The sequence below is a fragment of the Pedobacter sp. R20-19 genome (assembly GCF_000708265.2).
In the GTDB taxonomy this organism is placed as follows: Bacteria; Bacteroidota; Bacteroidia; order Sphingobacteriales; family Sphingobacteriaceae; genus Pedobacter.
In genome coordinates this window covers 691,690-807,032 of sequence record NZ_JCKI01000002.1, presented here as the reverse complement: position 1 = coordinate 807,032, position 115,343 = coordinate 691,690, and the positions used below count along the sequence as shown (strand labels likewise).

Sequence of the window (115,343 nt, the reverse complement as noted above, 5' to 3'; positions counted from 1 at the left end):
TTTAAGATTAGCAAAATTCAACAACGATGAAAGACAAACAGAAGATTTTATCGGACTTAACACACCGATGAACACATTATTCATTTGCTCATTACCATATATTTACAATGATTACCCAGCTGTAATCGGATCAACAATTTTACTTATAGCCATTACAGCAATCACCAGTTTCTTATTAATTAGTGAGATTAAAATTTTTTCTCTAAAATTTAACGATTTAAGTTGGGCAAAAAATAAAATCAAATTTATCTTCTTGATTTTGTCGGCGGCTTTAATAGCAGTTTTACAATTTGTGGCTATACCGTTTGTACTGGTTCTCTATATTGCTTTATCTTTCTTGCATTTCAAACAGAGTGCAAGTCATACATCATCAGATTTAAACAGCTTAGATTAATTTGTACTATAGGTTGGTGTCTCACTGAAAGAAATAATAAACTTAAGTGACCCGATAACCGATCAGGATGGGAACTGAATATCTTTTTTAGCAAGATCCAGTTGAATGTAAATTTGCTGTATGATAACTTTAAGACGTGCAATATCTTCCGGTATCTGATCAACAATAAGATTACGCGCTTTCATTTCTATATCCGTCACCAGTTTCGTTACATCATTACGGCCAATATAACTAAAGGTTGGTTTGAGCTTATGCGCACAGTTGCTAACACCTTCCCAGTTTTTAAGTGCTAAAGCCTCATCCATTTCATCAAGATAAATAGGTGTGTGCTCGATGAACGTATCTAAAACCTCGATTATAAAACCTGGGTTATGGCCAACCATTCCAATGAGGTATGATAAATCTAAAGGACACTGATCATCAATATTTTGCATAAAACAAAACTAATCATTACAATTTCCTAATTTCTAAAACATCCGTAATATTTTCATAGATACTCTGAACCGTTTGCCCTAAAACAGGATGAATAACGTGAGGTGCAATTTCTGCCAGTGGTGCCATTACAAACTTGCGCACCTGCATGTGCGGATGGGGTACTTGAAGCAGATTTTCTATGTTAATGACTTCATCACCGAAAAGAATCAGGTCGATATCAATTAATCGCTCTCCCCATTTTTCCTTACGTACCCTTCCAAGAGATTGTTCAATGTTTAAAGCTTTTCTCAATACTTCCAATGCTGTAAAATGAGTCTTAACCGAAATGGCCTGATTTAGAAAAGCTGGCTGATCTTCTTTACCCCATGCTGCCGTTTCATAAATAGAAGAAACTGCTTCTATTTCTCCAATTTGAACTGCAATTAAGGAAATGGCCTGACTTAAATTATCTTCCCGATTTCCTAAATTTCCACCGAGTAACAAATAAGCAGTCGTATACTCTAAAGCCTTATTAAGCATCATCTATTTTTATATCTTTACGCCACAAAACTAACATTTAAATGAAAGATTTTTTCAAGTATCTCTTTGCCTCCATGCTGGGTTTTTTCCTTTCTGTGGTAATTATATTCATTATCGTAATTGTGATTATTTTCGGTGCCATTTCATCATTTGATGATGATAAATCCGTTGCGGTATCTAATAACTCCATTCTGTTTTTAAATTTAGATCAGCCCATCACTGAACGGACACCTAAAAATCCTTTTGGTAATCTCCCAATAGTGGGTAGTAATGAGAAAGATGGAATTGGATTAAATGACCTGTTGAAATCAATAAAGAAGGCTAAAACAGATGATAACATTAAATGTATTTACCTGAATGTGAGTAGCCCAAATGCTGGTTTTGCCACCATGCGTGAGGTGAGGAATGCATTAATTGATTTTAAAAAATCGCATAAAAAAATTATATCATATAGTGAGGTATATACACAAGGTGCTTATTACCTGGCATCAGTGGCAGATAAAATTTATTTAAACCCTGAAGGTGCATTAGAATTTAAAGGTTTTAGTTCTGAACTTACCTTTTTTAAAGGCACTTTGGAAAAGGTTGGCGTAGAGATGCAGGTAATTAGAGTAGGTAACTATAAGAGTGCTGTTGAACCTTTCATCTTAGATAAAATGAGTGATTATAACCGCAAGCAGGTTACGGCTTATGTGGGCGGATTATACAATACTTTTTTAACTGATATTGCCAAAAGTAGAAATATTGAACGGGATACTTTGTTTTCCATCGCTGATCAATACAAAATTCAGCAACCTCAAGACGCCTTAAATTATAAGATGGTTGATGGACTGAAATATAAAGATCAGATATTGGAAGAACTGAAAGGTATTTCTGGAAGAACCAAAGGCGAAAATATCCGCTCGGTTGAAATCAATGATTATGCAAAAAACAGCAGCGAAGCAAACAGTAGCAAAAATAAGGTTGCGGTAATTTATGCCAATGGAGAAATTAGCGGTGGTGAAGGAAATGATAATCAAATTGGTTCTGAACGTATTTCCAGAGCCATTAGAAAGGCACGTTTAGATGATGATATCAAAGCTGTGGTGATTCGTGTAAATTCTCCCGGTGGAAGTGCTTTGGCTTCTGATGTCATCTGGAGAGAAATTGTACTGACTAAAAAAGAAAAACCTGTAATTGCCTCTTTTGGTGATGTGGCTGCTTCTGGCGGATATTATATCGGTTGTGCGGCAGACAGTATCTTTGTTCAGCCCAATACCATCACAGGTTCCATTGGTGTTTTTGGGATCATTCCAAATTTTCAAAACCTGATGACCAATAAACTGGGGATAACTTTTGATGGCGTAAAAACCGGGCAATACGCTGATATCATGGCAACCAACAGGCCGATGACTGCTGGTGAAAGATTTATTATACAGAATGAATTAAACCGGGTTTACAACGGCTTTGTAAGCCGTGTGGCCGATGGAAGAAAGAAAAGCAAAGCTTATATCGATAGCATTGGCGGTGGCCATGTTTGGATTGGTACAGATGCCGTTCAAATTGGTTTAGCAGATCGTATTGGAAGCTTTAATGATGCCATTAATGCTGCTGCAAAGAAAGCCAAAATAAAAGATTTTAAGGTGGTAGAATATCCTGATGTAATTGATCCACTAAAATCTTTAATGGACGAAAGCACGGATAAAATCAAAACATACTATACCAAACAAGAGCTGGGTGATCATTACATGCTTTACCAGCAAATGAAAAAAGTAATGGCAAGTTCTGGTATACAAGCCAGAATGCCTTTTGAAGCAGTTATAAAATAATTGTTTAATACACTGGTTGGTGAAATAATCAACCAGTGTATTAATTCCCAACGCATGGAGAAGCAAGATTTCTTACTTAGCTTACCCTCTTACCTTTCGACAGCATGTTTAATGCATCATTTAAAGTTCCGGCCTGCTGTACCTCCCCTTCATTTACAAAGTAAATTTCATCTGCATTTTCAATGGTATTCAATCGGTGTGCAATGATAACTAAGGTTGTTTCTTTCGATAATTTATTTAAGATACTGCTTAGTAATTGTTCTGTGATGGTATCAATATTTGCAGTTGCCTCATCTAAAATTAGTAATTCAGGATTTCGGAGCACAGCCCGCATAAATGCAATCAACTGCTTCTGACCTAAACTAATACTATCTGCTCCTGAAGTAATTTTAGTACTGATACCTTCATCGAAAATTGCCAATAACGCATTCAAATTTGCTTTCTCGATAATCTTAGTGAGTTCATCGTCGCTTACATCTTTATACTGGTTGTTTCCATAAAGGATATTATCTTTAACGGTCCCGGTAAACAAAAATGGTTCCTGCAAAATAAAGCCAATTTTCTGTGTACGCTCTTCTGCACTGAAAGACCGGATATCCTTTCTATTTAATAAAACAGTGCCTTTTGTAGCATCATATAAACGCGAAATCAATGATGCCGTAGTTGTTTTTCCTCCACCAGTAGGCCCAATGAGTGCATAAGTTTTTCCCTTTTCGAACTTCAGGTTAATGTGATGCAGAATTTCTTTTGAATCATCATAAGAAAAGTGAACGTCTTTAAATTCAATAAGTGCATCTGAGGTAATGGTTTCATCATTTTTGATTACCTGAAGATTGGTTTCCAATAATAAAATTTTAGAAATACGATCCCAACTGGCCATTGCTACCTGAAAACTGGTCCATAATGCAGCCAGTTGCCTCAGCGGATTATAAAAATTAGTGCAATAAGATAGATAACTCACCAGAAAACCTAAAGAAAATTGGCCTATAGAAATGAGGTGTATACCAAAAAGCAAAACGATTAATTGTGCAATACTGGAAAGCAGACCATAAACCGGAACAAAAATATTATTGGCCAAGCCTGCACCAATGGCTGTCCTATAATTTTCTTTGTTTGCCTCATCAAAACGTTTTCTAAAATAATCGCGACGGTTGAAAGCTATAATCACCTTAAAATTGTTCAGGCTTTCCTGAACCTCAGCACTTAGGCCGCCTACACTTTTCAGGTTTTTAGCATTTTTACCTTTTATCCAGGGCGATAACGCAATGGTAAAAACAACAATGGCAACTGCTGGTGAAAGAGCAGCTGCCCCAAGTTCTATATTAATGGATAACAAGAATATACCAGCACCAATCATGGTTACAATACTTCCGATAAATTGCATGAGCGATTGAGAGAAAAACTGATTTAACTTGTCTGTATCACTATTTACCCTTGAAATTAAATCACCTGCTTTATTCTGATTGAAAAAGGAAACCGGTAATTCCTGCAACTTATTAAAAATGGCATTTCTAAGGGTGTATAACATTCTCTGGCCCACACCTCCCATCAGTTTGGTTTGGATATATCCCGTAACCATCGCAATCAGGTACATGCCTAAAAGAATTCCACCAAAAACCAACACACCATGAAACTGCTTGGTTCTGATATAAGTATCAATAGTATGCCCAACCAAAAGTGGCCCTAATAAAAGTAAGCCTGAATTAACAAGAATAGCGATTAACGCCAGTATAAGATTTTTCCGCTCGGCAGAAATGAATTTCAGCAATCTTTTAAGCGCCTGGTAGGTAGATTGCTTTTCCTGCTCTTCATTGAGCTGGTTAAGATTGTAATTCATAATTGCTTGTGCTCTGTTGTGAATTGTAAATTTGAACATATTCAGGGCTATGCTGAATCAATTCCCGGTGTGTTCCGGTAGCAATCACCTCACCCTGCATCAGTAGAATGACCTGATCATAATTTTCGACGGCAGCAATTTTCTGCGTCACAGAGATTAAGGTTATACCCGGATAATGAAGTTGAATATTTTCAAGAATCCGCTTTTCGGTATTGGAATCTACCCGTGCGGTAAAATCATCCAGCAATAAAATTTTAGGGTTTACGGCCAATGCCCTGGCCAGCATAATGCGTTGCTTCTGCCCACCCGAAAGGCTGTTTCCCCGTTCAGAAACAATGGTATCCAGTTTTGCGGGTAAGGCCTCAATAAAATCTTTCAATTCTGCTGTTTGAATGGCTTTCGCTAAAGATTCATCCGTTACGGTATTACTGAATGCGATATTTTCGCGGATACTCATATTAAAAATAATACTGTCCTGAAAAACAAAGCCAACTTGCTGGTGAAAATTCTCCTGTTTATAGCTTTTAATTTCTTGTTCATCGAAAAGAACTTTACCAGCCTGAGGTTCAATTAATCCGGTTAAAATATAAAGCAATTGTGTCTTTCCTGCTACTGTAGGACCAATAATAGCTGTTTTCGAACCTGCCTTTGCAGCAAAAGAAACTTTCTTTAAAATGGGTTTCTGCCCGAAATTTAGTTCAATATTTCTGGCTTCAACATCACCAGTTAGTGCATCGGTTAAGGTGCCCTGGTGCTTAACTTCAGGTGCATTTAATACACTTTCAATTCTTTGGTAGGATGCAGTAGCCTGAGCAATGACATTACTCATAAATCCGATCACCAGAATTGGAAATATAATAAGCGCCAGATAACTGTTAAATGCTGCAAACTCACCCAGCGTCATCGTATCTGTGATCACAAAATGACCTCCCAGCACCAAAATGGTAAGGCCGGAAAGATTCGAGACAAAAACAATGATGGGAATTAGTCCCGCAAATAAACGGAGAATAGATAGACCAAGATCACGAGCTTTGGAATTAGCATCTAGAAATTTCTGGTATTCGAGTTGTTGAGAATTGATTACCCTGATCAAGGCTGAACCTAAAATACTTTCGCTAATCACTTTATTTAACCAATCAATTACTTCGCGGCTTTTAATAAAGAGCACCCTTACTTTTTTCAACACCAGGTAAAAGGCAATGCCTATGATAGGCACAATGGCAATTACGCAAAGCGCAAGTTTCCAATTGATCATGAGGAGCAAAATGCTTGCTCCTACAATTAAAAAGATGGATGATGCAAGTGAAACGATCGCCTGAGACACAAACATTTTTATGGAATCGGCATCAGAAGTTAGGTTGGTGAGTAACTTGGAAGGATTAGCTTCGATGATATAAGCATGGCTCTGACGAGAAATCTGATCAGAAAGTTTTGACCTTAAATCCCTTGCTACCCGTTCTGATGCATAGGTTTGAACAATACTCTGCAAATAGGTAAAGATAAAAACCAGTACAATGGCAATGGCAAACTGAAGCAAAACCGAATCAAGATTAAACGTTTTGTTGGTATATGAATCAATACCATGCGCAATAATTTTTGGCAGCAATAAGTTAATGCCATTACTTAGTAGGGCAAATAAGATGAGTAGAAAAATTAAGCCTTTATATGATGCCAGTAAACTAAAAACGCTTGGTTTTTTAGCTTCTTTGGGTTTTGCCATGTGGTAAATTAATATTGTGGATAGATCAAATTTAACCCATTTATTTGATAGTGCTGGCAATAAAAATATTAAAATAAAGATAAGTGAATGATTAATGAAATGCTTAAAAAAATTTTAATTCATCAATTAATCATTCACTTTTTAAAAATTATTAACTTTCTTTTAAAACCATATCAATGGTAATTGCTGTGGCTACAATCGCTACCTTCTGGTCGCTTTCTGCATAGCTAGGGTCTATCGAAACATTGTATTTATCAGCTGTGGTAAACACCTCTTTTAATGCGCCTGCCCATTTCTTACTGATTTTACCTATTTCAGCGCCTGTTTTATTAGTGATATTAAAATTCCAAGCCTTCCAATCGCCAGTTATTTTGGCAATCTCCTCTCCCGAAACAGGATTTGATATCGTAAAAGTTGGTTTAAATAATTTAAATTTCTGCTTGATAATGCCCACTTCAACACCCATCGGATCGGTTACGATAATTTTAGACATCCAGAAAGTCCAGCCCCTACTGATGGTGGCCTGCAATTGATCGTTCGCATCAGTAATCTCCAATTTAAAAGGCATCATTCTTTTATCAACCAATAAACTTAATGCCTTTTGCCAACCGCTGATGCGTTGCTTAATGATACCGATCTGGTTGCCCTGATTATTATAAACCTTATACTCATTCGCAAACTTCAGGAAGTTTACTTTTTCATCAATAAAATATTCGTCACTTAAAAAAAATGTAGGAATCTGCTTATTCATATGGTAGCTATTTTAGATAATCGGCTAAATTATATAAAAAAATTAAAATCGGCTGTTGCTTTTAAAGATTACTATCTTTGCGCAAACCATTGAAGAAAATGGTTAACCAATACCATGATTGAAATAGGAAAATATAACGAATTAAGAGTTTTAAGCAAAACTGAAGCTGGTTTAAACTTAACTGATGGTGATAAGCTGGTTATTTTACCTTATCAATATGTGCCAAAAGGATTGGAAATTGGAGATAATGCTAACGTTTTTGTTTACATCCAAAAAGACGGTCGCTTAACCGGAACCACTCAAAAAGCCTATGCTGAAGTGGGTGATTTTGCGTTCTTAAAAGTTGTTTCAGATGGAGAAGATGGTATTTTTATGGATCTAGGCATTGATAAAGATGTTTACGTACCTACTAAAGAGCAGAAAAGGCCAATGCAAAAAGGCTATAAATATGTAGTGTATCTGTATCTGGATGAAAATAGCGATCGCTTGCTAGCCTCATCTAAACTTTATGATTTTGTTGAGGAAGAAAACTTCGACTTTGAAGAGGGCGACGAAGTGAGTTTATTAATTACGGAGGAAACCGATTTGGGCTTTAATGCCATTATCAACAATACTTATATTGGTTTGCTTTATCACAATGAGGTTTTTGATAACATTCAGATTGGAGACCATCGTAAAGGCTGGATCAAAAAAATACGTGTAGAAGGCAAAATTGATCTGACTTTACAACCTAGCGGTTACGGTCATATTTTAGACTCAAAAGAGGTGATCTTAAATGCATTGAAAAAGAATGGTGGTGTGATCGAACTTGGTGATAAAAGTTCTCCGGAAGAAATTTACCATCAGTTCCAAATCAGCAAAAGTGCATTTAAAAAAACCATCGGTTCCCTTTATAAAGAACGTTTAATCGTACTTTCTGATGATTCGATTCGGTTGTTAACTGATGAAGAAGCAGAATAATTAGCCATTTTTGGCCGCAGATTACGAATATTAGATAGATGCTGAAATAAATTCAGCATGACGAATGAAATAATCTGCGGATAACCTTAATTTAAATTAAATTTCTCATTCTGGATTTTGACCATATTTGAAGCAGAAATTATTGAGACAACCATTACGCCAATCAAAACAGCTAAAATTCCTTGCAAAGAAGAATATATTTTAGTTCCTGAAACGAAGATTTTGGAATCCTTAATTAGGTCATTGCCAACATTTGATTGAATTTTAATCAGCGCAGAAAGTTTTACAAGTGTTTGGTTAGACATTTTTTTTCCTTCAGACTGATAAATTCTAAGTCCATCTTCTTCAGTCATTTTCAATACCATTAATTCAAGCTGCTTTTGATTACCTAAGGCACTTTTTAGATCATTCAAAAACACTTCTTCCTGCTTAACCAATAATGTCAGTTCGTATTTCTTAATAACAGAATCAATTTTGAAGTTATACTGATCAATTTTTGCCTTACCAGTTAATGGCAAAGAATCGTTGATCAACGCATCATTAAAAATCATATTTTTTTGATAGAGATTTTCGGCAATGAAATATAAATCAGTCGCCGGAACCAGCCGATCATTGTACATGGAGATAAATGATTCATTAATTGTTGCTACGCTTTTATCTTCCAAAAATCGGATTAACAGCATGCAACACATAATACAAAAGAGCAGGAAAGCAATTTTTAACTTATTTTTGAGGCTAAAAGCGAATTTCATATTATACTTTGGTTAGCTGATTCAAGGTAAGAATTTAGGATGGCTTGACCGCAGATATTGTTGTAATTTTTGAATTATCTAAAACATATCAGAACATTTTAGCTTGTCTACTTACCATTCTTTATAGAGTAAATTTTAATTTGCGAATCTGGGGCTAAACTTAATTTAGGTTCTATCACTAAATAAAATTCATGTTTCCGTGGCAAAGTTTATCCTTAAAAATAATCCTCCTGCGCAGTTTTTGCAAAGAGTTGAGGCGCAAAATTAACTAGATATAACTCCTTCTTTGCGCGGGTTACAGCTGTATACAACCAACGCAGAAAATCAAGGTCAATCATATCTTCAGTCAGATAGCCTTGGTCAGCAAAAATAGCATCCCACTGACCGCCTTGTGCCTTATGACAAGTTACTGCATAGGCAAATTTAATTTGAAGGGCATTGTAAAAAGGATCTGCCTTAATGGCCAGCATCCGCTGACGTTTATTTGCAATGTGTGCATAATCTTCATTTAATCCATCAAAAAGCTTTTTATTTTGCTCATATGGCAGATTTGCTGATTCGAGATTTAAGGTATCCAGCATCACTTTACAGCTAATTTGTCCTGCTGACTGAAAATCCATAAATTCTAAGGTGGTATCAGCAAATCGAAAACCATAACGTTCTTCCTCTCCCCTCACACGGATCACTTTAGCCATATCTCCATTGGCGATAAAAGCTGTTTCTTCGTTTTCTGGGAGCCAAAAATAGTTATTGCGAACCACCATAATCTGATCGCCACCTGTTAGCTCCTCTTCACGGTATAACAACCTTGCCCGGATTTGCTGGTTGTAAATATTAGCAGATTTGTTAGATCGGCAAACCACCAGTGTATTCTCCATTCCAAACTTGCGGTAGGCATATTCTAATCCTTCTACCAGCCTGGCACCCGCCATATTGTAAATATCTGTATAATTCTTAGTTAGAAATTTTGGCAATGGATTCTCAGGATTTTTTGAAATCTGGTTCCGCAGCATGGTCGCATTGGCTAAAATACCCGATTTCTTTCCCTGTCTCACTACTTCCTTCAATTCCACAGCAGTAATGGTTAGTGCAAATTTATCCTTTAAATATTGTTCATTTAAGGCTGGACTTTCTAAACTTCCTACCGGTGGCAATTGTGCAGTATCGCCAACAAAAAGCAAAAAACAATTTTTAGTGTTATAGACAAACTCTAACAAATCCCTCAAAATAGAAGATCCTGTATCGTTAAATTCATCGGCAATCATAGATGCTTCATCTATAATAAAGAGGGTATTTTCGGATAGGTTTGGAGCAATTTGAAACTGCATTTCCGGCGATGCAGCCGAGCGTTTTCTGTAAATTCGTTTATGAATGGTTAAGGCCTTCCGTGAAGAATACTGACTCATTACCTTTGCCGCACGCCCTGTTGGTGCCAGCAATTCACTTTTTAAATTAAATTTAGCCAACACTTTTACCAAAGCCGCAACGGATGTAGTTTTACCTGTACCCGCATAGCCTTTTAAAACGAAGCAGCGGTATTCATCTTCTTCCTGCAAAAACTTTGACATCCGTTCGCAAAAAAGCAATTGCTCTTTAGTGGGTATGTGTTCATAAGCTTGTGCAATTAATTGACTTTTATTTAGGTACATTATTATTGAATCGTTTTATTATTAAATTGTTTTGAAAAGTGCTTGCTTTATTGATTTGGAAAGCAATTGTGCAGCCATCAGCATTTACAAATTATTCTAAATCATCGACAAGTTGCTAAGGATACTAACTTAAACAAACTGAAGTATATAACCTGGATTCAATAATTATTGGCTGATTTTACCATTCCGGTTTACGACCACCTCCGATACATCGGAGGGAATAGCAATCGTAATTCCCCTCCATTGGAGGGGTGCCCAAAGGGCGGGGTGGTTAAAAACACAAATAACCTCATCAAATAGTATTGTAAAACACATGATTAGTCGAACCCAGTTTATTAAGAATAACAGCAATCAAGCAATTTTACAATAATAATGTTTCAATCCGATGTGCCATTACCATTTTCTGCTGTTTACTCCAGCTAAAAATCGTAAAATGACCATCTTGCGACGCAACCAATCCAATGGCATCGGGTTGGTCATTCACAAACTGTGCTACTGAAAAATGCCTCGTACCACCTAGCTGTCCGGGATATAACAGTTTATCTTCTCCACCAACAATCGGCTCAGAAAAGGCAATTTGCTCTACCGTTGGTTTACCTTTTGCACGACCAATCTTTGCACCAAAAGCAATCAAATCAAATTGGTCGTTAATAATAGTAGCGCCGTCAACAGCAGTTAATCCAGCTAAGTGTTCTACCTCACGCCTTAGCGCACCCTGCGAGAAAATTTCAGTCTGGTTACCACTTTGCTTAGCCAAATTTGACAAGCCACAGAACGGAGGCTCAATTAAGTATTGAATGGGTTGAATAATGGAATCTTTCCATTTGGTATTTTCCTTTGGCACGATCAACAAAGCACCGCCACGCCCATGCCCACGCATGGAAACCGAGAACTGAATAAGGATGTTAATCGGATCATTCCAACTGGCCAATACCGTTAAATCCAATAAAGCCTTTAAAATCGGCGGACAATCACGATTAGTACAGGAAGTATCATCCACAATTCTAATCTGTTCTCCTTTTAAAACCGCAACGTTAGTGTATTTGCCAATACCATAAATCCGCCTGTGTTTGATCACAATTAATCCAGGTTCAGAAACATCCACTACAAAACAAAAGTTAGGAATATTTAAAGTTGTACCCCAGATGTATAATTCGCCATGCTCTTCCCACACACCCAAATGAATACCAGAACGCTCTATACCAGGTGCTATTTTAGTAAGTGTGTTTGCATTTAGTGGTAATGGTTTTGCAAATTTTAAAGGTTTTGAAGTTTGAGATGGTGGCAAAAAAGCAACGGATATACGAGGTGAATGTCCCTCTTCTTTCCGCAGGCTACTCCAAAAAGCTACGTCTATCAATGCCTCTATTGTTTTCCTGTCAGGCTGTGTAGCCAGATCAACTTCTCCCTGCGATGCGGCATTTTGATGCAAGCGAATAAAATGTTGCTCAATTTTACCAGCAACTGTGTTTGCGGCTTTATAAGTAGGCGTATAACTCATGTTCCGAATTTAAGCCGAATATTTCAAATTTTTAATAGATGAAAGGTTTGATTTTGGTCAAAAGATTTGCTTGGATTATGACCAGATCTGCGCCCAACTTAGCACACTTTACGAAAAAACTTTGTGCCCTTTGCGGTTAATCTCTAAAAAACTCTATTTTTGCGATAATGAGTAATAACAGCCTTTTATTGGTAGACCCGGATTTTAAAGCTGATGCATCAGTAAACTATCAGTTATTATTAAAAATAACGAACGATAGTTTTTCTTATGCGGTAGTTGATCAGGACTCAGAACAAGTTAAAGTAATTTTTGATCAGCAAGGCTGTGAAGATTTGCCGCTTGTTTTACAGGCTGCATTCGCATCAGATCGTTATCTATCACAATCATATAGCTCAGTAAAAGCAGCTATCCATACCTCAAATTTTGTCTTTATTCCGAATGAGTGGTTTAATGCTGATGATTTATCCGTTTATGCTAATTTTTTGGGCTCTGAGGGTAAGATTTACAGCAAACACCATCAACATCTTGGTTTTAATACTGTTTTCTCTATAGAAGAAACTATACAACAAAAACTTCCGGAAAATGCAGTTGTTTATCCGCATGCATCACCTTTACTTGCTTTGTTTAATCAACTAACTAGTGATGCCTTATTAATTGATTTTACAGCATCTTCGTTTAATGTTTTATTTGCAAAGGATAAGAAGATCAATTTCCAGAATCATTATTCAGCGGAAACTGCCGAAGAGTTTAATTATTTCCTGTTATTAATTATGGAGCAGCTTGGGCTTACAGAATCTGTACCAGTTTATCTTCAGGGAATTATTAATGAAGATGACGACTATTATAATACATTACTAAAATATTTTAATAACCTATACTTCTTTCTTCCTGCTGAAAAACAACATTCTGAATTACTGGCTGATATGCCTAAACACTATTTTAGCAGTTTGCTAGCCTTAAGTTTATGCGAATAATTGGAGGTAAACTAAAAGGCATCCGTTTGCAGCCACCTGCAAATCTTCCTGTACGCCCGACTACTGATATGGCCAAAGAGGCTCTTTTTAACATTTTAAACAATAAATTTGATTTTGAAACTTGTGCCGTACTCGATTTATTCTGCGGGACGGGAAACCTGACTTTTGAATTTGCTTCCCGCAACGCAGAAAAGATTTTAGCTGTAGATATGGATTATGGCTGTGTAAACTGGGTAAAGAGCGCTGCACAGAAATATGAATTTAAGCAGGTGGAAGTGCGTAAGGCAGATGTTTTTAAACTATTGAAACAGATGACCGGCGCATATGATTTAATTTTTGCCGATCCGCCATATCACATGCCCAATATCCCACAGCTGCCTGTTATAGTTCAGGAACAGCAATTGCTTAAGCCAAACGGATTGCTTATTGTGGAGCACCAAAGCAATATGAGATTGAGCAATCAACCTGGCTATACTGAAACCCGTAAATACGGAAACTCATCGTTTAGCTTTTTTGAATATGTTTAACCGCTAAAGGCCACTCAGGTTTTTCGCAGAGCGCAATAAATCTTAAATTATAAATATACAGTCGTCATTTCCGTAACCTGTCCCGAATATTCGGGAGTGGAGAAATATTTGTAATTAGCACTTAATTAAGCTTAAAAGATTTCTCCATTCCGCTTTGCTTCATAAATCATTCTAATAAATCCACACCTCGTCTTCATTTCGAGCAAAGCCGAGAGATCTTTATAATTAATATATAATAGCGCTTAAAAAGATTTCGCTTCGCTGAATCCCTTTGGGGTTTCTCCATTCTACCTTGTTTCAATTGAAATAACGATTAACTTCGTTAAGCCTTTCACCTTTCGGCTTAAAAATTTATATTTGAATGATGAAAATAGCGCTATTTCCAGGTTCATTTGATCCTATTACCATCGCACACGTAAACATTCTGCAACGTGCCACTCCCCTTTTTGATAAAATAGTAATCGGAATCGGACTGAATAGTTCCAAGCAAAATTTTCTAACAGCAGAACAAAGGCTTCATATCCTGGAAACGGTTTTCGCTGATTACAAAAATATCGAAATACAAACCTATCAGGGCTTAACTGTAGATTTTTGCAGGAAGATAAATGCCACTTATATGGTTCGTGGTATTCGTTCCGCATCAGATTTTGAATATGAAAGAGCCATTGCTCAGATTAACCAAACCATGATGCCAGAGGTAGAAACTATTTTACTTTTGAGCAAACCGGAATACTCTGCCATTAGCTCAACCATTGTTCGTGATATTCTAAGAAACCATGGCGATGTAAGTCCTTTTGTACCGAAAGAAGCTTTAGGGTTTTTGTAGATATGAGATTTTCGCAAAGAATAGGCAAGACATCTATCAGAGAATTAATACAAGTCGAATCAATTGATGAAAAATTAACAAATCGAATTTGGAATATAATAATTGAATATTTTTTCAATTCATTTTCTCAATATGGTGAATATAACAGCGTTTCTCCAAGAGAGAAGATTTGTATATATATATGGAAAGAATATTTTGGAAATAGAACCGATGAAGCTCCCTCCCCAAGTTATAATTCCACTTATTCGGAATCGGTTATTGGATATGTAAAAAAATATTATCTTAAAGCTAAATGGTTTGAGAAATATGATTTAATTGAATTTCTATCTGAAATCGAAAAGCAAGATTTTGGTTTTACAAAAATGTGCAATGAAGCGTTAACTACAGAAATGTCTGCTTATAGAATAATTAATCATAAAATAGTTCAAATAACATCGGAGCAAGAAATTTTGTCTATAGAAAATGCTTTATCAAATTCCGAAAAATGGAACTCAGTAAATATTCATCTTGAGACCGCCATAAATATTTTAGCAAATAGAGAAAATCCTGACTATAGGAATTCTATTAAAGAATCTATTTCTTCTGTTGAATCTTTATGCGCTATAATCACAAATGATAACAAAGCTACATTAGGTAAAGCATTAGCAAAAATTGAAAAAATGCATAACCTTCATCAAACTTTAAAAAGTGCTTTTACTTTATTGTATGGTTATACTTCAGATTCTGGTGGGATTCGCCATGCATTATCAGAAAACGATACTCCAGTAACTTTTGAAGATGCTAAGTTTATGCTTGTTTCATGTTCAGCATTTATTAATTACCTTAAAGTAAAAATCGAAAAATAACTTCTAACATTTTTCATTCCCTATGTAACGTTTTCACAATTCGATTACTAATAGCGTAAATAACAAATTAATGCGTACTCAATTAGTAAAGATTTTAAAGTTCAATCTGCATTTCCGTTACAACGCCAGTACTTATTTAGTCAATCAATTGGGTTTTAAATGAAAGAAACCGAAACGATATTTCTATCCCTGATTAATCAGCACCAGGGGATTATACATAAGATTTCCAAAATGTATATGAAAGAGGTGGAAAACCAGCGAGACCTGTTTCAGGAAATCATTGTACAATTATGGAAAGCCTATCCAACATTTAAAGGAAAAAGTAATTTCTCAACCTGGATGTATAGGGTAGCTTTAAATACAGCGCTAGTATATTTTAAAAAGGAAAATCGAAAGGTTGATCAGGCGCTATTGGATGACAATCTTAATATAGCCGATGTAAATGATGGGGAATCTGAAGAAGAGAAACTTGATTACCTATATAAGGCTGTCCAAGAGTTAAATGCTGTAGAAAAAGCATTAATATTTTTGTTTCTGGAAAACCAATCGCACAGAGAAATTGCCGAAAACCTAGGCATCAGTGAGATAAATGCGAGAGTCAAGTTAAATAGAACTAAAGAAAAATTACAAATTATCATAAAGAAAAATGGCTATGAATTTTGATAAGCTTAAAAATGAATGGAATGCTGATCATTCGGAGGAGAACAACCGTATTACCGGAGATATGCTTAAAATAAAACAAGCACACACACCTATTGATATCATCAGAAAAAAGATGAAACATGAGTTTTTCTATCAACTGGTCGCTTTAATTATAATGTCTATGTTTCCATATATTATTGGTTTCAGTACCGAGATGAAACTGGTTTATATGATATTTTATGTCATTATTTGTGGTTTCACCACTTATTATTTTTTAAAATTTTACAGATTTTATAAAAACTCTTACGATATGAGCTTAGATAGCCGTAAAAATATCCTCTGGTTTTTTTACGAAATGAAACTAAACATTGAACTTTATAAGGCATTAACCTATATAATCGTTTTCATTGGTTTAGCCTTTTTTGCTATTTATTTCTTAACCGAAAGTGCCTCCATGACCGTTAAAATTATTAATAAGCTATCTCCGGTTTATATATTGTTGAACTGTTTTTTTTCCATCTTGATTATTGGCGTAATTACTGAATTATGGGCCTGGTATTATTATGGAAAGTACTTGAAACAGGTTAAGAAAGTTGTTGATGAATTGGATTTTGAAAATTAACATGAGATTGCTTCCCCGAAAAGTCAGGCCAGGCTGTCGTAACTCCTCAGCAATGAAGATTCTAATTTAAAAATCGTCTTCCTCAATTCATTTCAGGATCTTATCTAAAAGATGCTGAACTCAATTCAGCAGGACGATTCGACTGGTGCGTTCCCAAGAAAAAAATCGTCATTGCGAAGCAAATTTTTCATTTGCTGAAGCAATCTCCATTGAAAAATCTCAGCCAAAAAGATTGCTTCGTCGTACCTCCTCGCAATTGTAAATTTACAATATTCCTCCGGCCCTCATTACATCCATAATCGACGGAAAAGTGTTTTTAACCACAGGAGCAAGATGATTTTTATCCAGCCAAACAGCTTCCTCAATCCCCTCCTCTTTTTGTGGAATTAATTTTGGCTCGCCCTTAACCTTCATCTTGTACCAGTTTGTTTTTTTAATGACCATTTTAGATCCATTTGGATAAACATGGTACGTTTTACAAAGCTTTTCTTCGCGTTTTAATATTTTAATCCCACATTCCTCTTCTACTTCTCTAACAGCTGCTTCCTTCATACTTTCGCCCAGTTCAAGTTTACCTTTTGGTAAATCCCACTTTTTATTTCTGAAAATAAATAAGAAATTTCCGTTAGCACTCTCTACCAAACCGCCAGCGGCCTTAATGATCTCACAATTCTTTTTGAGCCTTTTAAATGTTTCCTCCGGATTTTTAGCTAAAAACAAATAACTTTTCTTTGAGCCATTCTTTAATTTTTTATAAAATGTTTGTAAATCAAAATCTTGAAATTCAAGTTGTTGAATCTTTTCCTTCTGCTCTGGTAAAACATCTGATATAAACAAAGTGTTATCGTTAATATAAATTCTGTAATTTTGGGCCATGTATAATAAAAGTGATATTGAATTAAAGGTAGCGGAATTTTTATTACAAATAAAGGCAATTAAATTACAACCTAATAATCCTTTTACCTGGGCATCTGGTTGGAAGTCGCCGATTTATTGCGATAACCGCATTACCCTTTCCCATCCTCAGGTTAGAACATACATCCGTCAGAAGCTTGCACAAGCTATTCAGGAAGAGTTTGGTTCAGTTGATGTTATTGCAGGCGTTGCTACAGCTGGCATTCCACAAGGCGTACTCGTTGCGCAGGAACTTGGTTTGCCTTTTATTTATGTTAGATCGAAAGCAAAAGAGCACGGAACCGGAAGTTTAATAGAAGGAGAAGTAATAGATGGACAACGCGTAGTAGTTATTGAAGATTTAATCTCTACCGGAAAAAGCAGTTTACAAGCTGTTGAAGCCCTAAGATCTGCAGGTTTATCAGTTGCTGGCTTAGCTGCAATCTTTACCTATGGATTTGAGAAAGCAGATGAAAACTTCGCTGCCGCAAAATGTCGTTATCTTACCCTATCTAACTATGCCGCACTAATTGATTATGCTGCAGAGCACAGCATCATTGCAAAAAGTGACATGGAATTGTTAAGCAAGTGGCGTTTAAATCCTTCTGAGTGGGGTCAACATTAAGTTAAGAATTTCCACCAACCAAATATAAAATAACCTTAAAAAAACACAATGACAATTATTGAAAGCACTGTAGATGTAAACAAACCTGTTGCCGAGGTTTATGCTTTTCTCTCTAATATGAATAACCACCAAAGATTGATGCCCGAAAATATATATAACTGGGAATCAACTGAAGATGAGGCACGTTTTACCATTCAGAATATGGCTAAACTGGCTATTAAAATCTCCAATCGTGTTGAAAACCAAGAACTAACTGCCATCCCAACAGAAAAAGCACCGTTTGAAGTGGAGTTAAAATGGACAGTAGCAGATAATGGTAACGGAACAACAACTGCAAAACACATCGTTACTGCAGATTTAAATATGATGATGAAAATGCTGGCATCTGGTCCATTGCAAAAGTTAGTTGATCACCAAACAGAACGATTAAAAGATCTTTTAGGATAATTATTTATCCGCTGATTTGTTCAGCCAATTGCTTTTAACATATAGCGAGGATTATTCTTCGCTTTTTTTATGCTTAAAAATTCCAATTCACGTTGCTTAATCAGATCAGTATTTATAATATTACCAGTTTCACCATTAAATTAGTAAAACAGACAAGACAAAATTTCAGCACAACACACTATAAATCAGAATTTTATTCATACAAACAAATAATAAAGCGACAAAATTTCCGATTTAGAAATCAAAATAGACATGGCATCTGTTTTGATCCAAAGGAAAATATGAACTTCAACAATTTCACTATAAAAGCCCAGGAAGCGATTCAACAGGCTTCTGAAATAGCCCAAGGCAATCAGCAACAAGCTATTGAAACAGCACACTTACTTAAAGGTCTGCTTACTGTTGATGAAAATGTAGTTTCTTATGTATTAAAGAAATTAAACGTAAATCTGAATTCCCTCAATCAGAATTTAGATGCTGAGATCACAAGGTTTCCAAAAGTAAGCGGAAGTAATGTTTACCTTTCATCTAACACCAATAGCGTTTTACAAAAGGCGCAAACATTTTTAAAAGAATTTAAAGATGAATTTGTATCGGTAGAACATTTGTTATTAGGAATTTTAGCCGTAAATGATAGCACTGCAAAACTTTTGAAAGAACAAGGTGTAAACGAAAAAGACCTTAAAAAAGCAATTGTATCATTGCGTGGTGATAACCGGGTAACCGATCAAAATGCTGAAGCCACTTATCAGGCGCTCAGCAAATATGCCCGCAACTTAAATGAATACGCAGAAAGCGGAAAGCTCGATCCGGTTATTGGCCGAGATGAAGAAATTCGTCGGGTCATTCAGATTTTATCCCGCAGAACCAAGAACAACCCTATTTTAATTGGAGAACCAGGTGTAGGTAAAACTGCCATAGCCGAAGGTATTGCATTTAGAATTATTAAAGGAGACGTACCTGAAAATTTGAAAAGTAAAACTGTTTTCTCCTTGGACATGGGTGCTTTAATTGCTGGTGCAAAATATAAAGGCGAGTTTGAAGAACGTTTGAAAGCTGTTGTTAAAGAAGTTTCGCAAAGCGATGGAGATATTGTACTCTTTATTGATGAGATCCACACCTTGGTTGGTGCTGGTGGTGGTGAGGGTGCAATGGATGCCGCCAATATCTTAAAACCGGCTTTAGCAAGGGGCGAATTAAGGGCCATTGGCGCGACCACTTTAGATGAGTATCAAAAATATTTAGAAAAAGACAAAGCGCTTGAACGCCGTTTCCAAAAGGTGATGGTAGAAGAACCTGATACCCAGAATGCTATTTCTATCCTTCGTGGATTGAAGGAGCGTTATGAAACACATCATAAAGTACGCATTAAAGACGAAGCCATTATTGCAGCGGTAGAAATGAGTCAGCGATATATCGCAGATCGTTTTCTACCTGATAAGGCTATTGATTTAATGGACGAGGCAGCCTCTAAACTTCGAATGGAAATGGATAGTGTTCCGGAAAATGTAGATGCATTAGATCGGGAAATCATGCGCCTGGAAATTGAGCGTGAAGCCATCAAAAGGGAAAAAGATGATCGTAAAATACAGGAGTTATCTGAAGAGATTGCCAATCTATCAGCAGAGCGTGATGAATTTAAAGCAAAATGGCAAGGTGAAAAAGATCTGGTTGATGCGGTAAATAATCAGCTTGAACAAATTGAGCATTATAAATTAGAAGCCGAGCAGGCCGAACGTGCCGGAGATTATGGCAAGGTTGCTGAGATCCGTTATGGAAAAATTAAAGAAGCTCAGGATCAGGTAGAGAAATTAAAGGCCGATCTCGAAAGCCAGCAAACAGACAGCAGAATGCTTAAAGAGGAAGTTACTGCTGATGATATTGCAGGTGTAGTTGGTCGTTGGACCGGTATACCTGTTACCAAACTGATTGCCAGCGAGAGAGAAAAACTTTTAAATCTCGAATCAGAACTACACCAGCGTGTTGCAGGTCAGGATGAAGCCATTGAAGCGATTTCTGATGCGATCCGTCGCTCACGCGCAGGCCTACAGGATAAGCGTAAGCCAATTGGCTCATTCATTTTTTTAGGAACTACCGGTGTAGGTAAAACCGAGCTGGCTAAAGCATTAGCAGAATTTTTATTTAATGATGAAAATGCACTCACCCGGATTGATATGAGCGAATACCAGGAACGCCACGCCGTTTCCAGACTAATTGGAGCGCCTCCAGGATATGTGGGTTATGATGAAGGTGGGCAGCTTACGGAAGCAGTAAGACGTAAACCTTATTCGGTAGTACTATTGGATGAGATTGAAAAAGCACATCCTGATGTATTTAACATCTTGTTGCAGGTTTTGGATGATGGTCGCCTAACAGATAATAAAGGCAGAACTGTCAATTTCAAAAACACGATCATCATCATGACTTCCAATATTGGTGCACATTTGATTCAGGATAATTTTAAAGATTTAAGTGATGAAAACCGTGATGAGGTAATTGCCAAAACCAAAAATGAGTTATTTGAGGTATTGAAACAAACCATTCGTCCAGAGTTTCTAAACCGTATTGATGAATTGATTATGTTCACACCGCTGAACCGTAGTGAAATCAGAAATATTGTTGCCTTGCAATTTAGGCAGGTAAAACAAACACTGGCCGAGATGGGAATTGAGATGGAAGCCAGTGATGAAGCATTGGATTGGCTGGCACAGCTGGGTTACGATCCTCAATTTGGTGCAAGACCACTTAAACGAGTTATTCAAAAAAGAATCTTAAATGAGTTGTCAAAAGAGATATTGGCAGGTAAAGTGGATAAAGACAGCAAAATTAAATTAGATATGTTTGACCATAACTTTGTGTTTTTGAACCAAAAACAAGATTCATAATTACATTATTCAAAGGGTCTGTTCATGATGTGGACAGACCCTTTTTTACATTATTGATTTTTTTATTAAGCTTATCAGCTATTGATATTAGCTTAATTGCTGATTCTTCCCATCAAAAAATTAGAATCTATTTAAGCCTAAACTCCAGTATATCTCCAGGCTGGCAATCTAATATTTCGCAAATAGCCTCAAGAGTTTCCAAACGAATAGCTTTTGCCTTTCCGGTTTTGAGAATCGATAAATTTGACATGGTAATTCCTACGCGGTCGCTTAACTGCGTAAGCGACATTTTACGACGGGCAAGCATCACATCTAGATTTATAATAATTGGCATGTCCGAAGTATTAATTAAATGGTAAAGTCGTTTTCTTGCTTTAATTCAAGTCCTTTTTTGAAAACAAATGCGATGGTCAAAAGTGTAATTCCAAGAATTAAAAGCCAAAATTCAAAATCAACATTTAGTACGTTATTAATACTTAATTTATCTAGATTTAAGCAGTTAAAGATAAATAACAAAAAGGGGACTGAAACGCAGTACCATCCAGCCAAGTATAACCGTTGAATATTTTCCACACTAAAAACTTCGCCCAATTCAATTGAATTGATGAATAGATAGAGATACACAAAGATTCTTAATGCAAAGAAAGAAATGATAAGTATTAAAAAGCCCTGAGAAAATGATAAATCATTATTTCCAGAACCTGATGAAGTGTTTACATGATTCCACCCATCTCTAAATCCTGCTATTCCCCCATTAATCATAGAGATTAAAAAACCAATTACCAATACGACTACGTATATTATTTTAGTTAATTTGATTTGATATTGAGTTTTCATATTTATTTTATTTTTTTTAGATGTTTCAAACTGAATAGTAAAGTCTTATAAATAACATGCTTCTAAAACTGACAGGTAGTATCAATCAAAGTTTTAGTTAAATGATAAGACATTAAATAAACGTCATCTTTTATCCCAATTTTCATGCAAACCTAAAAAATAAATTATCATTAATCAAAATATATTTATTGTAATTCGATAAATATATTTTGATTAACGGATATATGATGCTGATGGATTAAAAGAAAGGTAAAAACTTTATTGGAATGATTTTTGTTAGAAGTAATAGTATAAAAAACATGTGCAAACAGCAACACTTTCAGTATTTTATCCTTTCGGATTGCCGTACAATTTCGTAACTTTGCACACTTCAATATTTAAAGAGCACACAAAACGTATAAATGAGACAACTCAAGATAACGCAGTCAATTACCAACCGTGAAAGTCAATCACTTGATAAATACTTACATGAAATTGGTAAAGTAGATTTAATAACAGCAGAGGAAGAGGTAATTTTAGCAAGAAAGATTCGTGAAGGCGATCAGGCTGCATTAGAGCGATTAACTAAGACCAATTTACGTTTCGTGGTATCTGTTGCAAAACAATATCAAAACCAGGGTTTAACTTTGGGCGATTTAATTAACGAAGGAAATTTAGGTTTAATTAAAGCTGCAAAGCGTTTTGATGAAACCAAAGGTTTTAAGTTTATCTCATACGCCGTTTGGTGGATTCGTCAATCCATTTTGCAAGCCATTGCTGAGCAAAGTCGTATTGTGCGTTTACCTTTAAATCAGGTGGGTTCACTTAGTAAAATCAGTAAAGCTTTCTCTAAATTAGAGCAGGAATATGAACGTGAGCCATCTCCTGAAGAATTAGCAGATATTTTAGAAACCACTGTTGATAAGATTTCAGATACTTTAAGTAATTCTGGCCGTCACGTTTCGATGGATGCTCCTTTTGTTCAGGGTGAAGAAAACACATTGTTAGATGTATTGGAAAACCATGAGCCAAATACAGATAGTTCATTAATTAATGAATCACTTTCTGAAGAAATTAAACGTTCACTGTCTACTTTAACAGAAAGAGAAAGAGAAATCATTGTATTGTTCTTCGGACTTGGTTCTAATCATCCATTATCTTTAGAGGAAATCGGTGAGAAATTTAATCTAACACGTGAGCGTGTTCGTCAGATTAAAGATAAAGCGCTTCAGCGCCTTCGTCATACTTCAAGAAGTAAAATACTAAAATCATATTTAGGGTAACACTAATTATCCTAATTGAATTGAAAACGGATCGGCAATTGTCGGTCCGTTTTTGTTTACCAGCATTTTAAGTTTTTTCTATATATTTAAATATGTCAATTAAGCTCTTTAAAAAATCTTTGATAGTTTATAGACTAATCGTAATGTAGAACATTTTCCCCACTGGGTGATGTCTCACTAACCAGCATATTCTTTAACAATGAATAATATTCAATATTAGTAATTTAAAGTCAAAATCTTTTTAGGTTGGTGAGACACCAAACCGATAGATGGAATAAGATTGCTTCGTCGTTTATCCTCGCAAGAATAGCCATTCATTTATTATGTTTAAGCAGGAAAAAGTTTTTAGTAAATTGCTACTGCCCCCCTACTGTTTAATGTCTCACTACCTGTATATTCTTAAACATAAATAATTTTAAATATTATTAATTTAAAGTCAAAATGTTTTTCGGCTGGTGAGACACCAAAACCGATAGATTGGACATTGGTCGATGTCGCACCGAATGAGTACAAATACATCTGCTCTAAATTTAGCATCTAATATGAGCATAAAAAAAGACCAGCATTTGCTGATCTGTGAACAGGTATAACTTTCTATAGCATTGAGATTGCCTTTTTCCTCGAAATAACGATGAGTATTAAAACAACAAATGTTTAACTGTTAAACCGTTATTGATTAATTGTTTCAAAGAATCAATTCCAATTCGTAAGTGCGTCTCCACATATTTTTCCGTAACACTACTATCGCTTTCAGCTGTTTTAACACCCTCAGGAATCATAGGTTGATCTGAAACCAATAACAATGCGCCAGCTGGAATTTTATTGGCAAAAGCAGTGGTAAAAACCGTAGCTGTTTCCATATCAACCGCCATAGCCCTTAAGGTTTTTAAATATTTTTTAAATTCTTTATCATGTTCCCAAACCCTGCGGTTAGTGGTATAACAGGTTCCTGTCCAATAATCCCTTCCATGATCACGAATCGTGGTAGAAATCGCTTTTTGCAAGGCGAAGGCTGGTAATGCCGGCACTTCAGCAGGAAGATAATCATTAGAAGTTCCTTCACCCCTAATTGCGGCAATTGGCAGAATTAAATCACCTAATTGATTTTTCTTTTTCAAGCCGCCACACTTACCCAGAAACAACACAGCTTTCGGCATAATTGCAGTTAATAGGTCCATCATGGTTGCGGCCAACGGACTTCCCATTCCAAAATTGATAATCGTAATTCCGTTTGCTGTAACACTCTGCATAGGCTTATCTAAACCCATAATCGGAGCATTGTCATTCCATTCAGAAAACATACTTACATACTTACTAAAATTGGTTAGTAAGATATAATCACCAAACTGATCTAAAGGCCGACCCGTATAACGTGGCAACCAGTTTTTAACAATTTCTTCTTTAGATTTCAGTCCGGATTTTACCGGGCTTTCTACTTCTTTTACTTTTTTTGATTTCTCTCCAATAGCCTCGTCTTTTTTTACGTCTTTTTCTTCATTCATAATCCTAAATTTAGCGCCGAGCGCATGGCGCTAAGCGTATTTACAAAAAATCCCCCCGATTTCGCGAGAGGATTTGATTTTTATGCGGCTTGTAACTTTTTAAAGTCAGCCTTTTCAAATTTTTCTATCGCATAATCGAGATTAATATGCAACTCCTTGACATCCGTTTGTGTCGGTGTATCAAACATTGCATCTAACATAATGGCCTCACAAATTGATCTTAACCCACGGGCACCCAATTTATACTCCATTGCTTTATCTACGATAAAATCCAGCACATCATCTTCAAATTCGAGATTTACTTCTTCATAAGCAAATAGCTTTACATACTGCTTAATTAATGAATTTTTTGGTGCAGTTAAAATATTGCGCAATGATTCTTTATCCAAAGGATTGAGGTGAGAAAGAACCGGGATACGCCCAATTAATTCCGGAATTAAACCAAATGATTTCAAATCCTGTGGTGTAATATACTTATAAAGATTTTTAAGATCTAAAACAGTCTCATCTTTCTTTACTTTGTAACCTACAGCCTGCGTGCGCAAACGATTGGCAATTTTTCTTTCAATGCCATCAAATGCTCCACCACAAATAAATAATATATTATTCGTGTTAACAGGAATCATTTTTTGATCCGGGTGTTTACGCCCGCCCTGAGGTGGAACATTCACTACGGTACCCTCTAAAATCTTTAATAAAGCCTGTTGTACACCTTCACCTGATACGTCACGAGTGATGGATGGATTATCACTTTTACGGGCAACTTTATCCACCTCATCAATGTAAACAATACCACGTTCTGCTGCAGCAACATCATAATCAGCAGCCTGCAATAAACGGGTTAAGATACTTTCAACATCTTCACCAACGTAACCAGCCTCAGTTAAAACGGTTGCATCACAAATACAGAAAGGTACATGTAAAATTTTAGCAATGGTTTTAGCTAAAAGTGTTTTACCAGTTCCTGTTTCACCAACCAACATGATATTAGATTTTTCAATCTCAATCTCGTCTTCTTGATCAATTTTCTGATTTAAACGCTTGTAGTGATTATAAACTGCAACAGATAATACCTTCTTAGCATCATCCTGACCAATTACATATTGATCAAGGTGTTGTTTAATTTCAAGAGGCTTTAATAAATTAATAGCCTCCTGAATATTTTTTGTCCCTTTGGTTCCTAATTCTTGCGCAAGCAATTGATTGGCCTGGGTAACACATTTATCACATATAAATGCATCCATGCCTTCAATCAACATTAATGTTTCATGCTTGCCAGAATGGCAGAATGAGCAACGGGATTCTTTATTTTGTTTCGCCATCTTTTTTCGAGTTTCTCGATAACACTTCATCAACCATACCAAATCCTTTTGCCTCGTCAGCTGTCATCCAGTAATCACGATCTGAAGCTTTCTCTACCCAATCGTAAGTTTGACCAGAGTGCTCTGAAATAATATCGTATAATTCTTTTTTCAATTTCAACATTTCTCTCAAGTTGATTTCCATATCAGATGCTACGCCTTGTGCGCCACCTGAAGGCTGGTGAATCATTACTCTTGAGTGTGGTAAAGCGGCACGCTTTCCTTTAGCACCTGCCACCAATAACACAGCGCCCATTGATGCTGCCATACCTGTACAGATAGTAGCCACATCTGGCTGAATGTACTGCATGGTATCATAAATACCTAAACCAGCATAAACTGAACCGCCTGGAGAATTAATATAAATCTGAATATCTCTTTCTGCATCTGTAGATTGTAAAAACAACAGTTGCGCCTGGATGATATTCGCATTATGATCATGAATGACATCACCTAAAAAGATAATACGATCCATCATTAACCTGGAGAATACATCCATCTGAGCCACGTTTAACTGACGTTCTTCAATAATGTACGGCGTCATATTCTGTGGGTTCAGATTAGCCTGAGCAATAAATTTATCTACGTGTAAACCACCAATCCCCTGATGTTTAACGGCAAATTTTCTGAATTCTTGTGAATCTATGTTCATAATCTGTATTGCGTTTGGAGTTTGGCGTTAAGCGTTTGAATAACGAGAAGCCAAACTGGATTATTATTTTAATAAATATTTCCTGAAGTTGGTTAATTTCCGTGCCAATTTATCTAATTCTTCCAGATAATAAAGCAGTTCTGTGTCAGAAATATATTTTCTTCTTTCCAATACTACCAAAATATTTGCATTTTCAAAAGCAGATCGATGTGCAATATTCAGATAATGAGCAAATTCCTTATTGGAAACAGATCCTGAACCTTCTGCGATGTTGTTAGATATGCTAAGAGCAGCTCCATTGAGCTGCTCTGCAAATCTGTATTTTTTATCAACTGACAATCGGTCAGCTATATCAAGAAGTTTATCGGTTAGCGCTATTGATAACTGCCAAACTTCGAGCGATTGAAATTTAAATTGAGCCATTGCTAAATATAGGCAATTGAACAATCATTTTAAACGCCTTACGCCCTACTCAAGGCGGTTTACTTCTTATCTAACTCCACAAACTTATCGTAATCTATGTCTTTTTGTTCAAGTGTAACAATAGATTTGATTTGTTCGAAAGTTTTTAATGCTTTTACTTCTTCGAAAACACGGTTTGCATTTTCTTTCTCTTGTAAGAATTGAACAGCATATTGTGCCAATTGATCTTCAGGAAGCGGCGCTGGGCTGTACATTCTGAATTGCGCATCTAATTTTGCTTTAGCGGCCTGAACAACATCTTCATATTTAATATCGATGTTGTTATCTTTAATGATTTTATTTTCGATTAAAGTCCATTTAAGGTTTTTAGCAAAATCATCATAACCTTCTGCTAATTCTTCATCCGTTAATTTTTCATTAGTAGCTTTTAACCAGCGACGTAAAAACTCATCAGGTAATTCGAAAGTATGTTTTTTTAACAGGTCTTCATAAATATCGTTTGATAATTTACGTTCTGCATCTTGTTTAAACATGCCCTCTACTTCTTCTGCAATTTTTGCCCTAAAAGCAGCCTCGTCTTTTACAGAACCATCCGGGAAAATTTTATCGTAAAATTCCTGATTTAAATCAGATTCTTCTAAACGGTTAACATTTTTTACGGTTAACTGGAAATCTGATTTCAAATCTGCCGCATCTTCTTCTGAAATATTAAGTGCTTTTGCAACAGCAGCAACATCATCAAGTGCTTTAGTTAAGTTGATAGTAACTACATCATCTTTTTTCAAACCAACTAAGGTTTTCAAAATTGCCTCATCTTTGATTAAATCTAATCGAAGTGTAGCACTGTTTGAGATTCCACCTTCGAAAACAGAACCGTCTGCTCCTAATTGAACCAGTTCAGCATACAACACATCACCTTCAGCAGATACTTCAGGATTTGTCATTTTGCCATAACTGCGACGGATATTTTTAACACGTTCTTCTAAAGTTTTCTCATCAGCTTTAATCACATATTCTGTGTATTTATCTTTTGAGGAAACATTTACATCAAAGCCAGGTGCTAAACCCAACTCATAATCGAACTCAAATTCATCCGTATTGTCCCATTTAAATTCACGCTCATTTTCTAACTGTGGCAATGGCTGGCCTAAAATTTCTAATTTTTGTTCAGCAATATAGTTAGATAAGGTATCATTTAACAGGTTATTAACTTCTTCTACCAGAATACTCTTGCCATACATTTTTTTAATATGAGCGGGAGGAACCATTCCTTTACGAAAACCAGGTAATTGTGCTTTTTTAGCTTGGTCTTTAATAGCCTTTTCTACTTTAGCACTATAATCAGCAGGTGCGATTTTGATTTTTACAACAGCATTTAAGTTGCCGGTTTTTTCCTGTGTAATATTCATTTTTTTAAAGATATGAGTATTGAGATGTGCGATTAAATCTGATTATCAAGATATGAGATTTGAGACAAATGGTACATATCTTTCAAATTTAACAGCGCATCACTTTTTATTAAACAATGTTTTAAAAAACAAAACCGTTCCGATGTTTAAATCGGAACGGCCTTTATCTTGTTGTGCGGAAGAAGGGACTCGAACCCCCACGCCGTGAAGCGCCAGATCCTAAGTCTGGTGCGGCTACCAATTACGCCACTTCCGCAGTTAGGATGTTGTAAGGACTGCAAAGATAGAAACAAGATTGAATAATCAAAAGGTATCCTACAAAAATCTTAATTTATTTTTAGGCAAAAACGCTAAGTATTTAATTTAGAGCGAGAAAAACTTTATTTAAAAATTAATTAAAAAAGCAGTTTCAGTGATAATCGGTTTAAACAGTCCAGCTTTTTGCTGCAAGCCCGGTACAAAAACCGGGGCTTTTCGCATTAATCGGGTTTAATTAACAAGATGTTGCTGGTTGGAAAGGTTTACATCCTACAAAACATTTACAACATTAACTTGAATGGTATTCTATAACTTAATTAGGGTTACATCCAGTAGCTCTGGACCACCATCAACAGGATAACCCTTAACTTTCGTGCCTTTTACGGTAACCTTTTTATCTACATACTGATTCAGATCGATTGCATCGCTTTTTAAAGCATAGGTTTTAGTATCAGTTGTTAAAAGGTGTGTACCATATTGAAAGGTTGTCATTCCAATTTTTTGAATGGTACCGGTTGCTGTTGCTCGATTTGCAGTGTTCGAATCTTTAAATGAAGTACAGCCGGAAAAAATGGCTACAAATAGCGATAATACAAGTAATTTTTTCATATGTGATATAACGGTGTAAGGTTAAATATTGCTACAATTTAGGAAAATGCTATGGATAAATGATTAGTAAAGTAATTTCTGAAATTCAAAAAAATATTGCACTGCCTTAACCAATTTACTGCCATACCAACTGAACATTTCACCGTCAACCAGCATAACTTTTGTATCTGGAAGAGCAGATTGAATTTCTTCAATATGCTTTAAACCAAAAGGATAAGGCTCTGAGGAAAGTAAGACCATGTCACAGTTTAAAGTTTTCAACTCATCAAGCGTAATTTCAGGATAACGCTCCTGTTCAATTACATTTGTAATCCCATTCATAGACATAATGTGGTTAATAAATGTATTCTTGCCCGCAGCCATAAAAGGCTTCCGCCAAATCAGATAGGCTGCTTTTTTATGAATATGATGTTGCAATGCAAGTGTTTGCAAATCTCTGAAACCTGCAGCAATCAGGTGATTCAAATAACTCGCTTCAGGTTCTCGATCAACCAATTCTCCTATCTGCGTAATGGTTTTCATGGCATCATCCAGCGTGAAGATATTACTCATCCAAACCGGAAAAAACTCAGAAAGTTCTTCAATATCACTTTGCGTATTCTCTTCTTTATTGCCGATAATTAAATCAGGCTTCAAATCCTTAATTAAATCTATATTGAGTTTTTTGGTTCCGCCAACTTTAATGCATTCAGCAAATTTTTCTATCGGATAAATGCAAAACTTCGTCAAACCGATTATTTCTTGATCTAAACCTAAATCAAAAAGAAGTTCTGTTTGCGAGGGTACAATAGAAATAATTCTTTTAGGTGGAAAATTAATGGTGATCTCCTTCCCCATCTGGTCTTTAAAAGATTTTTGCATAATGCAAAGGTAACTTAAGCAGGTGAAAAACATTAAGCTTCCATTTAGAGTTATTATTTAAGTTACTCACCACACCATATATGAAAAAGGTTATTACATGCGCACTCGTTATCAGCATTTTACTTATCAATAAAATAAGGGCTCAGGAATCTAAAATTATTGAAGTAGCTTCATTTGGAAAAAATCAACCAATCGGCGTAAGTGTTTCTTCTAAAACCAATAGACTATTTGTATCATTTCCGAAGCGCGAACCTTATGTATATGGGTTAACAGAAATTATTAATGGTAAAAGAAAGTCTTATCCTGATAAAGAATGGAATGAAGTAGATAGCACCAATACCGATAGTCATTTTGTGAACGTACAGGACTTATATGCAGATGAAAAGGGCTTTCTATGGGTGCTGGATTCTAAACCTGCTGGTGGCGCTTCGATTTTTGGGGGTGACCAAAAGCAGAAGAAAGAAGGTTACTTTAAGCTGTTACAAATAAATCTGGCTACCAACAAGGTGGTCAATATTTATCATTTTGATGATTTGCCAAAAGATAAAAGTGCACTTAATGACATGGTGATCGATCATGACAAACAGCTTGCTTATTTATCAGACCCGGGTTTGAGTGCCATTATAGTGTTGGATCTAAAATCTGGAAAATCGAGAATAGTGCTTCAAAGAGATAAAGCCACATTGGCAGATCCAGGTTTCATCCTTCATTTAGATAACCATGATGTGGTAGACGATGCAGGTAAACCGTTTAATTCAAATGTAAATGGAATAGCTTTAACGCATGATAATCAATATTTTTATTTCAGGGCAATTAATCAGACTAAATTGTATCGAATTAAAACTCAGTTTTTAGCGAATAACAAATTAAGTGAAGCAGAAATTTCGCAAGCTGTAGAAATGGTTGCCGAGACTGGAGTTTGCCATGGCATGATAGCGGATAACAAAGGAAACGTTTACCTCAGTTCATCACCAGATTATTCAATTAAATATGTAAGTCCGGATGGAAAGCTGCATAATTTAGTAACCGACCAGCGGTTGAGCTGGCCAGATTCTTTTGGCATAGGGAATGATGGTTACTTATACCTTAGCTGCTCACAAATAAACAGGCAAGCGAAATACAATAATGATAAGGACAGAACAGACTATCCTTACCGAATTTATAAAGTAAAACTACCTAAGTAGTTGTTACTAAAAAGTCGTCTTTAATTACACCATCTGCAATGTTTAGGATTCTGTTTCCATACTGTGCATTTTTTTCAGCGTGTGTAACCTGAATTATCGTGATGCCATCTTCCTTGTTTAGTTTTTGAAAGAGTTGCATAATTTCTTCTGCTTGTGTAGATTGAAGATTCCCGGTTGGTTCATCAGCAAGAATAATAGAAGGTTGCGCAGCCAATGCCCTGGCAATGCCTACCAATTGCTGCTGACCTCCTGAAAGCTGATTGGGAAACAAATCTTTTTTAGCTACCATATTAAAACGATCTAATAAATCGGCAATTCTACTGGCTCTTTCTGCACCACCAACCTTTTTATAAAGCAAAGGCGCTTCAATATTTTCATAAACCGTCATTTCGTCAATCAAGTGGTAAGCCTGAAACACAAAACCGATGTGGTTACGGTAAAGTTCAATGCGTTTCCGTTCATTTAAACGGGTTACATCTTCTTCCATAAACTCGTATGTTCCGTAGGTGGGTTCTTCCAACATCCCCAGAATATTTAATAAGGTGGACTTCCCCGCACCTGACGGCCCCATAATGGAAACAAATTCACCTTGCTTAATGGTGGTGGTTACATGGCGCAAAACATAGTGTTTAATGCCTTTACTGGAATAGTATTTTTCGATATTTTTAAGTTCTATCATTTTATTTTAGTATCAAGTAATTTAGTATAAGGTATTTGGAGCTTAAAGCGAAAAGCAGAAAGACTAAAGCACCCGCAAATCGCTTTAAGCTTTAGCTTTAAGCTTTAAGCTTTATTCATATTTAAGTGCCTTAACAGGATCACCGATAGCAGCCTTTCTAGCTTGAATGCTTACCGTTAAAATGGCTATAATCACAGAAGTAATTGTTGCCATGATAAAGGGTAAAACGGGCATATCTATCCGATAAACAAATCCATCAAGCCATTTTTTGATCAGGATGTAAGCAATAGGCCAGCTGATTATGTTAGCCGCAATAACTAAATGTAAAAAAGATTTATTGAGCAGATTAATGATTTGCATATTTGATGCGCCTAACACCTTTCTTACCGCTACTTCTTTTGTTCTTCGTTTGGCCACAAAAGTGGATAAGGCAAATAAGCCTGATAAAGACAGTGAAACAGAAATTATACTAAATATGACGATCATGTTCATGAAACGGCTATTATCTTCCAAACTATGAATGAATGCATCATTCAAAGATTGATAGTTCATAGGGTAATTAGGATAATATTTTTTCCAAACCTCCTCAATTTTTCTAATAATAATCTGATAATGACTGGAGTTAAACCTAACAAGCAAATTTCCATTTGCACTCATGCCTCCTAAATAGGTTACCTTATATATAGTTGGAATGATAGATTTATCAAATGATTCTGCATGATAATCTTTAATTACACCAATGATTTGAAAAACATTTTCATAGGATCTGAATTGTTTACCTACGACTACACCTCCTAACTGCTTTGCTGCAGATTCATTCAGCACTACGGTATTTATAGTATCCTGTCTATAAATTGATGAAAAAAGCCGCCCCTGTAATGGTTTTATACCTAAGGCAGGAAACGCTTCCATGGTTACTGTTACCATGTTTAGATTCAACTTTTTACCTTGAAAATTAATCTTATCTGCATAAGCATACGTGTTTCCAATTACCTGTGTGGTAGCACCAACATATTGCACCCCTGAAACTTTTCTAATATCATTTGCGATTTTTTTATTATAGTTAGCGCTGATATTAATCACACGACTCTTATCGAACCCCAAGTCTTTTTGATTCATAAAGCTCACCTGCTTTTGCATTGTTCCTATTGCAATGATCAGTGTAACTGAAATCACGAATTGTAATACAATTAATGAATTACGCAATACAAGGCCTTTATGACTATTAGAAAAACTTCCCTTTAATACAGCGGCGGGTTTGTAGTTTGATAACACTGTTGCCGGATAAAAGCCAGCCAGCAGGGTAATGATTAAGAATAACCCAAATAGCTGTAGGAGTATAAAAAACAATTTTTGATTTGACCAAAAGCTAATATTCAAACCCAATTGCTGATTAAATGCTGGTAAAAATAATTCTATAAGCACACCGCAAATTAATAAGGCAAACAAACTTTGCAATCCTGTTTCCATTAAAAATTGCCACACGAGTAAACCTTTATTTGAGCCAAGCACCTTCTTAACACCAACTTCTTTAGCTCTTTGAAATGACTGTGCAGTAGCTAAATTAATAAAGTTAATAATGGATATTAAAAGTAAAAAGGTAACGATTAAAGAAACAGGCTTAATCTTTTCTATCCAACTAGCTATAAAAGGAGGATTTTGATGAGCTTCGTCTATAGGAAATAGTTTACAATTTGGTAGATTGCCTGATTTTAAAAATTCTGCATAAGAGTACTGACTGTCCGTAAATGTACTTTTCAAATTATTGATGTATACTTTCTTTACATTTTCATTTATTTGATTTAAATTCTCATGATTAAATAGCCTGGCATAAATTTCCATATATCTATGCATTGTTGGGTTTTGATTATCTTTATCAAACTCGCCTGTATGAATTATACCTGAAAAATTAACACTTTGCGGCGTATTGGGCTCCGAAACAATGCCTGTAACTGTAAAATCTGTAACGGCATCCCCTTCCCACCTTACTATGCTAATGGTTTTACCAATAATTTCTTCATTACCAAAAAGCTTTAATGCCAAGTCCTTTTTCAGCACAATGCTATTCGGTTTGCTCAATGCTGTTGCCTCATTGCCTTTTAAAAAGCTATGTGGCATCACTTTAAAAAAGGCTGAATCTGCATTACGTATCCCTTTGATCATTAATGACTTGCGATTCTTAACGGTTAGGGCATAATTTTGATACCAATCGTTTTCAACTTTTGTGATGGCATTGATTTGAGGAATATTTTGTTTCAGCAATGCAGCAATTCTACTTTCATTTGAAGTCTGCCAATATTGCTTGTTGTCCGGGGCGTTATAAGAATGAAATGCCCTAACCTGATAAACATTTTTTAACTCTGGCGACCATGTGTCATAGCTCTCCTCGTAATTAACATATAGTAATAACAGCACAAAAGCAGTTAATCCTATTGCTAAACCAGTAATATTAATGGAGGCATAAAACTTATTCTTCCAAAGGTTTCGCCAGGCTATTTTTAGATTGAGTTTGAACATACGAGTATTTAGTATTTAGTATTCAAGAGCGAAAAGCATAAAGACTAAAGCACCCGCAAATCGCTTCAAGCTTTAGTCTTTTAGCTTTATTCATATTTCAGTGCATCAATGGTATTTGCTTTAGCAGCTTTAAATGAGCGAAAACTAACGGTTATTAAAGTGATCAGCATAGAAATTACCATAGCCAAAACAAAAGGCCAAATACTTAAATCTATCCGATAGGTAAATGTAGAAAGCCATTTCGAAACGAATAAATAGGCTAAAGGCCAGGCCACCAGATTTGCGATAAAAACCATTAATAAAAATGAACCATTTAGCATTTTCACTAATTCTAAGGTAGATGCGCCCAATACTTTTCTAATGGCAACTTCTTTAGTTCTCTGTGTTGCTACGAACGATATTAAGCCAAATAAACCAATAAATGATATAAAAATAATTACACCTGCAAAAACCTTAAATAAAACGCCCATTACTCGTTCTGTTTCGTAATATTTACTAATATCATCGTCCACAAATGAGGCTGAGTAAAAGTTCTCTGGAAAGGTATCGTTCCAGATTTTTTCAATCTGTGGCATGATTGATAAAATTTGTTTGCTATCCATTTTAACAGCCAAATTTTTATAATTTTCTTTTATTGAAGTAATAATTATAGGGGAAATTGGCTCGTGTAAGCTCAAATTATTAAAATCTTTAACTACCCCGACAACAGTCCCGGTTTTACCCCAAATGGTAATTTTTTTTCCTAAAGCATCATTAAAGTCTACAACATTGAGTTTTTTTAATAATGTTTCATTCACTACTATTTCTCTTAAAGTATCACTTTTAGCAAACCCCTTTCCAGCCACGAGGCTTAATCCAAACGTTTTAAAATAATTCTCGTCCGCAAGTTTAGTATTTGCTTGAAACTTTGCCTTTTCAGCACCATTATATCTAAAAATGCTTTCATTATTATTTTCTGACGATGGTGGATTCCGGCAAAAGCTTGTTGTTAAAACACCTGGTATTTTTGAAATTCTATCGTTTAAAATTTGATACTTCAATACGCTTAAACTATCGTTTCTAACACTTACCATTGCTATGGCCGATGGATTAAAACCTAATGGTTTTTCCCTCATGTAGTTCATTTGTTTTAATACGACAAGCGTACCAATAATTAAAATTACGGTAATAGAAAATTGAACAACCACCAAAACCTTACGCAAACTTAAACCACCTGCATTTGCCTTAACTTTGTTTTTAATGGCCAAGGCAGGACTAAAGCCCGACATCACCATTGCAGGATAAAAACCCGCTAAAAAACTTACGATCAATACTAATCCAACCATAAAAACCAGTATAATTGGATGGCTGATGATGCTGAACGAAATATTATCCTGGAATAAACTTTTCATGCCGGGTAATGCAACTTCAGTTAATACGCAGGCCACAAGCAAGGCAAATACACTAATCGTTAATGTTTCGGTAAGAAATTGAAAAACCAATTGCTTTCTTAAACTGCCCATTACTTTACGTACACCAACTTCTTTACTTCTACTTACGGCTTGCGCCGTAGCCAGATTTATAAAATTAATACAAGCTGTTAACAATAGAAATGCACCAATAATTGCTAAGCCATAAAGTTCTTTTACAGGCATAGTTTTGTTGGCAAAATTCCCTAAATTTTCGTTGTAATGAATATCGCTTAATGCTTGTGTACTAATTTGTTCTTTTGATATTAAATCTTTTTGGAAATATTTTTCAGAAAACTTTGGTAAAGCACCACGAACTTCATCAATTGAAGTGCCTTTTTTTAATAGAAAATAACATTCATCATTTGAAGAAGTATTGCCCCACTCTTTAAAACTTGGGTCGTTGTAATTTTTAAATGTTTGATATGAAACTACAATACCAAGTGGAAAAGAACTGTTTTCGGGTATTTCCTGCAAAATTCCAGTAACCGTAAAATCTTCTCTATTTTGATAATTAATGGTTTTACCCACAGCTTTATTCCAGTCTCCGAATAGTTTAGTTGCCATATCTTTTGATAAAACCACCGTGTTGGGTTGGCTTAACGATTGTATCGGATTTCCTTGCAGCCAATCAAAATTCATAATTTGGAAGAACTCTGGTTCGGCATAAAACACGTCTTCTAAAACTTTGACCCGTTCTTTTCCGGCATCGTCTTTTACTTTTATAATTCCACCATCCTGACGGATAGAACCAACTTTTTCGATTTGTTTTTTAAAATCGTTACGCAATGCAGCAGGTGCTGGTTTAGGTACACCCTGCGATTCTTCAAATCCATCAGCCGTAGTCCAATTAGTGGTTATACGATAAATTCTATCTTCATTTTTAAAACCCTCATCAAAGCTCATTTGATAACGGATAAAAATGAAAATCAGAATGCAGCTCGCCATCCCGATGGATAAACCAAGAACATTAATGAATGTATAACCCTTGTTTTTCCAAAGGTTTCTCCAGGCTATTTTTAAGTTAAGTTTTAACATTTTTATAGTATCATGTGGTAAGTATCAGGTATTAAAAGCTTAAAGCTCCTTCAAAACCGCTTTAATCTTTGGTCTTTTAGCTTTCAGCTTTTATTCATATTTAAGTGCGTCAACAGCATTGGCTTTGGCCACTTTAAAAGTTTGCAGGCTCACGGTTAAAACAGCAATAATGATAGATGTTATGAGTGCAATTACAAAAGGCCATGAATTGATCGTGATTTTATAATCATATTTTTCTAACCATTTACTTACTAAAATATAAGCTGCCGGAATTGCGATAATGTTCGAAATGAGAACCAGCTTTATAAAATCCTTATTCAGCAATACTAAAATATCCGATAATTGAGCACCCAAAACCTTACGAATACTGATTTCTTTACTTCGCTGCTCGGCCATGTAAAGTGCTAATCCAAGGAGGCCAAGACAAGAAATGAAGATGGCAAAACCACCAAAAATATTGGAAAGTACGCTCAGCAATTTTTCACTCCTTAATTTTTCAGCCATTCCCTCGCTTACCAATTTGATTTCTGTCGGATAAGCAGGATTTATATGCTGACTTACTTGTTTAATGATATCTATTGATGAAGTAATAGACTGCTTTGCATTTAATTTTAACAATAAAGACTTGCTATCTTCAAGATTATAATAGTAGATAGTTGGTGATACCTTAGCACCTAACGATTCATTGAAAAAATCTTGAATCACGCCAACAACTTTAACTGGTGGATTGTCTCCCCAGTGAAGTACTGTACCGATTGGATTTTTCAATTCCATCAACTTAACAGCTTGCTGGTTAAGTATTAGTGAAGTAGAGGTATCAGCAGGAAATTGTGGAGAGAAGTCTCGTCCGGCAATAATTTTTACGCCGGCGGTATGGGCAAAATCAAATCCCGTACTTCTATAACTCACTATGGAAACATCATTTTTTGCTTTTCCGGGCCATGAAATATCCCCAGTTATATTTCCACCCCTGGTAAAAGCACCTGCGTATTCACTTGCTGATTCTATCGCCCCGGCTCGTTTAAGTTCGTTCTTAAAAATCTCAAGTTTACCAGGTTTAGCCAACTCCCCTTCCAAGTCAATTTGAGCTAAAGCTGCAACATCAAATCCTAAAGGTTTATCTCGCATATATTGAATCTGATTGTAAATCACAATGGCAGAAATAATCATACAAATTGATAGACTAAATTGTAGTACTACTAAAGTTTTACGGATAGATAGTGATCCTATGGAACCTTTAAAACCCTTTAAAACCTTTACCGGAATGAAAGAAGAAAGATAAAATGCCGGGTAACTCCCTGCCAATAAACCAGTGATGAAAACCATTGTGAAAAGCGTTATCCAAAAAGGGGCTGAGCTATATTTTATGATAATTTTGATATCCAGTAAATTATTGAAGTAGGGCAACGATACTTCCAACAAGGTAAATGCGATGAGCATGGCAATAGATGAAAGAATTAACGATTCAATCATAAACTGACCCATTATTGTTTTTCTTGAAGAACCCAAAGCTTTACGAACCCCAACTTCACGGGCCCGTTTCTCTGAGCGTGCCGTAGAAAGGTTCATGTAGTTTATACAAGCTATTAAAAGCACGCAAAAAGCGAGAAATACAAATAGCCGAACCTGGTCCATACGGCCACCTACAGATTTCCCATTCTCAAAGTCATCATACAAGTGCATTTTAGCAAATGGAAAAAGGAATGGCTCATACGTCATTTTTTTTAAGTCAGGCTCCTTATTAACGATGAAATGCTGCAACAATTTATTCGTTGCTTCCACCGATACATTATCCTTTAACTCGAAATAGGTAAAACATGTAATTGTGCCCCAGGGATTTTCTTTATCACCGGGATTTAGCTGATCTAAAAATGACCATGGATGTAAGACATCAAATTGCATGCTTTGATTTTTTGGTAAATCTTCAATAACAGCACTGACTTCAAGCTCTTTTTTACCATCATATGTGATTCTCTGTCCGATAGGATTTTGATTGCCGAATAGTTTTTTAGCTGTGCTTTCATTAATGATTAATGAGCTGGGTTCATTTAATGCCGTATTGACATCGCCATAAATAAAATGATAATCAAAAATTTTAATAAAATCAGGATCAACATATAATGAGGTCAGCTTGAAATTATCTCGACCATGGCTGTACAGTTTTACATTATTTTCATTTGATGCCCTTGCACTTCGTTTAAAGCCTGGTAATTCTTCCATCGCAGCTTTCGAAAGCTTATTTGGTATGGCCATAGTAGTAGCCAGTTTGCCGTTAATCTTTAGATTTAACCCTGTGATGAAGATTTTATCAATGTTTTTAAACTGCTTGTCATAACTCCATTCGTAGTTTACATAAAGCAGCAACATCAAACAGCAAGCCATACCAATAGCAAGTCCACCGATATTTATTAAAGTGAATCCCTTATTCTTCCAAAGGTTTCTAATGGCTATTTTTAGATTAAGTTTGAACATTTTTATAGTATCAAGTAGTAAGTATCAGGTAGTAAGTATCAAGTAGTGAGTATCAGGCATTAAGAGCAGAAAGGTAAAAGCTTAAAGCTCTTTCAAAATCGCTTTAAGCTTTGGTCTTTTAGCTTTCAGCTTTTATTCATATTTAAGGGCATCAACAGGGTTGGCTTTTGCCGTTTTATAGGCCTGAAAACTCACTGTAATTATGGCCATTGAAAGTGTGCCTAGTGTAGCAACCGGAATGATCCACCAGCTGATGTGCGTATGGAATTCAAAATTGTTTAGCCATCTTCCCATAGCATAATAACTTATAGGAATTGAGATAACTATAGCTACTGCGATCATTTTAATAAATGAAAGAGAAAGCAACTGCATCAAATTCGCAATGGATGCACCAAGCACTTTTCGCACACCAAATTCTTTAGTTCTTTGTTCGGCACTATATGCCACCAAACCAAATAACCCCAAACACGACACAAAAATTGCTAGTCCGCCAAAAAGGTTAGAAAGAATGCCCAGTGTTTTTTCAGATTTATATTTCTCTTGGTATAAAGAATTTATGAAAGTTATTTCCGTTGGATATGAGGGATTGAAAGTCTTTGTAATCCTGTTAATGGTTTCGATGCTAGTTTGGAAATTATTTACATGATTAAGCCGCATTGTGATGGTACCTGTTTGCCCGGAACTTAAAAAAATAACCTGTGGATTATTAGATTTGTATGGAGAATCCCAAACATAATCATTAAAAACGCCTATGATGTGTGCGTTTGTACCATACAAGTTTACTTTCTTACCTATTGGATTTTTGTATCCAAATACTTTAACAGCCGAAGCACTAACCATAATCGCACTGGTATCAGAAGCAAAATCCTTCGAGAAATCTCTTCCTTGTAATAATTTAATCCCATTGGTTTTGATAAAATCGTAAGATGTTGCCACCTGATTAAACATTACTGTATTTTCGGGCTTGGTCATTCCATCCCATGTGATATCCATAAAATTACGGCCATGGTGAGACAGGCTAACTGACGACTGATACATTGAAGTAACCACACCAGATTTTAATATTTCAGTTTTGAACAAATCGAATTTCGTTTTCAATTCACCCTCCTGAGGAATCTCGACCAAAGCATTTACATCAAAACCAACTGGTTTATTTTTAATGTATTGAATTTGGCGATAGATTACCAAAGTAGAAATAATAAGGATGATGGCAAAACAAAACTGACCGATTACCAACACTTGCCTTAAGCTTACATTTAAAAATCCTTTTGAGCTAATTTTTCTTTTTAACGTTTGAATCGGGTTGAAGGATGATAAATAAAATGCCGGATAACTACCTGCAATTAAACCTGTTGCCATTACAATGCTCAATATACCCATCCAACTTGTGGTATTAAAATACGAAATACCCAAATTAATATTCAAAAGTCTGTTGAATGCTGGCAGGCAAATTTCGAGTAATACAATTGCCATGACAACGGCAACTAAGGTGAGCACCATCGATTCTGTTAAAAACTGGAAAATTAATGAAGTACGATTTGCGCCAATTGTTTTTTTGATCCCAACTTCCTTTGCTCGCTTTTCTGATTTGGCCGTTGCCATATTCATGAAATTGATACAGGCAATTAATAAAATTCCAAATGCTAAACCCATAAAAAGCCAGATTTGCTCAATATCGCCACCAATTGCTTTACCATTTTCAAATTTGCCAAATAAGTGCATTTTGCTGGCTTGATACAAAAAATGTGGTTGGGATTGGGAATTTTGTGGGGTGTTCGCTTTAACCATAGCCTCAATCTTACGATTTACCAAATCGATATTTGCATCTGGATTTAGCATCACCATGGTTACAAAACTGTAATTGGTCCAATTCAAATCTTTCGCACTAGCATCAACAATTTCATAAAAAGACCATGGCATTAAAAAATCAAATCTGTTAGAACTATTTTCTGGTAAGTCTTTAATTACGCCTGTAACAATTAAGTTTTCTTTATCCTGAAAGCGAACAGATTTGTTCAAAACATCTGTTGTTCCGAATAATAATTTTGCCGTGCTCGCCGTTAAAATAACCGAAAGTGGATGAATTAAAGCCGTTTTGGAATCGCCGTAAATAAACTGATAATCATACATTTTCAGGATATCGGATTCTGCAAATTTTGAATCTTTTTTAAAGCTTTTTTCTCCGTTTGCAATGAGGCTTTTTGTGCCATAATTCATACGGGCAATATATTTCGCCTCCGGTAAATTTTGTTTTAAGAGTGGGCCTAATGCTGTGGTAGAACCATTAAAAGTTCCTGCAATTTTATTACCTTCTCCGGGAACATTCGTCATGGCCACATAAACATTTTCCCAGTTTTTGGCCTGCTTATCGTAATTCCATTCATAGGAAACGTACAAGAGCAGCAGGATACAAGCAGCCAGTCCAATAGCTAAACCTATTACGTTAATGAAAGAAGATGTTTTATTCTTCCAAAGGTTTCTGATGGCTATTTTTAGATTGAGTTTGAACATTTTTATAGTATAAAGTATTAATTATCAGGTAGTAAGTATCAGGTACAGGTAGTAAGTATCAGGTATTAAGAGCTGAAAGGTGAAAGCTTAAAGCTCCTTGCAAATCGCTTTAAGCTTTGGTCTTTTAGCTTCTAGCTTTATTCATATTTAAGGGCATTCACAGGGTTGGCTTTCACTGCTTTTTTAGCCTGAATGCTCACCGTTAACACAGTTAATAAAATCGTGATTAACGCACTGACTATAAATGGCAAAACAGACAATTCAATTCGATAAGCAAATGTTTCAAGCCATTTTTTAGTTAGGATATACGCTACCGGCCAGGAAATTACATTAGCCGCAAGTACCATCATAAAGAATGAACTGTTAATTAATTTGAAGATTTGAATATCACTTGCGCCCAAAATTTTACGCACTGCGATCTCTTTGATGCGCCCGTTGGTGATGTATTTTGCAAAGGCAAACAAGCCTAAAATAGCAATGAAGATGGTAAGCAATGCTGCAGAGAAGAATACTGATTGTAGCTGCTCCTGCTTATTAAATAGTTTGCCATAAAGCTCATCTAAAAATTCATACCTAAAGTCTTCGCCATCCTGAGGATTTATTTGCGGCCATTGTGCTTTCAAAGCAGCCAAAGCTTCTGCCATTTTATTTTCCTCAATTTTAACCATGATTTGCGTTTTGAAATTTCCGCAAGGATTTTTTATGGCATAAATAGTAGGCTGAACGGCACTTTCAAATCCTTGTGCTTTAAAATCTTTTGCTACCCCTACAATCTTATAGTCTATATTACAGCCTCTCATTGTTTGTCCGATTGGATTTTTGATTCCATATTTCGCAACGGCACTTTCATTTATAATGGCTGAATTGGCTGTATCCGTTTTATAGGTATTTGAGAAAAAGCGACCATCTTTTAATTTAATATCAAGTGTTTCAAAGTAATCAAAATCCACATCGACAAAATCAATGCTTTTCTGCACACCATTTACGGTATAACCATTACCTCCATTTTCGCTACCATCAGGAACGCCAGTAGCTACAGTTACTGATTTTATTCCCGGGATTTTTAAGATTTTATCTCTAACAGGAGCGAATTTTTCAGGTTTATTAAACATGCTGATGTTCTTAATATACACGACCTGATTTGCCGAAAACCCTAAATCCTCGCTTCGCATGTATTTGAGCTGCGAGTTAATAATAAACAAACCAATAATAAAAATTACTGCGATACTAAACTGGAAAACCAATAATCCATTTCGCAACCAGGAACTTTGTTTACTGGTGGAAAAATTTCCCTTCAAAACCAATGCTGGCTTAAAACCTGATAGAACTAAAGCAGGATAAATCCCGGCAATGATGGTAATGAGGCATAAAACCAAAGGCAATTGCCAGAATAAGTTATTACCAGCATGCCATAGCGTTAAGTTTACTTTAAACAAATTATTAAAATATGGCAATGCCGATTCGGCAAAAATCATCGCCATAACAGTTGCAACCAAACACTGAATGAATATTTCAGTTAAAAATTGAGTCGTTAGCTGAAGGCGATAAGCACCCATCACTTTTTTAATTCCAACTTCTTTAGCCCTTTTTGTTGCCTGAGCTATGCTGAGGTTAGTAAAGTTAATGCAAGCTATTACCAGAATTAAAAAACCTAAAATAGAAAGCGAAATTAAGATTTTGTATGGCGTATCATTTCCGGCTTTTGGTTTTAAATGCTGATTTGCCAAAGGATCTAAAAATATAGATACTGCTTTTATTTCATCAATTGCCTTTAAATCAGTTTCAGCCTTTAATAATTCAGACCTGTATAAAAGAGTTATTTTTTCTTGAAGGTTTGCAACATCCGTTCCAGGTTTTACCTGAATAAAAGTATTGTAATTATTGTACCCATAACTTTCTCCTTTTCCAATCTCATTACCTATAGATACGCCATCGAAGCTAAAATTTGAATGTTCATTATTAACAATGGCACCGGCAATGGTTCCGGTTATTCCTGAACTGGTAGATCCAAAGCTAACCATTTCGGGTTTATTATCTTTCTTATCTGGAAACAACGTTTTGATGTTCTCCACACTTAGATAAGTTAATCTTTCTACCTCACCGGAGGGCTTAATCAGGCCACCTATAGGATTAATGTCTAAAATTTTGGCGGCGTTGTAATCAGCCTGCAAAATATTTTTTGTAAAAATTGCATTTTTGCCATTTTTGATAGCCAGTTCCCATGAATGGTTAATCTTTGTAATCCCTGCATTTTCTACTTCAGGAAAGTTTTGCTTGATCACTTTTGCTAGCGGCGGAGAGGTATAATTGGTTTTGAAATCAGGCTCTATCCTGCCAACCACATAAATATTCTTGTAGTTAGGATTTGTCTGATCAAAGCTGGTTTCATAAGTAAAATACATGGCTACCAAAATGAAAGCAGCTAAAGCAATAGCCAAACCGCCAATATTAATGGCAGTTATTCCACGGTTCCTCCAAAGGTTCCGCAAAGCGATTTTTAAGTTTAATTTGAACATGTTCTTAGTATCAGGCAATTATTATCAGGTATCAAGACATGAGCCATCAGCTTTAGTCTTTAAGTTTTTAGCTTTTATTCGTATTTCAAAGCATCAACAGGATTGGCTTTTGCCACTTTTACAGATTGAATGCTTACGGTTAAAACAGCAATTAAAACAGATATTGTAATGGCAAGTGCAAATGGCAAAAATGATATATCAACACGGTATTCGAAGGCAGAAAGCCATTTATTAATGACCAGATAAGCCAGTGGAAAGGCAACCACATTGGCAATTGCAACGAGTTTGATAAAATCCTTATTTAAAAGTGTTAGGATGTTGGCCGTGCTCGCACCTAAAACTTTACGTATACTGATTTCCTTCTTGCGCTGCTCGGCCATAAAAAGTGCCAGCCCTAACAAGCCTAAACATGAAATAAATATGGCAAAACCGCCAAACCAGTTAGCAAGTGAACCTAATACTTTTTCATCCTGAAATTTAACCTCGAAAGATTCGTTTACAAATTTTCGGTTTACAGGATAATTTGGCTCCATATTTTTCACTACTTCATCAATTGTAGCCAGCGACGAACTCATATTCTGATTCGGGTTTAGCCTTGCTATAATGACGCTAATATCCTCACTGGTATTTAATCGAAAAATCATTGGCGCTACCTTCTGGTAGGCACTTTCTACAACAAAATCTTTAACAACACCAACGTTTGTGAACCTGGTACCCCAAAAAGTGATCACCGCACCAATTGGATTCTTCAAACCCATCATTTTAACTGCTGCCTCATTTAACATTACACTGCTACTATCTACTGGAAATTGCTTAGAAAATTCCCTTCCGCTTATTAATTTTGTCCCCATGGTTTCTATAAAATCATAACCTATCGATCTATGGTTAAAAGAAATGACTTCGTTAGGATTCTTCCCTGGCCAATCTATATCGATTGTATTATTTCCGCCTTCTGTAACGTCCGAACTAAAAAATGTTACATCACTCGTAGCGCCAGATTTTAGTAATTGTGTTTTGAGCAACTCCAGATTTTTATATTTCATCATGTTACCTTGCACGGCAATCTGTATGAGGTTAGATTGATCATAACCAATCGGTTTATTCTTAATGTAATTCAGTTGCTGATAGATTACCGCTGTACACACAATTAAACAGGCAGCAAAAACGAATTGTCCTACCACTAAAACTTTCCTCACCGATACGGAAGAATCAGTTTTAAGTTTTAAACCTTTTAATACTTTAATGGGCTCAAAAGAAGATAGATAAAGTGCCGGATAACTACCCGCTATAAATCCAGTAAAAATCATTAAAATGAAAAGCGCAGCCCAAAATCTGAAATTGCTATAATCAATTTCTAATTTGATATTTAATAAATTGTTAAAATATGGAATGCTAACCTCAACTAAAATAAAGGCAATAACCGTAGCCACAACTGTAACTAAGATAGATTCTAAAAAAAACTGGTTGATTAAAGATTGCCTTGAAGATCCAATAGCTTTGCGAACGCCAACCTCTTTTGCTCTGCGCTCTGAACGGGCGGTAGATAGATTCATAAAGTTTACACAGGCAATTAACAGGATGCAAAACGCCAACAACAAAAATATTTTAAGCTGATCTATTTTCCCACCTACAGATTTTCCATTTACAAAGTCACCATATAAGTGCCATTTGGATAAAGGATGCAATAATGCAACCGACAGGTTTTCTTTTTGATTGCGTTTATAAATATCATGTATATAAGCATTTGCCGCCGGAAAAAATTTATTATCCTGCAACTGAACCATTGTTAAGCACATATTATTACCCCAATTATTCTCCTTTGCCCACGTCTCTCTCTTCAAAAACAAATCCCATGGCATGATACATTCGAAAATTATACTGCTATTGGCTGGGCTATCTTCTATAACGGCTTCTACTTTCAAAACATCCTGATTTTCCAGTTTGACAGTTTTATTAATTGGGTCTTCATCTCCAAATAGCTTCTTTGCAAATGATTTTGTTAGGATTATAGAATTTAAATTCTCTAAAACCTTTACAGGATTCCCCTTAATAAATTTATAATCAAATATTTTAAGGAAAGAAGGATCAGCAAATACAACCTTGCTAATTACTTTATTGTTACCAACGGTGATTAGGTTAGCTCGTGGATAGGTAGAATGTGATGCATATTTAACTCCTGGTAATTTCTCCTGCACTTCTTTGGCCATTACATTAGGGGTCCATGCCCAACTAAAAGTTTTACCATTCGCCTCCATATTTTGATAAATCACATAAGTTTTATCGTTATTGGTAAATTGCTTGTCATAACTCCACTCATAAGCTACATATATGAGCAAAACCATACAACTGGCTAAGCCGATGGCTAAACCTCCGATATTGATCAAAGAGAATCCTTTATTTTTCCAAAGGTTTCGCAAAGCGATTTTTAAGTTTAATTTGAACATGTTTGTAGGGTCAATTAATTAGTATCAGGTATTAAGAGCTAAAAGCAGAAAGACTAAAGCACCTGCAAACCGTTTTAATCTTCAGTCTTTGGTTTTTTAGGTTTAAGATAATCAGCGCCTGTCCCGAATCCTCCCATCCAGGAAGATTTCGGTTGGCTATCATTAACTAAACTAAATTCTTATTATCATAAGGCTAAGCACATTAATCTTTGTGCTTTAAGCTTTCAGCTTATTTTTATATCAATTCCTCGTTTCTGCTCTTGTTTATCTTTTCAGAAATCACATGTCCATCCTTCAGATTGATAATTCTGTTTGAAAAACTAGCATCATGACTGGAGTGTGTTACCATTACAATGGTGGTTCCGGTTTCATTAAGTTCGCAAAGCAACTCCATTACCTCATTACCATGAGAGCTATCTAAGTTTCCGGTAGGCTCATCGGCTAAAACCAATTTAGGTTTGGTTACTAATGCCCTGGCTACAGCAACCCGCTGTTGTTGTCCACCCGAAAGTTGCTGTGGAAAGTGGCCACTTCGGTTTACAATGTTCATCCTTTCAATGATTTCATTAACCAATTGCTTCCGTTCACCTGCCGGAATTTTATTGTAAATTAAAGGCAGTTCGATGTTTTCAAAAACGGTTAACTCGTCTATTAAGTTAAAGTTCTGAAAAACAAAGCCCATATTTCTTTTCCGGAAATTGGAACGTTCTCTATCATTTAAAGTTAAAAGTTCGGTATCGATAAACTTATAACTTCCGCTTTCAGGTTTATCCAATAACCCCATTACATTTAACAGGGTGGATTTTCCACAGCCTGATGGCCCCATGATGGAAACAAATTCGCCCTCTTTTACATGAAGGTTAATTCCATTCAGCGCAGTAGTTTCTACTTCTTCAGTTTTGTAAACTTTTTCCAGATTTTCTATTTTAATCATCGCTTATAAGTATCAAGTATGTAATATCAAGTATCGAGACCTGATTATATCTTTATATTTTTTTACTATTCATATTACCCAACTCTTCACCTAACCACCTGCCCCATCTAACCGACTTATCACCTCCCTATTTCCCAATCTCCACCTGGTCGTACTGGTTAAATTGATCGTAAGATGAGGTAATCACTTCATCACCTTTGGCTAAACCATCTAAAATTTCATAATAAAGGTAATTTTTCCGACCAATTTTAACATTTTTCTTAATGGCTTTACCATTGCTTACCACAAACACCCACGAGCCTCCCGTACTTTGGAAAAACTGACCTTGTGCGAGCAATAATGATTTACTGTTATCAGATAAGGTTAATTTTGTTTGAAGCGATAAACCCCTACGCAAGCCTTCTGGTGCAGCACCTTTAAAAACCATTTCTACCTGAAACTGACCTGCAGTAACCTCTGGAATAACTTTACTTACTGTTAAATTATAATTTTTACCATTAAATTCACAACTGGCCGTTTGCCCCTCTTTAACCCGATTGATGTAATATTCATCAACACCAGCCTGCAATTTGTATCCCTGGAGTACATCGATTTTTCCAATCATTTCATTGGAGTTATAAGATTTTCCTGTAACCGGATCATAAGACGATAATTTTCCGGAAACGGGCGCTTTGATGGTCATGTTTTCAATATTCTTACGGATCATTTCCAAACTCTCATTCATTTGCCCCATCGACTGGTCTATTTGCGCCAGTTGCATTTTTCTACTCTGATTTTCTTGTTTAATGGCTTGTTTAACAATTTTCAGTTTACCTTGATAGTATTCGTAATCCTGACTTGATTTATTGAATTCCTGAAGTGTAATTACTTTCTTTAAATATAAGGAACTGTCTAATCTATACTGGCGTGTAGCGGTGCGTAAGTTATTTTCTACATCTAAAACATCCTGATTTAAGATGCGTTGATTTTGCTCTAGATCCAACCTTGATTTACGTAACTGATTAATTTGCTCTGTTGCAGCAGTTTGTTGTGAAGTATAACCTAACATCGCATTCGAGTTTGCAATGCGTAATAATGGCGTCCCTTTTACTACAGATGCTCCGTTTTCGGTAAAGATTTCTGCTACGGTTCCTCCTTCCGATGAACTTACAATAACAGACGTTAATGGAACCACACTGGCATTGAGGAGAACAACATCTTCAAAATCACCATATTCAACTTTGCTAATTGTTAATTTATCTGCATCTGCACTGTAAGTTTTCTTTAGCGATAGAGTATAGCCATAAATTACAACCGCTACAAAAGCAACTGCCCCACCTATTATAATTAAGGTTTTAGTGCTAAATCTTTTCTTCTCTATTTTTTTGTCCATTGTTTGGTTTCACTGTTTGATTTGCCTAATATCCAAGCTTATGCCAATTAGCACAACAAGACTTAAAACACTATTAAACAGCAATTTAATTTTTTTAGCTATTTTTAGCTGTTCATTATCGAACAGCTATTGTGCGGGAGCGAACAGTTTAATTAATTTTGTTAGGTAGTAAAAATTGATGTTATGATAGTCATTTAGAAAAGGAGGAGTAGGGAAAAAAACCTCTCCCTTTATCCCCTCTCCTGAAAGAGAGGGGGGCTAGAATCAGAAAAAACAAAGTTTCAAACTCTGGGTTTAAACTACCCACCTTTATTCCCTTCTCTTTAAGGAGAGGGACAGCAAAAAAAACAACCACCAATTCCTTTAACAGGGAGAGGTATTATGAAATAAAACCATGTTAGACGCCACAGTTTTAATCATTGATGATGATGACGACATCCTTTTAAGTGCCCGCCTCTTTCTTAAGCAGCAGGTAAAACAAGTTATTACTTGCAAGTCGCCCAAAGAAATTAATGTTCTATTAAGTAGAAATGAAGTTGACATCATTCTATTGGATATGAACTATCAAAAAGGTGCAAGTGATGGGCGAGAAGGGTTATATTGGCTTGAACACATTTTATCAATTGATAAAGATTACGTGGTCATTTTAATGACAGCCTTTGGAAATGTAGAGCTTGCGGTAAAAGCCATCAAAAAAGGTGCAACAGATTTCATCCTCAAACCCTGGGAAAACGAAAAACTTTTTGCCACCATTTCAGCAGCTTCAAAATTGCGTGAATCGAACAGAAAAGTAAAAAAACTGGAGAAAATCCATTCCTCATTACAAAAAGACATGACCCGTGGCTTTGAGAATATTGTAGGTAAGGCAGATGGAATTAAGCAGCTTCAAAACACCTTAATAAAAGTTGCTCCAACTGATGCCAACGTTTTAATTTTAGGTGAAAATGGAACCGGGAAGCAGGTTTTTGCGTACGAAATTCATGGAAATTCACTGCGTAAGAACCAGGTTTTTATGCATGTAGATTTAGGATCACTCAATGAAAACTTATTTGAAAGTGAACTTTTCGGCTACGCTAAGGGTGCCTTTACTGATGCAAAAGAAGATAAACCAGGGCGTTTTGAATTGGCGGATGGCGGAACGATCTTCTTAGATGAGATTGGAAATTTAACCCTACCCTTGCAAGCTAAACTTTTAAGTGTACTCCAAAACAGAACGGTTACTCGTTTAGGAGAAAGCAAAGAGCGTAAAGTTAACGTTCGTTTAATTACCGCAACCAACATGCCCTTAAATGAAATGGTGGCTAAAAACACATTCAGACAAGATTTACTATTCCGGATCAACACAGTTGAGTTATTTTTGCCGCCCTTACGCCAGCGCGGTACAGATATTCTGCTTTTAGCCGCTCATTTTATGCAGGTATTTAGTTCGAAATATCATAAAGAAAATCGAAGTTTAAGCAGCAAAGCTGAAGACATGCTGCTAAATTATAAATGGCCCGGAAACGTACGGGAGCTTCAGCATGTATTAGAGCGTGCAGTTATTATGAGTGACGGAAAGGAAATTACAGAAGAAGATTTACAGCTTAGTCCGCAACGTTTTGCACAAACCAATACCCTTCCAGATGAGATGGCACTCGGTGATATGGAAAAAATGATGGTGCAAAAAGCAATTGATAAGCACAAAGGAAATATATCAAAAGCAGCCGCAGAACTGGGCCTAACCAGGGCAGCCTTATACAGGAGAATTGAGAAATTTGGAATATAGCTCAAAGCTGAAAGACTAAAGCAGAAAGCTTTGATCTTTTAGCTTTGAACATTTAGCTTTAAAAACATGTTTTACAAACGCTTTACTTTTCGTTTAGTATTTCGCCTGTTGGTCATTAACCTGTTGGCCTACTTGCTATTTTACCTCATTAAAAACACACAACTCTGGTTTACCATTATTGGAGTGGGCTTGATTTTAATAGGTACCATCATTTCATTATATCATTACATTAACGAAATCCGTTCGGATATTAAACGGTTTATTTTGGCCGTAAAAACCAGAGATCACACACTAAATTTCAAAAACAAAACAACTAAAGGTAGTTTCCCTGAATTGTATGAATCATTTGGCGAGATTCTTCAGGTTCACAAACAAATTCGCTTAGAGCAGGAAGCCATGTTTCAGCTCATTAAAACCATTTTGGAACAAGTGCCTGTTGGTGTAATTGTGATCAACAACACAACTACAGAAAACCAGCATCAGGAAATTGCCTTTTTTAACCAGGCAGCATCTAACCTTTTAGGCGTGCCGGCTTACAAATATTGGCACCGGGTAAAACAGCACTTACCTGCTTTTGCACATGAAATTGATCAGATACAAAATGGTGGAAAACGATTTTTGGAGCTTAAAGTACAAGAGAAATTTATCCAGCTTTCTACTGAAGTTATTCCACTTAACCTTTACGGAAAGAATTACACCATCATTAGTTTTCAAAATATAAAAGATGAAATTGAACAAAAGGAAACAGAAGCATGGAATAGGTTAATTGGTGTAATTTCTCACGAAATTTTAAATTCCATTACCCCAATCAGCTCCCTTTCAGATACCATTAACAGTATGGTAACCAATAAGGAAAGTTTGAACAAAGATGAAATGGAAGATTTGAAAATGGCCCTTCAAACCATTAAGCGTCGTTCTGCCGGACTGCTTGATTTTGTTAAAGATTATCGCCTTATTGCCGAACTGCCAACGCCAAACCTCGAAACGCATACCATTGGCGAAATATTAAAACACATTATGGTGTTAATGCAGCCATTTGCAAAGGTTAAAAATGTAGTTCTAGAGGTAGAACAAACCAGTTCAAAAATTAGCGTCCAGCTAGATTTAAAACTGATAGAACAAGTGTTAATTAATCTCATCACAAACAGTATTTATGCTGTCGAGGGATCAGACATACCTCATATCAAAGTAAAACATAGGCTGGAAAACACCAAACTTTATATAGATGTTACCGATAATGGCAAGGGAATTGACGCTACTGATTTAGAAAAGATCTTTGTTCCTTTCTACACCACCAGGAAAAATGGTTCTGGTATTGGTTTAACCATTAGCCGCAATATTATGAAAATGCACCGTGGAAGTATCGAAGTGGTGTCCATCCCTAACGAACAAACCACTTTTTCACTTTTATTTAAATATGTTTAAAAACAATAATTTAACTCAAAAAGACCGTTTAAAGACTAAATTAAACACACATAAGTTGTAAAAAAATATTGATACATAATTTCTATAAAATCATTTGAATGTTTTTTTAGACCAAAAATTCAAACAAAAACGGCATTAAGGGCTTTTATTTATGTGGATACATCAAATACAAGCATGAAAACAGTTATAATTTCGAATAGACTACCCGTTAAAATCATTGAAGAAAATAACGAGTACACCTTCATTCCAAGTGAAGGAGGACTCGCAACAGGCCTCGGAGATGTTTATAAAACAGGCAACTCCATTTGGGTTGGATGGCCAGGAATAGAAGTCCCAGAAGATAGACAACAAGAGGTTATAGACAAACTTGCCGCCCTCAATCTTTATCCTGTGTTTCTAACCCAGGAAGAAATAAATTTATATTACGAAGGCTTTTCTAACGAAGTTTTATGGCCTGTTTTTCATTACCTCGTTACCTATGCACATTACGAGCAAAGCTATTGGGATTGCTATAAATCCGTGAATCAAAAATTTGCCTCTGCAGCGCTAAAAGTACTTTCAGATCAAGATAAAATATGGATTCAGGATTATCAGCTGCTTTTGCTATCAGGAATTCTACGCGATCAACTCCCAAAATCTACTATCGGTTTCTTTCAGCACATCCCCTTTCCATCTTACGAAATATTTAGATTAATCCCCTGGCGGGATGAATTATTAAACGGAATGTTGGGTGCCGATTTAATTGGTTTTCATACCTATGATGATGTGCGACACTTTTTAAGTACGGTAACGCGATTACTTCCTGTTAATTCATCTGCAAATGTGTTAAACAGTAATGAAAGGCAAATTGTTGTTGAAGCTTTTCCTATGGGGATTGATTTTGATAAATTCTCCAATCTAACTGCTCACGATGAAGTTCAGAAAGAAATAGAATACTTCCGTAAAGGGAAAGAAGATATGAAAGTGATTCTTTCTATTGATCGGCTGGATTATAGTAAAGGCATTTTGGAGCGCTTAAAGGCTTTGGAATTATTGCTCCAGGCCCATCCGGAATATATTGGAAAAATTGAGTTATACATGATAGTTGTTCCATCAAGAGATACGGTTCCTCAATACCGTGACTTAAAGGAACAAATTGATCAGTTTGTGGGTAATTTAAATGCCCGTTACCGCTCCATTAACTGGATTCCGGTTAACTATTTCTACCGCTCCTTTCCAATTGAAGTTTTATCAGCACTTTACGCTACTGCAGATATCTGTTTGGTTACACCTATGCGTGATGGTATGAATTTGGTAAGTAAGGAATATGTAGCCAGTAGGAATAACAACAACGGTGTACTTATTTTAAGCGAAATGGCTGGTGCATCTAAAGAATTAACAGATGCAGTAATTGTAAATCCAAATAATATTGGAGACATCATGGAGGCCATCGTACTGGGCCTCAAAATGTCCCTAGAAGAACAACAAAGCCGTATGAAAGCCATGCGGAATATCGTAGAAAAATTCAATGTGAAACATTGGGTTAATAATTTTATTTTAAGACTAGACGAAGTGAAAGATTCTCAAAATTCATTGCTAACAAAACATGCAGTAACTTCCATCAAAGAAGTAATCGCCGAAAAATATGATCATACTACAGATCGGGTATTATTCCTTGATTATGATGGCACCCTTGTAGATTTTGCCGGAAATATTGATGATGCATCTCCAGATGAAGAACTTTATAATTTGATCGCCAAGCTAACCTCAGATCCTGCCAATACAGTGGTTATCATCAGTGGAAGGAGAAATGAAACATTAGAGAAATGGTTTGGCCATTTAAAAGTAGATTTAATAGCCGAGCATGGCGCATGGCAAAAAGCTTATGGTGATAAATGGAATTGCCTTCCATTGCTAACTGATCAATGGAAACAGGAAATGAAATCGATCCTAGAAACCTATACCGATAGAACGCCAGGTTCTTTCATTGAAGAAAAAAGCTATTCCCTGGTTTGGCATTATCGCAAAGTAGAAGAAGGATTAGGCGATTTAAGAGCAAATGAAATCGTAAGTCATTTAAAAATTCTTGCAGCAGATAAAGGCCTGCAGCTGATGCCTGGTAATAAGGTAATCGAATTTAAAAATATGGAAGTTAATAAAGGGAAAGCCGCATTAAACTGGCTATACGGTAAGAATCCAGATTTTATTTTGGCTCTTGGTGATGACCATACTGACGAAGATATTTTCAAAGCTCTTCCAAATGATGCATTTACCATTAAAGTTGGAAATAACATTTCTGAAGCGAAGTATTATTTGAATGATTTTAAAGAAGTAAGAAAATTACTTTGGGGTTTGGTGAAGGATGAAGTTACAGAAATTCAATAATTTATATTAAGATTCGTGTTGAAGCAAGTTCAGGAGGACGATCCCCTAGCAAATTCGTTATTGCGAGGAGAAACGACAGCCCGCCCCGAATTTTCGGGGAAGCAATCTATTTTTATAGGTCTCTTCGATTGAGATTGCTTCAGCAGATAAAGGATCTGCTTCGCAAAGACGATCTTTGCAAAGACGATTTTTTAATGGAATGCACTAATCCGATTCGTTATGCTGACCTGTAGCGCAGCGGAAAGTTACGCAGTAAATTTAGTTCAGCACCTACTTAAAAATCCCAACCGTGGTTCATCCAATGATGAATACGGTTGGGATTAATTTTTTACAAAAATATTGGTCTATCCAATTTAATTGCAATGCGATGTGCGGCATTCATTAAGCCAACATGACTGTAAGCTTGTGGAAAATTCCCCCATTGACTTCCTGTCTTGGCATCAACATCCTCGCTGAAAAGTAATAAATGATTACAATACTTAATGATGTTTTCAAATTCCTTAATAGCCTCATCAACCCTGCCCACACAAGCCAGCGCTTCCACATACCAAAAAGCGCAAATTAGAAAAGTAGTTTTAGGCTTTCCAAAATCATCAGCATGCAAATACCTGTAGAACAAACCATCTTCTGTTTTGAGCTCCTTTTCTAAGGCAATTAAATGATCTTTGGCCCGGTCAGAAGCAGGATCAAGATAATTCATCATAATAAGCTGTAAGGTACTCGCATCTAAATATGGGCTTCCCACTGCATTGGTATAAACCTTACGTTCAGGATCGTAACAAGCCTCTATATGAGCCGAAGCTTTATCGATCAACACCTGAGCCCTATCTTCAAAATCCTGATTTCCAATTGTTTTCGCCATTTTCAAAGCTGCCTGCGCACCAGCCCACTGAAATAAATTACTATAACAATGTACATTAGCTATATTTCTGAACTCCCAGATTCCGGCATCCTTTTCGTCTATCGTTCTTTCAATTTTGGAAAGCACACTTTCAATCCATTTTATAGAATCACTTCGCTCTGAAAATACAAAACGATGATCGGTATAAAGTGGCAACATAGAAGTTAGAACCTGTCCGTAAATATCATTCTGAATATGTTCATAAGCCTGATTACCAATCCTGATGGGTTTTTCACCTTTATAGCCTTCTAAGTGGTCTAACGTGGTTTCGATAATTTCTCTTTCACCTGCTATGCCGTATAAAGGCTGATAACGTTCATCTTCATTGTGAGAAATATCAGATAGGTAATTAAAATACTTCTCCATTTCTTCAAAATGACCGATATGGTTTAAAGAAGTAAGCACATAGTGAGAATCCCTTAACCAGCAATAACGATAATCCCAGTTCCTTGTACTACCCGGAGACTCAGGTAAACTGGTTGTACTGGCGGCAATTATTGCTCCTGTATCTTCATACTGATGAATTTTCAAAACCAGTGCAGAACGAATCACCAATGGCTGATAAAAACCTGCGATGGTAGAATGTTTGATCCACAATCTCCAATAGCCAATGGTTTCTCTGAGAAAATTTTCTGCAGTGCTTACGATAGGCGCCTCCAGGTTTTGGCCGTAGGTCATAACAAGATATTTGGTCTCGTTAAGCACAAAAGCTTTTTCATCAATAATATAAGTTAAGGAAACATTTGTACTTAACCTGATATTTTCATCACAACCCAAATAATCAATATGATTGCTTCCTCTACTAGCCCTCATTCTTCCCTTACCATAATCACAAACAGGCTGACACTTAATTGTCACCCTTGGATTTCCTTCCAATGGCTCAATTTTTCTAATGAACATGAGCGGTTTAAAATACCTTTCATGCAGGCGAAAGCGTGGTGCAAAATCTGTGATGCGATATTTTCCATCTTCAGCAGTAATTTCTGTTCTTAATACATTTGTGTTTTCGATATAATACTGTGTAGAGTTATACTCCCCCTGTGGCAAAATTGAAAATTCCCCGCCTTTGTTTTTATCTAATAAACTTCCAAATACGAAAGGGCTATCAAAACGAGGCCAGCACAGCCAAGATATATCAGTGTTTTTATTTACATGTGCCATAAATGCACAATTTCCTATTATTCCGGTTTGATAAAGATGCTGTTCAGCCATAAGCTATTTTAAGTGTTTATCAACAAACAAGCTTATGCTTAAAATGTTGGCAGGAATGTGAAATACCTATTTTTAATAACCATAACGTGCAATTGGATTAAAATAATATTCACACATGAAAGCTTTCTGTTTTTAAAAAAATTTCTTCAAATAACTGGCTTACAATAGTTAAATAAAAGTCGATTCTACCTGGTAAAATTTCCGTTCAAATAAATTTTCTAATATTTCCAAATCGGAAAACAATTACTAACTTAACACAGTTATCTACACCAAATATTTGATGGAAATTATACATATAAGCGCCGAGTGTTACCCTGCTGCTAAAGTTGGCGGATTGGCTGATGTAGTAGGGGCTTTACCTAAGTATCAGAATAAAATAGGCCACATTGCCAAAGTGGTTGTTCCCGCATACGACACAAAATTTATCAGGGAAAGTGAATTTGAAGTAGCTTATGATGCCTGGTCTAATTATGGTAACAATCATTTTCAGTATAGAATTTTAAAAGAAAAATCCAATAAACTTGGCTTTGACTTATACCTGGTTCATATCCAAGGTCTAACTGATAGGCCAAATGTTTATGGCTATGCAGATGATACTGAACGTTTTGTTGCTTTCCAGATTGCTACATTGGATTGGATTGCACAATGGGAACATCGCCCTGATGTGATTCATTGTCATGATCACCATACCGGATTAGTTCCGTTTATGGTGGCAAATTGCCTTAAATACCAATCCATAAGTAAAGTACCCTCTGTTTTAACCATTCACAATGCACAATATCAAGGTCAGTTTGGTTGGAACAAACTTTATTACTTACCAGCTTTTGATTTATGGAAAGGCGGATTGCTCGGTTGGGAAGATGCGATCAATCCATTAGCTGCTGCCATTAAATGTGCCTGGCGGGTAACTACAGTTTCGCCAAGTTATTTGGAAGAAATGATGGGTAATGCTCGTGGATTAGAAAGCTTATTAAGACAGGAGCGCTGGAAATCTGTTGGTATATTAAATGGGATCGACAGTGAAGTCTGGAATCCTGAAACAGACCCCATGCTTGGAAAAGGTTACAATTTAAAAACAGTAGAAAGTGGAAAAGCAGCAAACAAAAAAGCGCTATGCGATGTTTTTCAACTGGATTCTTCAAAACCACTTTTCACCTTTATTGGAAGACTAGTGGATGAAAAAGGTGCAGATTTACTTCCGGATGTTTTTTATTCCGCTCTACATCAACATGGTGATAAGATTAACATCTTAGTTTTAGGCTCTGGAGATAGTTGGGTAGAAGGAAGGTTAAATCAAATTAAAGATTACCACAGTAGAAATTACAACGCGTACATTGGTTATAATGAACAGGTTTCACACGAAATATACGCAGGTGCCGATTTTCTATTAATGCCATCAAGGGTGGAACCCTGCGGTTTAAATCAACTTTATGCCTTACGATATGGAACGGTTCCTATTGTACGCAGGGTTGGTGGATTGAAAGATACAGTAATTGATATTGGTGATGGCGGTTTTGGAATTTGCCATGATCAAACCAGTGTATGGGATGTAACCCATGCCATTAATCGTGCTGTTGAATTGTATAATGATAAAAAAGCTTTTAAGGCTGTTCGAAAAACCATGATGAAAATTGATCATTCATGGGATAAGGCAGCAACCAATTATATAGAATTATACCAAATATTAAAACAAGCTTAAACATGACTGACAAAGTTTTAGGCGTTATCCTTGGCGGTGGCCAGGGCTCTAGATTATCGCCACTTACACAAACACGCTCTAAACCTGCAGTTCCAATTGCTGGTAAATATCGTTTGGTAGACATTCCTATTTCAAACTGCCTGAATTCTGGAATTCACCGCATGTTTGTACTTACGCAGTTTAATTCGGCGTCGCTAAATAAACACATTAAAAACACTTATCACTTTAGTCACTTTAGTACAGCTTTTGTTGATATTCTTGCAGCGGAGCAAACTGTTCAGAATGCTGGATGGTTTCAGGGAACTGCAGATGCGGTACGTCAATGTATGCATCATATTGTTTCTCATGAATTTGATTATATCCTGATACTTTCCGGCGATCAATTATACCAGATGGACTTCAAGGATATGATTGAAAAACATATCGAAGCAAATGCAGAAATTACAATTGCAACTATTCCCGTAACCGCTAAGGATGCTACAGATTTTGGTATCTTAAAAGCAGATGAGGAAAACATGATTACTTCCTTTACTGAAAAACCTAAAGTGGGTTTGGATGCGTGGGTTTCAGATACCGGTGCAGAAATGCAGGCCGAAGGCCGTAATTTCCTAGCCTCAATGGGAATTTACGTTTTCAACAGGGAATATTTAATTAATATCCTGAATGAAAACGAAGAGGAGAAAGATTTTGGTAAAGAGATTTTGCCTAGGGCAATTACAGAAAGCAGAGTATTAAGTTATCAATATGAGGGTTACTGGACTGATATTGGTAATATTTCATCATTCTTTGAGGCGAATTTAGGTTTAACCGATGAAATTCCTAAGTTTAATATGTTTGATAGCAACCATACCATATTTACCAGAGCGAGGATGTTGCCACCTTCTAAAATTTCTGGTACCACGTTAGAGAAAGCCATTATTGCAGAAGGTTGCATTGTACAAGCCAGTAGAATTGAACATGCTGTATTGGGTATTAGAGCTCGCATAGGAAAAGACACTGTTGTAACCAATGCTTATGTAATGGGTAGCGATAGGTATCAAACACTGGAAGAAATTCAAATGGAAACAGATATGGGAAATTCCCTTATTGGTATTGGCGACAGATGTTACATTAATAATGCAATCATTGATAAAAATTGCCGTATTGGCAATGATGTAAAAATAAATGGCGGTGCGCATTTAGAAGATGGTGATCATGAATTATATGCCGTTAAAGATGGTATTGTAGTGGTAAAAAAGGGTGCAGTATTGCCGAGCGGAACCATTATTTAAAATAAAAATTTGTTATAATAATAAGACCAGTATCGGATATTCCAATACTGGTTTTGTTTTTTACAGCCAATTTTAAATGAATTAAACTTATTTAAAAATATCTTACAATAAAAAAAAACCGCATTGCTTTAGCATGCGGTTCATAACAAAACAAATAATAGGTTATAGTTGATGCTAATATTCTTCAGCAATGATTTCGTAAAAATCTCTAATGGGTTGAAATTGCGGATGTAAAGAGACTACATCACCAAATACTAAAAGTGCAGGTGCTTTAATTTTTTTATCATCTACCACTTCTGCAATAGTATCTACAATTCCGACAGCAATTTTTTCATCCTTGGAAGAACCATTCTGAATCACTGCTACTGGCAGTAAACCTTTGTGCTCACTTTGAAAGATTGCGGCTATTTCTTTCACTTTCTCAATCCCATTTAAAACTACGATAGTGGCTTTAGTTTTTGCCGCAATATATAAGTCTTCAGAAATATCTCCCTTTGAATTGGTCCCGGTTACCGCCCAAAAACTCTCACTTAAATCTTTATAGATCATAGGGATTTTTTGCAAGCTTGGTGCACCAGTAGCACTCGAAATACCAGGGATAATTTCAGTTGGAATACTATATGATTCAGCTACGTCGATTTCTTCATAACCTTTAGCAAAAAAGAATGGATCACCACTTTTCAACCGCACCACGTGACCATAGTTTAGCGCATAATCTATAATTAGCTTATTTACAGCATCCTGTGAAAAATCTTCATCATCAGTGCGCTTACCTACATAAACTTTTGGAATATCATCAGGTGCATGACATAATAAAGCTTCGTTTACATTTGCATCGTACAAAACAACATCAGCTGTTTTTAATGCTTTAACACCTTTTAAACTGAATAAATCCGGGTCACCAGGACCAGCACCTAATAGTGTAATTTTTGGTTCAATGTTCGCTTTTTCAACTTTATTTAAAATCATGACAGAAAAGATTAGCTCGTGATCATTTATTAATTAGTCAAATATACAAAGTCTATAGAAATTGTAGTAATTTATTTTAAAATATTTTTTATTTAGTATTTTGTATAAGCGTTATTTGTTTTTTATTTACGTTGGTCAGGATTTATAATCATGACTGATCTTACTAAGGAGTTTAATCCTTAAATCAAACTTAATATTCGGTGCGAGTTAATTCAAATTCATAAACTTTCAAAATTAAGCTATTGAATCTTCATGGTGGATTAGAAATCCACAGTTATAGAAGTCCGGAAAAGATTTCCGGACTAACAAAATTACGTTGGTCTGGATTTGTAATCCAGACTAATCTTACTAAGGATTTTTAATCCTTAAACATCGTATTATTTACAAGGAACCTCTATAAAAGTAAATTTCCCTGCGTCATAGTTAATAGGCTTGCCTTTAACAAAATATGACCTGCCAAGTGTGGTTTCAATTTGCGCTACGCCCATAACCAGTTTTCCTTCTTTTTTCAAAAATGCCAGTGGGTTAGTATATGCTCTAGTGGTATCGTTGCCAGTATTGAACCGATAATCAACTAAAAGCGTATCCCCATGAAACTTACCATTAATCTCACCTTTATTTTGGGGCTTATCAGCATATTTTACTAATAGAGAACCTGTAATTTTCCCAGATGCCATTGTTTTCAAAATCATGGCTGCGCTATCCTTTTCAAATGATGATGCATAACAGGTTTCACTCATAACAGAATCCTTTTTTGCTGAATCAGCTTTCTTTTCAGATTGGTTACAGGCAAAAATAAATGGAACAGCAGCAAAGGCAATGTATAGAAGATTTTTTTTCATGATTATAAATTTAAAGTTTCAGATGAAAATATACTAATGAGATGAAAAATATTAAACGTTTCCACAAGCAAAAAAATTACTTTAATAAAAAAAGCAGGGCAATCAAACTGATCCCCTGCCTAAAGTATTTCTTTATATATAATGGCACTTTAATTTAATAAACACAACAAAACTATTCTACTGCTGCTCTAAACATTAAGGCACCAACCGTTAAGTTTGTACGGCTATCAACTAAAATTGCTGATCCATTGGCACGATTCTCATCATATAAATCAAAAGCTAAAGCATCAGCAGTTTTTAAGATCACCCTTCCGATATCATTCAGTTTAAATTCATCTGCGGGGTGTTTTTCTAAAGTATTAATATCCACTTTGTGCAAAATCTCACTGATTTTACATTTCGTTACCTTGCTGTTATGTTGAATTAAATACATGATAGAAGTATCTAATGCACGACCATCCATCCAACATAAATCGGCCTCTATCAATTTAGATTCCTGTGGCAAAGCCGATGCGTTTACGATGGTATCTCCACGACTGATATCTACATCGTCTTTTAAATGAATTGTAACTGACTGTCCTGCATGTGCGGCGTCTGGTAACTGATCAAAAAACTCAATTTTTTCAATTGTTGAACTTGCTCCAGATGGCAATACGGTAACTTTATCATTCAGCTTAAAAGTTCCACTGAGCACCCTACCAGCATAGCCACGGTAATCATGCAATTTATCTGTTTGAGGGCGGATGACCCATTGAACTGGCATCCGAGCCAACTGAGACTTATCCAGATTATCAGTATCAACCTGCTCCAGAAAATGTAAAAGGCTTTCGCCATTATACCAATCCATATGCACTGAATTTTGAACAATATTGTCACCTTTTAGCGCACTAACAGGAATATAGGTCACATCCTTTAATTTAAGCTGTTGCGCTAATACCTTGTATTTATCAATGATTGAGCTATAAACTTCTTCACTATAATTTACCATATCCATTTTATTGATACACACCACAATGTGTTTAATTCCCAATAAGGAAACCAAATAAGAATGGCGGATCGTTTGCTCCACTACTCCATTTCGGGCATCAATTAAAATGATGGCCAGATTAGCAGTAGAAGCACCAGTAACCATATTTCTGGTGTACTGAATATGTCCTGGTGTATCGGCGATAATAAACTTACGTTTTTCAGTTTGAAAATATTTATAGGCAACATCAATCGTAATTCCTTGTTCCCGCTCTGCTCTTAAACCATCTGTTAAAATGGCTAAATCTATTGTTCCATCGTCATTTTTACGATTAGAGCTTTGTAAGGCTTCCAACTGATCAGCTAAAATGGAATCTGTATCATATAACAAACGGCCAATTAAGGTACTTTTACCATCATCAACACTGCCTGCTGTAAAAAATTTTAATATGTTCATGTTTGTTTTAGTATTAAGATAAAAGTATCAGATATCAAGACAAATTGCAGTCTATCACTTCCGTACTCATACTTAGTTTATTTAGGGTTAATTTTTTTAGCTTGCACTCAGTCTTGATACTAGCTACTTGATACTCCCTTAAAAATACCCACCTTTTTTCCTGTCCTCCATTGCGGCTTCTGATACCTTATCATCTAAACGTGCACCACGCTCAGAGATTTTTGATGCACTAATTTCGTCAATAATATCATCAATCAAAGTTGCTTCTGATTCAACTGCGGCGGTACAAGACATATCGCCCACTGTCCGGAAACGCACTTGTTTACGAAATACCACATCTTCATCATCCATATTTAAGAAAGGAGATGCTGCCATTAACTGACCATTTCTGGTGATCACTTCACGCTCATGTGAGAAATAAATACTTGGCAATTCAATTTTCTCTCTTCGGATATAATTCCATACGTCTAATTCCGTCCAGTTGCTAATGGGAAAAACCCTAACGTTTTCACCTTTATGAATTTTACCATTATAAATATTCCAAAGTTCAGGGCGCTGGCGCTTTGGATCCCACTGTCCGAATTCATCGCGAACAGAGAAAATTCGCTCCTTCGCTCTGGCTTTTTCTTCATCCCTGCGGGCACCACCTATACAAGCATCAAACTGGTGTTCAGCTATGGTATCTAATAAAGTAACGGTTTGTAAAGCATTTCTACTGGCATTCTTACCTGTTTGTTCTATTACTTTACCTTGGTTTATGGATTCCTGAACGGAGCCCACAATTAATCGTTCGCCAATTCTTTCGATCATTTTATCCCGGTAAGTGATGGTTTCTTCAAAATTATGACCGGTATCAATATGAACCAATGGGAAGGGGAATTTTCCCGGACGAAAGGCTTTTTCCGCTAAACGAACTAAAGTTATAGAATCTTTTCCACCAGAAAACAGCAAGGCAGGCTTTTCAAATTGCCCGGCCACTTCACGTAAAATGTGAATTGCTTCAGCCTCCAGTTCGTCTAAATAATCAAAATTATATGTGCTCATTTATTAAGTTTTGAATTTTGAATGATAAAATGAGTGACAGTAATTTCTGTAGGTACTCATGTTATTATTCAAATGTTATATTCATTTGTTGTTAGTAAAGCTTTCCGCTTTAGTCTTTAAGCTAGCTTCAGTTGCATGCAACCCACACTCCTTTTTGCTTTGGTCTTCCCACCACCATCTGCCTGCTCTAAAATCTTCACCCTGCTGTACAGCTCTGGTACAGGGCGCACAACCAATGCTAGGGAAACCTTTATCATGCAAGGTATTATAAACGATATTATTTTCTTTAATATAACTTTTCACATCATCCAGCGTCCAGTCAAAAATAGGGTGAAATTTTATTAATTGATTTCCTTCATCCCATTCCAAATCATGCATATCTTCGCGATTTGGACTCTGCTCAGCCCTGATTCCGGTCACCCAGATTTCATTCCCTTTTAATGCTCTTTTCAAAGGTTCAATTTTACGAATGTAGCAGCATTCTTTTCTGTTGTCTACAGAGTCGTAAAAACTATTTGGTCCTTTCAAATTCACCATCTCCTCCAATAATTCGTTTTTTGGATAGTAGGCATGGATAGGTTTGTTATATATTTCCAATGTACGGTTCCAAACATAATAAGTTTCAGGAAAAAGACGACCTGTTTCCAGCGTAAACACCTTAATTGGAATATGATTTGAAAAAATGAGATGTGTTATGGCTTGGTCCTCCCAACCGAAACTGGTCGAAAAAATAATTCTGTCGGCATATCTGTCAGCCAAATATTTCAATCTATCTATTGTACTTAAACCAGAAAGTTCCTGGTTAATTTCCACTAAATTCCCCATCACTAAATTAATTTTAAAATAAACATAATCACACTGCGTAAGCTCACGATCATTACAATAATCCCAACTGCAACCATAATGGTTTTAGCTGAAATTTTGTTAGAAACCTTTGCGGCAATTGGCGATGCAATTGCACTACCAATAATCAAGCCGACAACAGCCTCCCAATGCTTGCCACCTAACATGGTAAAAAAGGTTAATGAGCTTAGAGTCGCAATAAAAAACCTGCTGATTTTAACTGTTCCCAGTGAAAATAATGGATGACGGCCACCTGCTATTAAACTTGATAACACGATAGAACCCCATCCGCCACCAAATGCTGCATCAATAAATCCACCTACAAAGCCCAAAAGACCTATTTTCTTAATTTTCTCATCAGCCTTTTTTCTTTTAATGTTAAAAGCCTTCATGAGAATAACACCGCCTAAAAACAAGGTATAAACGGCTACAACTGGTTTAACGTAAGCAGCGTAATTTTCTAAAGACGACAAAATATATGCACCTAAAACCGCTCCTATAATCGCTGGTATAATTAAAATTTTAAACAGTTTCCAGTTTACGTTGCCCATTCTGTAATGCATCCAGCCGGCAATCCCATTGCTCATTACTTCTGAAATATGAATGGCCATACTTGCTGAGGCAGGAGGCAACCCCATGGCCAGTGAAAAAGATGCAGTAGTAACACCATAAGACATTCCAATGGCACCATCGATTAATGCAAACAAAAATCCAGCGCCCAAAAACCAATTTTTTTAATAAAATAGAGGATCTATATGAATTAAAAATGATTGAAATTCGGGTTCAGTATTCCATAAAGAAATACCAATGGCGCCAATCAGCAAAATAGAAGCTAACCAGATTAACCAATTAATATTACGCTCTGCAAAACTCTTTTTAGGGTTGATTAGACTTTTCGTAACTTTATTCAGCTTTTTAACTTTTGCCGAAAAATCGCCGGTTAAAGTTTGTCGAAGCGCGCTCATGTTTTGTAAAGTCTCATCCAGTTCTGCCGGAATGCCTTCGTTTAAAATTTGTTTTAAACGCTTGGCGATGGTTGGCGACTTTCCATTAGTAGAAATGGCAATCTTTAAATCACCTTTCTGCACAATAGATCCCAGGTAGAAATCGCAAAGTTCTGGTTTATCTGCAACATTAATCAGCAAACCTTTATCATGTGTAACCACCCTGATTTCCTCATTCAGGATATAGTTATTGGTAGCCGCAAAAACAATATCAATGTTCTCCAGATCGGAAACATCGAAACTCTTTTGCTTCACCTTTATATTGGGATAGTTAGCGATTAAGGCGTAAATCTCCGAAGAAACTGTTTCTGCAACAATGGTGATTTTCGCCATATGACTATTATTCACAATTGCAGTTAACTTTTCAAGCCCTATATTTCCTGCACCAATCAGTAAGGTATGCAACTTGTTCAGCTTTACAAAAACCGGAAAAAGCTGATTGCCCTTTTCTTCTTCTGAAAAAGACGCTGCACGATCATCTGAAGGGTTAGGCAATATTTGCATATTGTTTCACTAAGTTTTTAAATGATGGATGTAAAGAAACGACTTCACCAAAAATTAAAAGTGCTGGTGCTTTGATATTTTCCTGTTGAACAAGACTTTCAATCGTTTCTACCACACCTACAATTAATTTTTCATCTGCTGATGAGCCGTTTTGAATCACCGCCGCTGGTAAAGCGTTTCGACCTGCAGCTTTAAAGATCTCAACAATTTTAGCTAATTTTTTTAAGCCCATCAATACTAAAACTGTTGCATTTGATTCTGCAGCCTTGTAAATATCTTTAGAAACTTCTCCTGAGGTAGTAGTACCAGTAATTACCCAAAAGCTTTCGCTCAGACCACGATGCGTTACTGGAATTTGTTGTAACCCGGGAACTCCGATTGAACTGGAAATGCCAGGAATCACATCAACAGGAATGCTATAAGATGCTGCATAATCCAACTCCTCATATCCTCTGCCAAAAACAAATGGATCGCCACCTTTCAAACGCACTACATGTCCATAATTTAAAGCATAATCGATCATTAGCTTATTAATCGTTTCCTGCGAATAAGAATGTTCACCAGAGCGTTTCCCCACATATATTTTGATTGCTTCTGCTGGTGCATGAGCTAACAATGCCTCATTTGTTAAGGCGTCATATAGCACCACATCTGCAGCTTGTAAGGCCTTTACCCCTTTTAAGGTCAGTAAATCCGGATCCCCTGGACCTGCGCCTAAAAGTGTAATTTTTGATTCTTTATTTTGATTTAACATAATTTTGAATTTGAATGAGCTTTTTAATTATTGAATTTTCAATGATAGATTGAGTGAATGTTTTACCAGCGATTGCACTATGAAATTCTCTCATTCTGTAATTTTTTCATTCTGTCATTTTACTAAAGCTGCTCTTTTTTCTTTAATCTGATTTAGAAACGCATCTGCTTCGCTGAAATATTGTTGAGCAAATTCAGCCGTAGGCTCATTTTTATTAATTTGAAGTACCAGATCTGAAAAGTTTGTAGACAATTTAAATTCCCCGGTTTCTACATAATGATTATCAAATTCTCTGATCACTCCAACTTGCGTACTGCTGTTTACCCCTTTATCTAAAAGCAATGATTTTGCTGCACTTACAAATGTGCTGTAAGTGTGATAAATGGCATCTGCATAAGCACCTTTCTCTAAATTCTGTTTTGCCCATTCAAATTTTTCATCAGCTTCTAAAAGTAAAGTTGCGACTAAGTCAATTACCACGCCTGCACATTCACCTACGCCAATTGCGGTAACAAATTGTTCTACATGACCCCAATCGACAAATTCTTCTTGCTGCAAATTTGTTAAATCGGCCAATGGTTTTAACAGCTGATAAAAATGATCTTTTCCTTTGCGATCATAATATTGATGGAAGTTTTCATCCGCTTCGTTATTTGCCTTGAAATCATTTAAAATGAAATGCAGAACACTGGTTGCTCTTTTTGAAGGTACTTTAATTACTCTTTCTGCAACGCGACCAACACCATTTCCAACTGTTCCGCCACCAAGCATCACCTGAACGGCCGGAACCACTTTGCCTTCTGCTTTTACAGAACTGCCGTGGAAACCAATTTCTGCCAAACCGTGCTGACCGCAAGAGTTCATACAACCACTGATTTTGATCTTAATATTTTTCTCGTATATAAATTCAGGAAAATCTGTATAAATAACATCTTCCAAAACCTCGGCTAAAGTCATCGAATTGGAGATTCCTAAATTACAGGTATCTGTTCCAGGGCAAGTGGTAATATCTGCCAGACTATCAAAACCTGCTGTAGTGAAACCAATTTTATTTAAAGCTGCATATAATGATGGCAAAGCCTCTTTTCGTACAAATTTTAACAGTAAACCCTGATTTTGGGTGATTCTAATTTCATCTGCCACATAAAGTTTAATGGCCTCTACAAATGCTCTTGCCTTATCTGTTTTGATATCACCCACCTGCACTTTCACATAAACCGAATAAAATCCTGCCTGTTTTTGTTCTACTACATTTGTAGCCGACCAATGCTTGTAATGCGTTTCATTTAAAATCTCAACTTCAGCATATTGTTGTTCAAGAGGTAAGGCAGGTTGAGCAATGGCTTCCCGATCTATAGCATAGGTTTTTACTTTATTGGCTATACGTTCTTCGGCAACCAAACGTAAAACCTCTTCTAAACCTAATTTTTGTACTAAATATTTTAAGCGGGCTTTATTTCTATTGCTCCGTTCGCCATAGCGATCAAATACCCTTAATACCGATTCAGTAAAAGGAATCAACTGATCTTCAGGTAAAAATTCATGAATTGGGCTGGCTAAAAATGGCTGTGCTCCTAAACCACCTGCAAATAAAACTTTAAAGCCACGTTCACCATTTTCATTAATTTTTGGAATAAAACCCAGATCATGAATGTAACTAAAAGCGGTATCCTTATCGCTCGATGAGAAAGAAATTTTGATCTTCCTACCCATTTCCTGACAAATTGGATTGCGTAAAAAGTATTTAAAAACCGCATGAGCATAAGGTGACACATCAAAAGGTTCATCCTTATCTATACCCGAATTTGGTGAGGCTGTTACATTACGAACCGTATTGCCACAAGCTTCACGAAGTGTAATATCATCTTGTTCTAGTTTTGCCCAAAGCTCAGGTGTTCTATCTAAACTCACATAATGCAATTGAATGTCCTGGCGGGTAGTTAGGTGCAAATTTCCGCTACCATACTCATCTGCAATATCTGAAATACGCAACAATTGCTTAAAAGTCACCTTTCCAAATGGCAATTTAATGCGAATCATTTGTACGCCAGGCTGCCTTTGTCCGTAAACACCACGTGCTAAACGTAAACTTCTGAATTTTTCATCGTGAATGGTCCCATCGCGAAAAGCTTTAATCTTATTCTCTAAATCAATGATGTCTTGCTCGACTATATTGTTTTCGAGTTCTGTTCTGAAACTTTGCATATGTGTTGTTAGCTTTATTCAAAAAATGCTTCTCTTTTTACTGAGAAGCATCTAATATTTTATACCTATAAATCATTTAAATACCCTCTTCTACTTTGTTTTACAACAATAGTACATCGATTTGGCTCTGGCATTTTTAACTATAGATTTGATGTTCATTTGCCAAATATATAAAGTATATAGGAATAGTAGTAATTTTTTCTTAAAAAAGTTTGTAGATATATCAAATAGTTCAGCTCCAACAAGATAAGCTATATTTGTTTAATAACGTATTCCGGATACTTTTGAACTTATATGAATCTTACATTACTTAAATGGTAAAATATGGCTTAATTTAGATTTACCATATAAGGCATGTAAGGAAATATAAGTCATGTTAACATTCTTTACAATATGACTATATAAGTAAAAGATAATTCAAATCTAATAACTTTTATTCCTGATAATTTCGAGCTTATATGAATCTTATATTACTTAGATGGTAAAAAATTAAGGCTCAATCTAGATCTACCATATAAGGCATTTAAGAAAATAGAAGCGCAATAGATTATAAGGTTTAATGAATTTAGATTGAACACAGCACAATTTTATTTCATTATGCAGCCTTTGAAGTCTATAAACTATCGATTCCCAATTTCAAAGTATCTTCACGACCAATCACATCGGCGATGCTAGTTTCACTAAGTACTTTTAGTGTTGCATCTCTTACATCAATAAATGCACTTCTGATACCACAGGTTTTTTCATCTTCGCATTCATCACATTTGTGATAAAAATTTAAGCTGGCACAAGGTACCATTGCGATTGGCCCATCGGTAACACGCATTACATGTACCAACAGAATTTCCTCAGGTTTTTTATTCAGACTGTAACCGCCACCTGCTCCTTTCTTACTGTATAAGAAACCTGCATTGCGTAGATCTAATAAAATTTGTTCTAAGAATTTTTTAGGAATATGCTCCTCTTCTGCAATCTTAGAGATCTGCATCGGTGGTCTTTCTACATTTTTACCAAGTGCAACAAGTGCTTTAATGGCGTATTTGGTTTTTTTGGATAGCATATATCTTACAAAGCTACTAAATTATGTATAATTATAAAATAAGCTATAATGGCTGTCTCATTTTAGGAGAGAACTTCGAATTTCATTCTGAAAGTAAATGAATTTAGGCGATTTTAACCTTTAATCAAAGTTGCGTAAAAATGATCTCTCCGACAAACTCAAATCTAAAGTTGCAGGTTTTAAATTTAACTTTGCCGCTTGTTTATTTAAAATGAAAAGAAGATCTAATTTGTTACCAATTTCAATGGTAGCTATATTTTTTTTTATCCTTAATGCTTATGTACTTTCAGGAATTAAGGTAGTTATCCATCAAGAATGGTTAGCGCCGGCCTTCTGGGTATTGATTATTGGTCTAACTGTCGCACTGGTTTTAGCCATTACCAAAATGCGTAATGGTGTTAATCGATTTTTCACTATCGCAACCCATGCTTTCTTAATTATGTTGGTTGCCGAAATGGTGTTTGCCATTTTTCTATTCATTGGTGATCTTTATCGGGTGGCGAGTTCCATAACAACAAACTTTCAGCCAGAGGGTTATCATATGGCCGAACGAAGTTATTATTGGGTAGATGTGGCTTTAATGATGTTTGTCTTAACCGTATTACTTTTTGCATTTGGAATAAGAAACGGAAAATATGCCTATAGGGTTATTAAACACACTTTATATTTTGATGACCTACCACAAAATTTTGATGGTTTTACCCTGACGCAAATTTCTGATGTTCATGCAGGAAGTTTTACTAAACCAAAAGAAGTGCAAAAAGGCATCGACCTCATTAATGCACAGAAAAGTGATTTATTTGTGTTCACTGGTGATCTGGTTAATAACGCAGCATCTGAGATTGTTCCCTACATCCATCTATTTTCAAAGATCAAAGCACCATTTGGACAGTTCTCCGTCTTAGGAAACCATGACTATGGAGATTATATCAAATGGCCAACGGAGTCTGATAAAATCAAAAATTTAAATCAGTTAAAAGCTTATCATCAGGAGTTAGGTTTTAAACTGCTTCTAGATGAGCATGTGGTGTTGGAGAAGAATGGAGAAAAAATTATCCTCGCAGGTATTGAAAATTGGGGTGTTGGTTTTGGTGAGCGAGGCAATTTAAACAGAGCACTTCAACATACTGCGGTAAACGATTTTAAAATTTTGCTATCTCATGATCCTTCACACTGGGATGCACAGGTTAAAAATTATCCTTCAAAAATTCAGCTTTCACTGGCTGGCCATACCCATGGAATGCAGTTTGGGATTGAAGCTTTTGGCATTAAATGGAGTCCGGTGAAATATCGATACAAACATTGGGCAGGAATTAAAACAGAAAACAACCGATATTTAAACGTGAACAGGGGTTTCGGGTTTTTAGGCTTTTCTGGCAGAATTGGTATCTGGCCGGAAATTACCGTAATTGAATTAAAAAGAAAATAAACTTATCTTGCCTTTTAATTTGATTCCCTATGAAAACTAGCCTGATTCTTTTCCTTGTCTTTTTATTTGTAGAAACGCCAACCATCGATAAAGATAAAAATAGATGGAAACCATATTACACCGATGTAGCTCCATCGAAGGCAGCTGATAGTTGGTTTTTACCTTTTAAGGGCATTGACCGAAAGAAAATAGCAAACATTAAAATCATTAGTATTTTTGGCGATCATCGCGATAGCTATTATAAAGGCCATATTCATACGGCTATTGATATCAACCCATCTATATCAAAAACTAAGCTGATAGAGGTTTATGCCATGGCGAATGGTGTGGTTTGTTCTATTCATTTGGGCGAAAATAAAAAAACCATTGTAGTGAAGCATCGGTTGAAGAATGGCACAATCATGTTTACCAGCTATAAGCACCTCAGTGAGGTTTATGTAAGCAATGGCCAGTTTGTAAATCAGGATACCAAACTCGCCCGCTTATTTACGAAGGAAGAAAGCAAAAAATATGGTGGTGATTATCACCATCTGCATCTGGAGATTAGAAAAAAATTTGACGATTACGGCTGTGCCAGTTGGTTAACCATGAATAAGACCCAGCTTGATGACCGCTTTTATAACCCTCAAGTGTTTTTGAGAACTTATCTCAGATAGATAAATAGTCGGTTATTTTTTAAATAAAGAAATCAGTTTTTTCACTCCTTCCGTTACACCAACAGCCAATAATCCTGCCACTAATCCGATAGCAAACTCTTTGATTGTTGACATTAAATTGGGCAGGAAATGATGTAGAAAATCGATGTTATGAACAAAAATACCGCCTGAAACCAATATTAAAGCCACGGTTCCCGCAATGCTAAGTATCTTAATAATGACAGGTAAAGATTTGATCAGTAAATTACCCAGTGCCGAAAAGAATCCTTTATTATTGGCATGTTTCACCAGCTTATAACCTGCATCATCCATTCTTACAATTAAGGCTACAATACCATAAACTCCTACTGTGGCTAAGATGGCTACCACTGAAACCGTGAGAATTTGGATGGCGATACTCTTATCCAACACGGTACCTAGTGCAATGATTACAATTTCTACAGAAAGAATAAAATCTGTAGTTACTGCCGATTTTATTTTTGCTTTTTCTGCTGCTTTATCATCCTGTACAACATCTTTAGCAACTTTTTCATGTTCATGGCGATGAAAAAAATACTCAATGATTTTTTCAACACCTTCATATGCAAGGTAAAACCCACCTAAAATTAAAATAAACTTGATGGCAATGGGAAAGAAAAAATTTAACAGTAGTGCAACCGGAACAATAATGATCTTATTGAGTAATGATCCTTTTGTTATAGACCAAAGCACAGGTAATTCACGTGATGATAAAAAGCCAGTGGCTTTTTCTGCATTCACCGCCAGGTCATCGCCCAAAATACCAGCAGTTTTCCTGGTGGCAATTTTAGCGGTAACCGCAACATCATCCATTAAAGCAGCTATATCATCTAAAATTGCAAAAAAACCTGAAGCCATATTGATCTGATTATTTAAGGCAGGCAAAATATACATTCAATTTTACAATACCATGAAAACATAAAGAGATAATGGGCAATAATTGTTTTAAATTTTGTTTCTTGCTCTCAACATAACCTTCAATATCCATTACATCAGGAAAATTTCAATAGCATATCTAAGAGTATGCAAATCTGATGATGATTTTTCAAACTCTTTTTAGATTCTCATTCTAATAAAAACTAAACAATATGATTTAAACTAAACTTTGCCTGTTTCATACTGTTGTATTTATATAAAAAGGATGATCATGGAAAACGAAAAAAATAAAACAGAAGAATCAAAAGAGAAAAAAGTTGGTGTAATTCCCGCTGATGATATAAAAGGAAGCGATGCCGATGGTGCCTATACTGGTGATGAAGAAAGTCCGGAAGAAATGGCAAAACAGCAGCTTGGCGCTGATGCGGAATCAGATGATAAAACCGGGAAGGATATTTAATTAATCAGTTTAATGATACTGTTAATAGATGCATTTGATTACCATATAATAACTCTTAACATATGAACAAAATAACAAATTTAATAGCAGGATTTGCAGGTGCTGTTGCGCTGAACATTTTGCATGAAAGCTTAAAAAATAAAAGTTCAAATGTGCCCCGTGTTGATCGTTTAGGCGAAGAAGCACTTGGCCATGCGTTAGACTTTTTAGGTATTGGCGGCAAGAGAGGAAAAGCTTTGTATGGTCCTACACTTGCCGGAGATTTAATTAGCAATACCATTTATTATAGTTTAATAGGCAGTGGCAATCCTAAAAATGTTTTTAGCAGAAGTATTGTATCCGGTTTAGCAGCAGGTTTTGGAGCTGTTACACTTCCAAAGCCAATGGGGTTAAATCCTGAACCTGTTGCGAAAAATAATCAGGTAAAAGTGCTTACTGTAGCTTATTATCTGGTGGGCGCATTGGTAACTGCTACGGTAGTAAAAGCCTTTAGAAAATAGAACCATTGGCCGATAACTTTAAACCAGCCAATGGTTTATTTCTAATTAATATTATCCTATTTTTTATATTCCGTCATTGGCAATTTTTATCATTCAATATTATACGGATGCCATTATTCCTTTTACCAGTAATTTCCATTGTGGGTAAGACAAGCCTAATTTAGCTGCACCACCTACCAATAAGTTTCTGGCATTATCTAAAATGTGTGTGGTATCGGTATTCGCCATTTCATTCCGCCCGTGTTCTTCTGCCTGAACAAGCAATTGCAATCTGCGCACGATAAAAGTTGAGGTAGCCTCTGCCTTTAAAAAATGTGCGGGTGAATTACCCTCTGTCATAGGCTTTACACTTGGCCGAACCCTAATGGAAAGTAGCTCTTCCTGATCATCATGATGATGGAAAATTTCTTCGATTCTTACCCAATCAAAACCACCCCCTAATTGTGTTCCTGGTCCGGGGATATCAATTCGGATATAATCACCTTGCCTACCTTCACGGTCTACTTCATTTCCATGTTCATCAAAAAGTTGGAAACTAGACAAACCTGATATCTTGCCCCAAAGATTAATATTTAATAAACGACGACAGGCTAATTCAAAAAATGCAGTTGCATCCTGTATTGTTTCAAAATTGCGGCTCTCCTCCACATCTATTTTACTTCCCTCCTGTTGATCCGGAATGCGATCATACTGCTCTTTTGCTTTCATATTAAATAGTTTTACACGTTACCATACATAAAACAACCTTCAGGAATGAAAAGTTTAACCTTTCTCTTCAGTATGCCAATTGTATGATTGTTTAAATCATGAAATTAAAACAAGATTAAAATTGCTAAAACCTTCTTCCAATTTATGCAGTTCTATTCTTACATCATACTATATAAAAAGACTATGGCAACTACAAAAACAACTGCTAAAAAAGCAACCACCAGTAAAACAGCTAATGCAAGTAAAGCACCAGCCACTAAATCATCAACCAGTAAAACGACTGCAACGAAAACAGGCAAAATGGAGGATTCAGAATTTCATGAATTTTTTGTTGATGAATTAAAAGATATTTACTGGGCAGAAAAACATTTAGTAAAAGCGCTTCCAAAGATGAAAAAAGCAGCAACCAGTGAAGAACTTATTGCCGCATTTGAAAAACATACTGGAGAAACGCAACAACATATCCAAACGCTTGAACAGGTTTTTGAACTATTAGGTGAGAAAGCAGCAGCTAAGAAATGTGATGCAATGGCTGGATTGTTAGAAGAGGCCGAGGGCATTATCTCGGAAACAGATCAGGGTACAATGGTTCGCGATGCAGGTTTAATTCTAGCTGCACAAAAAGTAGAACATTATGAAATTGCTACTTATGGCACACTTAAAGTTTTTGCTGAAAACATGGGCCATCAGGATGTAGCAGATTTATTAGGCCAAACATTGGAAAATGAAAAAGCAACTGATGTAGCCTTGACTGAAATTGCTGTAAGTTCTATTAATGCTGAAGCAGCAGCAGAATAATGATAGCTTTATAAATTATAAAAAACGGCATTTCCTTATCGAATGCCGTTTTTTATTAAACGAGATTTTTAATTATATGCTGTTATTTACCTAATATCTTAATAAAGGCGAGCAACGCAAGTGAAGCAGCCATACCTGCAATGTATTTTCGATGTGCCTTGGGTTTACCCGGAATTCCCCAGCCGCCATGAACCGCATTACCAAACGGAACAGGTACAAAAATATTTCCATTGGTGGTTGGAATAGGATCTGCTCTTTTAATATAACCCTTAATTACTGCACCGGCAACAAATTGTGTTAGCGTAGGAAAAAGTCCTGCCGAAAGACGAAGTAAAACGGATATACTTCCTACCATTTTTTCTCTTCTGGGATGGTCAGCAAGACTAACAATGGCCTGTGCCAGGCGTTCCGGATCATAAACCGGTGGAGCAGGCTTCAGATATTTACCTGTATAATTTGCAGCATGTTGAATTCCGGGACTATCTAGAAAAGCTGGAAAGGCATCACAAACATGAATGTTAGGGTAAGCAGACAATTCTGCCTTTAACGCTTGCCCAAAACCCCTTAAACCAAATTTACTGGCAGAGTAAGCAGCACCCATCGGCACAGCTAAAAATCCTCCTATTGAAATATTGTTAATCAAAATGCCTTTACCCTGCTTTTTAAAGTAAGGCAAAACAGCATGTGCACCGTGCATGTAACCTAATAAATTGGTTTTTAATACCTGCTCAGAAACTTCCATTGGGGTTTCATCAAAAGCACCTACAGCCAGTACACCTGCATTATTTACCCAAATGTCTATACCGCTGCCAAATTCATCAGCTGTTGCTGCAAGGTTTAGTACGGCATGATAATCGGTTACATCCACTTCCAGGCACTTCACTTCTGCGCCAAAGGTTTCACATTCTTCAGCCACCTCTTCCAACATTTTCAGGTTTCGCGAAGCAAGTATTAAACGTTCTGCCTTGCGGGCAAATTGTAGTGCTATTGCCCTGCCTGCTCCACTTGAAGCACCGGTAATGACAACTGTTCGTTTTTTTATCTTCATCTATAAATAACCTGCTTTGGAAAGCGATTGTTTTTGAAACCTTTATTCATCAATCTACTTCTGTTTGTATCGGGCTGATTGCTTTCATTATAGGATGCTATAAACTATCATCTATTAAGGAATTATCTTTTTAGCCCTCAACTCATCAAATAATTTATAAAACATTTGTTCTGTATCCATAAACTCATGAAAACCAAGAAGCCTTGCCTTGTTTCCGTTTGAGAAAAAATCATAATCCCATGAAAATACAAAATCGCTGAATGCCCATGATGATACCTGCTCATAGGGATGCTTTTCTAAACCATATTTTTCCTGAATATTTGTCCATAGCGCTGCCTTATCTGCCATAACAGTTTGCAGGGGCATGGTTAAAGGCGGGGCTACTTCCATTTTGAAATAGCGGGCTATTTTTGGCCATAAATCATTCCATCGTAAAAGATCACCATTAGTAATGTTAAAAGCCTGATTAGCACATATCGGATTTATTGCCGCCCATACTGTTGCCTTGGCCAGAAGGCCGGCATCCGTAATATCCATCAGCTTATCATATGCACCTGGCTTTCCCGGAAAGCGTAATGGAAGCCCAAGTGCTTTAGAAATTGTTGCATAAACGGCTATGGCCAATGCTAAATTCATCGGATTGCCAATTGCTGTACCTCCTACTACCGAAGGACGTAAGGCAGACCACGACCAACCTTTTCCGATTTGCTGTTTCTCTAAAAATAATTGTTGATCTACATTAAATTCAGGTGGCATGTGCCCGCCGTCTGTTTCTTTTGCTGGCGTTTTAAAAGGACCTAAATGTGCCCCATAAACTTTGTACCCCTGCATCAAGCTGATGTGGATCAAACCTGTTGCCAATTTTTCGGTGGTGGTCAACACATTGGTTAACATAGCCAGGTTGGGCGCTACCAATGCGGCCCATGTGTCTTCATGATGATATGCTGCATAAAAAATATGGGTAATGGCTGTTAAACCTTTTAGCTTTTCTTCACAATCTTCTGCATCTAAAAGATTTACGGACAGATAAGTAGTTTTAGCGTTATTTTTCCCTCCCCTCCTGGATAGTCCGATAATTTTCCAATCTTCAAGACTTTCCAGATACGAAATCAGATTACTGCCGATAACGCCATTTGCACCCACCACGAGTGCTATGTTTTCTTGCTTCATATATAATTACTTTAATTAGATCCGCTTGTGCGACAAATCAAAGTTCCGCTGAAAAATAATTTGGCTTTATGTATCAATCTATGATAAATTTGTACTTATCTATGATTAAACGTTACAAACAGTTCGAACCCCTTAAAATTTCTGATTTTGAAGTAGCCGAATGGGTACACCCTGCTCATCAGCATAATCATTACGAATTAATTTATATTAAGCATGGATCTGGCCGTCATTTTATAAATGCTGTTCCAATAGATTATAAGGGCGGTGAAGTTTTTCTAATCGGTCCTGAGGAGGCGCATTACTTTGTAATTGAGAAAAAAACACGCTTTATTTACTTGAAATTTATCGATTTGTATCTTTATCAGGATGGAAATTTTGATCATCCTGGCATCCGTCATTTAGAATACCTGATAAAAAGCCGGGAGACACATTTATCTGCTTTTGTTTTTGACCAGCAAGATCAGTTAAGCATCAGTATACTTTTTGATGTCATCATATCATTAAAGGAAGATTTGCTGAAGAATGAGCAACTCATCTGGATGCAGGCACTTTCCATTTCGCATATTTTACAACGAAATATGCCTGAAATCAAATCAACAGCACACCGAACTGCCGACCTTCAGGCTATGTTTTGTTATATCCATAAAAATATCTACCGGCCAGAAAAACTTAAGGCAGAAATGATGGCTGAGCAATTTAAACTCACAAAAGATTACATCGGCCCTTATTTTAAAAAAAATACTGGCGTTACGCTTCGTGAATACATTAAAACCTACCGAAACCAATTAATTAAACAACGCCTGGCCAGTGGAAAATTTAGGTTAAAGCAAATTGCCTCAGAATTTGGCCTTACAGATGAAAGCCACGTGAGTAAGTTAATAAAACAGTAGTCGAGATTTTAATTAGTGAAACAGTTTTTTTGTAAACTTTTTTTATTTACAAAAAACTGTTTCAGCATTAACCTAATTTTTCAAATGCGGCGCATGTACATGAGTTATGAATATTTTTTTGAACAGCCGATTACTTTTTTAAAGAAAGGTTCTTTTTAATTCGGCTGAGTGTTTCGGGTGCAATACCCAGATAAGACGCAATCAGGTTTTGAGAAAGGCGTTCTGCAATTTTTGAATTTGATTCCATCAGTTCCAGATATTTTTCTTCGGCTGTATGCGTTACAGAACTCATTAAACGGCGCTCTTTCGTAACGATACTGTTTTGGTAAAGAATTCTAAAATACCGATCCATTACAGGCACGGCTAATGTAAGTGCTTCATAATCTGCTTTCGAGATTAAAAGCAGTTCACAATCTTCAATGGCATCAATATTAAATACTGCCGGTTCTTCTGATAAAAAGCTGTTAAAATCAGAGATCCACCAGCCCTCCCAACCAAAAACATTCATGTGTTCGTTTCCCTTCCCATCAACATTATAGGTTCTTAACAGACCCTTAACCACAAACGCCAGGTATTTACAAATTTCACCCTCTTGTAAATGATATTGGCGTTTTCTTAGTTTTTTGGGGATGAAAAAACGAGATATAGCTAATCTATCCGCTTCTGTAAGCGAAACTTTTTCCTGAATATGGTTAAATAGTATATTGAACATAGGTGATGATGTTGAAGAATAACAAAGATAATTTTAAACGCTCAACAATATGCTAAGATCATACTGAAAATAGATTTGACCCAAATCAACTGCGTTTTTTGATACAGGTCATCAGCGTTCTAGCAACATTGATCTAAATTTGTATAGCACAAAATAAGACCTTGCAAAATAGATAGGTTAATAAAATTAAACAAAAAATTATGGAAAATATAGCTTTGGTAGTAGGCGCAAGTGGCATAACAGGAAGTAACCTGGCCGAAAAACTTCTTTCAAAAGGCTGGGAAACCTACGGATTGGCCCGCAACCCGAACAATGAAATTAAAAATCTAAAACCTGTAGCAGCAAACTTACTGGAGATTGATAGTCTTCGATTGGCACTAGCTGATATCAGCCCAACACATGTTTACATTACCACCTGGATGCGAAATGACACCGAAGCCGAAAATATTCGGGTAAATGGATTAATGGTACGCAACATTCTGGATGTTTTATCAGAAAAAAAATCCGTAAAACATGTAGCATTGGTTACCGGTTTAAAACATTATTTAGGTCCGTTTGAAGCCTATGCCGCAGAAGGTTTTTTACCTGAAACACCTTTACGTGAAGAACACCCACGACTAAACATTGAGAATTTTTATTATGCGCAGGAAGATGAGGTCTATGCAGCAGCGGAAAGAGATGGCTTTACCTGGAGTATTCACAGGCCTCATACTGTAATTGGGCAAGCTGTAGGCAATGCAATGAATATGGGGACAACTTTGGCTGTTTACGCCAGTATTTGTAAAGAAACAGGACGTAAATTTACATGGCCGGGTTCGGCGGCACAATGGAATGGCTTATCGGATGTAACAGATGCCCGCATATTAGCTGAGCAATTAATTTGGGCATCAACTACGGAGACTGCTCAGAATGAAGCATTTAATATCGTAAACGGTGATGTTTTCCGTTGGAGTAGATTATGGCGTAAAATAGCAGATTACTTTGGTGTGGAAGCTGTTGGATTTAATGGTGAGATCCATCCACTGGAAAAAGAAATGGCCAATGATGGTGAAAAATGGCAGGAAATTGCTCAAAAATATGGACTTAAAGAAACTTCATTAAACAGATTGGCAAGTGCATGGCATACCGATCTTGATCTTGGCAGGCCAATTGAAGTAATGACCGATATGGCAAAAAGTAGAAAATTAGGTTTTAACGCTTTTCATGACACAGAAGAAACTTTTTATAAACTTTTTGACAGACTTCGTGAAGCAAATTTAATTCCTTAGTGATCAATACAATATGTTAAAAGTTACCAACTCTACAGGCAGATTGCTCATTAGAGTTGGTAACTTTATCTGAATTATAGACCAAACCTTATAGGTTTTAAAAACCTATAAGGTTTAATAAATTAAATTTAAATTTATCCTTTGCGCAGTTTCCTTACATCCGGATATTTTGGAATTTTAATTTCAAAATTAACTACCTCAGCTGGCTGAACTTCTAATGCTCTGCATACAGCAAATAATCCACTTACTGAAATATTATTCTCTCCGCGTACTATTCTATAAACCTGGCTATAGCTAAATCCAGTTCTATCTTGAATATCTTCTAAAGTAATTTTTTTCTCCTTAGAAATTGCCCACAGCCTGGTTCTGATAAGTACTAAAATCTCATTGTCAATATACTGTTCAGCCATTATTAACAAAAAGACCTTAATATTTAATTAATTGTTATTCCAAATTTGGAATAACCTACAGAAATGGCTATATTCGTGTATTATAATTAGGTATTAATAAAAGTCTTGCAACTACAAATCTCACGCCGTTGAAGCAAGGCAGCAGTTTAATACCCATATCTATGTGTAGTTGTATATATTTGTACATCGAAATAGATGTGGGGCTGCTGTAATTCCATTTCAACATAAGGCGTGAGAACTTTAAAGTAGTGATGGTTTGCAGCCTCACATGTATTGTGAAAGCTGTAAATGGGCAAGACTTGTATTTGATCAATATAAGTATGAACCAAAAAATAAAACAGCTGCCATTTAATTCTTTGCCCCATCCCAGGGCGGCAATTGTTTTTGCGTTCATATGCATCATTAAACATCCCATTTATGTTAACCATCCCCAAAAATGCCCGTTTAATTATTTGCTGCCATTAAAGCCTAAAAACCCTGTTTAGTTTGAAGTACAATTCCTGCGCTGCTTACACATGCTGTTTTAGAGGTATCATAGCCTGTTAAGCAGCCAGGTTTTGTTTAAAATTAAGGTAACAGATAAAGATCTGATATTAATGGCAACACTTAAATAGCTTATTTATATTAGGTAAGAAATAGGTATACAATAATCCTATGTTAATTTCCTTGCCCTTAAAGTATGGCGAACCCTAAAATTGTTGTTGTTCTGCATGAGTTGCAGGATAACACTTTTTAGGTATTAATATAAAAGTAAGACATGATTTTACCGTGTGCAATAAGAAGTCGCATAAATTTAAATGCTATAAAAACCTGAAGCCTTAATATACCATCCCATAAACTATTACCCCTGTGCGTGAGCAAATAATCGTTTTGTACCGCCAATAAGTAAAATTAGCAGTAAAGCGCAGCTAAAAACAGGGCTGGCCCAACATTAATAATGAAAAGAGATGATTAAAAAAATAACGGCAAGCGCCGTAAGGGCATTACTATGCCTAAAAACCTTCAGATCAGACAGTGTGAAACGCATAGCTGAAGATACCATAGCCGAGCAAATTGCGAGGTACCAAACGCCACCCATATTAAAAGAAAAAATAGGTAAAGGGAAAGGACGCTCCATGCAATCGCGTGAACTCAGTTTAATGGCCGAATTATCCTTTGCAGAAATTAAACTGGAATGGCTTAAACGAAGTAAAGAAATTTCCATATTGCTGCTTTTCTTATTAGGAAATATATCTGCCCATGCGCAAAACATAGTAAAAGAGGTAATGCCACAGGAAGTTGGACGTAAATTGCCAGAAAGCTTCTGGACGCAGGAACATGCTATTTATGCCAACGGAAAAACAACCAGGCAAACACTATCAGCCTATAAAAACCAGTTGCTTGTTCTTGATTTTTGGGCAACCTGGTGTAGCAGCTGTACGCACAAGTTTAAATACATTGATAGCCTGCAAAAAGAATATGAAGGGCGGGCGGTGGTACTTCTGGTAGATGCCAAAAGTACCCGCGATACACCAGAGAAAATTGCCCTTACGATGAATCGCTTTAACAATCAGCTGATGACTGTGGTAGCAGACACTACATTAAGCAAATATTTTGTGCATACTACCGTACCGCATTACATATGGATAGCCGGAGGATATTTACTAGCCACAAGTGGGAGTGAATTTATGCAAAAGAGCAACTTCAATTCCATTCTTGATCGCCAGCGGCGCTTAAAAGAGGGTGCAAAATCAAATTAGCCAAAACTACATTTTAAACCAAACAAACTATGAAATACTTTATTAGCGTCCTCATGATTTTGCTCGGCAGCATCATGTCCGCCCTGGCCCAAAAACCATTTACCGGAAAAATTGTAAACGAGGCTAATGCCAGCGCATTGGCCAATGCCATTATTAATATTGACCATGGAAAATTAAGTGATGAGAGTGATCACAACGGGCAGTTTTCTTTCAGTATAAACCATGGCCCGCATCAATTTAAAATCAGTTTATTCAATTATAGCACATTAGATACACTGATTAATTTTACCGGTCAATCCATTATTTTTAAACTAAAACCAGCTATCCATCAACTAGATGATGTAACCGTAAATACGGGCTATCAAAAATTAGGAAAAGAAAAGTTAACAGGTGCTTACCAGCAAATTAGTGGCAAGGTACTGAACGAACAAGTGGGCAGTAGTGTAATGAATAGACTAGAAGCTATTGGTAATGGGCTAAGCATAGATCGGGAGAGCTTTAACCGAGAGCGCATCAATATCAGAGGTGTGAGCACTTTTAGTGGGCCGGGAAATGTATTGGTTGTTTTAGACAATTTTCCATATGAGGGCAGCCTTGATAACCTAAACCCTAATGACGTAGAAAGCATTAGTATTTTAAAAGATGCCGCCGCAACTTCTATTTGGGGTAGCCGTGCCGGAAATGGTGTAATTGTAATCCAAACTAAAAAAGGTAAATATAACCAGCCATTAAGCATTAGTGCCAACCTAAACAATACGTTTAAGCAAGCCCCGGATTTGTACCGGTTACCGCAAATAAGCAGCAGCGATTATATTGACTTAGAATTGAACCTTTTTAAAAAAGGATTTTATCAGGCTGATTACAATAGCCCGAACAAGCCTGCACTCTCTCCGGTAGTAGAACTGATGTATAATAATACCATTAGCCAGGCAGAAAAAGAAGCCCGTATTGCCAGTTACCGCAACAAAGATGTAAGAGATGATTTTTCAAAATACTTTTACCAAAACGGTTATGTACAACAATATTATGTACAGGCTGCAGCAGGTGGAAAAGGCTATGGCTGGACAGCCTCGGCAGGTTACGATGATAGTCGATCTGAATTAAATGCGCTTAGTAACCGACTAAGCCTGCGTTATGCATTGAACTTTGATTTATTAAAAAATTTAAAGTTTGATGTAAGTCTGCTATATACTGGCAGCAATAGCAACACAGGCAAAACGGCTTACGGCAGCATTACCTCTGCCACGGGGAGCCTGTATCCTTATGCCAGTTTTGCCGACGAAAGTGGCAATGCCCTGCCTGTGGCAAAAGATTACAGTATGAATTATATCAATAGTTTATCTACATCCAGATTATTGGATTGGCATTATTATCCACTTAGCAATGATGAATATCAGCGTACCAAAAGCCATCAGGATGATATAAACATAAATACAGGTTTAAGTTATCAATGGAATGGATTTTCGGCTACACTGCTTTACCGCCTGCAAAGGCAAACAGGCAATAGCAATCTTTTGCAAGAATTGGGCAGCTATAGCACCAGGAATTTGATTAATAGCTATACACAACTAAATAATAATGGTACACCAGTTTATAAAATTCCACTGGGGGCTATTGATGATCGTTCTACCTCTTTACTAAGGGCGCAGGATTTGAGGGCGCAGCTAAATTATACCAAGAGAATTGCTATGCATGGTATAGATGTAATGGCAGGTGCAGAACGGAGGGAACAACTGGGCAGTGGCAATAATTTTAGAAGCTATGGCTTTAATACCAATACTTTAAGCATTACCCCAGTAGATTACACTACTGCTTTTCCAAATTATGTTACCGGGAGTAGTGCCTATATCCCCGATCGGCAAGGCATCAGCCAAACACAAAACCGTTATGTAAGTATATATGGAAATGTAAGCTATGATTATCAGGAACAATATCTTTTGTACGGAAGCGCACGCCGGGATGCTACGAACTTTTTTGGTGTAAATACCAATGATAAATGGAAACCCCTATGGTCTGCAGGGATTGGCTGGATTATTTCGAAGGCCAGCTTCTACCATATCCAATCTGTTGATTTTTTGAAATTACGCCTGAGTTATGGCTTTAGTGGTAATGCTGACCCAAACCAAGCTGGACTTACTACTATACAATATGGAGGAACATCGGTGTATACACAATCGCCATATGCCGCCATAGATAAAAAAGCCAACCCTGATTTAAAATGGGAAACCGTGCAAACCACTAACATTGGGATAGATTTTAATGCGTTAAATGGCCGCCTATCTGGTAGTATTGATGGATATATTAAACGTGGAAAAGATTTACTAGGTGTTTATCCGATAGATTATACCACTGGTGTAGGCAACTTCATCACTAAAAATGTGGCCGCTATGCAAGGAAAAGGAATTGATGTTCAGTTAAACAGTCTAAATACTCAGGGTAGATTCAAGTGGCAGAGTACTTTAAACTTTAGCACCAACCAAACCAAAGTAACCGATTATTACCTGCTCACCACTAACGCTTATGATTGGGTAGGCAGTAGTACAGCTAACATTAGTGGCATTGTAGGTAGCCCGGTTTATAGTATTTATGCATTTAAAAGCCCAGGGCTTGATGCCACTGGAGACCCCATAGCTTACCTGAAAGGATCAGTTAGTAAAGATTATACCAGCATTACGCAAACGGGGACTTCATTAGATGAATTGAAGTTATTCGGCTCTGCATTGCCAACAGTTTTCGGAAATTTACAAAACCGTATCAATTATAAAGGCTTCAGTTTGCAGGTGAGTATCAGCTTTAAACTCGGCTATTATTTCAGGAGGCAGAGCATTAGTTACAGCAGATTAGTAAGCAGTGGAATTGGCCATAGCGATTATAGCTTGCGTTGGCAGAAAGCAGGTGATGAATTAAATACCAACGTACCTGCCTTTATTTACCCCAATAATTCTGCCCGAGATGTTTTTTATGCTGGCACTGAAGGTTTGGTTGAGCGTGGCGATCACATCCGCTTCCAATATGCTAACCTCGGTTACAAATTACCCGATCATTGGTTTGGAAAAAGTATTCACTCAGCAGAAATTTACCTTAATACCACCAACCTTGGCATCCTTTGGAGGGCTAATAAAAAAGGAATTGATCCGGACTATGCCAGTCCGACTACCCTATTGCCAACTAAAACCTTATCTGCCGGATGCAGGATTAACCTCTAAAAATGAAACCATGAAAAGATATCAAAAAATAATACTTTGCCCTGCAATCCTTTTTCTCAGCCTGATTAGCTTTCAGGGCTGTAAAAAATATTTGGATGTAAAGCCAGATCAGCAATTATCTACCATTGAAACAACAGAAGATATGCAGGCACTTTTGGATAATTATCTAAAAATCAACTTCAATGATCCGGGTGTGGCCAATTCATGTACAGATGATTATTATGTAACCAATGATGTGTTTAATGCCCGTGCAGAGCAAGACCGAAACCTTTACCTCTGGAAGCCGGATAATAATTTTGCACCTCTCTCGCCCCAATGGGCATCTTCATATGAAGTGGTGTATATCTGTAATTCTATACTGGATGCGGCTGCGCAGAAAAATGGCCACATTACACTTGATGCTAAGCTGAAAAATATTATTGCACAATCTCGCTTTCATCGGTCAAAGGCTTTCCTCAATGTGATTAGCATCTGGACGAAAGCTTATAATGAAGGTTCAGCAGCTGTTGATCTGGGTATTCCGCTGCGACTTGATGCTGATTTTAACAAAACATTTGTTAGGGCCAGTCTGGCAGAAAGCTATGATCAGGTTTTGAATGATCTTAAAGCCGCCATTGCAGATTTGCCAGTTAAAGATGTTTCAGTCATCAGGCCATCAAAGGCAGCTGCTTATGGTTTATTAAGCCGAACATACCTGCAGATGAGAAATTATGTACAGGCTGGTCTATACGCCGATAGTGCCTTGCAAATTCAAAAAACAATAATGGATTTTAACACCCTTAATGCATCAGCAAACTTTCCGATAGCCCAACAAAATGCAGAAGTTCTTTTTGATAGCCGGGCTGTAGCTACTGCAACAGGAAGTCAAGCACGTGCGTTAGTTAATCCAGAACTTTATAATCTTTATGGCAATAATGATCTCCGCAAAACCGTATTTTTCAAGGCAAGTGGTACCGCCTACATTTTTAAAGGTTATTATGCCGGTGGACCATCTATTTTTAATGGCGTGGCAACTGATGAATTGCTACTAACGCGGGCTGAATGCCTAACCAGATTGAATAGAATTAGCGAAGCACTGGCCGATATAAACCTCTTATTAACAAATCGGTATAAAAAGAATACTTTTTCTCCATATGTAGGCTTAACACAAGCAGCATTACTGGCCTTAATTAAAATTGAACGCAGAAAGGAACTGGTATTTAGAACTTTAAGATGGGGAGATATTAAGCGTTGGAATGTAGAGGGCGATGGAATTGTATTGAGCCGAACCGTAAATGGGGAGCAGACCACTTTAGCGCCGAATAGTTTGCGGTATGCCTTGCCTATTCCTGAAGATGTGATTACATTATCAGGTATGGTACAGAATCCAAAATAAATAACCACCATACTTACTACCCACAAAATTAAGCACTAAAATGCCATCCGATAAATAATGAAGAGCCTAAAAGCAATCAAAAATTCGGATGGCATTCTAATCAACAACTAAAAACTAAATTACTCGGCTTCTTTTTTATACATCGCTGCATTGGTAATATCACCAGAAGTAGGAAAAGTTGCCCTATCATGAAGATAAGTATTGAGCTTATCCTGAGTATCTATACTGGCATCAACCTTCAATACGCAAGGCAGATCAGAACCACTTTCGCAAGGAGCCGCATCTGGAGCTGGAATTGGGCTATAGCTTGCACCTTCCCTAATGTCGCTTAATTTTCTAGAATCATATTGCCAATAGTTAAAATTCTGTTTAGAAAATGTGGTAAAAGCATTCAATGTGATTAAAAGGCCGAACCCCACAAGGGCTACAAGGCCTAAAGTCATTTTTTTTAAATTCATGGTCATGTTTAATTTGAAGTTTAATCTTTAATTTCCAGGTGATGTACATTGACCTTGTCCTGTTTCATCCGATTTTCTCTTAATTTTTTATTCCCTCCTTTCTATTTTAATCTGAGATTTTTCACTCTCGTAAATGGCAATTCACATCATCTTTGATTGCCTGAACCAAAATTCGCTGTTTTTTTACTCAGATTTTTGACGTGCATATCTGAATACGACTTTGTAAGTACCAACAGGCATATTGTATCTTTGAGGAATAACATTAAGAGGACAAACGCTTTAAAAAACAGCTGCTTTTATGAGTTAAAACAGCAAATTTTAAGCTTATTCCCATAACTTAAAAGCACCTTTACGATGCATCTTTTGTAAAACATGGTTTAATTTTTAAATTTAACCACCCATTAAAGATGCTTATCTGCTGAAGAAAGGTTTCGCTGAAATGGATCTCCCTGTTTAATAAACATCCCTCACGCTTTCAAATATTTATTCATGGATGAAATATTAAATTGTACTATTGTAGATGATGATCGTGAGGCACTCAATGCATTATCTATACTTATTAGTGATCAGGAAGGACTTGTTTTAACAAAAAGTTTTACTAATCCAGTACTTGCTCTGGCTGAAATTCTTCAGCAGGATGAGATGGTAGATATTGCTTTTCTTGATATTAACATGCCTTTACTTTCTGGTTTGGAGCTTGCTGAACGAATTAAGGGAAAAGTAAAGTTTATTGTTTTTGTTACAGCCTATCAGGAATACGCTTTAAAGGCATTTCAACTAAATGCCATGCAGTACCTGATTAAACCGCTTATGAAAACAAATTTGACCAATGTAATTAGCCAGATTAATCAACTTAAACTTTATCATACTACAGATTTCAAGCCAAAAGTTAATCTGACTGATGATGCGATATACATATTGGCCGGCGTAAAAGGTCAATATTTGAGATTAGAAATAACAAGTATTATTTTATTTAGTGCAGAGAAAAATCAGGTTCATATTTTTACAGATAATGGAGACTATATTGCCAATGCTGGGATTAGCAGGGTGATTACTGATCTTAAAAATGATCAGCGATTTATGAGAATACATAAGTCTCACATTATTAGGTTAAATGCGATAAAGAATGTATCTGCCAATTTAGTTTGTCTGCACAAAGATTACAGGGCTCCGATTAGTCCGCATTATCGAGTAGCCTTTTTTAATTACATCCAGCAGAAGGTACTCAAAAACCGGTCATAAACCGGTTTTTGAAGATCTACCCTAAACATCAATAGAATCAGGTTGTGGTTAATACACTCGTCGTGATACCAGTATCTGTTGATGGTTTGGAAAAATCATTTTTTCTTGATTTAAAAACAAAAACTGTCTTCGCTTTTAAAATAGGCATTACTTTTTTCATAGTGTTAAAATTTAAATGATTAGAATGGAAATGGTATGGCTAATTTCCTACACTAACCTAATAGAATTGGCGACTAAATAAGATTAATAATGACCAGATGGCATATTAACTATACTAAAATAAATATGAAGGCAACGAGACCAATATCGATACATGTTAAACACTTTAGCATTCATGTAATATGCTGGCTGGTTTTTATATTTTATGAAAATTTACTGCTGATAGGGCTGAAACTCCAAACTCCAGATTTCATTCCTTTGCTTGTTCATACTGCTGCAAATATTACCTTTTTCTATGCTTTTGCCTGGATAATTTTATACTGGGCCTGGCGTGCAGATCATCATCAGTGGTGGCGGATTCTTATTGGTGTGATACTTAGTTTAATGGTTTATATCGTGATTAAAACCCTGATTGATGATGGCATTCCTTTATTAGGTGGAGTGGACCATCATTTATTTATCATTAGTCTAAGAATATTTTCAGGTTACCTTTATCGTGGAATGTTTTTTATTTTATGCGCAATGGGCTATTGTTATTTAATCCGGTTTATTAAAGAAAGGCATCAAAGAGAGCTATTATTAGCTTCTTACTTTAACCACCAGCTATCAATATCAAAAGGCCATCACCGTTTAAATAAATGCCGGCAGGATTTGCTTTATACGCAGCTCAACATGCACCATTTGTTTAGTTGTTTAAATTTTATTTATTTAAAACTTGCCAGTCAGGATGATCATCTTGCTTTACTATCCCTATATTCTACCAACTTAGTAAGATATTATATGGATCAGGAGGATGCAAAGGGATCTGATTTAGCGAAAAATTTAGTACAAGTTAAGAATCTGATCGAGATGGATCAAATGATGCATCCCCAACAAGCCCCACTTCATTTGATAATTGAAAAAGAAATCGAAAACTTGAAGGTGGATACGTGTGTACTAATTCCTCTTACAGTACTCTTAATGCACTATTCAACTACAATAAAAAATAAAACAAGAGGAAAATTTTCGATTTTTATGGTTAATGAGAGATTATATTTGAAAGGAGAAAACATACAATATATTGAGGAACCCAACAAGTTAGGGGCAGAATTTGAACAATTACATCACCAAATCATATCACATCAAATGCATGTAGAAAAATTTGAATATTTGATTATTCATCACACACTAAACTTTGATATCATATTTTAGTATCAAATAATATTTTATCTTAATAAGATAGAGACATTTGGCTGGATAAAATTAGGAATTGTTAAAAGAGTAGCAAGAACCTCTAAGATAGGCGTGTAAATAAGCTCTTTATAAGCAGTAAAATGAGATGAGCAGTTTAAATATATTCTAGATAAGGTATAAAAAATATTGGACATGATTTATACGCTTCACAAAAGTCAGAAAAGATAAGATAAGCTATTTTGGTTAAAGAAAATAGCGTATGAATACAGATTGTATAAGTACGCGATGCAGGCTGGTTCAGTACCTTATTTTAGTAAACAAAAGTGAAAAATAATATTCACTTGAAAATTAACATAGAATTTTATAAGTTCTAAAGCCTATAAAGTTTAATTTGGCTTTCTATCCAAATTTCATTTATATAACTTCAAATGTAAAAAGCATTAGCAATTGCGTTAAATACGGCACAAAACATGTATTTCGCCCTGTGTTAAAATAATTAACTTGCGCACTCTATCAGCTATTTTAAAAGATGTCATATTAACTGATAGTATAACATTTTTCATAAAAAAACTTAACAAATATCATAGATAAATACAAAAATCATTACCTCCTAAATGATGTTAAAAATTATACTAGCAGAAGACCATATTATAGTTAGAAATGGCATTAAGCTATTGTTGGAATATCAATCGTGGGTTGAAGTGATAGGAGAAAGCAGTAGCGGACAGGGTGTATTAGATTTGATGGCTTCGGGTATGGTTCCTGATATTGTAATTACTGACATCAATATGCAAAATCTGGATGGGATTGAATTAATAAAGGCCTTAAAAACCTTATACCCTTCAGTAAAAGTAATCATCTTATCAATGATTGATAACGAAAAATATGTTGCACAGGCCTTTCAGGAAGGTTGCTATGGTTATCTATTAAAAAATGTAACAGAGGATGAATTGATATTTGCTTTAAAAACCGTTTCAAGTAACAATAAATACTTATGTATAGAACTCACCCAAAAACTTTTAGATAAGCTCATTGGTACCATATCTATGCAAAGCAAGCTGACAAGCCAACAGGTTGATTTAACCCTGAGGGAGATTGAAGTTTTACATTTGCTGGCAGATGGCTACACGAATCAACAAATGGCAGACAAGCTATTTCTAAGCAAGCGTACCATAGAAGGTCACCGACAGATGCTTATTGATAAAACAGGTTCTAAAAATACAGCTGCGCTAATCAGGTTTGCAGTAACTAACGGTTTTCTAAATTAAAGCACCCAATTAATCTTTTCCTTTCAAACTCATTACCTGTATTAATTTGGCAATAGCCAAAATGCAATGATAAATACCTAAATTAAGAAAAAGAAATACGCAAGTTGATCAATCGCCTTTTCTATCAAAAATAAAAGCATTATTATTGTAATATTAAATTGGCACGTATGGCTAAGATACTTGTAGTAGAAAATGACTTAAGCAATGCTGAGGTTATCCAGTTAATATTAGAAGATCAGTATTATGAAGTAGCCTGCATAAATGAAGCAGATTTACTAATTGATACCATCCAAACATTTGGTCCTGACCTGATTCTGATGGATATCATTTTAAATACCTGTGATGGTAGGGATTTATGCAATGCTTTAAAAGAAAACAAGTTAACTAAGCATATTCCAATTTTGTTGATTACAGCCATGTTAGAGAGTCAGGCTTATGCTGTAGTAAATAAAGCTGATGCCATTATGTTTAAGCCCTTTGAATACCACAAATTAAAGCAACAAATTTCAAACATGTTAGCCGTTTAAAATAACTGATTGATTTAAATATATTGCTATAACCTGATTAATATCGAAGTCTGCTCTCTTTGTTTTTTATAAAAATATAGGGGTGTATTATCAAGGTTATAGGTATTGGCTATAAATACATTCTTAAAATAAAGATATTTCTTAGTTAACCTGTTTTGGAATAATGATGATGATTTGAGTGCCCTTACCAGGTGTAGAAGTGATATTTAGTTGACCACCTAAGAGGTTAACTTTGTAGCGAATAGTTTGCAAGCCAATCCCGGTGTTTGGGAAATCAACAATTTCAAATCCTTTGCCGTTATCTTCAACCTCAACATGTATCTGATCAATATGCTCTTTTATACTAATACGTGCAAAACTTGCTCCTGCATGTTTTATAATATTCATCATCAATTCCTGAATCATCCTGTATATGGCGGTTTCAATAGCTGGATTATTCCGTTCTTGCAATCCCTGAATGGTGCAATAAAACTTAAGGGTATTGCTCAACTGGAGGCAAAGACCTTCTACTGCTGCTTTTAAACCCATTCCTTCAAGTAATGATGGGATCAGGTCATGCGAAATTCGTCTGCATTCAAATATCGAATCATCTAACAGATTCATAGCATATTGTAGGGCACTTTCATTACTTTGGCGCTCATTTTCAACATCAAATTTTATCTTACTTAAACTCAACTTAACACCAAATAATACCTGTCCCAGGCCATGGTGCAAGCTTTCTGCAATTCTCCTCCGCTCCTCTTCCTGGGCATTAAGAATCACTTCTGCAATGTGCTGTTTTTGCTCTTGCTGCATAACCAAATTTCGTAATCGCTCTAGCTCTTTTCTTTCCGAGATATCCTCTATAATGGTATATCCCAACATTTTAGATTTATCTTCAATCAATATAGTAGTTACATGTACCCATACCGATGTATTATCCTTTTTAATTAAACATGTATCAATACTAAAAGAAGGCAAATCAGTAGTCCACAGCATATTTTGCAGTTTTTTCCAGTCAGCCTTGAATTTACCTACCGATAAATCTGTTATCTTTTTACCCTGCAATTCTTCATGAGTATAGCCTAAAATATCAACCAATGCCTGATTTATCTTGATGATCCGCAGGTGATGATCAATAATTTTGTTTCCTAAACTAGATTGCTCAAAAATGGTTCGGAATCGATTTTGACTGAGCTGGTATTCCTTTTGAAGACGATCCTTCTCTTGTTGATGAATTGCCGTGTATTTGATCAGTTCTTTCAGGGAACTGATTTCGTCCTGTAAGTGCTGAACTATATTTTGCATATTTAAATAGGTGATGACTCGTAAGATACAATATCTTTTTGCGAATGAGTAAAGCCATATACGCTAAGACCTTAAATGTTAAAGCAAAAAATGATGCCCATTTTTACTAAAAACATGATCTTAAAAAGTATTTTTTTATATGCGCCTTATCAGTATAATTTATTAAATCAATGTGTTATTGATTTAATAAATTATACTGTGTATTTAGAACGCAGTTAACTCAGTTAATCATGAAAGGAATATTTCCAGCCTCTTTATATTCATTTCATGACTAATTATTTGATTTAAGATTAAATAATGATCAACACAAACAGTATTACCTAATATAATTTAGCAGGCAAATGTTTCGAAAATTAGATTATTCAGGTGCATCTTTATTAGCGGTATTTGGCATATTGCCAGCCTCTCCCTGATTTCCTTTTTCAGGATCTGCCCGGGCTTCTTCCGATCCAAAATCACCTTCCCCAACTTCACGGCTTAAAAATTCAGCATCGCTTTGTACCTCATTAATTTTGCTGTTTTCATTACTGCGGTGGCGCGGAACCTGGTTATCAGGCATATTTGACCGATCTGGCGATTGTGTGGATTTTGGGTCATTCAAATTCTCGTTATTTCTTTCTTGCTCTTCCATATCTCTTAGGTATATAGGTTAATAACAATCAATTGTTCATCAGGTTTTATTAAAGTTCAGCGCAAATACTTTCTGATTCTATCTAATCTCTTTATAAGCAAAGATGAAAATGAGAAAGCTTTAAATCTGAAGTTAGATAATCATTTACTCCTTTTAGCACACCGCATGGAACCACCCTTCTAAAAGAAATAAAAAAATAATCAATATGCAGTAGCCACCCTATCCGCCTGTCGGCACCTTTCCCCTGAAAGAGAAAGGACGATAAAAACAAGATTTATCGAAACGCATATCATAAAATCAAACATTAACTTACGAAGTTTCAAAGGCCATTTAAGGTGGGAGAACTTCGTCAGTTTTTATAGGAAGTTCTCCCTCATTCGCCTTACGGCACGTGCTATCCTGCTTAAAAGTTTCTGTGCAGAATGAAGTTAGTAGATTAAACTGCAGGGATTCTTCACTACGCTATGAATAACAGCAGGATGGGAAGGTTGCTACACGTCTGGATTAGCGCTTTGAAATCTGCACCTACTATTTCCACCCTGCTATCCGGCCTGGGAAATGATGGAAGGAGAAAACGTTAAAGCTTCTGTAAAAACTTTCACACCACCATTACCCAAGGCAGCACACCCTTTCCGACCCTTCGTCGGAACTTGTGCCTCCGAAATTAAGCTTTAACGAATTTATCCAACATCAGATCCAAGCCTTGATTGTTTGCTTCTTTATCATCAAGGATAAAGAAGAAGCCCTTCGGCGGCAGCGCAGCTGTACCGATTATCGGTAGCCAAGGCAAGCCAGCGCAGCTGAAAAACAGTCCCTATCCGCCTAAGGCACCTTTCTCCACAAAGGGATAGTGCAATGAACCGGTATATTAAAATCAGTAAATAATTATCCACCCAGTTAAAGATAAATCAGTGTTAAATACACAAATTGATTTTAAACTAAACTTCAATCTGCTAAACCTTGTTCTTATTACATTACCAAGGGTTGAACATCATCTTATTCATACAACCAAAAATATTTACCTGTAAAACTAAACCATAAATTATGTTAGCAATGAATTACAGAGGCCCGTTTAGGGTCCGGGCAGAACAGCGTCCAATGCCAGAGATCCTACATCCTGAAGATGCAATTGTACGTGTAACCCGAACATGTATCTGCGGATCAGATCTTCACCTTTACCATGGAATGGTACCCGATACCCGGGTTGGCTCCGTATTTGGGCATGAATTTACAGGCGTTATCGTAGAAACAGGTCCATTGGTAACCAATGTAAAAATTGGCGATCAGGTGTTAGTACCCTTTAACATTGCCTGCGGCAAATGTAATTTTTGCAAGCAGGGCCTTTACGGAAATTGCCATGAATCAAATGCCATGGCTACCGCAGTAGGGAGCATATTTGGCTATTCTCATACAGCGGGAGGCTTTGATGGCGGACAGGCAGAATACGTAAGAGTGCCTTATGCCAATGTTGGTCCTACAGTGATCCCGGCAGATATGGATCCGGATGATGCTGTTTTACTAACTGATGTAGTACCTACAGGTTATCAGGCAGCAGAAATGGGCGGAATTAAAGAGGGCGATACCGTTGTGGTATTTGGAGCAGGTCCAATTGGCATTATGGCTGCCAGGTGTGCCTGGTTTTTCGGACCATCAAGGGTAATTATTATCGATCATATTGATTACAGATTGGAGTTCGCGAAAAACTACGCTAAATGCGAAGCCTATAATTTTAAATCAATGGATGATCCGGTGGTTTTTATTAAAAGCATTACAGATTGGTACGGTGCAGATGTATGTATTGATTGTGTGGGTTGTGAAGCAGAAGGCAATGCCCTGCAAACCTTTACAGGTAAAGTAACACTAATGCAAGCCGGTTCTGCTACTGCATTTCAATGGGCAGTCAATTCAGTAAAAAAGGGTGGAATTGTTTCAGTTGTAGGTGTATATGGTCCGCCGTTTAATTTTGCTCCAATCGGGAACATCCTGAATAAAGGCATCACCTTGCGGGCTAATCAGGCTTCGGTTAAACGCCTTTTACCCAAGTTAATTGATCATGTTCAATCTGGAAGGTTAAATCCAAAGGGGCTAATCACTCACCGCGTTCCATTGCAGGAAGTATCTGATGCCTATCATATCTTCTCTTCAAAACTTGATGAATGCATCAAGACTGTACTTATACCTTAATCAAAACACTTATGAAAACGGAAAACACCAATATAGATTACCGGCAAATCCCCGGGTGGGGAATGGATATTGATCCTGATAATGAACCCACCTACCCGATGAAAAATTACACTGGCGACGACCATAACCGGTTAAATTATGAACGTTCTCCGCAACAACCTGTAGAAATTGAATTGCTTAAATCAATTGAGCGACCAGTTAACCCGGTGGTATTTGGCACAACTGTTCCACCGTCAGGCCTGAGCGGAATCATCAGACGTTATGCCTTTAAACATAGTGAAGATCGCTACCGCCACTGGATTTCTTTAATTCTTGCTGATAGGATTAATGCCTGGGAAGGAATTATTGAAGATCTGGGCAAGGGCGTTTTTCCAAATATCCTGGCAGAACGTGGCATTAAAGCAGAATTGAAATACAACGCTGGTGGTTTAGCCAAAAAAGTAGTGGTAGCTGCTGTAGTCGGCACACTGTTAATCACCTATCTTGCTAAAAAGAAAAAATAGTTACAGAGATCACATCTAACTGATTTGAATGCATTGGGTTTGATAAATACTGTATTAATAGTTTTTATTAAGCCCAATGATTTTATGGCCTCAATAAATGATTCATTATCAGGCCGTATAATGATCAGATAATTGATGAAAATTGTAAAATGCTTAATAAAATTTGGTTTATTTTCAAACTAAACAATCAAATTGTTGTTATTATAATTTAATAATCATATGGCTAAAATTTTTGTACTAGAAGACGATAGGGATATTCGGGAAGTGGTAGAGTGGATTCTGGTATATGAAGATTATGAAGTAGTTTCTTTTGAAAATGTAAATGATTTCATGAGTAGAGACATTAGGGAATTGCCAGATCTTTTTATTTTAGATGTAATGCTACCAGATGGATCTGGCTTAGAGGTTTGCAATCAGTTAAGGTCTGAAAGTTTGCAAGATCATATCCCAATTATTATTATGAGTGCACATGCCAGTTTAGAACAGGTAAGTACAGGTTGCAAAGCTGATGCATTTATACAAAAGCCTTTTGAGCTTGATTTTTTTCTAAATAAAATTCGGACCAGTATTCATAGTTAAGTTTTCCATCCTGCTCTATCCTGATTTAATTAATACTTTAAATCTTTAGTTATTTAATAACATACTGTTTTATGCAAAATTTATTCTATGTAATAAATAGGATATAAATATATAGATACATCTGGCTAAACCATTTTTTATTATCTTGTAGTTAATATATCTACGTTAACAGCCTCTATGCAAAGTAAAAATCAGCAAATTAATGCCCTTATCGAACTAAATGATGAGCTGGAAAATTACTTCCGTAATACCATTATTCCTCAGCTATTTGTAGATGCCAATCTAATCCTGAGAAAATTTACACCTCCTGCTATGAAGCAGTTTAAGCTTCATCATCAGGATATTGGAAAATCAATTACAGAGATAAAAGATAACTTTCGCTTTCCTACCATCATTGAGAATATCGAACATGTGATTAAAACGGGTGAGCTTCTGGAAAAAGAAATTCAAACTATAGATATGCGTTGGTACCAGATGAACATTTTACCATATCTGGTGCAGAAAGAAGATAAAAACAATGGTGTGATCATTACTTTTGTAGATATTACCCTTAGGATTCGTGACCTGAAAGAACAGGAAAAATTGATTATGGAACATGAACTTCTATTAGATACCATTTCACATGATATTAAAACGCCATTAACCAGCTTAACCTTAACCATCGAAATGCTCAAGAAAACGCCAGAGAAAGGAATGATAAAATTCCCGGCTTTGCTTGAAAAAATAGAAAATGGCCTTCATAAAATTAAAGGAATTGTTACTGACTTAACAGATTCTCGAAAAACGGATCAACATTATAAATCTGTAGAAGAACTACTGGATATTGAACAGGTTCTAGAAGATGTTCGGCTCACGCTTGCTCCGCAGATTTTAGAATCAAAAGCTTCTATCCGCTGGTATATAACCTATTCAGAAATTTTATTTGTACGCCGGAAACTTCGAAGTGTGCTTTATAATTTAATTAGTAATTCTATCAAGTATAGAGATAAGCAACGTAACCCGGAAATCATCATTAAAACTTTTACAGAAGATGATTTTTTTGTTATCTCGGTTGCAGATAATGGCAGGGGAATTAATAAAGAGGATACAGATAAAATATTTACAAAATACGAAAGAATTTCACATGATGTGGAAGGCACAGGCGTTGGACTTCATCTGGTAAGGGAAATTGTTAACCTTTCAGGAGGAAAAATTGTAGTGGATAGTACACCTGGAAATGGCACTACATTTAAAATTTATCTCAAAAACCATCAGTAGATGATCATCTGGCATCTTGGTGTATAGATTAAAGTCTACCTCACTAATGTGTTGAAGCAACCTGCCACCAATTTTAACCAGAGATTAATGAGGAAGCAGGATAATAAAAGATGTAGCTTCTACATTAGATTCAACACTGATTGCACCACCATGTGCCAATGCAATTTCTTTCGCAATATAAAGCCCTAAGCCCAGGCCCTCTTGCCCTGGTTTCACTTTCCCTCTCGAAAACGGCTTAAACAAATGCGGCAGAATATGGGTTGGTATTGGTATGCCGGAGTTTGAAACAATTAATTTTTTACCATCAGCAGACTCATTCATCATCACCCTGATGGGCTTGCCTTTTTCTCCATGAGTAATGGCATTACCCAACACATTAGAGAGTAATTGAGCAATTCGCTTGTAGTCTGCCCTTAACCCTGAAGATAAGGCAATGTTTTTGGTAATTTCAATATCAGGCCAGGCCATGCGCAACTCTACAATAACCTGATCAATCATTTCATCCAAACTGAGCTGGTTCTCATAATTGAGCTTAATTCCTCCGCCGAGTCTGCCACTCGCAAAATCAAGAATATTATCAATTAATCCCTTTGTACGTGTAGTCGCATCGCGGATAATGACTGCCAAACGTTTATTGCGCTCATCAAGATCACTCCGAAGCTGAAGTTGTACCGCATTAGAAATGGCATTTACCGGGTTTCGAAGATCATGCCCCAACATGGCAATAAATTGTTCTCTGGTTTCAGCACTGCGCTTTTCAATCTTAAGCACCCGCTTACTTTCAGCAAGTTCATCTTGTGAATCTAAATGAAATCCAATCAGTTCGGCGAAGAGCGTAAAAGTCTTAATTACTTTTGAATTATTAACCTGATTCGGAACCCTGTCAATGGCACAAAGCGTACCAAAAAAATCACCATTTCTTAATATAACAGGAACGGAGATATAACTTTGTAAGCCATATAATTTGGGAGTATGATGATCTTTATAAACCGGATCTTCATCAACATGATCAATAGCAACCACCTGGTGATGGTACATAATTTCATTGCATATCGTAGTTTCGAGTTGAAGTGCTCCCCCAACCTCCAAACCAAAATCAATTTTATCATTCGTTGCACAGGCAACCCATGAATTTTCGGTTACCCGGGCAATTGCTGCAAATCCCATTCCCGTAATTTCACATGCTACCTCCAGGATATTTGCCACAGAAGGGATGCGCGAAACTCGCTCAATATCTAATTCAATGTTTAATTTTTCTATTTTACTCATTCATTACTCCTGAAAGAAAATTACAAATTTTTCAAAAAGGTGTAGTAAAGTTAATAAAATCTTGTATAATTTATATTTGTTTAATTTGATGTTAGATTCTATAGACAATTGCCGTTTTTTGTAGCTTATAATTCAATTGCAGCAAACATCACTTTATAGGCTGAAGTCACAATGGGTGGCATATGATCAAAAACCATGGAACAAATCAGAAAATATTTTGAAAAGAATTTAAAAATGAGTGATCAGGATTGGAAGGCATTTTCATCAAAAATAGAACGCTGTGAATATCCAAAAAAGCATCTGCTTTTAAAAACCGGACAAATTGAGAAACACCTGTCTTTTGTAGAAAAAGGCATTATCCGGTTTTACCTGCCAAAGGAAGAAAACGACCTGACCTTTACCTTTGTTTTTGATGATGGTTTTGTAAGTGCTTACGATTCTTTTCTTACCCAGCAAGCTTCTGCGTACCATGTTCAAACTTTAGAAAAAACCATTCTTTGGCGCATCTCCTATGATGACCTGCAAATCGTTTATAAAGAAACTGAAATTGGGAATACCATTGGCCGGCATGCCAGTGAAGATTTATTTCTAAAAAAATCAAAACGAGAGCTATCTCTCTTAAATGATACCGCCGAGCAGCGTTACCTGAAACTATTTTTAGAACAACCCCAACTCATTAAACAGATACCGCTGAAGTATATCGCTTCCTATATTGGCATTACCCCGCAAGCACTTAGCAGAATCCGTAAGCGAATTTCTTAACCTGGGTTCATTGTTACATTAGATAAATAGCCAGACCTTTACCAAAAAAAAACAATGAAACCTTTACTCGTTTTACTCAGTGTATTTATAATTGCGATAGCCATTAATAAGATTTTCCGGGGGAACTATGAATTTGCACTTTCTGGCAAAGTCGCCATGTCGGTTATGTTACTGTTTACCGCCTCAGCACACTTTGCCTTTAATAATGGAATGGCCATGATGCTGCCAGATTTTGTACCTTATAAAGCCCAGGTAGTTTACTTAACCGGAATTATTGAAATTGCTGCTGCTATCGGTCTTTTTGTTCCGGCGTTCAGCGTAATGACAGCCTGGTTGTTAATTGCATTTTTTCTCCTCATCCTTCCATCAAATATATATGCAGCAATTAAGCATATTGATTATCAAAAAGCCACCTATAACGGAAGTGGGATAAATTATCTATGGTTCAGAATCCCCTTACAAATACTGTTTATTGCCTGGACCTACTTATCGGCAATTAAAAACTGGCAATGATCGGTTTTTACAGGGATGTAAAATACACTCGATAATCTTTTTAACCTGAGTGTTGGATTAATAATAGGCCTTACAGGCGACCGTAATTCCCCTCTTTCAGAGGGGTGGTCGCAGACCGGGGTGTTTAAATTAATTAATAATTATCGAATGCAGGTTTTTATTTATTTGGTATTATTCTACCGCCAAATGATCCTGTGATAATTCTCCTGTTTTTCCAGTTGGTGATTTCAGATATGCCGTAGCGCTGAAACTATAGGCATGGCTTTCCAGTTTGAGCATTCCACCATGTGCCCCTAAAATTTCGTTACAAAGCCAAAGGCCCAAACCTGAACCTGATGTGATGGATCTTCCTTTGGTAAAAGGTGTACCTAATGCTGATACGTTTACCTGCTCCTGCAGGATGGTGTTTTGAAAACTGACCACAAGATTATCATTAACCTGCACTATTGAGCACAGCAATGTAGTGCCTTGTGGCATATATTTTAATGCATTTTGTAAAAGGTTCTGCCACACCATTTCCATTTTTTCGGCATCAACCATCATTTCAAAAGATTGGATGTTTTCGTCAAAACGCATGTCGTAAACAATGTTGCGCATTTGAGCCTGATGATTATTTCGGGCAAAAACCGTAAGTAGCTGATCGGAAATATCAACCTTGCTCTTTCTTAATAATAACCCGTTTTGATTGAACTCACTGATGAGTAAAAACTGCTCTACAATAGATTGTAAACGACGAATCTCAGTAAGTTGGCTACCCAACAAATCCTGATCAGTTTTTGAATTTCTATTGCCTAATTCAAGTTCTGTTTGTGCACTAAGATTAGCCAAAGGTGTACGAAGTTCATGCGATGCGGCAGCAAAAAAATTATTACGGGTTTGCTGCTCATCCTCTATCCTGCCAATCATCTCATTGATGGTTTTGGCCAGTTGCTCCAGTTCATCATGAGTTTCCTTAATTTGGATTCGCTGCCCCAGCCGCTCAGTATTAATTTTAGAGGCTTGCATGGCGATGGACCGGATAGGTCTGATTAACCATCCTGAAGCAAAATAGGCAGAGACAGCACTGGCCAGTAAACTAATCCCCGTGAGTGCAATCATCAATAAAGTAAACTGATTGATTTTATGCTTTAAAGCATAATCTGAAACGGTGAGCAAAAGCTCAACAGGTCGTCCATCATAATTTTCCTTTTTAAGGTAAACACCATATTGACCCAGGCTATCAATTAAAACAGAATGTTCTGGTACCCGCAAGCGGGAAATGATTCCAGGCGACTGAAATACCAAAACAGGTTGCCTTTGGTTGTTGTGGTAAAATACACGAATAGATTCTCCTGAATCAGGCAGCGCAATAATATCAGGATTAATTTCAGTTTTATCCAGAATCGTTTGTGCACGGGTATAAAGGTATTTATTATAATTCTCAACGTAGCCCCCTTTAAAATACTGAAAGATTAGCCTACCGAAAACCAGATTAATCACAATAAAGACCATGCTAAACAGCAAGGTCATTCTGAATCTAAGCCCACGGTAAAAATAGCGTTTCATTCTGTTGATTTTGAAGTTTTAAGGATATACCCCCTGTTAATTACCGTTTGAATATGCTGGTGTTCAAACCCTTCGTTAATTTTCTTTCTTACCTGGTAAAGGTGAACTTCAATCACATTACTACCGGGATCAAAACTCATGTTCCACACCTTATCCAGTATCTGTGTTTTGGTAATAATTTTATCCGGATTGATCATCAGCATTTCAAGAAGCAGAAATTCACGGTTACTTAAAGCAATTGTTTTTTCACCACGCTTTACCACCCTACTCAGCAGGTCAATCTCCAGATCCTCTACTTTTAGTTTTGATAAACTCTTCGGCGTATGTTGACGCTGCAATACACGAACCCTGGCCAGTAATTCATCCATTTCAAAGGGCTTTTTAAGATAATCATTTGCACCTGCATCCAAGCCTTTAATTACTTGCTCTGTTGTGCCCAGCGCACTAATGATGATCACAGGAACATAATTATCAAAACTACGCAGGTTGGAAAGAATATCAAAACCATTTTGTGAAGGAAGCATCAGGTCCAGTAGGATTAAATCATAATGATTCACCATGGCGGTTTGAAGTCCAATAGTACCATCAGCTTCATGATCTACCACATAACCAGCCTGTTCGAGTGCCATTTTGATATAGCCTGCAAGCTTTATTTCATCTTCTATAAGCAATATCTTCATTGTAATTCTTCCTTAAATGCCGGATGCCACAAATTAAATATAAAAATGTGGCATCCTGCAAATTATCTAACCAGATAGGTTTGTCCGTTAATATTCAATGTTCTGGCCCTGATCAGGGTTGCTTTCTGGCTATACATTACACCTGGTCTCTTCGGTTCTACAAAACCTGTTACCACTACCTTCTCGCCAGATTTTAATTGGCTGGCCAGCTGCTGTGCAATGTGTGGCGCAATACTTACCCGCTCTCCTGATGAAAGAGTAAAACCACGAACCTCTTTCTCCAAACCATAGTTTAACTGTTTAATGTTTGCACTGAAACTTTTTTGTTCCTGACTTTCATTAATAAGTGGTGCTACGGGAGGCGTATCACTAATTAGTTTACCATTAACCTCGATACTATTTAAACGAAAGATTTTCTTTCCTTCAGGATTGGTATTTTCATCGCCGGTAATGGTTACACTGGCACCATTTTTTGCTGATGAAATGATTGTTTCACCTAAATGTGGTGGAAACATTACACTCACATCCCCTTTACTTGTCCGCACTAAAAGGCCATTGTATTCGAACTCCTCATTGGCAATTGGATTCACTACTGTACCTTTTATGGTTATTAATTGAATAAGTTGCGCATCTTCAAGAGGTCTTGGTGGTTCACCTGGGGTACCTATACCTATAGGCGGGCGGGGCGCTCCTTTAGCGATCGGATCAGGCAAGCCTGCTGCCGTTGCTGGTGGTTTTGGAAGTTCTTGTGCCTGAAGGGCAAATGTTCCAGCTAACAACACGGCTGTTAACCAGATTCTGTTATTGTTTTTTTTCATGTCTTTAATAATTTATACTCCAAAAGTATAATTGACAAATATGCCTGGAATGAACATGAAATTAAATTTTCTTCATCTCTGAGCATGCTGATAACAGCTGAATGCCTGTTTGGTTTTTGCTGAAATAACTATAAGTAGCTATGTTCGGCTTTAGCATTATACATCATGCTAACTTGCTTTAATAAACAACAGGTTTTACCGAAGAACGCCGTCAATCCCAAGGGCTGGGAAAATCAAAAAAACAGTTGCAATAACAGTACAAATGGCATTAACGAACCTGAAACGCAGTGGTTTTGTGTTCAGATTTAGCATTACCATTCAATAGGCACAAACGAACAAAACAAAGTGATCATTGTTTTTTTGATGTGTAAGGGATAGTGTGAAAAGCCCCTTGCTGGATTGACAAGCATTTTTGAATACTTTTGATGCCTCAAAAGTTTGATGCCCAGCGGCATAGCGCTTTAAAAATTAATAAAATGTAAATCAGGTGAAGGATATGACTTTTTATCAATATCTTACCTTTCTCAGATCCATAACGAAGCCAACGCCGCAATCAGTGCCAAAGTCATGACCAGGGCACCAAGCTTTAAAAATTTCCAGGCACTTACTTCCAGCCCTTCCCGGCGTAAAGCCACGAGCCATAAAATGGTAGCCAATGATCCGGTAATGGATAGATTAGGCCCCAGATCAATACCAATTAATACAGCGCTTTTAACTATTTCAGGAGAATGCCCCTGATTCAGCACGTTTCCTGCAATTAATCCGGCAGGCAGGTTATTCATCAGGTTACAGGCAAATGCCGTAAATATCCCACTAAGCCATACGGCACCAGTTGCTGATGCTGCAATACCTTGATTTAGAAATGCAGTCAGGCTTTGGATCATGCCCGTTTTATTTAATGCCTCAACAATTATAAATAAGCCAGCCACCAAAGGAAGCACGGCCCATGAAACTCCTTTTATAACAGCTAAAGGATTTTTTTTAACCGTAATCATTACAATTATTGTGGTTAATATCCCCGTTATGGCCGTCGGCAAACCCAGGTCCATGTTTAATCCTGAAGCAACCAATAACACAACAGCTGTCATTCCTATCCCTATAAGGGCTGTTCGGCCACCGCTGGATAATGCTGGCAGCTGGATATCGGTTCTAATTTGAACACTGAAATCACTACGCTGTGTTAAATACAATACCAGGTAAGTAACCGTAATGGCACAAATGGAAGGAATGAGATAGGTAGAAAGCCATTGATATAAGGAAGGCATATGACTACCGTAAATAACCAGGTTAGCCGGATTTGAAATGGGCAAAACAAAGGAAGCGGCATTGGCGATAAAAGCACAGATTAATAAGTACGGAAGTGGTTTTTCTACTTTGGCTGCACTTACAGCGGCGGCTACGGCAGGTGTTAGCACCACGGCCGCTGCATCATTTGATAACAAGGTAGTGACTGCAATCCCAACCAGGTAAATGAGTAAAAACAAACGGGATGGTGAGCCTTTTGCCATCAGGGTGGCATGAGCAGCGAGCCAGTCAAACAGTTTTTCTGCCCTGGCTGTTTCCGCCAGCAGCATCATACCGGTTAGAAAAAGGTAAACGTCTATCCCTTTAGCCATGCCAGTTATTGCCTCGTGATAATTAATCTGCCTGAGAAGCAATAATAAAATTGCGCCTGTTACCGCATAAACGGCTTCGGTAACTTTAAAAGGGCGAATAATTACGCCAGCAATGGCCAGAAATGAAATGATCCAGGTAGGAAGATAAATCATGTTATACTTCGATAGTTAAGAGGTTTGGCTTGCAAATTAGAGAACTGCATGCCCAAAAATAATGTTTTTGTATGAGGTAAGTATGAAGTTATAATGGCTGCTGATGGAATCAACTACTTAACCTGCTGCTTTAAGGCTTTTAGCAAAAATTAACCACAACAAAATTGAGCCCGCAGCGAAACTTCCCAGAATTAAAAAAGCTGGATTATACCCCATTCCTTCAGCTATCCAACCTCCAATGGCCGGACTTAAAGAAGCACCTAATCCCTGAACGGTCATCACTGCACCCTGACCAATATTCACCCGCCCTGTACCGTTTAAAATATGTGCCACTAAACCGGGAACCGCTACACTTTGTAAACCTGCACCAATACCATCTAATACCTGAACCGGATAAATGCCAATGTGGCTATGAAGGTAGGCGGCGATAAAACCACGTATAGGCAGAGAAATAAAGGAAATTAATAAGACTAGCCAAAAACCACTTTTTTCAGCCATTCGCATGGCAATTAATGAAGTTCCAATCATCACTAATTGTGCAATGATAATCGTCATCGCCACAAACATAGAAGCATTTTCCTGATCTTTTGCTGCAGCTGCCAGACCATATAGCGGAAGCATGGCACCATTACCCAAATGAAATAAAGCCAGTGCCGCAGCCAGAATTAATAAAGGCTTACACGTCAAAAGCACTTTAAATCCAGTGGCCTGCTCGTCCGGGCTCCCCTCTTTCATCCCTCTTGCGGCTTGGTCATCAATAGCCTTTGCAGGAATCAACAGCACTGCTATAATTGATAATAAACCAAAAAGTGCTGCCAATAGAAAAATCGCGGGCATACCAAATTTATACCCCAGGTAGCCTGAAAGTGCAGAGCCCACTACATTACCCGCATGGTTAAAAGCCTGATTATGTCCATTCTGCCGATTAAATCCCTTTTGCTTCACAATCCCCAGGGTAATCGCAATCATTGCCGGGGCAATAACTGAACCTGCAATAGCAGTAGCCACCTGCGAGATACTCACCAGCCAAAATTCTTGTGTAAACAATACAATGCACGAAGCAAGGATGGTAAAAACGGCAGAGATGACCACATAAAACCGTTTTCTTTTAGTGGCATCGATCAGTGCACCAGCAGGAATCGTCATGATCATGCCTGCCACCCCACCAATAGTCATAACAGAACCAATCAATCCGCTTTTCCAGCCATGGGCCAGTAAGAAGATACCAAGAAATGGTCCCACACCAGCCTGGAGGTCTGCCATAAAAAAATTAAGGGATTGTAGCGGCCAGATAATCTTCTTATCTACCGGGGCAGTGGTTTGTGGGTTGCTCATACGGCATCATGAACAGATTACCAGGTTAAATTGTTCATCAATATTTTTCAGCTGAATTTTTAATTCATTGAAAATCAATTAAATAAAATTTCTGGCATCACATTAATTTTTCTTCATATCTACAAAGCTTATTTCCAGGTGTTTAGAATTGCTAAATAAATACCTAAAGTTTCATAAAAGATTCTTAAAAAGGTTAGTCATTTGTCTTCATCGGCGCTAAAAAAATGAATTTAAAAAAACTAAAGTTTAGCCTTTTGGTAACTTCAGTCATCATTTTTGTCAGTTCAGTCAGTACAGGGCTTTAATCAAAAGGCTTTCTATCATCTTTGCCAATAAATACAGGCAATATGAAACTTATAAGCAGCATAAAAAAGGCTGGAGGAAATGCGCTGATCATTTCAATGCTCTCCCTTCTTCTGGTGGCATGTGGTAATCAGGACGAGAAATCCGAACACTTATCCATACAAGCAATTAGGGTTAAAACAGAAAAACTGATAACCACCAAAACAGACCAGGATCTTGTACTTAGTGGAAATATTGAAGGAAACGCTACCGTTAAACTCGGATTCATGGTACCAGGTAAAATCAGTGAGATCAACTTTTTACCCGGGCAAGCGGTTTCAAAGGGAAGTTTGGTAGCCAGCCTGGAATCAACCAATTATATATTAAACAAGCAACTGACGGAAGTAGAATTAAATGAAGCCAAAGATCAGTTCGACCGTTTAAAAATTATGCATGCTAAATCCAGCATCAGTGAACTTGACTTTACCAAAGGAAACTTTGCATTGCAAAAAGCCAGCACACAACTAAAACTAGCGGTCAAAAACCTTCAGGATACCCGCCTTTATGCACCTATTAGTGGGATATTACTCAGCAAGGATATAGAAGTGGGAGAAATTATTGCTTCCGGAACACCACTATTTGTATTGGCCGACATTACAAAAGTAAAGGTATCTGCCCTGGTGCCTGAAGGAGAATTGAAAGGCTTGAAAAAAGGCCAGTCGGCAGACGTAGATATTGAAGCATTAGACAGGCACTATAAAGGAACAATAGTGGAAGTTGGTGCCCTGGCTGATGCGACTACAAGGGCTTTTACTTTGAAAATTGAAATCAATAATCAGGATCTCGCCATCCGGCCTGGCATGATTGCCCAAACTAGAATCTCCTCTGGTCATTTCAAAACCGGTATTAACATCGTTCCGGAATGTATTGTAAATGAACCCGGCAATCAAAGCTATGTGTATGTGGCAGACCTCAAAAGCCACCGTGCCTTTAAACGAAAAATTAGCCTTGGTAAAATGTCTGCAAATCGTGTAGAAATTATATCAGGTTTATCCACAGGTGAAACCATAGTGATTTCAGGGCAAAATGCTTTAAATGATGGTGCACCTATCAAAATAGAACAGTAATCATATGAATTTCATAGAAGCAGCGCTTAAATATAAGCACCTCACGCTGGCGGTTTTGCTGTCGCTATTTGCTGTCGGCATCAACTCATTGGTTAATATGCCCCGCAGGGAAGATCCAAAAATTACCATTCGGCAGGGGCTTGTTCTGGCCGGATTTCCCGGAGCTTCATCTGCACAGGTGGAGGAGCAGCTGACCAAAAAACTGGAACAGCAACTTTTCCAATATGATGAGGTAGATAAAACAAAAACATATTCCACCTCTAAAGATGGCATAGTTGTAATTAATGTCGAACTCACAGAATCAGTTAAGCAGCCAGACATTTTTTGGAGCAAGCTCCGCCACCAGTTGTTGGTTACCAAAGCATCAGAACTGCCGCAAGGTATTCAGGGACCAATCGTTGATTCTGATTTTGGTGATACGGAAGCTGTGGTGATTGCACTGGAAAGCAACCAGGCAAGTTATAAAGAATTAAGTGGATACGCCCAAAAGGTAGAAGACCTGATTCGCACTTTGAAGCAAACTTCAAAAGTGAAGCGCATTGGAGATCAGAAAGAAGAAATAGTGGTTTCTTCCACCTCCGGTAAACTGGCGCAGTATGGCCTCAATTTCAGGCAGGTAGAAAAGGTATTACAATCACAGAATACCATTGCGGCCACTGGAGAAATTAAAACTTTAAGTAGTAAGACTCCGCTTTATACCAATGGCTATTTCCATACTGAAACAGACCTGGCCAACCAGGTTTTAGGGCTTTCACCTACTGGTATCCCGGTAAAACTAGGCGACATAGCCAGTTTGAAAAGAACAGATACCGAGCCAGAAAGTATCATCAGTGTAAACGGAAATAAAGCCATATTGCTATCTATTCAAATGCATGAAGGTAATAATATCGTAGCTTTTGGAAGAGCAGTAGACCGTATGATTGCCTTATCGAAGCAACGCATACCAAGCAATATAAAGGTGACCACATTAATCTCTCAGCCAACATTGGTGGATGATCATATTTCTCATTTTATAAAGGAGTTTTTCCTAGCTATACTGTCAGTGATTGTAGTAGTTATTCTGCTCTTACCTTTCAGGATTGCATCCGTGGCAGCTTTGGCTATCCCAATGACAGTATCGCTTACTTTCGCTATTCTGAATGCACTGGGAATAGAACTACACCAGGTATCACTTGCCGGATTGATACTGGTTCTGGGGATGGTGGTAGATGATGCCATCGTGATCGCAGACAATTATGTTGAACTTTTAGATGAAGGTATTGACCGCTGGACAGCAGCCTGGCGCAGCGCACACGATTTGCTGATCCCGGTTCTGGCGGCTACGATTACGATCATTGCTTCCTTTTTACCCATGGTACTGATTAAGGGTTCTACCGGAGAGTTTATTTTTACCCTCCCTATTACGGTGGCAGTGGCATTAATTGCCTCCTATTTTGTAGCGCTGTTCCTCACCCCTCTGCTGTGTTATACTTTCATTAAAAAAGGCCTAAATCATCCTTTCTTAAGTGATGGTCAACAAGCCGATCAGAAAACAAAGGTTTCGGTACTCATGAGGATGCAAAACACATATAATAAAGCTTTGGATTGGTGTATCAAACATCCAAAACTGACCATGTTAACCAGTATCATTTTTGTGCTGCTCACCGGAATTGTAATGAAATTCGGTGTTCGTGAGTTGTTTTTTCCGCCTGCCGAACGCAACCAGTTCATAGTAGAACTCTGGATGCCAACCGGCACCAAGCTAGAGAAGACACATGCGGCAATAAATCAGGCCGAAAACCTGATCAAAAGAGATAAAAGAGTCATTTCATATGCTGCCTTTTCCGGAACATCAGCACCCAGGTTTTATTACAACTTTGCTCCTGAAGTTCCAACCAGCAATTACGGGTTAATATTGATTACCACAACCAATAACGAAACCACAGAAGAAATGGCTGAAGAACTTACCACAAAAGTGAGCGCTCTGATACCTGACGGAACTTTTTACGTGAAGCAGATGCAGCAGGGAAACGACCTAAAAGCACCTGTAGAAGTAAGGATTATTGGAGACGATATCAATACGCTTAAGGAATACGGTACACAGGTGGCAAATATCATTAAAAGGGCAAATGGCAGTAAACTGGTGCGTAATGATTTTGCATCAGATTATTACGGTATACAGATTACGCCTAACCCGCAAGCCGGACAACTTGGCTTTACTACCGGAGATATTGCCAGTGCTATTTTTACGGGTTTTAGTGGTGCACCGATTTCTACTATTTATGAAGGAAACAACCCGGTAGATATCCGGTTGCGATTAGACCAGCAGGTGCGAAGAAATACAGATGATCTGGAAAACATCTACCTCTCTTCTCCATTAAACAATGCACAAATACCACTCAGGCAAATCGCAACCCTGTTACCGCAGTGGCAAAGCGGAAACATCATGCACCGCAATGGCATCCGTACGCTTACGGTTCAAAGCGAAACGGAGGCACATATACTGCCAGCCGAACTGCTTGAACAGATCAAACCTGCAATAAATGCACTAAAGCTTCAGGCAGGATACCATATTGAATACGGAGGTGAAGAAGGTGGAAAGGAAGAAGTGGAAGCAGATATGTACACTGCACTTGGAACCAGTTTGGTACTCATTTTTTTCATTCTGATGTTCCAGTTTAAAAACTTTAAAGAGGTGCTGATCATTATGGCCACAATCCCGTTAAGTCTTTTCGGTGCAATACTAGGGTTGGCCATCACGGGTAATAATTTCAGTTTTACCGCATTTATTGGCTTAATTGCCCTATCGGGGATTGTAGTCCGTAACGCAATCATTCTGGTTGATTACACCAATATCCTGATTCAGCATGGCATGAATATCCGAACCGCTGCCACTGAATCTGCCAAAAGGAGGCTCCGCCCAATTTTCCTCACGGCCATGGCGGCGGCGGTTGGTGTACTGCCGATGATTATATCAGGTTCGCCCATGTGGGCACCACTGGCAAGCGTACTTGCTTTCGGCGTCATCTGGAGCATGATTATGGCCTTGCTTACCGTACCCGTAATGTATATTGGCTGGGTAAACGCTGGTGACAAACAAGAAATCCATAGTCAACATCAAAATATAATTCAAAATGATTAATCAGATTAAAAACAGTTGGCGGGTGATACTTTTATGCCTCATCTGTTACAACAGCAAGGCACAAACGGCATATTCAATTCATCAGCTGATCGATGCGGCAAAAAAAAACAGCCATCAGCTTAACATCAGGCAGTACCAGGTTTTAGAAAAAACCAGCAAACTGCACGAAGATGGAATTAAAAGATTCCCTTCTTTTACAATAGATGGAAGCTATCAATATAATTTCATGTTGCCAGATATTTCTATTCCGGCCGGAACGATAGGAATGATTAATACCGGAAATGGTGCAGCACAACTTTTACCTGCACAGGATACAAGGTTTAAAATCGGCGAAAAAGGCAATTATAATGTCGGCTTTAACCTTTATCAACCCATTACACAACAAGCCAAACTGGGTACCGCAATGACCATTGATCAGACTGATATTCAAATTGCCAGACAGGAAAGTACACAAACTGCGCTGCAACTGACACTACAGGTGGAACAACTATTTTATAGTGCTTTAATTTTGCGTAAAACATCCGAATCTGGAAAGCTCCGCATTGAACTTGCAAAAGCAAAACTTACTGATGGAGAAACATCACGCATGGCAGTTACCGTTACCGCTGCTGGCCTTGCCGGACTCCGGGCTGATATCGCCAATGAGGAACAGGCTTTGATGAAAACTGACTTGCAGCTTCAGGATTATCTTTCTGAAATGAGTAGTCTAACAGGTATTAAGCTGCAAAAACTAAACCTAGAGGAACCCTCATGGAATGAAAAAGGTATATTAATAAATGATTACCGCAGCAGTGCCATACTTAATCCCGATTTGGAAATAGCCAGACTGAATAAGGAGAAGGCCCTATTAGGGATAAAAGCAGTTAAACAGGGCAACCTGCCAGATTTCGGAATTGTGGCTGGATACTATAGGCAACAAGGAAGCCCAATCCTCCCGGTAAGTAGTCCATATGTCGGCATCAGCCTGAAATGGAACCTTCAGGATCTTTTTACAAACCGTGAAATAAAAAATCAGCGGCAGGCACAATTAAAACAAGCGGAAGAAAATATGGCCTACACCCAGCAGCAAATTGGGTTATCGATTGATCGGTTATCCAGAAAAGTGGCGCAATGCAATGCCTTAATTACCGCCGCTGGCAAAGCGGTATCCTTTCGTCAGGATGAATTAAAAGAACAGCAAGACAGGTTGACTGCCGGATTTGAAATCAACACCGCAATATTAGAAACAAAAGTAAAACTTTCACAAGCAGAAACTGATCTGTACACCGCAAAATTGCAACAGGCCATAGCCATTGCCGAACTGGAAAACATATCTGGAAAGAACAAATTTGAGAATTGACTTATTTTCTGATAAAAGAGATTTAACTTTACTGGAAAAGATGTACAAACAGAATTATAACATATTCCGGCGCTATGGTTACCCAGGATTCGGGATGCTGTTGTATCTCGTCATTTTTTTAATTAATCCATATGAGCCAGAACACTCCGGTTTGCAATATTTTTTTAGTGTGGATTTTGTACTGGAGCTTGTACTGGCCATTGCTTATGCTGCTGCATTATTTGAAACCGGGATTCAGCTCACCAGTTTTATAAATCGATTTTACAGCTGGGAAGGGCATATTGCCATGAGGTTTCTGATCCAGTTCCTGCTGCACATTGGCCTGATCTACCTCATTTTGAATTTGTTTTTTATTATCAGGCTACCCGTTCGCTTTCTTTATGATGAACTGATGTTCAGGCAGGCACTAATTGTAGGAACCATTTTTTCTCTGCTTACCACTGTTGTATTTGCCGCAGCCTATTTTTTTCATCGATGGAATGATGCCAGTTTAAAATCTCTTGAGCTACAGCAACATACTACACAGGCACAGCTAGAAGCGCTAAAGCTTCAGCTTGACCCCCATTTTCTTTTTAATAACCTGAGCATTGTTACCGCACTTATTGAGGATGAACCGAAAACCGCGACAACTTATCTGGCCAATCTTTCTTCCATTTACCGATATATGCTGGCAAACAGATTGAAAGACCTCATTTCATTAAGAGAAGAATTGGAATTTATAGCCGCCTACCTGTATCTTTATCAAATCCGTTATGGCGATGGGATTATTGTTGAAATAGCCGGACACGAAGATATTGATACCCTTGGTTTACCCCCTCTTACACTCCAGCTGCTGATAGAAAATGCCATTAAGCACAATGTTTTTAGCACCAGGCTACCCTTAAAAATAAACATCTATTTCAGCACAGATAGCCATATCATTGTAGAAAATAATAAAATGCTCAAAAATAAGAATGCCTATAGCAGCGAGATCGGTTTAAAGAATATTAATGAGCGATACCGACTGATGGGACAAAAACAACTATTAATCACCGAAACCCAGGAAACCTTCACCGTTTCTATACC

The 115,343-nt window shown here is 36.8% G+C and carries 96 protein-coding genes and 1 tRNA gene (2 of these 97 only partly in view); 43 read left to right on the top strand and 54 right to left on the bottom strand.

The genetic code is table 11. The features are described from left to right. A protein-coding gene (pssA, locus tag AN34_RS07320; RefSeq protein ID WP_029283811.1) for a CDP-diacylglycerol--serine O-phosphatidyltransferase crosses the window boundary here: on the top strand, positions 1 to 394 show its 3' portion. Its footprint begins 317 nt before the window's first position; 394 of the gene's 711 nt are visible here — the last part of the coding sequence; the start codon falls outside the window, past its left edge; its stop codon occupies positions 392 to 394. A 62-nt stretch (positions 395 to 456) separates the two neighbouring features. Here the strand turns inward: pssA and AN34_RS07315 are convergent, their stop codons facing one another. Together AN34_RS07315 and folK are read right to left on the bottom strand one after the other, a co-directional pair. Next, a complete protein-coding gene (locus AN34_RS07315) occupies positions 457 to 828 on the bottom strand; it encodes an Hpt domain-containing protein (RefSeq protein WP_029283809.1) in 372 nt (123 codons plus the stop codon). A 16-nt stretch (positions 829 to 844) separates the two neighbouring features. Then, on the bottom strand, positions 845 to 1,351 hold the full coding sequence (folK, locus tag AN34_RS07310) for a 2-amino-4-hydroxy-6-hydroxymethyldihydropteridine diphosphokinase (RefSeq protein ID WP_051666299.1): 507 nt from the start codon (positions 1,349 to 1,351) through the stop codon (positions 845 to 847). Between the two features lie 38 nt (positions 1,352 to 1,389). Between folK and sppA the strand changes: the two genes are divergently transcribed. Continuing rightward, on the top strand, positions 1,390 to 3,156 hold the full coding sequence (gene sppA / locus AN34_RS07305) for a signal peptide peptidase SppA (protein WP_029283804.1): 1,767 nt from the start codon (positions 1,390 to 1,392) through the stop codon (positions 3,154 to 3,156). A 76-nt stretch (positions 3,157 to 3,232) separates the two neighbouring features. Here the strand turns inward: sppA and AN34_RS07300 are convergent, their stop codons facing one another. From AN34_RS07300 to AN34_RS07290, 3 genes are all read right to left on the bottom strand, one after another. Further along, a complete protein-coding gene (locus AN34_RS07300) occupies positions 3,233 to 4,993 on the bottom strand; it encodes an ABC transporter ATP-binding protein (protein WP_029283802.1) in 1,761 nt (586 codons plus the stop codon). Continuing rightward, complete coding sequence (locus AN34_RS07295; RefSeq protein WP_029283800.1) at positions 4,977 to 6,713, bottom strand: ABC transporter ATP-binding protein; 1,737 nt, start codon at positions 6,711 to 6,713, stop codon at positions 4,977 to 4,979. The genes AN34_RS07300 and AN34_RS07295 overlap by 17 nt, the downstream gene beginning before the upstream one ends. Positions 6,714 to 6,864: 151 nt before the next feature. Beyond that, a complete protein-coding gene (locus AN34_RS07290) occupies positions 6,865 to 7,464 on the bottom strand; it encodes an LURP-one-related/scramblase family protein (RefSeq protein WP_029283798.1) in 600 nt (199 codons plus the stop codon). Positions 7,465 to 7,578: 114 nt separating this feature from the next. Between AN34_RS07290 and AN34_RS07285 the strand changes: the two genes are divergently transcribed. Then, positions 7,579 to 8,424: a S1 RNA-binding domain-containing protein gene (locus tag AN34_RS07285; protein ID WP_029283796.1), complete on the top strand. Its 846-nt coding sequence runs from the start codon at positions 7,579 to 7,581 to the stop codon at positions 8,422 to 8,424. 86 nt (positions 8,425 to 8,510) lie between these two features. Here AN34_RS07285 and AN34_RS07280 read toward each other — a convergent pair whose 3' ends face one another. From AN34_RS07280 to AN34_RS07270, 3 genes are all read right to left on the bottom strand, one after another. Then, positions 8,511 to 9,176 (bottom strand): MCP four helix bundle domain-containing protein, encoded by a 666-nt coding sequence (locus tag AN34_RS07280; RefSeq protein ID WP_029283794.1) that lies wholly within the window; start codon positions 9,174 to 9,176, stop codon positions 8,511 to 8,513. A 215-nt stretch (positions 9,177 to 9,391) separates the two neighbouring features. Continuing rightward, the gene (locus AN34_RS07275) at positions 9,392 to 10,825 is read right to left on the bottom strand and encodes an ATP-dependent RecD-like DNA helicase (RefSeq protein ID WP_029283792.1); all 1,434 of its coding nucleotides are present in this window, start codon (positions 10,823 to 10,825) and stop codon (positions 9,392 to 9,394) included. Positions 10,826 to 11,186: 361 nt separating this feature from the next. After that, positions 11,187 to 12,326: a putative sensor domain DACNV-containing protein gene (locus tag AN34_RS07270; RefSeq protein WP_029283790.1), complete on the bottom strand. Its 1,140-nt coding sequence runs from the start codon at positions 12,324 to 12,326 to the stop codon at positions 11,187 to 11,189. Between the two features lie 167 nt (positions 12,327 to 12,493). Here AN34_RS07270 and AN34_RS07265 point away from each other — a divergent pair, with 167 nt between their 5' ends. From AN34_RS07265 to AN34_RS07240, 6 genes are all read left to right on the top strand, one after another. Further along, complete coding sequence (locus AN34_RS07265; protein WP_029283788.1) at positions 12,494 to 13,300, top strand: DUF3822 family protein; 807 nt, start codon at positions 12,494 to 12,496, stop codon at positions 13,298 to 13,300. Then, entirely contained in the window at positions 13,291 to 13,827 is a 537-nt protein-coding gene (gene rsmD / locus AN34_RS07260; RefSeq protein ID WP_029283786.1) for a 16S rRNA (guanine(966)-N(2))-methyltransferase RsmD, read from the top strand. The genes AN34_RS07265 and rsmD overlap by 10 nt, the downstream gene beginning before the upstream one ends. 364 nt (positions 13,828 to 14,191) lie before the next feature. Further along, positions 14,192 to 14,653: a pantetheine-phosphate adenylyltransferase gene (gene coaD, locus AN34_RS07255; RefSeq protein WP_029283784.1), complete on the top strand. Its 462-nt coding sequence runs from the start codon at positions 14,192 to 14,194 to the stop codon at positions 14,651 to 14,653. Positions 14,654 to 14,655: 2 nt separating this feature from the next. Then, positions 14,656 to 15,498, top strand: a complete 843-nt coding sequence (locus tag AN34_RS07250) for an AbiJ-NTD4 domain-containing protein (protein WP_029283782.1) — start codon at positions 14,656 to 14,658, stop codon at positions 15,496 to 15,498. Positions 15,499 to 15,657: 159 nt separating this feature from the next. Beyond that, complete coding sequence (locus tag AN34_RS07245; RefSeq protein WP_029283781.1) at positions 15,658 to 16,161, top strand: RNA polymerase sigma factor; 504 nt, start codon at positions 15,658 to 15,660, stop codon at positions 16,159 to 16,161. Continuing rightward, a complete protein-coding gene (locus AN34_RS07240; RefSeq protein WP_029283779.1) occupies positions 16,151 to 16,762 on the top strand; it encodes a hypothetical protein in 612 nt (203 codons plus the stop codon). Before AN34_RS07245 ends, AN34_RS07240 begins: the two co-directional genes overlap by 11 nt. Before the next feature lie 264 nt (positions 16,763 to 17,026). On the opposite strand, the gene AN34_RS07235 is transcribed toward AN34_RS07240, so the two are convergent. Further along, positions 17,027 to 17,638, bottom strand: coding sequence for an NUDIX domain-containing protein (locus tag AN34_RS07235; protein WP_029283777.1), 612 nt, complete (start codon positions 17,636 to 17,638; stop codon positions 17,027 to 17,029). Here AN34_RS07235 and pyrE point away from each other — a divergent pair. From pyrE to clpB, 3 genes are all read left to right on the top strand, one after another. Then, positions 17,637 to 18,281, top strand: a complete 645-nt coding sequence (pyrE, locus tag AN34_RS07230; protein WP_029283774.1) for an orotate phosphoribosyltransferase — start codon at positions 17,637 to 17,639, stop codon at positions 18,279 to 18,281. The two genes, AN34_RS07235 and pyrE, sit on opposite strands and share 2 nt — an antisense overlap. A 48-nt stretch (positions 18,282 to 18,329) precedes the next feature. Further along, entirely contained in the window at positions 18,330 to 18,728 is a 399-nt protein-coding gene (locus tag AN34_RS07225) for an SRPBCC family protein (protein ID WP_029283772.1), read from the top strand. Between the two features lie 281 nt (positions 18,729 to 19,009). Further along, positions 19,010 to 21,613 (top strand): ATP-dependent chaperone ClpB, encoded by a 2,604-nt coding sequence (clpB, locus tag AN34_RS07220; protein ID WP_029283770.1) that lies wholly within the window; start codon positions 19,010 to 19,012, stop codon positions 21,611 to 21,613. A gap of 127 nt (positions 21,614 to 21,740) precedes the next feature. Here the strand turns inward: clpB and AN34_RS07215 are convergent, their stop codons facing one another. Both AN34_RS07215 and AN34_RS07210 read right to left on the bottom strand, forming a co-directional pair. Then, a complete protein-coding gene (locus tag AN34_RS07215) occupies positions 21,741 to 21,947 on the bottom strand; it encodes a helix-turn-helix transcriptional regulator (protein ID WP_029283768.1) in 207 nt (68 codons plus the stop codon). Between the two features lie 14 nt (positions 21,948 to 21,961). Then, positions 21,962 to 22,450 (bottom strand): DUF2975 domain-containing protein, encoded by a 489-nt coding sequence (locus AN34_RS07210; RefSeq protein ID WP_036676627.1) that lies wholly within the window; start codon positions 22,448 to 22,450, stop codon positions 21,962 to 21,964. A gap of 401 nt (positions 22,451 to 22,851) precedes the next feature. Here AN34_RS07210 and AN34_RS07205 point away from each other — a divergent pair, with 401 nt between their 5' ends. Then, on the top strand, positions 22,852 to 23,712 hold the full coding sequence (locus AN34_RS07205; protein ID WP_010601359.1) for an RNA polymerase sigma factor RpoD/SigA: 861 nt from the start codon (positions 22,852 to 22,854) through the stop codon (positions 23,710 to 23,712). Between the two features lie 638 nt (positions 23,713 to 24,350). On the opposite strand, the gene AN34_RS07200 is transcribed toward AN34_RS07205, so the two are convergent. The 8 genes from AN34_RS07200 to AN34_RS07165 all read right to left on the bottom strand — a co-directional run bounded on the left by AN34_RS07200 (position 24,351) and on the right by AN34_RS07165 (position 30,787). Further along, complete coding sequence (locus AN34_RS07200) at positions 24,351 to 25,214, bottom strand: AMP nucleosidase (protein ID WP_029283765.1); 864 nt, start codon at positions 25,212 to 25,214, stop codon at positions 24,351 to 24,353. Between the two features lie 80 nt (positions 25,215 to 25,294). Beyond that, complete coding sequence (clpX, locus tag AN34_RS07195) at positions 25,295 to 26,566, bottom strand: ATP-dependent Clp protease ATP-binding subunit ClpX (RefSeq protein WP_369818084.1); 1,272 nt, start codon at positions 26,564 to 26,566, stop codon at positions 25,295 to 25,297. Next, positions 26,520 to 27,227 carry an ATP-dependent Clp endopeptidase proteolytic subunit ClpP gene (clpP, locus tag AN34_RS07190; RefSeq protein WP_029283761.1) on the bottom strand — a complete coding sequence of 236 codons (708 nt, stop codon included), beginning with the start codon at positions 27,225 to 27,227 and terminating at the stop codon, positions 26,520 to 26,522. The genes clpX and clpP overlap by 47 nt, the downstream gene beginning before the upstream one ends. 63 nt (positions 27,228 to 27,290) lie before the next feature. Then, entirely contained in the window at positions 27,291 to 27,650 is a 360-nt protein-coding gene (locus tag AN34_RS07185) for a four helix bundle protein (protein ID WP_029283759.1), read from the bottom strand. A 59-nt stretch (positions 27,651 to 27,709) separates the two neighbouring features. Further along, positions 27,710 to 29,059 carry a trigger factor gene (tig, locus tag AN34_RS07180; RefSeq protein ID WP_029283757.1) on the bottom strand — a complete coding sequence of 450 codons (1,350 nt, stop codon included), beginning with the start codon at positions 29,057 to 29,059 and terminating at the stop codon, positions 27,710 to 27,712. Between the two features lie 174 nt (positions 29,060 to 29,233). Beyond that, a tRNA-Leu gene (locus AN34_RS07175) sits at positions 29,234 to 29,315 on the bottom strand. A gap of 308 nt (positions 29,316 to 29,623) precedes the next feature. Then, a complete protein-coding gene (locus AN34_RS07170; protein WP_029283755.1) occupies positions 29,624 to 29,926 on the bottom strand; it encodes a hypothetical protein in 303 nt (100 codons plus the stop codon). A 63-nt stretch (positions 29,927 to 29,989) separates the two neighbouring features. Continuing rightward, a complete protein-coding gene (locus AN34_RS07165; protein WP_029283753.1) occupies positions 29,990 to 30,787 on the bottom strand; it encodes a helical backbone metal receptor in 798 nt (265 codons plus the stop codon). A gap of 80 nt (positions 30,788 to 30,867) precedes the next feature. Here AN34_RS07165 and AN34_RS07160 point away from each other — a divergent pair, with 80 nt between their 5' ends. Further along, positions 30,868 to 31,971, top strand: a complete 1,104-nt coding sequence (locus tag AN34_RS07160; protein WP_029283751.1) for an L-dopachrome tautomerase-related protein — start codon at positions 30,868 to 30,870, stop codon at positions 31,969 to 31,971. Here the strand turns inward: AN34_RS07160 and AN34_RS07155 are convergent. From AN34_RS07155 to AN34_RS07115, 9 genes are all read right to left on the bottom strand, one after another. Then, on the bottom strand, positions 31,964 to 32,650 hold the full coding sequence (locus AN34_RS07155) for an ABC transporter ATP-binding protein (protein WP_029283749.1): 687 nt from the start codon (positions 32,648 to 32,650) through the stop codon (positions 31,964 to 31,966). The genes AN34_RS07160 and AN34_RS07155 overlap by 8 nt on opposite strands. A gap of 111 nt (positions 32,651 to 32,761) precedes the next feature. Then, positions 32,762 to 35,167, bottom strand: coding sequence for an ABC transporter permease (locus AN34_RS07150; protein ID WP_029283747.1), 2,406 nt, complete (start codon positions 35,165 to 35,167; stop codon positions 32,762 to 32,764). 86 nt (positions 35,168 to 35,253) lie between these two features. Then, positions 35,254 to 37,653, bottom strand: coding sequence for an ABC transporter permease (locus AN34_RS07145; protein ID WP_029283745.1), 2,400 nt, complete (start codon positions 37,651 to 37,653; stop codon positions 35,254 to 35,256). Positions 37,654 to 37,743: 90 nt separating this feature from the next. Continuing rightward, a complete protein-coding gene (locus AN34_RS07140) occupies positions 37,744 to 40,125 on the bottom strand; it encodes an ABC transporter permease (RefSeq protein WP_029283743.1) in 2,382 nt (793 codons plus the stop codon). 132 nt (positions 40,126 to 40,257) lie between these two features. After that, positions 40,258 to 42,636 carry an ABC transporter permease gene (locus AN34_RS07135; protein WP_029283741.1) on the bottom strand — a complete coding sequence of 793 codons (2,379 nt, stop codon included), beginning with the start codon at positions 42,634 to 42,636 and terminating at the stop codon, positions 40,258 to 40,260. 137 nt (positions 42,637 to 42,773) lie between these two features. Continuing rightward, complete coding sequence (locus AN34_RS07130; RefSeq protein WP_029283739.1) at positions 42,774 to 45,152, bottom strand: ABC transporter permease; 2,379 nt, start codon at positions 45,150 to 45,152, stop codon at positions 42,774 to 42,776. Between the two features lie 74 nt (positions 45,153 to 45,226). Continuing rightward, positions 45,227 to 47,596, bottom strand: a complete 2,370-nt coding sequence (locus tag AN34_RS07125; protein ID WP_029283737.1) for an ABC transporter permease — start codon at positions 47,594 to 47,596, stop codon at positions 45,227 to 45,229. A gap of 235 nt (positions 47,597 to 47,831) precedes the next feature. Next, a complete protein-coding gene (locus tag AN34_RS07120) occupies positions 47,832 to 48,530 on the bottom strand; it encodes an ABC transporter ATP-binding protein (protein WP_029283734.1) in 699 nt (232 codons plus the stop codon). 127 nt (positions 48,531 to 48,657) lie between these two features. Continuing rightward, positions 48,658 to 49,902, bottom strand: a complete 1,245-nt coding sequence (locus AN34_RS07115; RefSeq protein ID WP_029283732.1) for an efflux RND transporter periplasmic adaptor subunit — start codon at positions 49,900 to 49,902, stop codon at positions 48,658 to 48,660. A 394-nt stretch (positions 49,903 to 50,296) separates the two neighbouring features. On the opposite strand from AN34_RS07115, the gene AN34_RS07110 reads away from it, so the two are divergent. The 3 genes from AN34_RS07110 to AN34_RS07100 all read left to right on the top strand — a co-directional run bounded on the left by AN34_RS07110 (position 50,297) and on the right by AN34_RS07100 (position 55,456). After that, positions 50,297 to 51,667 (top strand): sigma-54 dependent transcriptional regulator, encoded by a 1,371-nt coding sequence (locus AN34_RS07110; protein WP_029283730.1) that lies wholly within the window; start codon positions 50,297 to 50,299, stop codon positions 51,665 to 51,667. A gap of 66 nt (positions 51,668 to 51,733) precedes the next feature. Then, the gene (locus AN34_RS07105; protein ID WP_029283728.1) at positions 51,734 to 53,092 is read left to right on the top strand and encodes a PAS domain-containing sensor histidine kinase; all 1,359 of its coding nucleotides are present in this window, start codon (positions 51,734 to 51,736) and stop codon (positions 53,090 to 53,092) included. Positions 53,093 to 53,266: 174 nt separating this feature from the next. Further along, positions 53,267 to 55,456, top strand: coding sequence for a bifunctional alpha,alpha-trehalose-phosphate synthase (UDP-forming)/trehalose-phosphatase (locus tag AN34_RS07100; protein ID WP_029283726.1), 2,190 nt, complete (start codon positions 53,267 to 53,269; stop codon positions 55,454 to 55,456). Between the two features lie 328 nt (positions 55,457 to 55,784). On the opposite strand, the gene AN34_RS07095 is transcribed toward AN34_RS07100, so the two are convergent. Then, complete coding sequence (locus AN34_RS07095) at positions 55,785 to 57,569, bottom strand: glycoside hydrolase family 15 protein (RefSeq protein ID WP_029283724.1); 1,785 nt, start codon at positions 57,567 to 57,569, stop codon at positions 55,785 to 55,787. A 280-nt stretch (positions 57,570 to 57,849) separates the two neighbouring features. Here AN34_RS07095 and AN34_RS07090 point away from each other — a divergent pair, with 280 nt between their 5' ends. Further along, on the top strand, positions 57,850 to 59,268 hold the full coding sequence (locus AN34_RS07090; RefSeq protein WP_029283722.1) for a glycogen synthase: 1,419 nt from the start codon (positions 57,850 to 57,852) through the stop codon (positions 59,266 to 59,268). 2 nt (positions 59,269 to 59,270) lie between these two features. After that, positions 59,271 to 60,539 (top strand): glucose-1-phosphate adenylyltransferase, encoded by a 1,269-nt coding sequence (locus AN34_RS07085; RefSeq protein WP_029283720.1) that lies wholly within the window; start codon positions 59,271 to 59,273, stop codon positions 60,537 to 60,539. A 174-nt stretch (positions 60,540 to 60,713) separates the two neighbouring features. On the opposite strand, the gene cobA (AN34_RS07080) is transcribed toward AN34_RS07085, so the two are convergent. The 10 genes from cobA (AN34_RS07080) to AN34_RS07040 form a co-directional block, all read right to left on the bottom strand. After that, the gene (gene cobA, locus AN34_RS07080) at positions 60,714 to 61,508 is read right to left on the bottom strand and encodes a uroporphyrinogen-III C-methyltransferase (protein WP_029283717.1); all 795 of its coding nucleotides are present in this window, start codon (positions 61,506 to 61,508) and stop codon (positions 60,714 to 60,716) included. A gap of 377 nt (positions 61,509 to 61,885) precedes the next feature. After that, positions 61,886 to 62,350, bottom strand: a complete 465-nt coding sequence (locus AN34_RS07075) for a hypothetical protein (RefSeq protein WP_029283715.1) — start codon at positions 62,348 to 62,350, stop codon at positions 61,886 to 61,888. A gap of 172 nt (positions 62,351 to 62,522) precedes the next feature. Then, the gene (locus AN34_RS07070; RefSeq protein WP_029283713.1) at positions 62,523 to 63,773 is read right to left on the bottom strand and encodes a sulfate adenylyltransferase subunit 1; all 1,251 of its coding nucleotides are present in this window, start codon (positions 63,771 to 63,773) and stop codon (positions 62,523 to 62,525) included. A 138-nt stretch (positions 63,774 to 63,911) separates the two neighbouring features. Beyond that, positions 63,912 to 64,817 (bottom strand): sulfate adenylyltransferase subunit CysD, encoded by a 906-nt coding sequence (gene cysD / locus AN34_RS07065; RefSeq protein ID WP_029283711.1) that lies wholly within the window; start codon positions 64,815 to 64,817, stop codon positions 63,912 to 63,914. A gap of 81 nt (positions 64,818 to 64,898) precedes the next feature. Next, positions 64,899 to 65,642: a phosphoadenylyl-sulfate reductase gene (locus AN34_RS07060; protein WP_036676621.1), complete on the bottom strand. Its 744-nt coding sequence runs from the start codon at positions 65,640 to 65,642 to the stop codon at positions 64,899 to 64,901. Between the two features lie 2 nt (positions 65,643 to 65,644). Then, on the bottom strand, positions 65,645 to 66,382 hold the full coding sequence (locus tag AN34_RS21880) for a sulfite exporter TauE/SafE family protein (RefSeq protein WP_231625499.1): 738 nt from the start codon (positions 66,380 to 66,382) through the stop codon (positions 65,645 to 65,647). 12 nt (positions 66,383 to 66,394) lie between these two features. Next, entirely contained in the window at positions 66,395 to 67,168 is a 774-nt protein-coding gene (locus tag AN34_RS21875; RefSeq protein WP_231625498.1) for a bifunctional precorrin-2 dehydrogenase/sirohydrochlorin ferrochelatase, read from the bottom strand. Then, positions 67,152 to 67,922 (bottom strand): uroporphyrinogen-III C-methyltransferase, encoded by a 771-nt coding sequence (gene cobA, locus AN34_RS07050; RefSeq protein WP_029283706.1) that lies wholly within the window; start codon positions 67,920 to 67,922, stop codon positions 67,152 to 67,154. Before cobA (AN34_RS07050) ends, AN34_RS21875 begins: the two co-directional genes overlap by 17 nt. 114 nt (positions 67,923 to 68,036) lie before the next feature. Then, positions 68,037 to 70,127: a HEPN domain-containing protein gene (locus AN34_RS07045; protein ID WP_029283704.1), complete on the bottom strand. Its 2,091-nt coding sequence runs from the start codon at positions 70,125 to 70,127 to the stop codon at positions 68,037 to 68,039. Between the two features lie 613 nt (positions 70,128 to 70,740). Next, entirely contained in the window at positions 70,741 to 71,187 is a 447-nt protein-coding gene (locus AN34_RS07040; protein WP_029283702.1) for an Rrf2 family transcriptional regulator, read from the bottom strand. 211 nt (positions 71,188 to 71,398) lie between these two features. Between AN34_RS07040 and AN34_RS07035 the strand changes: the two genes are divergently transcribed. After that, positions 71,399 to 72,616, top strand: coding sequence for a metallophosphoesterase (locus AN34_RS07035; protein ID WP_029283699.1), 1,218 nt, complete (start codon positions 71,399 to 71,401; stop codon positions 72,614 to 72,616). Positions 72,617 to 72,645: 29 nt separating this feature from the next. Further along, positions 72,646 to 73,272, top strand: coding sequence for a M23 family metallopeptidase (locus AN34_RS07030; RefSeq protein ID WP_029283697.1), 627 nt, complete (start codon positions 72,646 to 72,648; stop codon positions 73,270 to 73,272). Between the two features lie 12 nt (positions 73,273 to 73,284). Here the strand turns inward: AN34_RS07030 and AN34_RS07025 are convergent, their stop codons facing one another. Continuing rightward, positions 73,285 to 74,148, bottom strand: coding sequence for a DUF808 domain-containing protein (locus AN34_RS07025; RefSeq protein WP_029283694.1), 864 nt, complete (start codon positions 74,146 to 74,148; stop codon positions 73,285 to 73,287). Between the two features lie 289 nt (positions 74,149 to 74,437). Here AN34_RS07025 and AN34_RS07020 point away from each other — a divergent pair, with 289 nt between their 5' ends. Further along, on the top strand, positions 74,438 to 74,626 hold the full coding sequence (locus AN34_RS07020) for a hypothetical protein (RefSeq protein WP_157263231.1): 189 nt from the start codon (positions 74,438 to 74,440) through the stop codon (positions 74,624 to 74,626). A 62-nt stretch (positions 74,627 to 74,688) separates the two neighbouring features. Continuing rightward, complete coding sequence (locus AN34_RS07015; RefSeq protein ID WP_029283690.1) at positions 74,689 to 75,126, top strand: hypothetical protein; 438 nt, start codon at positions 74,689 to 74,691, stop codon at positions 75,124 to 75,126. Positions 75,127 to 75,225: 99 nt separating this feature from the next. Here the strand turns inward: AN34_RS07015 and AN34_RS07010 are convergent, their stop codons facing one another. Then, positions 75,226 to 75,834, bottom strand: coding sequence for a hypothetical protein (locus AN34_RS07010; RefSeq protein WP_029283688.1), 609 nt, complete (start codon positions 75,832 to 75,834; stop codon positions 75,226 to 75,228). 183 nt (positions 75,835 to 76,017) lie between these two features. Between AN34_RS07010 and AN34_RS07005 the strand changes: the two genes are divergently transcribed. Further along, positions 76,018 to 76,632 carry a ferritin-like domain-containing protein gene (locus tag AN34_RS07005; protein ID WP_029283686.1) on the top strand — a complete coding sequence of 205 codons (615 nt, stop codon included), beginning with the start codon at positions 76,018 to 76,020 and terminating at the stop codon, positions 76,630 to 76,632. An 82-nt stretch (positions 76,633 to 76,714) separates the two neighbouring features. Here the strand turns inward: AN34_RS07005 and AN34_RS07000 are convergent, their stop codons facing one another. After that, positions 76,715 to 77,680, bottom strand: a complete 966-nt coding sequence (locus AN34_RS07000) for an SDR family oxidoreductase (RefSeq protein WP_036676618.1) — start codon at positions 77,678 to 77,680, stop codon at positions 76,715 to 76,717. 114 nt (positions 77,681 to 77,794) lie between these two features. Beyond that, positions 77,795 to 78,850, bottom strand: coding sequence for an SDR family oxidoreductase (locus AN34_RS06995; protein ID WP_029283682.1), 1,056 nt, complete (start codon positions 78,848 to 78,850; stop codon positions 77,795 to 77,797). 101 nt (positions 78,851 to 78,951) lie between these two features. On the opposite strand from AN34_RS06995, the gene AN34_RS06990 reads away from it, so the two are divergent. After that, a complete protein-coding gene (locus AN34_RS06990; RefSeq protein ID WP_029283680.1) occupies positions 78,952 to 79,740 on the top strand; it encodes an AraC family transcriptional regulator in 789 nt (262 codons plus the stop codon). 130 nt (positions 79,741 to 79,870) lie between these two features. Here AN34_RS06990 and AN34_RS06985 read toward each other — a convergent pair whose 3' ends face one another. Beyond that, the gene (locus AN34_RS06985) at positions 79,871 to 80,452 is read right to left on the bottom strand and encodes a Crp/Fnr family transcriptional regulator (protein ID WP_029283678.1); all 582 of its coding nucleotides are present in this window, start codon (positions 80,450 to 80,452) and stop codon (positions 79,871 to 79,873) included. Positions 80,453 to 80,652: 200 nt separating this feature from the next. Here AN34_RS06985 and AN34_RS06980 point away from each other — a divergent pair, with 200 nt between their 5' ends. Beyond that, positions 80,653 to 81,720, top strand: coding sequence for an SDR family oxidoreductase (locus AN34_RS06980; protein WP_029283676.1), 1,068 nt, complete (start codon positions 80,653 to 80,655; stop codon positions 81,718 to 81,720). A gap of 134 nt (positions 81,721 to 81,854) precedes the next feature. Here AN34_RS06980 and AN34_RS06975 read toward each other — a convergent pair whose 3' ends face one another. Further along, a complete protein-coding gene (locus tag AN34_RS06975; protein WP_029283674.1) occupies positions 81,855 to 82,130 on the bottom strand; it encodes a helix-turn-helix transcriptional regulator in 276 nt (91 codons plus the stop codon). 947 nt (positions 82,131 to 83,077) lie between these two features. Here AN34_RS06975 and AN34_RS06970 point away from each other — a divergent pair. From AN34_RS06970 to AN34_RS06960, 3 genes are read left to right on the top strand one after another with little or no spacing between them, the layout of a single operon-like run. Further along, complete coding sequence (locus AN34_RS06970; protein ID WP_029283670.1) at positions 83,078 to 83,869, top strand: thioredoxin domain-containing protein; 792 nt, start codon at positions 83,078 to 83,080, stop codon at positions 83,867 to 83,869. Positions 83,870 to 83,898: 29 nt separating this feature from the next. Next, the gene (locus AN34_RS06965) at positions 83,899 to 87,075 is read left to right on the top strand and encodes a SusC/RagA family TonB-linked outer membrane protein (RefSeq protein WP_082468339.1); all 3,177 of its coding nucleotides are present in this window, start codon (positions 83,899 to 83,901) and stop codon (positions 87,073 to 87,075) included. Positions 87,076 to 87,085: 10 nt separating this feature from the next. Next, positions 87,086 to 88,450 (top strand): RagB/SusD family nutrient uptake outer membrane protein, encoded by a 1,365-nt coding sequence (locus AN34_RS06960; RefSeq protein WP_029283666.1) that lies wholly within the window; start codon positions 87,086 to 87,088, stop codon positions 88,448 to 88,450. A gap of 119 nt (positions 88,451 to 88,569) precedes the next feature. Here the strand turns inward: AN34_RS06960 and AN34_RS06955 are convergent, their stop codons facing one another. Further along, a complete protein-coding gene (locus AN34_RS06955) occupies positions 88,570 to 88,908 on the bottom strand; it encodes a hypothetical protein (RefSeq protein WP_157263228.1) in 339 nt (112 codons plus the stop codon). A gap of 489 nt (positions 88,909 to 89,397) precedes the next feature. On the opposite strand from AN34_RS06955, the gene AN34_RS06950 reads away from it, so the two are divergent. From AN34_RS06950 to AN34_RS06935, 4 genes are all read left to right on the top strand, one after another. Further along, positions 89,398 to 90,150, top strand: a complete 753-nt coding sequence (locus AN34_RS06950) for a LytTR family DNA-binding domain-containing protein (protein ID WP_051666297.1) — start codon at positions 89,398 to 89,400, stop codon at positions 90,148 to 90,150. Between the two features lie 555 nt (positions 90,151 to 90,705). Continuing rightward, positions 90,706 to 91,500: a hypothetical protein gene (locus AN34_RS06945; RefSeq protein WP_157263225.1), complete on the top strand. Its 795-nt coding sequence runs from the start codon at positions 90,706 to 90,708 to the stop codon at positions 91,498 to 91,500. Positions 91,501 to 92,096: 596 nt separating this feature from the next. Beyond that, on the top strand, positions 92,097 to 92,750 hold the full coding sequence (locus AN34_RS06940) for a response regulator transcription factor (protein WP_231625497.1): 654 nt from the start codon (positions 92,097 to 92,099) through the stop codon (positions 92,748 to 92,750). 167 nt (positions 92,751 to 92,917) lie between these two features. Next, a complete protein-coding gene (locus AN34_RS06935) occupies positions 92,918 to 93,277 on the top strand; it encodes a PleD family two-component system response regulator (protein ID WP_029283655.1) in 360 nt (119 codons plus the stop codon). Positions 93,278 to 93,418: 141 nt separating this feature from the next. Here AN34_RS06935 and AN34_RS06930 read toward each other — a convergent pair whose 3' ends face one another. Together AN34_RS06930 and AN34_RS06925 are read right to left on the bottom strand one after the other, a co-directional pair. Continuing rightward, a complete protein-coding gene (locus AN34_RS06930; protein WP_029283653.1) occupies positions 93,419 to 94,564 on the bottom strand; it encodes a PAS domain-containing sensor histidine kinase in 1,146 nt (381 codons plus the stop codon). A 358-nt stretch (positions 94,565 to 94,922) separates the two neighbouring features. Next, entirely contained in the window at positions 94,923 to 95,195 is a 273-nt protein-coding gene (locus AN34_RS06925; protein WP_029283651.1) for a hypothetical protein, read from the bottom strand. 1,053 nt (positions 95,196 to 96,248) lie between these two features. On the opposite strand from AN34_RS06925, the gene AN34_RS06920 reads away from it, so the two are divergent. The 4 genes from AN34_RS06920 (at position 96,249) to AN34_RS06905 (ending at position 99,718) form a co-directional block, all read left to right on the top strand. Continuing rightward, positions 96,249 to 97,379, top strand: coding sequence for a zinc-dependent alcohol dehydrogenase (locus AN34_RS06920; RefSeq protein WP_231625496.1), 1,131 nt, complete (start codon positions 96,249 to 96,251; stop codon positions 97,377 to 97,379). An 11-nt stretch (positions 97,380 to 97,390) separates the two neighbouring features. Next, positions 97,391 to 97,882, top strand: coding sequence for a hypothetical protein (locus tag AN34_RS06915; protein WP_029283647.1), 492 nt, complete (start codon positions 97,391 to 97,393; stop codon positions 97,880 to 97,882). Between the two features lie 219 nt (positions 97,883 to 98,101). Next, a complete protein-coding gene (locus AN34_RS06910; protein ID WP_029283645.1) occupies positions 98,102 to 98,461 on the top strand; it encodes a response regulator transcription factor in 360 nt (119 codons plus the stop codon). 177 nt (positions 98,462 to 98,638) lie between these two features. Further along, positions 98,639 to 99,718: an ATP-binding protein gene (locus AN34_RS06905; RefSeq protein WP_029283643.1), complete on the top strand. Its 1,080-nt coding sequence runs from the start codon at positions 98,639 to 98,641 to the stop codon at positions 99,716 to 99,718. 84 nt (positions 99,719 to 99,802) lie between these two features. Here the strand turns inward: AN34_RS06905 and AN34_RS06900 are convergent, their stop codons facing one another. Then, positions 99,803 to 100,987, bottom strand: coding sequence for a GAF domain-containing sensor histidine kinase (locus AN34_RS06900; RefSeq protein WP_029283640.1), 1,185 nt, complete (start codon positions 100,985 to 100,987; stop codon positions 99,803 to 99,805). Positions 100,988 to 101,182: 195 nt separating this feature from the next. Here AN34_RS06900 and AN34_RS06895 point away from each other — a divergent pair, with 195 nt between their 5' ends. After that, entirely contained in the window at positions 101,183 to 101,749 is a 567-nt protein-coding gene (locus AN34_RS06895; protein ID WP_029283638.1) for a Crp/Fnr family transcriptional regulator, read from the top strand. 54 nt (positions 101,750 to 101,803) lie between these two features. Next, a complete protein-coding gene (locus AN34_RS06890; protein WP_029283636.1) occupies positions 101,804 to 102,262 on the top strand; it encodes a membrane protein in 459 nt (152 codons plus the stop codon). A gap of 171 nt (positions 102,263 to 102,433) precedes the next feature. Here AN34_RS06890 and AN34_RS06885 read toward each other — a convergent pair whose 3' ends face one another. The 5 genes from AN34_RS06885 to AN34_RS06865 all read right to left on the bottom strand — a co-directional run bounded on the left by AN34_RS06885 (position 102,434) and on the right by AN34_RS06865 (position 108,409). Continuing rightward, positions 102,434 to 103,807, bottom strand: a complete 1,374-nt coding sequence (locus tag AN34_RS06885; protein WP_082468337.1) for a HAMP domain-containing sensor histidine kinase — start codon at positions 103,805 to 103,807, stop codon at positions 102,434 to 102,436. After that, positions 103,804 to 104,487 carry a response regulator transcription factor gene (locus AN34_RS06880; protein ID WP_029283632.1) on the bottom strand — a complete coding sequence of 228 codons (684 nt, stop codon included), beginning with the start codon at positions 104,485 to 104,487 and terminating at the stop codon, positions 103,804 to 103,806. The genes AN34_RS06885 and AN34_RS06880 overlap by 4 nt, the downstream gene beginning before the upstream one ends. A gap of 62 nt (positions 104,488 to 104,549) precedes the next feature. Next, positions 104,550 to 105,305: a hypothetical protein gene (locus AN34_RS06875; protein ID WP_029283630.1), complete on the bottom strand. Its 756-nt coding sequence runs from the start codon at positions 105,303 to 105,305 to the stop codon at positions 104,550 to 104,552. Between the two features lie 524 nt (positions 105,306 to 105,829). Beyond that, on the bottom strand, positions 105,830 to 107,074 hold the full coding sequence (locus AN34_RS06870) for an arsenic transporter (protein ID WP_029283628.1): 1,245 nt from the start codon (positions 107,072 to 107,074) through the stop codon (positions 105,830 to 105,832). Positions 107,075 to 107,191: 117 nt separating this feature from the next. Then, positions 107,192 to 108,409, bottom strand: coding sequence for an MFS transporter (locus AN34_RS06865; RefSeq protein WP_029283626.1), 1,218 nt, complete (start codon positions 108,407 to 108,409; stop codon positions 107,192 to 107,194). Between the two features lie 347 nt (positions 108,410 to 108,756). Here AN34_RS06865 and AN34_RS06860 point away from each other — a divergent pair, with 347 nt between their 5' ends. The 4 genes in view from AN34_RS06860 to AN34_RS06845 are tightly spaced (at most 4 nt apart) and all read left to right on the top strand, a layout consistent with a single transcriptional unit that may run on beyond the window. Further along, complete coding sequence (locus AN34_RS06860; RefSeq protein WP_051666295.1) at positions 108,757 to 109,818, top strand: efflux RND transporter periplasmic adaptor subunit; 1,062 nt, start codon at positions 108,757 to 108,759, stop codon at positions 109,816 to 109,818. A 4-nt stretch (positions 109,819 to 109,822) separates the two neighbouring features. After that, positions 109,823 to 112,939 carry an efflux RND transporter permease subunit gene (locus tag AN34_RS06855; RefSeq protein ID WP_029283621.1) on the top strand — a complete coding sequence of 1,039 codons (3,117 nt, stop codon included), beginning with the start codon at positions 109,823 to 109,825 and terminating at the stop codon, positions 112,937 to 112,939. After that, positions 112,932 to 114,278 carry a TolC family protein gene (locus AN34_RS06850; RefSeq protein ID WP_029283619.1) on the top strand — a complete coding sequence of 449 codons (1,347 nt, stop codon included), beginning with the start codon at positions 112,932 to 112,934 and terminating at the stop codon, positions 114,276 to 114,278. The genes AN34_RS06855 and AN34_RS06850 overlap by 8 nt, the downstream gene beginning before the upstream one ends. After that, positions 114,268 to 115,343 carry the 5' portion of a sensor histidine kinase gene (locus AN34_RS06845; protein ID WP_051666293.1) on the top strand. It continues 22 nt past the right edge of the window, so 1,076 of the gene's 1,098 nt are visible here — the first part of the coding sequence; it begins with the start codon at positions 114,268 to 114,270; its stop codon lies off the right edge, out of view. Before AN34_RS06850 ends, AN34_RS06845 begins: the two co-directional genes overlap by 11 nt.

Coding starts and splice junctions, on each gene's coding strand:
- AN34_RS06900 (WP_029283640.1), bottom strand. CDS start 100,987: ATGAGTAAAATAGAAAAATTAAACATTGAATTAGATATTGAGCGAGTT.
- AN34_RS06910 (WP_029283645.1), top strand. CDS start 98,102: ATGGCTAAAATTTTTGTACTAGAAGACGATAGGGATATTCGGGAAGTG.
- AN34_RS07035 (WP_029283699.1), top strand. CDS start 71,399: ATGAAAAGAAGATCTAATTTGTTACCAATTTCAATGGTAGCTATATTT.
- AN34_RS07120 (WP_029283734.1), bottom strand. CDS start 48,530: ATGATTAAAATAGAAAATCTGGAAAAAGTTTACAAAACTGAAGAAGTA.
- AN34_RS06975 (WP_029283674.1), bottom strand. CDS start 82,130: ATGGCTGAACAGTATATTGACAATGAGATTTTAGTACTTATCAGAACC.
- AN34_RS06995 (WP_029283682.1), bottom strand. CDS start 78,850: ATGAAGCAAGAAAACATAGCACTCGTGGTGGGTGCAAATGGCGTTATC.
- AN34_RS06940 (WP_231625497.1), top strand. CDS start 92,097: ATGATGTTAAAAATTATACTAGCAGAAGACCATATTATAGTTAGAAAT.
- AN34_RS07240 (WP_029283779.1), top strand. CDS start 16,151: ATGAATTTTGATAAGCTTAAAAATGAATGGAATGCTGATCATTCGGAG.
- AN34_RS07285 (WP_029283796.1), top strand. CDS start 7,579: ATGATTGAAATAGGAAAATATAACGAATTAAGAGTTTTAAGCAAAACT.
- AN34_RS07040 (WP_029283702.1), bottom strand. CDS start 71,187: ATGCTATCCAAAAAAACCAAATACGCCATTAAAGCACTTGTTGCACTT.
- AN34_RS07030 (WP_029283697.1), top strand. CDS start 72,646: ATGAAAACTAGCCTGATTCTTTTCCTTGTCTTTTTATTTGTAGAAACG.
- AN34_RS07075 (WP_029283715.1), bottom strand. CDS start 62,350: ATGAAAAAAAATCTTCTATACATTGCCTTTGCTGCTGTTCCATTTATT.
- AN34_RS06925 (WP_029283651.1), bottom strand. CDS start 95,195: ATGGAAGAGCAAGAAAGAAATAACGAGAATTTGAATGACCCAAAATCC.
- AN34_RS06895 (WP_029283638.1), top strand. CDS start 101,183: ATGGAACAAATCAGAAAATATTTTGAAAAGAATTTAAAAATGAGTGAT.
- AN34_RS07095 (WP_029283724.1), bottom strand. CDS start 57,569: ATGGCTGAACAGCATCTTTATCAAACCGGAATAATAGGAAATTGTGCA.
- clpP (WP_029283761.1), bottom strand. CDS start 27,227: ATGAACATAGATTCACAAGAATTCAGAAAATTTGCCGTTAAACATCAG.
- AN34_RS06905 (WP_029283643.1), top strand. CDS start 98,639: ATGCAAAGTAAAAATCAGCAAATTAATGCCCTTATCGAACTAAATGAT.
- AN34_RS07145 (WP_029283745.1), bottom strand. CDS start 37,653: ATGTTAAAACTTAACTTAAAAATAGCCTGGAGAAACCTTTGGAAAAAC.
- AN34_RS06960 (WP_029283666.1), top strand. CDS start 87,086: ATGAAAAGATATCAAAAAATAATACTTTGCCCTGCAATCCTTTTTCTC.
- AN34_RS07215 (WP_029283768.1), bottom strand. CDS start 21,947: ATGCCAATTATTATAAATCTAGATGTGATGCTTGCCCGTCGTAAAATG.
- AN34_RS06990 (WP_029283680.1), top strand. CDS start 78,952: ATGATTAAACGTTACAAACAGTTCGAACCCCTTAAAATTTCTGATTTT.
- AN34_RS06855 (WP_029283621.1), top strand. CDS start 109,823: ATGAATTTCATAGAAGCAGCGCTTAAATATAAGCACCTCACGCTGGCG.
- AN34_RS07155 (WP_029283749.1), bottom strand. CDS start 32,650: ATGATAGAACTTAAAAATATCGAAAAATACTATTCCAGTAAAGGCATT.
- AN34_RS07170 (WP_029283755.1), bottom strand. CDS start 29,926: ATGAAAAAATTACTTGTATTATCGCTATTTGTAGCCATTTTTTCCGGC.
- sppA (WP_029283804.1), top strand. CDS start 1,390: ATGAAAGATTTTTTCAAGTATCTCTTTGCCTCCATGCTGGGTTTTTTC.
- AN34_RS07265 (WP_029283788.1), top strand. CDS start 12,494: ATGAGTAATAACAGCCTTTTATTGGTAGACCCGGATTTTAAAGCTGAT.
- AN34_RS07245 (WP_029283781.1), top strand. CDS start 15,658: ATGAAAGAAACCGAAACGATATTTCTATCCCTGATTAATCAGCACCAG.
- AN34_RS06875 (WP_029283630.1), bottom strand. CDS start 105,305: ATGAAAAAAAACAATAACAGAATCTGGTTAACAGCCGTGTTGTTAGCT.
- AN34_RS06955 (WP_157263228.1), bottom strand. CDS start 88,908: ATGAATTTAAAAAAAATGACTTTAGGCCTTGTAGCCCTTGTGGGGTTC.
- AN34_RS06880 (WP_029283632.1), bottom strand. CDS start 104,487: ATGAAGATATTGCTTATAGAAGATGAAATAAAGCTTGCAGGCTATATC.
- cysD (WP_029283711.1), bottom strand. CDS start 64,817: ATGAGCACATATAATTTTGATTATTTAGACGAACTGGAGGCTGAAGCA.
- AN34_RS07275 (WP_029283792.1), bottom strand. CDS start 10,825: ATGTACCTAAATAAAAGTCAATTAATTGCACAAGCTTATGAACACATA.
- AN34_RS07005 (WP_029283686.1), top strand. CDS start 76,018: ATGGCAACTACAAAAACAACTGCTAAAAAAGCAACCACCAGTAAAACA.
- AN34_RS07090 (WP_029283722.1), top strand. CDS start 57,850: ATGGAAATTATACATATAAGCGCCGAGTGTTACCCTGCTGCTAAAGTT.
- AN34_RS06985 (WP_029283678.1), bottom strand. CDS start 80,452: ATGTTCAATATACTATTTAACCATATTCAGGAAAAAGTTTCGCTTACA.
- AN34_RS07085 (WP_029283720.1), top strand. CDS start 59,271: ATGACTGACAAAGTTTTAGGCGTTATCCTTGGCGGTGGCCAGGGCTCT.
- AN34_RS07300 (WP_029283802.1), bottom strand. CDS start 4,993: ATGAATTACAATCTTAACCAGCTCAATGAAGAGCAGGAAAAGCAATCT.
- AN34_RS06930 (WP_029283653.1), bottom strand. CDS start 94,564: ATGCAAAATATAGTTCAGCACTTACAGGACGAAATCAGTTCCCTGAAA.
- AN34_RS07290 (WP_029283798.1), bottom strand. CDS start 7,464: ATGAATAAGCAGATTCCTACATTTTTTTTAAGTGACGAATATTTTATT.
- folK (WP_051666299.1), bottom strand. CDS start 1,351: ATGATGCTTAATAAGGCTTTAGAGTATACGACTGCTTATTTGTTACTC.
- AN34_RS06915 (WP_029283647.1), top strand. CDS start 97,391: ATGAAAACGGAAAACACCAATATAGATTACCGGCAAATCCCCGGGTGG.
- AN34_RS07070 (WP_029283713.1), bottom strand. CDS start 63,773: ATGAACATATTAAAATTTTTTACAGCAGGCAGTGTTGATGATGGTAAA.
- AN34_RS07205 (WP_010601359.1), top strand. CDS start 22,852: ATGAGACAACTCAAGATAACGCAGTCAATTACCAACCGTGAAAGTCAA.
- AN34_RS06850 (WP_029283619.1), top strand. CDS start 112,932: ATGATTAATCAGATTAAAAACAGTTGGCGGGTGATACTTTTATGCCTC.
- AN34_RS06935 (WP_029283655.1), top strand. CDS start 92,918: ATGGCTAAGATACTTGTAGTAGAAAATGACTTAAGCAATGCTGAGGTT.
- AN34_RS06870 (WP_029283628.1), bottom strand. CDS start 107,074: ATGATTTATCTTCCTACCTGGATCATTTCATTTCTGGCCATTGCTGGC.
- AN34_RS07135 (WP_029283741.1), bottom strand. CDS start 42,636: ATGTTCAAACTCAATCTAAAAATAGCCATCAGAAACCTTTGGAAGAAT.
- AN34_RS07010 (WP_029283688.1), bottom strand. CDS start 75,834: ATGAAAGCAAAAGAGCAGTATGATCGCATTCCGGATCAACAGGAGGGA.
- AN34_RS07150 (WP_029283747.1), bottom strand. CDS start 35,167: ATGTTCAAACTCAATCTAAAAATAGCCTGGCGAAACCTTTGGAAGAAT.
- AN34_RS07105 (WP_029283728.1), top strand. CDS start 51,734: ATGTTTTACAAACGCTTTACTTTTCGTTTAGTATTTCGCCTGTTGGTC.
- AN34_RS07045 (WP_029283704.1), bottom strand. CDS start 70,127: ATGCAAAGTTTCAGAACAGAACTCGAAAACAATATAGTCGAGCAAGAC.
- AN34_RS21875 (WP_231625498.1), bottom strand. CDS start 67,168: ATGCAAATATTGCCTAACCCTTCAGATGATCGTGCAGCGTCTTTTTCA.
- AN34_RS07235 (WP_029283777.1), bottom strand. CDS start 17,638: ATGGCCCAAAATTACAGAATTTATATTAACGATAACACTTTGTTTATA.
- AN34_RS07200 (WP_029283765.1), bottom strand. CDS start 25,214: ATGAATGAAGAAAAAGACGTAAAAAAAGACGAGGCTATTGGAGAGAAA.
- AN34_RS07160 (WP_029283751.1), top strand. CDS start 30,868: ATGAAAAAGGTTATTACATGCGCACTCGTTATCAGCATTTTACTTATC.
- AN34_RS07295 (WP_029283800.1), bottom strand. CDS start 6,713: ATGGCAAAACCCAAAGAAGCTAAAAAACCAAGCGTTTTTAGTTTACTG.
- AN34_RS06980 (WP_029283676.1), top strand. CDS start 80,653: ATGGAAAATATAGCTTTGGTAGTAGGCGCAAGTGGCATAACAGGAAGT.
- clpX (WP_369818084.1), bottom strand. CDS start 26,566: ATGAAGTGTTATCGAGAAACTCGAAAAAAGATGGCGAAACAAAATAAA.
- AN34_RS07000 (WP_036676618.1), bottom strand. CDS start 77,680: ATGAAGATAAAAAAACGAACAGTTGTCATTACCGGTGCTTCAAGTGGA.
- AN34_RS07210 (WP_036676627.1), bottom strand. CDS start 22,450: ATGAAAACTCAATATCAAATCAAATTAACTAAAATAATATACGTAGTC.
- AN34_RS07250 (WP_029283782.1), top strand. CDS start 14,656: ATGAGATTTTCGCAAAGAATAGGCAAGACATCTATCAGAGAATTAATA.
- AN34_RS07185 (WP_029283759.1), bottom strand. CDS start 27,650: ATGGCTCAATTTAAATTTCAATCGCTCGAAGTTTGGCAGTTATCAATA.
- AN34_RS06970 (WP_029283670.1), top strand. CDS start 83,078: ATGATTAAAAAAATAACGGCAAGCGCCGTAAGGGCATTACTATGCCTA.
- AN34_RS07140 (WP_029283743.1), bottom strand. CDS start 40,125: ATGTTCAAACTTAATCTAAAAATAGCCATTAGAAACCTTTGGAAGAAT.
- AN34_RS07315 (WP_029283809.1), bottom strand. CDS start 828: ATGCAAAATATTGATGATCAGTGTCCTTTAGATTTATCATACCTCATT.
- AN34_RS06920 (WP_231625496.1), top strand. CDS start 96,249: ATGAATTACAGAGGCCCGTTTAGGGTCCGGGCAGAACAGCGTCCAATG.
- AN34_RS07110 (WP_029283730.1), top strand. CDS start 50,297: ATGTTAGACGCCACAGTTTTAATCATTGATGATGATGACGACATCCTT.
- AN34_RS07025 (WP_029283694.1), bottom strand. CDS start 74,148: ATGGCTTCAGGTTTTTTTGCAATTTTAGATGATATAGCTGCTTTAATG.
- AN34_RS07020 (WP_157263231.1), top strand. CDS start 74,438: ATGGAAAACGAAAAAAATAAAACAGAAGAATCAAAAGAGAAAAAAGTT.
- cobA (WP_029283706.1), bottom strand. CDS start 67,922: ATGTTAAATCAAAATAAAGAATCAAAAATTACACTTTTAGGCGCAGGT.
- AN34_RS07015 (WP_029283690.1), top strand. CDS start 74,689: ATGAACAAAATAACAAATTTAATAGCAGGATTTGCAGGTGCTGTTGCG.
- AN34_RS07165 (WP_029283753.1), bottom strand. CDS start 30,787: ATGCAAAAATCTTTTAAAGACCAGATGGGGAAGGAGATCACCATTAAT.
- tig (WP_029283757.1), bottom strand. CDS start 29,059: ATGAATATTACACAGGAAAAAACCGGCAACTTAAATGCTGTTGTAAAA.
- AN34_RS07060 (WP_036676621.1), bottom strand. CDS start 65,642: ATGGGGAATTTAGTGGAAATTAACCAGGAACTTTCTGGTTTAAGTACA.
- AN34_RS07130 (WP_029283739.1), bottom strand. CDS start 45,152: ATGTTCAAATTAAACTTAAAAATCGCTTTGCGGAACCTTTGGAGGAAC.
- AN34_RS06885 (WP_082468337.1), bottom strand. CDS start 103,807: ATGAAACGCTATTTTTACCGTGGGCTTAGATTCAGAATGACCTTGCTG.
- cobA (WP_029283717.1), bottom strand. CDS start 61,508: ATGATTTTAAATAAAGTTGAAAAAGCGAACATTGAACCAAAAATTACA.
- AN34_RS06865 (WP_029283626.1), bottom strand. CDS start 108,409: ATGAGCAACCCACAAACCACTGCCCCGGTAGATAAGAAGATTATCTGG.
- clpB (WP_029283770.1), top strand. CDS start 19,010: ATGAACTTCAACAATTTCACTATAAAAGCCCAGGAAGCGATTCAACAG.
- pyrE (WP_029283774.1), top strand. CDS start 17,637: ATGTATAATAAAAGTGATATTGAATTAAAGGTAGCGGAATTTTTATTA.
- AN34_RS07280 (WP_029283794.1), bottom strand. CDS start 9,176: ATGAAATTCGCTTTTAGCCTCAAAAATAAGTTAAAAATTGCTTTCCTG.
- coaD (WP_029283784.1), top strand. CDS start 14,192: ATGAAAATAGCGCTATTTCCAGGTTCATTTGATCCTATTACCATCGCA.
- rsmD (WP_029283786.1), top strand. CDS start 13,291: ATGCGAATAATTGGAGGTAAACTAAAAGGCATCCGTTTGCAGCCACCT.
- AN34_RS06950 (WP_051666297.1), top strand. CDS start 89,398: ATGGATGAAATATTAAATTGTACTATTGTAGATGATGATCGTGAGGCA.
- AN34_RS07125 (WP_029283737.1), bottom strand. CDS start 47,596: ATGTTCAAATTAAACTTAAAAATCGCTTTGCGAAACCTTTGGAAAAAT.
- AN34_RS06890 (WP_029283636.1), top strand. CDS start 101,804: ATGAAACCTTTACTCGTTTTACTCAGTGTATTTATAATTGCGATAGCC.
- AN34_RS06965 (WP_082468339.1), top strand. CDS start 83,899: ATGAAATACTTTATTAGCGTCCTCATGATTTTGCTCGGCAGCATCATG.
- AN34_RS07225 (WP_029283772.1), top strand. CDS start 18,330: ATGACAATTATTGAAAGCACTGTAGATGTAAACAAACCTGTTGCCGAG.
- AN34_RS07270 (WP_029283790.1), bottom strand. CDS start 12,326: ATGAGTTATACGCCTACTTATAAAGCCGCAAACACAGTTGCTGGTAAA.
- AN34_RS06860 (WP_051666295.1), top strand. CDS start 108,757: ATGAAACTTATAAGCAGCATAAAAAAGGCTGGAGGAAATGCGCTGATC.
- AN34_RS07100 (WP_029283726.1), top strand. CDS start 53,267: ATGAAAACAGTTATAATTTCGAATAGACTACCCGTTAAAATCATTGAA.
- AN34_RS07115 (WP_029283732.1), bottom strand. CDS start 49,902: ATGGACAAAAAAATAGAGAAGAAAAGATTTAGCACTAAAACCTTAATT.